General features: G+C 40.6%; 127 protein-coding genes and 1 riboswitch (1 of these 128 running past the window's edge). Of the genes, 22 read left to right on the top strand and 105 right to left on the bottom strand.

Going from position 1 to position 114,793, the window contains the following annotated elements; translation table 11 throughout:
* Complete coding sequence (gene cotJC, locus ACFVSW_RS16815; RefSeq protein ID WP_387317807.1) at nt 1-570, top strand: spore coat protein CotJC; 570 nt, start codon at nt 1-3, stop codon at nt 568-570.
* Between the two features lie 29 nt (nt 571-599).
* Here cotJC and ACFVSW_RS16810 read toward each other — a convergent pair whose 3' ends face one another.
* The 6 genes from ACFVSW_RS16810 to ACFVSW_RS16785 form a co-directional block, all read right to left on the bottom strand.
* Nucleotides 600-1,055, bottom strand: a complete 456-nt coding sequence (locus ACFVSW_RS16810; RefSeq protein ID WP_387317806.1) for a DUF2663 family protein — start codon at nt 1,053-1,055, stop codon at nt 600-602.
* A 397-nt stretch (nt 1,056-1,452) separates the two neighbouring features.
* Entirely contained in the window at nt 1,453-1,539 is an 87-nt protein-coding gene (locus tag ACFVSW_RS16805) for a hypothetical protein (RefSeq protein ID WP_387317819.1), read from the bottom strand.
* Between the two features lie 508 nt (nt 1,540-2,047).
* The gene (locus ACFVSW_RS16800; protein WP_387317805.1) at nt 2,048-2,797 is read right to left on the bottom strand and encodes a LysM peptidoglycan-binding domain-containing protein; all 750 of its coding nucleotides are present in this window, start codon (nt 2,795-2,797) and stop codon (nt 2,048-2,050) included.
* On the bottom strand, nt 2,794-3,399 hold the full coding sequence (locus ACFVSW_RS16795) for a CPBP family intramembrane glutamic endopeptidase (RefSeq protein ID WP_387317804.1): 606 nt from the start codon (nt 3,397-3,399) through the stop codon (nt 2,794-2,796). The genes ACFVSW_RS16800 and ACFVSW_RS16795 overlap by 4 nt, the downstream gene beginning before the upstream one ends.
* Nucleotides 3,396-4,904 (bottom strand): RecQ family ATP-dependent DNA helicase, encoded by a 1,509-nt coding sequence (locus tag ACFVSW_RS16790; protein ID WP_387317803.1) that lies wholly within the window; start codon nt 4,902-4,904, stop codon nt 3,396-3,398. The genes ACFVSW_RS16795 and ACFVSW_RS16790 overlap by 4 nt, the downstream gene beginning before the upstream one ends.
* Complete coding sequence (locus tag ACFVSW_RS16785; RefSeq protein WP_387317802.1) at nt 4,904-5,941, bottom strand: YpbB family protein; 1,038 nt, start codon at nt 5,939-5,941, stop codon at nt 4,904-4,906. Before ACFVSW_RS16785 ends, ACFVSW_RS16790 begins: the two co-directional genes overlap by 1 nt.
* 267 nt (nt 5,942-6,208) lie before the next feature.
* Here ACFVSW_RS16785 and ACFVSW_RS16780 point away from each other — a divergent pair, with 267 nt between their 5' ends.
* Nucleotides 6,209-6,457, top strand: coding sequence for a ferredoxin (locus tag ACFVSW_RS16780; protein WP_024030326.1), 249 nt, complete (start codon nt 6,209-6,211; stop codon nt 6,455-6,457).
* Between the two features lie 113 nt (nt 6,458-6,570).
* Here the strand turns inward: ACFVSW_RS16780 and ACFVSW_RS16775 are convergent, their stop codons facing one another.
* From ACFVSW_RS16775 to ACFVSW_RS16695, 17 genes are all read right to left on the bottom strand, one after another.
* Nucleotides 6,571-7,137, bottom strand: coding sequence for an ECF transporter S component (locus ACFVSW_RS16775; RefSeq protein ID WP_387317801.1), 567 nt, complete (start codon nt 7,135-7,137; stop codon nt 6,571-6,573).
* Nucleotides 7,138-7,299: 162 nt separating this feature from the next.
* A riboswitch (FMN riboswitch) is annotated at nt 7,300-7,434 on the bottom strand.
* 139 nt (nt 7,435-7,573) lie between these two features.
* On the bottom strand, nt 7,574-8,335 hold the full coding sequence (locus tag ACFVSW_RS16770) for a peptidoglycan DD-metalloendopeptidase family protein (protein WP_387317800.1): 762 nt from the start codon (nt 8,333-8,335) through the stop codon (nt 7,574-7,576).
* A gap of 172 nt (nt 8,336-8,507) precedes the next feature.
* On the bottom strand, nt 8,508-9,701 hold the full coding sequence (locus tag ACFVSW_RS16765) for a negative regulator of sigma-X activity (RefSeq protein ID WP_387317799.1): 1,194 nt from the start codon (nt 9,699-9,701) through the stop codon (nt 8,508-8,510).
* Complete coding sequence (sigX, locus tag ACFVSW_RS16760) at nt 9,676-10,227, bottom strand: RNA polymerase sigma factor SigX (RefSeq protein WP_387317798.1); 552 nt, start codon at nt 10,225-10,227, stop codon at nt 9,676-9,678. The genes ACFVSW_RS16765 and sigX overlap by 26 nt, the downstream gene beginning before the upstream one ends.
* 210 nt (nt 10,228-10,437) lie before the next feature.
* Nucleotides 10,438-12,219 carry an ATP-binding protein gene (locus tag ACFVSW_RS16755; protein ID WP_387317797.1) on the bottom strand — a complete coding sequence of 594 codons (1,782 nt, stop codon included), beginning with the start codon at nt 12,217-12,219 and terminating at the stop codon, nt 10,438-10,440.
* Nucleotides 12,216-12,932 (bottom strand): response regulator transcription factor, encoded by a 717-nt coding sequence (locus ACFVSW_RS16750; protein WP_387317796.1) that lies wholly within the window; start codon nt 12,930-12,932, stop codon nt 12,216-12,218. Before ACFVSW_RS16750 ends, ACFVSW_RS16755 begins: the two co-directional genes overlap by 4 nt.
* A gap of 196 nt (nt 12,933-13,128) precedes the next feature.
* On the bottom strand, nt 13,129-14,316 hold the full coding sequence (gene ccsB / locus ACFVSW_RS16745) for a c-type cytochrome biogenesis protein CcsB (protein WP_387317795.1): 1,188 nt from the start codon (nt 14,314-14,316) through the stop codon (nt 13,129-13,131).
* Nucleotides 14,317-15,939 carry a cytochrome c biogenesis protein ResB gene (gene resB / locus ACFVSW_RS16740; protein WP_387317794.1) on the bottom strand — a complete coding sequence of 541 codons (1,623 nt, stop codon included), beginning with the start codon at nt 15,937-15,939 and terminating at the stop codon, nt 14,317-14,319.
* 21 nt (nt 15,940-15,960) lie between these two features.
* Nucleotides 15,961-16,485: a thiol-disulfide oxidoreductase ResA gene (gene resA, locus ACFVSW_RS16735; protein WP_387317793.1), complete on the bottom strand. Its 525-nt coding sequence runs from the start codon at nt 16,483-16,485 to the stop codon at nt 15,961-15,963.
* A gap of 297 nt (nt 16,486-16,782) precedes the next feature.
* On the bottom strand, nt 16,783-17,520 hold the full coding sequence (rluB, locus tag ACFVSW_RS16730) for a 23S rRNA pseudouridine(2605) synthase RluB (protein ID WP_387317792.1): 738 nt from the start codon (nt 17,518-17,520) through the stop codon (nt 16,783-16,785).
* 308 nt (nt 17,521-17,828) lie between these two features.
* Entirely contained in the window at nt 17,829-18,365 is a 537-nt protein-coding gene (locus tag ACFVSW_RS16725; protein ID WP_387317791.1) for a spore maturation protein, read from the bottom strand.
* A 6-nt stretch (nt 18,366-18,371) separates the two neighbouring features.
* On the bottom strand, nt 18,372-18,959 hold the full coding sequence (locus tag ACFVSW_RS16720; RefSeq protein ID WP_387317790.1) for a nucleoside recognition domain-containing protein: 588 nt from the start codon (nt 18,957-18,959) through the stop codon (nt 18,372-18,374).
* The gene (locus tag ACFVSW_RS16715; RefSeq protein ID WP_387317789.1) at nt 18,952-20,097 is read right to left on the bottom strand and encodes a D-alanyl-D-alanine carboxypeptidase family protein; all 1,146 of its coding nucleotides are present in this window, start codon (nt 20,095-20,097) and stop codon (nt 18,952-18,954) included. The genes ACFVSW_RS16720 and ACFVSW_RS16715 overlap by 8 nt, the downstream gene beginning before the upstream one ends.
* Nucleotides 20,098-20,236: 139 nt before the next feature.
* Nucleotides 20,237-21,133, bottom strand: a complete 897-nt coding sequence (locus tag ACFVSW_RS16710) for a superoxide dismutase (protein ID WP_387317788.1) — start codon at nt 21,131-21,133, stop codon at nt 20,237-20,239.
* Between the two features lie 194 nt (nt 21,134-21,327).
* Nucleotides 21,328-21,747, bottom strand: a complete 420-nt coding sequence (locus ACFVSW_RS16705; protein ID WP_387317787.1) for a hypothetical protein — start codon at nt 21,745-21,747, stop codon at nt 21,328-21,330.
* Nucleotides 21,748-21,843: 96 nt separating this feature from the next.
* Nucleotides 21,844-22,431, bottom strand: a complete 588-nt coding sequence (gene scpB, locus ACFVSW_RS16700; RefSeq protein WP_387317786.1) for an SMC-Scp complex subunit ScpB — start codon at nt 22,429-22,431, stop codon at nt 21,844-21,846.
* Between the two features lie 18 nt (nt 22,432-22,449).
* Nucleotides 22,450-23,190 carry a segregation/condensation protein A gene (locus ACFVSW_RS16695; RefSeq protein ID WP_387317785.1) on the bottom strand — a complete coding sequence of 247 codons (741 nt, stop codon included), beginning with the start codon at nt 23,188-23,190 and terminating at the stop codon, nt 22,450-22,452.
* A 208-nt stretch (nt 23,191-23,398) separates the two neighbouring features.
* Here ACFVSW_RS16695 and ACFVSW_RS16690 point away from each other — a divergent pair, with 208 nt between their 5' ends.
* Entirely contained in the window at nt 23,399-23,485 is an 87-nt protein-coding gene (locus ACFVSW_RS16690) for a YjcZ family sporulation protein (protein WP_034723143.1), read from the top strand.
* A gap of 180 nt (nt 23,486-23,665) precedes the next feature.
* The gene (locus ACFVSW_RS16685) at nt 23,666-24,175 is read left to right on the top strand and encodes a DUF309 domain-containing protein (RefSeq protein WP_387317784.1); all 510 of its coding nucleotides are present in this window, start codon (nt 23,666-23,668) and stop codon (nt 24,173-24,175) included.
* Between the two features lie 27 nt (nt 24,176-24,202).
* Here the strand turns inward: ACFVSW_RS16685 and ACFVSW_RS16680 are convergent, their stop codons facing one another.
* A complete protein-coding gene (locus tag ACFVSW_RS16680; RefSeq protein WP_387317783.1) occupies nt 24,203-24,553 on the bottom strand; it encodes a GNAT family N-acetyltransferase in 351 nt (116 codons plus the stop codon).
* Nucleotides 24,554-25,036: 483 nt separating this feature from the next.
* Between ACFVSW_RS16680 and ACFVSW_RS16675 the strand changes: the two genes are divergently transcribed.
* On the top strand, nt 25,037-25,900 hold the full coding sequence (locus ACFVSW_RS16675) for a DUF1002 domain-containing protein (RefSeq protein ID WP_387317782.1): 864 nt from the start codon (nt 25,037-25,039) through the stop codon (nt 25,898-25,900).
* A gap of 37 nt (nt 25,901-25,937) precedes the next feature.
* Here ACFVSW_RS16675 and lysA read toward each other — a convergent pair whose 3' ends face one another.
* The 18 genes from lysA to ACFVSW_RS16585 form a co-directional block, all read right to left on the bottom strand.
* Entirely contained in the window at nt 25,938-27,242 is a 1,305-nt protein-coding gene (gene lysA, locus ACFVSW_RS16670) for a diaminopimelate decarboxylase (protein ID WP_387317781.1), read from the bottom strand.
* Nucleotides 27,243-27,395: 153 nt separating this feature from the next.
* Nucleotides 27,396-28,877, bottom strand: a complete 1,482-nt coding sequence (locus ACFVSW_RS16665; RefSeq protein WP_387317780.1) for a spore germination protein — start codon at nt 28,875-28,877, stop codon at nt 27,396-27,398.
* Nucleotides 28,828-29,439: a stage V sporulation protein SpoVABEA gene (spoVAEA, locus tag ACFVSW_RS16660; protein WP_387317779.1), complete on the bottom strand. Its 612-nt coding sequence runs from the start codon at nt 29,437-29,439 to the stop codon at nt 28,828-28,830. The genes ACFVSW_RS16665 and spoVAEA overlap by 50 nt, the downstream gene beginning before the upstream one ends.
* 89 nt (nt 29,440-29,528) lie before the next feature.
* Nucleotides 29,529-29,954, bottom strand: coding sequence for a stage V sporulation protein AB (locus tag ACFVSW_RS16655; RefSeq protein ID WP_387317778.1), 426 nt, complete (start codon nt 29,952-29,954; stop codon nt 29,529-29,531).
* The gene (locus ACFVSW_RS16650) at nt 29,941-30,564 is read right to left on the bottom strand and encodes a stage V sporulation protein AA (protein WP_387317777.1); all 624 of its coding nucleotides are present in this window, start codon (nt 30,562-30,564) and stop codon (nt 29,941-29,943) included. The genes ACFVSW_RS16655 and ACFVSW_RS16650 overlap by 14 nt, the downstream gene beginning before the upstream one ends.
* 92 nt (nt 30,565-30,656) lie before the next feature.
* Nucleotides 30,657-31,415 carry an RNA polymerase sporulation sigma factor SigF gene (gene sigF / locus ACFVSW_RS16645; RefSeq protein ID WP_387317776.1) on the bottom strand — a complete coding sequence of 253 codons (759 nt, stop codon included), beginning with the start codon at nt 31,413-31,415 and terminating at the stop codon, nt 30,657-30,659.
* Between the two features lie 12 nt (nt 31,416-31,427).
* Nucleotides 31,428-31,868, bottom strand: coding sequence for an anti-sigma F factor (gene spoIIAB, locus ACFVSW_RS16640; RefSeq protein ID WP_387317775.1), 441 nt, complete (start codon nt 31,866-31,868; stop codon nt 31,428-31,430).
* A complete protein-coding gene (spoIIAA, locus tag ACFVSW_RS16635) occupies nt 31,869-32,219 on the bottom strand; it encodes an anti-sigma F factor antagonist (RefSeq protein ID WP_387317774.1) in 351 nt (116 codons plus the stop codon). It abuts the gene before it with no gap.
* A 135-nt stretch (nt 32,220-32,354) separates the two neighbouring features.
* Entirely contained in the window at nt 32,355-33,530 is a 1,176-nt protein-coding gene (locus tag ACFVSW_RS16630) for a D-alanyl-D-alanine carboxypeptidase family protein (RefSeq protein WP_387317773.1), read from the bottom strand.
* A gap of 352 nt (nt 33,531-33,882) precedes the next feature.
* A complete protein-coding gene (locus ACFVSW_RS16625; RefSeq protein WP_387317772.1) occupies nt 33,883-35,187 on the bottom strand; it encodes a pyrimidine-nucleoside phosphorylase in 1,305 nt (434 codons plus the stop codon).
* A gap of 33 nt (nt 35,188-35,220) precedes the next feature.
* The gene (locus ACFVSW_RS16620) at nt 35,221-36,042 is read right to left on the bottom strand and encodes a purine-nucleoside phosphorylase (protein ID WP_387317771.1); all 822 of its coding nucleotides are present in this window, start codon (nt 36,040-36,042) and stop codon (nt 35,221-35,223) included.
* A 2-nt stretch (nt 36,043-36,044) separates the two neighbouring features.
* The gene (deoB, locus tag ACFVSW_RS16615; protein ID WP_387317770.1) at nt 36,045-37,235 is read right to left on the bottom strand and encodes a phosphopentomutase; all 1,191 of its coding nucleotides are present in this window, start codon (nt 37,233-37,235) and stop codon (nt 36,045-36,047) included.
* Between the two features lie 286 nt (nt 37,236-37,521).
* A complete protein-coding gene (xerD, locus tag ACFVSW_RS16610; RefSeq protein ID WP_387317769.1) occupies nt 37,522-38,415 on the bottom strand; it encodes a site-specific tyrosine recombinase XerD in 894 nt (297 codons plus the stop codon).
* A gap of 5 nt (nt 38,416-38,420) precedes the next feature.
* Nucleotides 38,421-38,648 (bottom strand): YqzK family protein, encoded by a 228-nt coding sequence (locus tag ACFVSW_RS16605; RefSeq protein ID WP_387317768.1) that lies wholly within the window; start codon nt 38,646-38,648, stop codon nt 38,421-38,423.
* 123 nt (nt 38,649-38,771) lie between these two features.
* Nucleotides 38,772-39,236: a ferric iron uptake transcriptional regulator gene (fur, locus tag ACFVSW_RS16600; RefSeq protein ID WP_387317767.1), complete on the bottom strand. Its 465-nt coding sequence runs from the start codon at nt 39,234-39,236 to the stop codon at nt 38,772-38,774.
* A 108-nt stretch (nt 39,237-39,344) separates the two neighbouring features.
* Nucleotides 39,345-39,992, bottom strand: a complete 648-nt coding sequence (gene spoIIM, locus ACFVSW_RS16595) for a stage II sporulation protein M (RefSeq protein ID WP_387317766.1) — start codon at nt 39,990-39,992, stop codon at nt 39,345-39,347.
* Between the two features lie 130 nt (nt 39,993-40,122).
* Nucleotides 40,123-41,286 carry an endonuclease Q family protein gene (locus ACFVSW_RS16590; RefSeq protein WP_387317765.1) on the bottom strand — a complete coding sequence of 388 codons (1,164 nt, stop codon included), beginning with the start codon at nt 41,284-41,286 and terminating at the stop codon, nt 40,123-40,125.
* Entirely contained in the window at nt 41,283-41,837 is a 555-nt protein-coding gene (locus ACFVSW_RS16585; protein WP_387317764.1) for an NUDIX hydrolase, read from the bottom strand. The genes ACFVSW_RS16590 and ACFVSW_RS16585 overlap by 4 nt, the downstream gene beginning before the upstream one ends.
* Nucleotides 41,838-41,909: 72 nt before the next feature.
* On the opposite strand from ACFVSW_RS16585, the gene mciZ reads away from it, so the two are divergent.
* Nucleotides 41,910-42,041: a Z-ring formation inhibitor MciZ gene (gene mciZ, locus ACFVSW_RS16580; protein WP_387317763.1), complete on the top strand. Its 132-nt coding sequence runs from the start codon at nt 41,910-41,912 to the stop codon at nt 42,039-42,041.
* 188 nt (nt 42,042-42,229) lie between these two features.
* Nucleotides 42,230-43,141, top strand: coding sequence for an aldo/keto reductase (locus ACFVSW_RS16575; RefSeq protein WP_387317762.1), 912 nt, complete (start codon nt 42,230-42,232; stop codon nt 43,139-43,141).
* A 25-nt stretch (nt 43,142-43,166) separates the two neighbouring features.
* Here the strand turns inward: ACFVSW_RS16575 and ACFVSW_RS16570 are convergent, their stop codons facing one another.
* The 4 genes from ACFVSW_RS16570 to ACFVSW_RS16555 form a co-directional block, all read right to left on the bottom strand.
* A complete protein-coding gene (locus tag ACFVSW_RS16570; protein ID WP_387317761.1) occupies nt 43,167-43,421 on the bottom strand; it encodes a YqkE family protein in 255 nt (84 codons plus the stop codon).
* 103 nt (nt 43,422-43,524) lie between these two features.
* Nucleotides 43,525-44,193, bottom strand: a complete 669-nt coding sequence (locus ACFVSW_RS16565; protein ID WP_387317760.1) for a 3-oxoacid CoA-transferase subunit B — start codon at nt 44,191-44,193, stop codon at nt 43,525-43,527.
* Nucleotides 44,194-44,217: 24 nt separating this feature from the next.
* Nucleotides 44,218-44,907 (bottom strand): CoA transferase subunit A, encoded by a 690-nt coding sequence (locus tag ACFVSW_RS16560; protein WP_387317759.1) that lies wholly within the window; start codon nt 44,905-44,907, stop codon nt 44,218-44,220.
* A 29-nt stretch (nt 44,908-44,936) separates the two neighbouring features.
* A complete protein-coding gene (locus ACFVSW_RS16555; RefSeq protein ID WP_387317758.1) occupies nt 44,937-46,124 on the bottom strand; it encodes an acetyl-CoA C-acetyltransferase in 1,188 nt (395 codons plus the stop codon).
* A 148-nt stretch (nt 46,125-46,272) separates the two neighbouring features.
* Here ACFVSW_RS16555 and ACFVSW_RS16550 point away from each other — a divergent pair, with 148 nt between their 5' ends.
* From ACFVSW_RS16550 to ACFVSW_RS16540, 3 genes are all read left to right on the top strand, one after another.
* On the top strand, nt 46,273-47,175 hold the full coding sequence (locus ACFVSW_RS16550) for a hydroxymethylglutaryl-CoA lyase (protein WP_387317818.1): 903 nt from the start codon (nt 46,273-46,275) through the stop codon (nt 47,173-47,175).
* Between the two features lie 78 nt (nt 47,176-47,253).
* Nucleotides 47,254-47,394 (top strand): hypothetical protein, encoded by a 141-nt coding sequence (locus tag ACFVSW_RS16545; protein ID WP_387317757.1) that lies wholly within the window; start codon nt 47,254-47,256, stop codon nt 47,392-47,394.
* Between the two features lie 122 nt (nt 47,395-47,516).
* Nucleotides 47,517-48,437 carry an alpha/beta hydrolase gene (locus tag ACFVSW_RS16540; RefSeq protein ID WP_387317756.1) on the top strand — a complete coding sequence of 307 codons (921 nt, stop codon included), beginning with the start codon at nt 47,517-47,519 and terminating at the stop codon, nt 48,435-48,437.
* 22 nt (nt 48,438-48,459) lie between these two features.
* Here the strand turns inward: ACFVSW_RS16540 and ACFVSW_RS16535 are convergent, their stop codons facing one another.
* A complete protein-coding gene (locus ACFVSW_RS16535; protein WP_387317755.1) occupies nt 48,460-48,792 on the bottom strand; it encodes an iron-sulfur cluster biosynthesis family protein in 333 nt (110 codons plus the stop codon).
* A 138-nt stretch (nt 48,793-48,930) separates the two neighbouring features.
* Between ACFVSW_RS16535 and ACFVSW_RS16530 the strand changes: the two genes are divergently transcribed.
* Nucleotides 48,931-49,137: a CDGSH iron-sulfur domain-containing protein gene (locus tag ACFVSW_RS16530; RefSeq protein WP_387317754.1), complete on the top strand. Its 207-nt coding sequence runs from the start codon at nt 48,931-48,933 to the stop codon at nt 49,135-49,137.
* Between the two features lie 38 nt (nt 49,138-49,175).
* On the opposite strand, the gene ACFVSW_RS16525 is transcribed toward ACFVSW_RS16530, so the two are convergent.
* Both ACFVSW_RS16525 and ACFVSW_RS16520 read right to left on the bottom strand, forming a co-directional pair.
* Complete coding sequence (locus ACFVSW_RS16525; protein ID WP_387317753.1) at nt 49,176-49,511, bottom strand: YolD-like family protein; 336 nt, start codon at nt 49,509-49,511, stop codon at nt 49,176-49,178.
* Nucleotides 49,512-49,650: 139 nt separating this feature from the next.
* Nucleotides 49,651-50,910, bottom strand: coding sequence for a Y-family DNA polymerase (locus ACFVSW_RS16520; RefSeq protein ID WP_387317752.1), 1,260 nt, complete (start codon nt 50,908-50,910; stop codon nt 49,651-49,653).
* Nucleotides 50,911-51,072: 162 nt separating this feature from the next.
* Here ACFVSW_RS16520 and ACFVSW_RS16515 point away from each other — a divergent pair, with 162 nt between their 5' ends.
* Nucleotides 51,073-51,264, top strand: coding sequence for a YqzH family protein (locus ACFVSW_RS16515; protein ID WP_387317751.1), 192 nt, complete (start codon nt 51,073-51,075; stop codon nt 51,262-51,264).
* Nucleotides 51,265-51,338: 74 nt separating this feature from the next.
* Here the strand turns inward: ACFVSW_RS16515 and ACFVSW_RS16510 are convergent, their stop codons facing one another.
* Together ACFVSW_RS16510 and ACFVSW_RS16505 are read right to left on the bottom strand one after the other, a co-directional pair.
* Complete coding sequence (locus tag ACFVSW_RS16510; protein ID WP_387317750.1) at nt 51,339-52,136, bottom strand: SDR family NAD(P)-dependent oxidoreductase; 798 nt, start codon at nt 52,134-52,136, stop codon at nt 51,339-51,341.
* A gap of 33 nt (nt 52,137-52,169) precedes the next feature.
* Entirely contained in the window at nt 52,170-53,132 is a 963-nt protein-coding gene (locus ACFVSW_RS16505) for an MBL fold metallo-hydrolase (RefSeq protein WP_387317749.1), read from the bottom strand.
* A gap of 468 nt (nt 53,133-53,600) precedes the next feature.
* Here ACFVSW_RS16505 and proC point away from each other — a divergent pair, with 468 nt between their 5' ends.
* Together proC and ACFVSW_RS16495 are read left to right on the top strand one after the other, a co-directional pair.
* Complete coding sequence (gene proC, locus ACFVSW_RS16500; protein WP_387317748.1) at nt 53,601-54,443, top strand: pyrroline-5-carboxylate reductase; 843 nt, start codon at nt 53,601-53,603, stop codon at nt 54,441-54,443.
* 75 nt (nt 54,444-54,518) lie between these two features.
* The gene (locus ACFVSW_RS16495; RefSeq protein WP_387317747.1) at nt 54,519-55,667 is read left to right on the top strand and encodes a glycosyltransferase family 2 protein; all 1,149 of its coding nucleotides are present in this window, start codon (nt 54,519-54,521) and stop codon (nt 55,665-55,667) included.
* 34 nt (nt 55,668-55,701) lie between these two features.
* Here the strand turns inward: ACFVSW_RS16495 and ACFVSW_RS16490 are convergent, their stop codons facing one another.
* Both ACFVSW_RS16490 and ytaF read right to left on the bottom strand, forming a co-directional pair.
* Complete coding sequence (locus ACFVSW_RS16490) at nt 55,702-56,370, bottom strand: helix-turn-helix domain-containing protein (protein WP_387317746.1); 669 nt, start codon at nt 56,368-56,370, stop codon at nt 55,702-55,704.
* Between the two features lie 681 nt (nt 56,371-57,051).
* Nucleotides 57,052-57,681, bottom strand: a complete 630-nt coding sequence (ytaF, locus tag ACFVSW_RS16485; protein WP_387317745.1) for a sporulation membrane protein YtaF — start codon at nt 57,679-57,681, stop codon at nt 57,052-57,054.
* Nucleotides 57,682-57,801: 120 nt separating this feature from the next.
* On the opposite strand from ytaF, the gene ACFVSW_RS16480 reads away from it, so the two are divergent.
* From ACFVSW_RS16480 to namA, 3 genes are all read left to right on the top strand, one after another.
* Entirely contained in the window at nt 57,802-58,464 is a 663-nt protein-coding gene (locus ACFVSW_RS16480; RefSeq protein WP_387317744.1) for a DUF1232 domain-containing protein, read from the top strand.
* Between the two features lie 201 nt (nt 58,465-58,665).
* Complete coding sequence (locus tag ACFVSW_RS16475; protein WP_387317743.1) at nt 58,666-58,836, top strand: DUF3973 domain-containing protein; 171 nt, start codon at nt 58,666-58,668, stop codon at nt 58,834-58,836.
* Nucleotides 58,837-58,982: 146 nt separating this feature from the next.
* Nucleotides 58,983-60,002 (top strand): NADPH dehydrogenase NamA, encoded by a 1,020-nt coding sequence (gene namA, locus ACFVSW_RS16470; RefSeq protein ID WP_387317742.1) that lies wholly within the window; start codon nt 58,983-58,985, stop codon nt 60,000-60,002.
* Nucleotides 60,003-60,052: 50 nt separating this feature from the next.
* Here namA and rnz read toward each other — a convergent pair whose 3' ends face one another.
* Complete coding sequence (gene rnz / locus ACFVSW_RS16465) at nt 60,053-60,976, bottom strand: ribonuclease Z (RefSeq protein WP_387317741.1); 924 nt, start codon at nt 60,974-60,976, stop codon at nt 60,053-60,055.
* A gap of 227 nt (nt 60,977-61,203) precedes the next feature.
* Between rnz and zwf the strand changes: the two genes are divergently transcribed.
* Nucleotides 61,204-62,670, top strand: coding sequence for a glucose-6-phosphate dehydrogenase (zwf, locus tag ACFVSW_RS16460; protein ID WP_387317817.1), 1,467 nt, complete (start codon nt 61,204-61,206; stop codon nt 62,668-62,670).
* A gap of 44 nt (nt 62,671-62,714) precedes the next feature.
* On the opposite strand, the gene ACFVSW_RS16455 is transcribed toward zwf, so the two are convergent.
* From ACFVSW_RS16455 to mce, 4 genes are all read right to left on the bottom strand, one after another.
* Nucleotides 62,715-63,992 (bottom strand): DNA polymerase IV, encoded by a 1,278-nt coding sequence (locus tag ACFVSW_RS16455; protein ID WP_387317740.1) that lies wholly within the window; start codon nt 63,990-63,992, stop codon nt 62,715-62,717.
* An 85-nt stretch (nt 63,993-64,077) separates the two neighbouring features.
* Nucleotides 64,078-65,199 carry a tripeptidase T gene (locus tag ACFVSW_RS16450; protein WP_387317739.1) on the bottom strand — a complete coding sequence of 374 codons (1,122 nt, stop codon included), beginning with the start codon at nt 65,197-65,199 and terminating at the stop codon, nt 64,078-64,080.
* A 210-nt stretch (nt 65,200-65,409) separates the two neighbouring features.
* Nucleotides 65,410-66,960, bottom strand: coding sequence for an acyl-CoA carboxylase subunit beta (locus ACFVSW_RS16445; RefSeq protein ID WP_387317738.1), 1,551 nt, complete (start codon nt 66,958-66,960; stop codon nt 65,410-65,412).
* Nucleotides 66,960-67,373, bottom strand: a complete 414-nt coding sequence (gene mce, locus ACFVSW_RS16440) for a methylmalonyl-CoA epimerase (protein WP_387317737.1) — start codon at nt 67,371-67,373, stop codon at nt 66,960-66,962. Before mce ends, ACFVSW_RS16445 begins: the two co-directional genes overlap by 1 nt.
* 160 nt (nt 67,374-67,533) lie before the next feature.
* Here mce and prli42 point away from each other — a divergent pair, with 160 nt between their 5' ends.
* The gene (gene prli42, locus ACFVSW_RS16435; RefSeq protein WP_387317736.1) at nt 67,534-67,629 is read left to right on the top strand and encodes a stressosome-associated protein Prli42; all 96 of its coding nucleotides are present in this window, start codon (nt 67,534-67,536) and stop codon (nt 67,627-67,629) included.
* Nucleotides 67,630-67,674: 45 nt separating this feature from the next.
* Here the strand turns inward: prli42 and ACFVSW_RS16430 are convergent, their stop codons facing one another.
* From ACFVSW_RS16430 to ACFVSW_RS16350, 17 genes are all read right to left on the bottom strand, one after another.
* Nucleotides 67,675-68,187: a L,D-transpeptidase gene (locus ACFVSW_RS16430; protein WP_387317735.1), complete on the bottom strand. Its 513-nt coding sequence runs from the start codon at nt 68,185-68,187 to the stop codon at nt 67,675-67,677.
* A gap of 23 nt (nt 68,188-68,210) precedes the next feature.
* Nucleotides 68,211-69,200 carry an aromatic acid exporter family protein gene (locus ACFVSW_RS16425; RefSeq protein WP_387317734.1) on the bottom strand — a complete coding sequence of 330 codons (990 nt, stop codon included), beginning with the start codon at nt 69,198-69,200 and terminating at the stop codon, nt 68,211-68,213.
* A 59-nt stretch (nt 69,201-69,259) separates the two neighbouring features.
* A complete protein-coding gene (locus tag ACFVSW_RS16420) occupies nt 69,260-69,982 on the bottom strand; it encodes an amino acid ABC transporter ATP-binding protein (RefSeq protein WP_387317733.1) in 723 nt (240 codons plus the stop codon).
* Nucleotides 69,975-70,634, bottom strand: coding sequence for an amino acid ABC transporter permease (locus tag ACFVSW_RS16415; RefSeq protein ID WP_387317732.1), 660 nt, complete (start codon nt 70,632-70,634; stop codon nt 69,975-69,977). The genes ACFVSW_RS16420 and ACFVSW_RS16415 overlap by 8 nt, the downstream gene beginning before the upstream one ends.
* Before the next feature lie 65 nt (nt 70,635-70,699).
* On the bottom strand, nt 70,700-71,482 hold the full coding sequence (locus ACFVSW_RS16410) for a transporter substrate-binding domain-containing protein (protein WP_387317731.1): 783 nt from the start codon (nt 71,480-71,482) through the stop codon (nt 70,700-70,702).
* A 226-nt stretch (nt 71,483-71,708) separates the two neighbouring features.
* Nucleotides 71,709-72,146 carry a BrxA/BrxB family bacilliredoxin gene (locus ACFVSW_RS16405; RefSeq protein ID WP_387317730.1) on the bottom strand — a complete coding sequence of 146 codons (438 nt, stop codon included), beginning with the start codon at nt 72,144-72,146 and terminating at the stop codon, nt 71,709-71,711.
* Between the two features lie 73 nt (nt 72,147-72,219).
* The gene (gene meaB, locus ACFVSW_RS16400) at nt 72,220-73,344 is read right to left on the bottom strand and encodes a methylmalonyl Co-A mutase-associated GTPase MeaB (RefSeq protein ID WP_387317729.1); all 1,125 of its coding nucleotides are present in this window, start codon (nt 73,342-73,344) and stop codon (nt 72,220-72,222) included.
* Nucleotides 73,344-75,485, bottom strand: a complete 2,142-nt coding sequence (scpA, locus tag ACFVSW_RS16395) for a methylmalonyl-CoA mutase (protein ID WP_387317816.1) — start codon at nt 75,483-75,485, stop codon at nt 73,344-73,346. Before scpA ends, meaB begins: the two co-directional genes overlap by 1 nt.
* 37 nt (nt 75,486-75,522) lie before the next feature.
* Nucleotides 75,523-77,409, bottom strand: a complete 1,887-nt coding sequence (locus ACFVSW_RS16390; protein WP_387317728.1) for a methylmalonyl-CoA mutase family protein — start codon at nt 77,407-77,409, stop codon at nt 75,523-75,525.
* 140 nt (nt 77,410-77,549) lie between these two features.
* Nucleotides 77,550-78,857 (bottom strand): dihydrolipoamide acetyltransferase family protein, encoded by a 1,308-nt coding sequence (locus ACFVSW_RS16385; RefSeq protein WP_387317727.1) that lies wholly within the window; start codon nt 78,855-78,857, stop codon nt 77,550-77,552.
* A 137-nt stretch (nt 78,858-78,994) separates the two neighbouring features.
* Entirely contained in the window at nt 78,995-79,978 is a 984-nt protein-coding gene (locus tag ACFVSW_RS16380; protein ID WP_387317726.1) for an alpha-ketoacid dehydrogenase subunit beta, read from the bottom strand.
* A gap of 12 nt (nt 79,979-79,990) precedes the next feature.
* Nucleotides 79,991-80,992 (bottom strand): thiamine pyrophosphate-dependent dehydrogenase E1 component subunit alpha, encoded by a 1,002-nt coding sequence (locus ACFVSW_RS16375; RefSeq protein WP_387317725.1) that lies wholly within the window; start codon nt 80,990-80,992, stop codon nt 79,991-79,993.
* A gap of 35 nt (nt 80,993-81,027) precedes the next feature.
* Entirely contained in the window at nt 81,028-82,449 is a 1,422-nt protein-coding gene (lpdA, locus tag ACFVSW_RS16370) for a dihydrolipoyl dehydrogenase (RefSeq protein WP_387317724.1), read from the bottom strand.
* Nucleotides 82,450-82,471: 22 nt separating this feature from the next.
* Nucleotides 82,472-83,590 carry a butyrate kinase gene (buk, locus tag ACFVSW_RS16365; RefSeq protein ID WP_387317723.1) on the bottom strand — a complete coding sequence of 373 codons (1,119 nt, stop codon included), beginning with the start codon at nt 83,588-83,590 and terminating at the stop codon, nt 82,472-82,474.
* 82 nt (nt 83,591-83,672) lie between these two features.
* Nucleotides 83,673-84,782 carry a branched-chain amino acid dehydrogenase gene (gene bcd, locus ACFVSW_RS16360; protein WP_387317722.1) on the bottom strand — a complete coding sequence of 370 codons (1,110 nt, stop codon included), beginning with the start codon at nt 84,780-84,782 and terminating at the stop codon, nt 83,673-83,675.
* 23 nt (nt 84,783-84,805) lie between these two features.
* Entirely contained in the window at nt 84,806-85,711 is a 906-nt protein-coding gene (yqiS, locus tag ACFVSW_RS16355; RefSeq protein WP_387317721.1) for a phosphate butyryltransferase, read from the bottom strand.
* Between the two features lie 132 nt (nt 85,712-85,843).
* On the bottom strand, nt 85,844-87,919 hold the full coding sequence (locus ACFVSW_RS16350) for a sigma 54-interacting transcriptional regulator (RefSeq protein WP_387317720.1): 2,076 nt from the start codon (nt 87,917-87,919) through the stop codon (nt 85,844-85,846).
* Between the two features lie 190 nt (nt 87,920-88,109).
* Between ACFVSW_RS16350 and ACFVSW_RS16345 the strand changes: the two genes are divergently transcribed.
* The gene (locus tag ACFVSW_RS16345; RefSeq protein ID WP_024030464.1) at nt 88,110-88,343 is read left to right on the top strand and encodes a DUF2627 domain-containing protein; all 234 of its coding nucleotides are present in this window, start codon (nt 88,110-88,112) and stop codon (nt 88,341-88,343) included.
* Between the two features lie 139 nt (nt 88,344-88,482).
* Here ACFVSW_RS16345 and ACFVSW_RS16340 read toward each other — a convergent pair whose 3' ends face one another.
* Nucleotides 88,483-89,211, bottom strand: coding sequence for a glycerophosphodiester phosphodiesterase (locus tag ACFVSW_RS16340; protein ID WP_387317719.1), 729 nt, complete (start codon nt 89,209-89,211; stop codon nt 88,483-88,485).
* A gap of 38 nt (nt 89,212-89,249) precedes the next feature.
* On the opposite strand from ACFVSW_RS16340, the gene ACFVSW_RS16335 reads away from it, so the two are divergent.
* Nucleotides 89,250-89,393: a YycC family protein gene (locus ACFVSW_RS16335; protein ID WP_387317718.1), complete on the top strand. Its 144-nt coding sequence runs from the start codon at nt 89,250-89,252 to the stop codon at nt 89,391-89,393.
* A 37-nt stretch (nt 89,394-89,430) separates the two neighbouring features.
* Here the strand turns inward: ACFVSW_RS16335 and spo0A are convergent, their stop codons facing one another.
* The 22 genes from spo0A to spoIIIAA form a co-directional block, all read right to left on the bottom strand.
* Entirely contained in the window at nt 89,431-90,222 is a 792-nt protein-coding gene (gene spo0A / locus ACFVSW_RS16330) for a sporulation transcription factor Spo0A (protein ID WP_387317717.1), read from the bottom strand.
* Between the two features lie 281 nt (nt 90,223-90,503).
* Entirely contained in the window at nt 90,504-91,793 is a 1,290-nt protein-coding gene (gene spoIVB / locus ACFVSW_RS16325) for a SpoIVB peptidase (protein ID WP_387317716.1), read from the bottom strand.
* A 173-nt stretch (nt 91,794-91,966) separates the two neighbouring features.
* A complete protein-coding gene (recN, locus tag ACFVSW_RS16320; protein WP_387317715.1) occupies nt 91,967-93,655 on the bottom strand; it encodes a DNA repair protein RecN in 1,689 nt (562 codons plus the stop codon).
* Nucleotides 93,656-93,670: 15 nt separating this feature from the next.
* On the bottom strand, nt 93,671-94,120 hold the full coding sequence (gene ahrC, locus ACFVSW_RS16315; protein ID WP_024030470.1) for a transcriptional regulator AhrC/ArgR: 450 nt from the start codon (nt 94,118-94,120) through the stop codon (nt 93,671-93,673).
* Between the two features lie 144 nt (nt 94,121-94,264).
* Complete coding sequence (locus ACFVSW_RS16310; protein ID WP_387317714.1) at nt 94,265-95,095, bottom strand: TlyA family RNA methyltransferase; 831 nt, start codon at nt 95,093-95,095, stop codon at nt 94,265-94,267.
* Between the two features lie 3 nt (nt 95,096-95,098).
* Entirely contained in the window at nt 95,099-96,994 is a 1,896-nt protein-coding gene (gene dxs, locus ACFVSW_RS16305) for a 1-deoxy-D-xylulose-5-phosphate synthase (protein WP_387317713.1), read from the bottom strand.
* A 165-nt stretch (nt 96,995-97,159) separates the two neighbouring features.
* Nucleotides 97,160-98,053, bottom strand: a complete 894-nt coding sequence (locus tag ACFVSW_RS16300; protein WP_387317712.1) for a polyprenyl synthetase family protein — start codon at nt 98,051-98,053, stop codon at nt 97,160-97,162.
* 3 nt (nt 98,054-98,056) lie between these two features.
* Nucleotides 98,057-98,290 (bottom strand): exodeoxyribonuclease VII small subunit, encoded by a 234-nt coding sequence (locus tag ACFVSW_RS16295; RefSeq protein ID WP_024029802.1) that lies wholly within the window; start codon nt 98,288-98,290, stop codon nt 98,057-98,059.
* Nucleotides 98,280-99,638 (bottom strand): exodeoxyribonuclease VII large subunit, encoded by a 1,359-nt coding sequence (xseA, locus tag ACFVSW_RS16290; protein WP_387317711.1) that lies wholly within the window; start codon nt 99,636-99,638, stop codon nt 98,280-98,282. Before xseA ends, ACFVSW_RS16295 begins: the two co-directional genes overlap by 11 nt.
* A gap of 80 nt (nt 99,639-99,718) precedes the next feature.
* Entirely contained in the window at nt 99,719-100,576 is an 858-nt protein-coding gene (folD, locus tag ACFVSW_RS16285; RefSeq protein ID WP_387317815.1) for a bifunctional methylenetetrahydrofolate dehydrogenase/methenyltetrahydrofolate cyclohydrolase FolD, read from the bottom strand.
* Nucleotides 100,577-100,612: 36 nt separating this feature from the next.
* Nucleotides 100,613-101,011 carry a transcription antitermination factor NusB gene (gene nusB / locus ACFVSW_RS16280; protein WP_387317710.1) on the bottom strand — a complete coding sequence of 133 codons (399 nt, stop codon included), beginning with the start codon at nt 101,009-101,011 and terminating at the stop codon, nt 100,613-100,615.
* A gap of 191 nt (nt 101,012-101,202) precedes the next feature.
* Nucleotides 101,203-101,610 carry an Asp23/Gls24 family envelope stress response protein gene (locus tag ACFVSW_RS16275; RefSeq protein ID WP_387317709.1) on the bottom strand — a complete coding sequence of 136 codons (408 nt, stop codon included), beginning with the start codon at nt 101,608-101,610 and terminating at the stop codon, nt 101,203-101,205.
* A 21-nt stretch (nt 101,611-101,631) separates the two neighbouring features.
* Nucleotides 101,632-102,987: an acetyl-CoA carboxylase biotin carboxylase subunit gene (accC, locus tag ACFVSW_RS16270; protein ID WP_387317708.1), complete on the bottom strand. Its 1,356-nt coding sequence runs from the start codon at nt 102,985-102,987 to the stop codon at nt 101,632-101,634.
* 18 nt (nt 102,988-103,005) lie between these two features.
* Complete coding sequence (accB, locus tag ACFVSW_RS16265) at nt 103,006-103,521, bottom strand: acetyl-CoA carboxylase biotin carboxyl carrier protein (RefSeq protein WP_387317707.1); 516 nt, start codon at nt 103,519-103,521, stop codon at nt 103,006-103,008.
* Between the two features lie 943 nt (nt 103,522-104,464).
* Nucleotides 104,465-105,016 (bottom strand): SpoIIIAH-like family protein, encoded by a 552-nt coding sequence (locus tag ACFVSW_RS16260; RefSeq protein WP_387317706.1) that lies wholly within the window; start codon nt 105,014-105,016, stop codon nt 104,465-104,467.
* Nucleotides 105,017-105,031: 15 nt separating this feature from the next.
* Nucleotides 105,032-105,682 carry a stage III sporulation protein AG gene (gene spoIIIAG / locus ACFVSW_RS16255; protein WP_387317705.1) on the bottom strand — a complete coding sequence of 217 codons (651 nt, stop codon included), beginning with the start codon at nt 105,680-105,682 and terminating at the stop codon, nt 105,032-105,034.
* Entirely contained in the window at nt 105,675-106,304 is a 630-nt protein-coding gene (spoIIIAF, locus tag ACFVSW_RS16250) for a stage III sporulation protein AF (protein ID WP_387317704.1), read from the bottom strand. Before spoIIIAF ends, spoIIIAG begins: the two co-directional genes overlap by 8 nt.
* A gap of 11 nt (nt 106,305-106,315) precedes the next feature.
* On the bottom strand, nt 106,316-107,515 hold the full coding sequence (spoIIIAE, locus tag ACFVSW_RS16245; RefSeq protein ID WP_387317703.1) for a stage III sporulation protein AE: 1,200 nt from the start codon (nt 107,513-107,515) through the stop codon (nt 106,316-106,318).
* A 13-nt stretch (nt 107,516-107,528) separates the two neighbouring features.
* Nucleotides 107,529-107,918: a stage III sporulation protein AD gene (gene spoIIIAD, locus ACFVSW_RS16240; RefSeq protein ID WP_193392260.1), complete on the bottom strand. Its 390-nt coding sequence runs from the start codon at nt 107,916-107,918 to the stop codon at nt 107,529-107,531.
* Between the two features lie 16 nt (nt 107,919-107,934).
* Nucleotides 107,935-108,138, bottom strand: a complete 204-nt coding sequence (gene spoIIIAC, locus ACFVSW_RS16235) for a stage III sporulation protein AC (RefSeq protein ID WP_007084610.1) — start codon at nt 108,136-108,138, stop codon at nt 107,935-107,937.
* 11 nt (nt 108,139-108,149) lie between these two features.
* On the bottom strand, nt 108,150-108,665 hold the full coding sequence (gene spoIIIAB / locus ACFVSW_RS16230; RefSeq protein ID WP_387317702.1) for a stage III sporulation protein SpoIIIAB: 516 nt from the start codon (nt 108,663-108,665) through the stop codon (nt 108,150-108,152).
* Nucleotides 108,666-109,589, bottom strand: a complete 924-nt coding sequence (gene spoIIIAA, locus ACFVSW_RS16225; RefSeq protein ID WP_387317701.1) for a stage III sporulation protein AA — start codon at nt 109,587-109,589, stop codon at nt 108,666-108,668.
* A gap of 214 nt (nt 109,590-109,803) precedes the next feature.
* Here spoIIIAA and ACFVSW_RS16220 point away from each other — a divergent pair, with 214 nt between their 5' ends.
* On the top strand, nt 109,804-110,478 hold the full coding sequence (locus ACFVSW_RS16220; protein WP_387317700.1) for an SIMPL domain-containing protein: 675 nt from the start codon (nt 109,804-109,806) through the stop codon (nt 110,476-110,478).
* Between the two features lie 233 nt (nt 110,479-110,711).
* On the opposite strand, the gene ACFVSW_RS16215 is transcribed toward ACFVSW_RS16220, so the two are convergent.
* The 7 genes in view from ACFVSW_RS16215 to ACFVSW_RS16185 are tightly spaced (at most 48 nt apart) and all read right to left on the bottom strand, a layout consistent with a single transcriptional unit that may run on beyond the window.
* Nucleotides 110,712-111,221 (bottom strand): TlpA family protein disulfide reductase, encoded by a 510-nt coding sequence (locus tag ACFVSW_RS16215; protein ID WP_387317699.1) that lies wholly within the window; start codon nt 111,219-111,221, stop codon nt 110,712-110,714.
* Between the two features lie 48 nt (nt 111,222-111,269).
* A complete protein-coding gene (locus ACFVSW_RS16210) occupies nt 111,270-111,401 on the bottom strand; it encodes a CcmD family protein (protein ID WP_387317698.1) in 132 nt (43 codons plus the stop codon).
* A 12-nt stretch (nt 111,402-111,413) separates the two neighbouring features.
* Nucleotides 111,414-112,175: a cytochrome c biogenesis protein gene (locus tag ACFVSW_RS16205; protein ID WP_387317697.1), complete on the bottom strand. Its 762-nt coding sequence runs from the start codon at nt 112,173-112,175 to the stop codon at nt 111,414-111,416.
* A 3-nt stretch (nt 112,176-112,178) separates the two neighbouring features.
* On the bottom strand, nt 112,179-112,859 hold the full coding sequence (locus tag ACFVSW_RS16200) for a heme exporter protein CcmB (protein ID WP_387317696.1): 681 nt from the start codon (nt 112,857-112,859) through the stop codon (nt 112,179-112,181).
* The gene (locus ACFVSW_RS16195) at nt 112,856-113,560 is read right to left on the bottom strand and encodes an ABC transporter ATP-binding protein (RefSeq protein WP_387317695.1); all 705 of its coding nucleotides are present in this window, start codon (nt 113,558-113,560) and stop codon (nt 112,856-112,858) included. The genes ACFVSW_RS16200 and ACFVSW_RS16195 overlap by 4 nt, the downstream gene beginning before the upstream one ends.
* A gap of 22 nt (nt 113,561-113,582) precedes the next feature.
* Nucleotides 113,583-114,578: a hypothetical protein gene (locus ACFVSW_RS16190; RefSeq protein WP_387317694.1), complete on the bottom strand. Its 996-nt coding sequence runs from the start codon at nt 114,576-114,578 to the stop codon at nt 113,583-113,585.
* Nucleotides 114,575-114,793, bottom strand: the 3' portion of a protein-coding gene (locus ACFVSW_RS16185) for a hypothetical protein (protein ID WP_387317693.1). It continues 156 nt past the right edge of the window; only the last 219 of its 375 coding nucleotides appear in the window; its start codon lies off the right edge, out of view; it ends in the stop codon at nt 114,575-114,577. Before ACFVSW_RS16185 ends, ACFVSW_RS16190 begins: the two co-directional genes overlap by 4 nt.

Below are 114,793 nucleotides of genomic sequence, written 5' to 3'. Positions count from 1 at the left end.
ATGTGGGTTTATGAAAAAAAACTGCAATATCCTGTCCGCGTCAGCACCTGTAATCCAACGTTAGCAAAATATTTAATTGAGCAATATGGCGGTGCTGACGGTGAGCTTGCAGCGGCACTTCGCTATTTAAATCAAAGATATACCATTCCTGATAAAGTAATCGGACTTCTTACGGATATTGGAACGGAGGAATTTGCACACCTTGAGATGATTGCCACCATGGTTTATAAATTAACGAAGGATGCCACACCTGAACAAATGAAAACGGCTGGACTTGGCGATCATTATGCTAACCATGATGGCGCTCTGTTCTATCAAAATGCAGCAGGCGTGCCGTGGACAGCCTCCTACATTGCTGCAAAAGGCGACCCGATTGCTGATTTATACGAGGATATAGCGGCAGAAGAAAAGGCCAGGGCCACATATCAATGGCTCATTAATCTAAGTGACGACCCTGATATCAATGACAGCCTTCGTTTCTTGCGGGAGCGGGAAATCATTCATGCACAGCGGTTCCGTGAAGCCGTAGAAATCTTAAAAGAAGAAAGAGATAGGAAAACGATTTTTTAAAGATATAAGAAGCAGTTTAAGCCTGCTTCTTATTTTTTTTCGTGATAAAGGTTAATGTCATATTGTTTTTTCATGATTTCAAAAACAATATGGCGGTTTTTCCATTCTTCCTCCCTCTTCCATAAATCCTTACTGCGGTCGACGATTTCACAACGCAATTCTTGAAATTCCTTCTCCTTTTTCTCCTTTTGTTGTTTTAAAAGATTCATTGCTCCAAACCCTATAATCGTCAAACTTAATAACAAAACATTGATGGTATCATTTAAAGTAGCCGATAACATCGCTAAAAAAGAATAAGAATAATGTTCAGCAATTGTAAAATAGAAATAAGCCAAGAAAAAAAAGGCAAACAAGAGTGTCCCATATATTGAAAAATAATGCCATCTTTTTGTGTCTTCAAACTTTTTCTTTCTTTTCCTTACATTTTCTAACATTTGCTTCGTTGCTTGATCGGTATTCTCAAGTAATTGGATTGGAGAATCCATTTTATCAACCTCCATTTCGTACAAACCGGCGCTCCGCCCCTTTTCCATATATTCATATGAACTTGTCCTCTTCATTATGTTTTTTAAACGGAAAAAAACCGATCTAAGATCGGTTCAGATTGTCGAGAATGGGGATATTTCTCAACAATTTTTTATTAATGGATTGTCCCTGCTAACTGGCCTGTTGATTTCCGCTCCGGGCACTCGCTTTCCGCGGGGAGGTCCGGGAGCCTCCTCGGCGCTTTGGCGCCTGCGGGGTCTCCCGTGACCTCTCTATCCCGCAGGAGTCGAGTGCCCTACGCTCCAATCAACAGGGGGTCAAAATCAACCTATAGAATTGCAACACACTTTTTCTAACATGGCAAAGTGTGTCGCAACCTTTTTTATATATTCAAGCCTAAAACCAGCGATTGGCGACTTTTGTTCTTATTTCCATTTCTAATTGACGTTTAGAACGGATGCCATAAAGATAAACAATTAACATCATTTAAAAAAGAATAAGGGGATCAGTAGGGCATCCGTTATCATCGCTATAATAAGGACGTACTTTTTTAAGAAAAAACAAAAATTGAAATATTTGACAATCAAAAGAAAAAGGTGGATGTCTTGAACTAATTCATCAATAGAAACAAATTCAAATTCACTTTAGCTAGGATCTTTTGGCTTAAACCTTGAATTCACCACTTATTTTTAAAATTTATTGGTTAAGTCGAAGTCTTTATTAATACCGCACTGTTGATTGGAGCGGAAGGTGGCGAAGACTCCTGCGGGAGTACGGGGCAGGGGAGACCCCGCAGGCGCTTCAGCGCCGAGGAGGCTCCCCGGCACGCCCGCGGAAAGCGAAGCCGCCTGGAGCGCAAATCAACAGACCTGTTGAAAAGACCGTATACAAATAATATTAAAACAAATTAACGCGGTGAATTATTAAAGAAAATGAATGAAATAAAAGGCTATCGAAAGTTTTTCGACAGCCTGAACCGAGCTAGGATCGGTTAGTTGTTTAATGGTATTTTCAAAACTTGACCAACTTGAATTTGGTCACTGTGCAGATTGTTGGCCTTCTTAATAATATCAATTCCTTTTGCTGAATTATAATATTTCTTCGCCAGTTTAAAGAGAGTTTCTTGCGGCTTGACAGTATGGTAAATAATTTTATCTTGCTTTGGCGGCGTATTAGTTTGGTTATTTGTCTTCTGCTCTTGCTGCGGAATATTCTTGTCTGAGTCCTGCTTATTCACATTGGCTGCATTAGATGCAGGGGGCGGAGAGGAAGAATTGGCATTATTAGTAGTTACAGGCTGGTCATCCTCAACCTTTGGCTCTTCGCTCTTTTCTTCTGGTGTAATCAATTCCGTACTATCTACCTTTATTTCCATCGGTTGGTCAGATTTGTCGGATTTGTCTACTTTACTTTCGTCATCTTTCTTTTGCTTTTCAAGGTTGATTGTTTCATACCCTACTGAGTCTCCTGAGTTTCTTTCTGTTCCATTGATTTTTTTTCCACCATCACTATACAAAATTACACTATAAATAATGACGGGAAGGAGGATAAATGATAAGACTAGAAAACTAATAACTGGATATTTTATCTTCCATTTTGTTTTCTTTTTCTTTTGACGATGAATCTGCTCTCTTGGAGGTAATTTGTCACCCTCCTCGACAATTTCATTTTTTTCATTAATTTTTTGAATCCGCTGTTTCAATCTCTCTGCTTGATCTCTATATGGTTCTTCTTTGTTCACGTGGCAACTCCCCCCTGTTCATCAGTCATCTTTCTTCGTCTTAATTTAATATATATGCCTAACAGAAAATCGATAACAAAATGCATAACAATCGTAACCGCTAAATTATCTGTCCACTCATAAATAACCCCAATAATAAAGCTTAGCAAGATAATATTTAAAAATAAGAACCAATTAAACAGGTATCGATAGTGGATAATCGCAAAAATAATGCTTGCCAGGATGAGTCCAACCTTTGTTTGAATAATTCCGCGGAATAGTAATTCTTCACTAAATGCGACAAACCCAGCAATCACCATTATATGGATAAAACTTCTTTTTCTGAAAATCCTTTCATTAAGTCCCCCGTCATCATAAAAAGAAGCAGGCAGCAATTTCATTAAAACAATATCAATGATAACCACCGCAACACCAGCAGGGATGCCTATAATAGCAATATGAATGTCTTTCAAGTAAATCTTGCTCAAATAGAAGAAATGATCAAATAAGAGAAACCCTAAGATGATCGAAATTGCCAGAAGAATAATTTGAGTCATATATAAGTGAAATAGTAATTCTTTATCCGTTAAATTTGTGATTAATTCATTATACTTCTTTTTCATTTGCTCAACTCACGATTAATTAAGATTTTAGCAAGATAGTCCTTCCACAACTCCTCATTTGCTTTTGGCATTAGGGCAAGGTGTCCGATTTGGTAATCGTTAAGTTGCAGTCCGCATTGGTCACAGCAGAATGGAACCTTTCCAGACGATGCTTCATCAAAATATTGCAAGATTAATTCTCGTCGGCAAGAAGTGGCTTCCACCCATTTTTTCATTTGAAAAATATTTTTTTTCTTAACGATAAATCTTTCATTAATAAATTTCTTAAAAGCCGCTTGCAGCTCTTCAAGCCGACTTTTATGTCGATGCGGGCTATAAACAAAGTCCTCGATAATTCTCCATTGAATTTCTGAAAAACCACCAAGCTCCTTAAATTGATTAGGCAATTGCACTCCAACATCCATTGATCTTTGTTCATCCGATAATCTGTTGAACAGCCAATCAATTTGCTGCTCTGAAGGCAATTCACCTTCTGCAAGATGGATTGGAAGCTGCTCATCTCCAGGTGAATACAATAATACCGCAATACTTGGGAGCCCATCACGTCCTGCCCTGCCGATTTCCTGAAGATAGGATTCCATTTGCATCGGCATGTGATAGTGGATAATAAACCGAATATTTTCTTTATTTACCCCCATCCCAAATGCACTTGTTGCACAGATTACATCCAGCTGCCCGTAGATAAATTGTTGTTGGATTAAAATCCTTGAATTTTGATCCACTCCTCCGTGATAGGGCATTGCCCGGCAAATCCCTTTATCCACTAGCAATGATGCCATTTGTTCTGCCGCTTTTTTGCTAGTAAAATAAATGATTCCTGGTTTTTGCAGACTAGTTACCAGCTCAATTACTCTGTCTTTCTTATCATGAAAGTCGGGTAAGTTTTCAACATACATCGCTATATTCGGGCGGTCAATCGTCGATTCTATTTTGTTTATTTCTTCTATTCGAAGAGAAGCGATAATATCCTCTCTTACCTTGCTTGTAGCAGTAGCGGTAAGTGCAAGGGTTAGGGGATCCCCTAATTTTTGGCGAATGTCGCCCAGTTTTGAATAATCAGGACGAAAATCATAACCCCATTGTGAGATACAATGTGCTTCATCAACAACAAACAATGAGATGTCAAGGCCTTGCAGTCTTTTCATTATAAAGGGCATCCTGAGCATTTCAGGAGATATGAAAATAAACTTATAACTGCTTATGCTCGTAAGCACATTATTTCTTTCCTCTGTTGAAAGAAATGAATTCAAGGCAATGACCCTTTTTTCGCCAAACTGTTTAAATTGCTCTACCTGATCCTGCATGAGGGAGAGAAGTGGGGAAACAATTAAGATTTTCCCTTTTAAAATAAGCCCAGGAAGTTGGTAACACAACGATTTACCTGTCCCTGTCGGCAGCATCGCCAATGTATGATTTCCGGCAAGGATGGATGAGATTACTTCCTTCTGCCCGGTTTTAAACGAATGATAACCAAAATGCTTTTCTAAAATACTTTCTAATTCCATTATCGATCACCATACTTCGCCAGCACTAACCTTATTTGAAAATAAGTGGCTGCCGGCACTTTCTCCCTTATCAGCTTTAGCTTTTTAGTAGCAGAATGTTTGGATATTTCAAGAATTTTCGTTTGCAGCTCTGAATCCACAAAAGTATCAATAGAGAAATCATCAACATTTAATGCAAATTCAACAAAGTGATCTTCAATTGTACTTAACTTCAGATGTCTGTAATTTGCAATCATCTCTGGGGAATATCCTTGATTTAATAGTTTTTGCGTTTTCCTTGAAGAAAGTGTTAATTCATTTTCTTGTATTAAATCCTGCATTAAATAGGCTAAAACCGTAAAACGATTAGCATTTTCGCTAATATTTCGAATCAAGTAATGTAATGTATTAATGAATCCGATATGGTAATCATGATAATCCAACTGTAGTCTTTTAGCTGCCTGCGATGCCGTTAAACCAATCTGTTGAAAACCTGTCAGCCGAAACACCAACAAAGAAGGATCGATTTCATTGTCACCACTGAAGCATTCCACTACCTCGGAATAAACAATTGTCCCCATTTCATTCCTTGGTACTCTGATTTCTTTTAAAACAGATTTCAGCCATTGATGAACATGCTTATTTTTTTGGATAGGTATGTATCTTGATTCCTGGAAACCAAGATTCGAAGTGACCTGTATAAATAAACTCAGCCTTTCCCAAAACTGCGTAGTGAATGAGTGATGGTCCCAGCCATTTAGATATTTAGGCAATGGATGGTTTCCTAAAAAAGACTTACCTGTGGGCGTTGGAAGGAATCGCTGCTCGCCACAATTATAGATCCACTCGCTTTCTTGCATCATTTGAATGATGTCTTCGAAGGATTCTCTTGTTAGAGGTTCGTATACTCCAAAAAAGTTTTTCAAAGAAAATAAATGAGCATCTTGGATGGTTTGGGATGACTTTTTTCCGTTCAAAAGATGAAAGATAGAATATATCGTCCGTTCTCCGTTTAATTGTGTTAAACAGTACAGAATTATCGATGCTAATTGCGCCACCCAAGCTCTCCTCCCACACTTTTTCGAATTATCTCGACAAAATGTCCTTTTTTTCTTCCTTTTATTCTACCATGAAATGATGATTCTCGTTGCTCGAAATTGTGGAAGTTTATTAAATTCAATTAAACAAACAATAGTATTTAAAAGCATTTTTCTATTGAAAAGTTGCTCATACAGTTTTACAATAGATATGAGTAATGCGTTTCCATTTTCACAATGGAAAACGAGGAAGAATAATTTTGTTATATTACTGGGAGGTTTTTTTTCATGGCAAAGTATACGATTGTGGACAAGGAAACTTGCATCGCTTGCGGGGCATGTGGCGCAGCAGCACCAGATATTTATGATTATGATGATGAAGGCATTGCATTTGTAACTCTTGACGATAATGAAGGTATCGTTGAAATTCCAGATGTATTAATCGATGATATGATGGATGCTTTTGAAGGCTGCCCAACTGATTCAATCAAAGTTGCCGACGAAGCATTTGATGGCAATCCAACTAAATTCGAATAATATTTTGTCAAAAAAGTATTATTAAGCTACTAGCCCCCTTCCTCTTCGACGGGGGTTTTATTTTTTTCATTTAAGAAGCAACCAGGAGGGTATCCTGATTGCTTTATCTATAATTATACACTTTTCACTGTGGAAAATTTCTTAATCCATGCCTGCATCCGGGTGAACAGTAACATAAAGACGATCGACATGACAACACCTTTTATGATATTGAACGGCAGGATTCCAGGTACCACATAGTTACGCAGATCAGGATAATGTAAGAGGGCCGTATAGGCAGGGAGTATAAAAAAATAATTTAATACACTCATCATAACCGCCATTGTGGTTGTGCCAAGTATTAAAGCAAGTGTCATGCCTTTTCGCGTCTTTATTTTATTGTATAAATAATAAGTCGGCAAAATAAACAGAATACCCGCTAGAAAATTAGCAATATGGCCTACTGGAATCCCTGTTTGACTTCCAGTCGCAATATAATTTAGAACATTTTTGAAAAACTCAACTAATATTCCTGCAATCGGTCCTAAGAGTAACGCTGCAATCAATGCGGGGATATCGCTGAAATCGATTAATAAGAAACCTTGGAACGGCGGCAATGGAAAATTTAATAGCATTAACAGATAGGCAATACTGCTCAGCATTCCAATTGTCACCATAGTTTTTACTCTTGTGTTCTTCATTTTCCTCTCTCCTTTTTTGATCCATCGCTTAAGGAAGAGAGGTTCAGCAATTCAGATGCCCTTGTAAAAAAAAATACCCTCAAGAAATTTTCTCGAGGGAGATTTACGAAGGCATGCTTAATAAACGTTCAATCGCAAAAATTTTTTGAACGTCTGCAGAACCTCCATCTTCTCCCATCCAGACTATACTGTCGGCTTTGGAATCACACCAAATCCTGCCTAAAAAGGCTCGCGGGCTTAGAGTATTAACTACTCAATACCGCCGATCGGGAATTTCACCCTGCCCCGAAGATAGATCGATATTAAATTACAAGTTTATTATACTGGAGAAACGTCATTTTGTTAAGCGAAAGATCTCACGTTTCAACTTTTAGGCTTGTTTTTCAACATTTTCATAACAAAACCCGTGGACATATTTGCCACGGGTAACTTATATTCAGTGAACAACTAATATTTGTTTCGGTCTAATCAGATCAGAAGTAAGGTGGTTTAATTCTTTTATTTTCGATATTGAAATCCTTTGTTTCTTTGCAATCGAGTACAAGGTATCGCCTTGTTTAACGATATAGGCGGCATCATTTGATAAATTAATTGATCGCGGTTTGCTTTCAACTTCCGGATGGAAATGGGAGCTTGCCGCTAAAACGTTATCACCAATATTTGCGATTCCACCCTGTACAGCTTCGCCGACGTCTGCTTTTCCGAGGAGCCTTTCCGGATCCATTGCATACCTTTTATCATATCTCCATTCCATTTGATGGGCCTCAAAATGGAGATGAGTTCCGGTGGCTACTCCTGTTCTTCCCATTTTACCGATAACTTCACCTTGTTTTATCGTTTGGCCAGTTAGTACATTCCGCTTATTTAAGTGGGCATAAACGGTTACCAAATTATTTGGATGTTTAACAAATACCACATTCCCATATGTATTAGAATAATAGGCTTTGACTACTTCTCCCCCATCAACAGCAAGCACGGGAGTATCGATTTTCCCTGCAATATCAATTCCTTTATGTTTCCCCTGCCTCGTTCCATATGTATCAGATATAACACCATCTGCCGGCCAAATCCAGCGATCCTTCATTTCTTTTGTCTCTAGCATACCCGCAGCCTCCGAATGTTTGCCGCCTATGAACAATAAACTGACACAAAGCGCCATAATGATGGCAATCAAAAACCTCTTTATGTAGTCACGCATATTTCCCTTTTCCTCCTTATAACTTGACCGCTCTCTTCCACACCATATGTTCGTTTAATCAGGTTTAGAACATCTGGATTTGGGAATCAGGACTAGAGCATACTTGTTATAATTTGGAGTACACAGCAATTTTATTCAAAAAAAATCAACCTATTCGGTTGATTTTTGAATTTTATTGGATATCACGGAGATTTGGAGCCACTGGCACCTTGGTTTCTTTAGTTAAATCAAATGGTCCAAGATGTGTTAATCGTGAATCCTTCACCACTACTTTTTCCAAGCCAAATTGCTTAGCTGTTAACAATAACGCCTCAAACGATGCTAATGTAAGCTGATCATCCTTCATGTCGATAATGTCCTTAAAGGAAACAAATAAGGTATTGCCGTTTACGGTTACATCAGATAACGGCTGTAAATGCTCCAGAGAGCTTTTTAGCCAGTACGTAGGGTTATCGGTTTTCATATCCTCAAAGGCGCTGTTAATATCGCTATACGTACCTATTGAAGGTGCTAAAAATGGCAGTTCGCTTCCTTCAGGAAAATGAAAGAAAAAGGCATGTTTTTTCACGTCAATAACATCCTGATTTTTTACTCTTCCTGTATTACCGAACTCAATACCTGCTTCGTTATTTGTAAAGAAATTCAACTTTTTAATAGTGCTATTTGAGGATACATCATTATTTAAGGTTTTAATAAAACCGGTTTCCTCTGTTGATCCTTGTCCGTACTTATGGTCTTCCGGAACCACAACGTCCACACTATTTGTTTTTTCATCGAGCTTCATTGAAAGTTTGAGCGGATAGTAATCAGATAATCCCCACTCTTCTTCCTTTAAATTCGCCATATTATCAACAAATAGTGTTAGCCAAGACTTATCCTTTTCAGCAGGAACGATGATCGAAACAGGAACGAGAATCTGCGCCTGTGAGTCCGGAATCCAATAGGTTAAAACCGTTCCATTCCCCACTTCATCCTCATAGACTGCTGTTTTGGTGCTTCTTGCGTCCATAAGCTCCATTTTGTTGCTCGTTCCGGACATCGACTTACTCTGTGAAGAAGCTTCGTCTTTCATTGCAATGGTTGAATCCTTATCCGCTGCCTTCATAACTTGGTTGTTCCCTGATGATTTTTCCTCGTGTGCGGTATCGTATGAGAAATTTGTCCCATCGATCATTTTAGGAACTAAGATGAAAAAAAGCAGCAATGCAGCTGCGGCAGCCAAGCCTGGTAACAGCCATGTTTTCTTTTTACGCTTTTTTAGTGAAAGATTTTGATAAATGTCACGAGGATCGCGATGATCTTTAATTGTTGGCATTTGCATTAATAGTTCTTCGAGCTCTCTATCGCTCCACTCCGACTTTTCCACTAGTTACTCCCTCCTTTTCATAGGACATTTCCATTTGCTTCTTTAATACCTTTAAGGAGCGGTGTTGTGTTGTTTTAACTTTACTTTCCGTCCAGCCTAATGCTTTTGCTGTTTCAGCAATAGATAAATCCTGCAGATAGCGCAAAATAATGACGGCGCGTTGATCCATTGTGCAAAATTCAAGACATTTGTAAATCCATTTGATTTCTTCTTTCTGGACGGTAATCTCTTCTGGTATTGGATACTCATCCTTTACCTGATTAGTTGACCAATCAAATTTTTCGAGTATTTTTTCTTTCCAACCCTTTTGTTTACGGAAAAAGTCGATGGCTACGTTTCTAGCAATCGAAAACAGCCATGTCTTTTCGCTGCTTTTTCCTTCAAAACGATCATAAGACTTAAATACCCGAATATAGACTTCTTGAACCAGATCCTCTGCATGTTCTTTATTTCTAACCATATAAAATAGAAATTGAAAAACGTCATTATGATATTTTTGATAAAGTTCCTCGAAAACGGAGTCCATCAATTCCCCTCCCCGTTCATAATATTAGTCGTTTTCTATGTATAAAAGGTTACACCCTATTAATATAGACTTTTTTCAGCCGAAATGGAAGGTATTAACTCGTAGTAATTTGTTTAAAGTTTATGGATTATTGGAAAAAGCCCATCCCAAAGGATGAGCTTTTTATTGTTCCCCGTGAATCAAGAACAATCGGCAAATTACTTGTTAATCTTACTTTTTTCGAGGGAGCAGGAAGGAGAATGTCGTTCCCATCCCGACTTTACTTTGAACCGAGATATGGCCCCGATGTGCATCAATGATATTCTTTGCAATCGCAAGCCCGAGCCCGGTACCAGCTCTTCCCCGTGTCCTTGCTTTATCTGCTTTATAAAAGCGCTCAAAAACAAACGGTAAATCTTCTTCAGGGATACCAGAGCCAGAATCTTTTACTTTCATCCTTATGCCATTATCTTCTGAAGTAATCGTAACCCTAACTGCCCCTTCTCTTGGGGTATGCCTAATCGCATTATCAATTAAATTTGTTAAAACCTGTTCAATACGATCAGGGTCAAACGAAACAGAAGTAATTTCCTTCTCTATTTCAGCATCCAACTGAATGTCATGGTCTTTTGCCAATCCTTGAAACTTATGAATGATCCTGCTGATAAATGGCGAAAGATCTATCTCTTCCATGGTTAATTGTAAATGTCCAGCTTCCATCCGTGCCAGATCCAAGAGTTCATTAACCAGCCGGCCCATCCGCAATGATTCATCATAGATGACCTTTGCCATTTCCTTCTTTTCTTCCTGTGATTCAGCAATATCGTCTACAATCGCTTCACTATAGCCCTGGAGCATGGAAATCGGTGTCCTAAGCTCATGTGAAACATTGGCAATGAAGTCCTGTCTCATCTTTTCTAATTGTCTTTCCTCCGTCATATCCCTTAAGACAGCTACTGCGCCGCGGATAAACTGGTTACTATATAAAGGACTCACCAAAATGACCCAATGACGACCTTGAAGTGAAATTTCACCAATTTGCTCCTTTTCAGTATCAACAGCCTGTTGAAAAAGCTCCATAACCTGGGAAGGAATAGCCTCTGAATCTGATGTAAATTCACCTTTTTCATAATACCAATATTGTAGAAATCGGTCTGCAGGAGGATTAGTGATTAAAATCGTTCCATCGCGATTAAAGGTAATGACTCCATCTGCCATACTGCTTAAGATACTGGCAAGCTGCTCTTTTTCCTGGCTGAGGGCATTCATGTTGAACTTTAACTGCCTGCCCATTTGATTAAAGGCCGTTGCCAGCTCGCCAATTTCATCATGAGTAAGGATAGGAACCTTCGTATCAAATTTTCCTCTGGCCACTTCAAACGCAGCCTCTCTCATTTTTCTAAGCGGTGCAGTAATTCTTGTAGACAGAAAGAAGGCAAAAATAGTTGTTAGAATAATGGCAACACCAGCAACAAGCAGAATAAACTTTGTCGTTGATTGTGAGGTTTCCTGCATAACTTCTAAGGATTGATAAATAAATACAGCGCCATCTTTTTCACCTGGCAGATGCAGCGGGACACCTATTATCGAATAATTAGTACCTCTCGTCCCATCACTAGCCGAAAGGTCAGAAACTTTTTCAACCGTTGTGTTTTTGCGAAACACCTTTGATAATTCGGGATCACTTTTGATATCTTTTATCGATAATTTTTTTGCACCTTCTGTATTTGGAGAGTAATAGATTTCATCATCATTTTTTACTATGACAACTTTGGTTACATCATCGATAATTTCCCAAGATATTTCTAAACCAATAGGTAATTTATCGTTTGGATGTCCTTCTAGGACATGAGCGATTTTTTCAGCTGTATGGGTTAAATCCTTCTTGGTTTGTTGGATATTATAATTTTGGAAAAACTCAAGCAGCATGACTGTTAAGATAAACAGGATGAATGAAACTAATAAAAGAATGGTAATCCAAAGTTTACCTACAACACTTCGTAAAAAGGTCATTCATTAACTACCTCAAATTTATAGCCGACTCCCCAAACCGTTACAATCATTCTGGCAGCTTGTTCGGAAACCTTGTTTAATTTTTCACGCAGGCGTTTTACATGGGTATCTACCGTCCGTAAGTCGCCGAAAAATTCATAATGCCAAACTTCTTTTAGTAATTGTTCACGGTCAAACACTTTATCCGGGGCTTTTGCCAAGAAATAAAGCAATTCATATTCTTTTGGTGTTAAGCTAACTTCCTTGCCATCAGCAGTTACCCGGTGGGCATCATTGTCAATTGTCAAATGTGGAAATACAATAACATCCTTAGTGGTCGTTTCTGTTTGCAGATAACTTGTTTGTGATGCCCTTCTTAACAGCGCTTTAACACGTAAGACAACCTCACGAGGGCTGAATGGTTTGACTATATAGTCATCTGTGCCCACCTCAAAGCCCTGAACACGATTAATTTCCTCACCTTTTGCCGTTAACATAATAATAGGAGTTGCCTTTTTTTCTCTTAATTCACGACAAACCTCAATTCCATCCTTACCAGGCATCATTAAGTCGAGCAAAATAACATCATAATCATTTGTTGTTGCTTTGATTAAAGCCTCGTTTCCATCTTCTGCTTCATCAATTGTATACTCTTCACGCTCTAAATACATTTTTAATAAACGGCGAATTCTTTCCTCATCATCTACTACTAAAATTTTCACGTCTCGATCCATTATTAATCCCCCCATAGAGTTTATTGTACAAAATGGTATGGTTTTTTGCTATCTTTTCGTGGTATTTACACCTATTAAAAGTGTCAATAATTTGACAAAGTCAAATATCAACAATAAAGGATTTTATATTTTTGATAAAAAGCCTTCACTTATCAGAAAGTGAAGGCTTTTTGATTAAAGTTAGCACCGCCGGATTTTAAGAACCCGCATAAGAATGCAGACCAGCAATAATCAAGTTAACAGCAACAAGGTTAAACATAATTATAACGAAGCCGATTACAGCAAGCCAGGCTGATTTTTCTCCGTGCCAGCCTTTGGAAAGACGAAGGTGCATAAAGGCAGCATAGAATAACCAAGTGATTAATGCCCAAACCTCTTTTGGGTCCCAGCCCCAGAACCTGGACCAGGCCATTTGTGCCCAAATCATCGCAAAAACCAGCCCTCCGAGAGTAAATACCGGGAAACCAATTAACACGGATCGATAGCTAATTTCATCAACAAAGTCGAGGTTAATGTTTTTCACGAGCGGTTTTAGCGCTGCGGCAATCCGCTTCCGTAAGACTAATCTAATTAAGCCATAAAGGATTAAACCTGCCATTAATGACCAAATAACAGTATTTAATTTTTTAGCATTAATGATTGCTGGCATTTCGACTAGTGGTTTAAAGCCGTCTTTTGTCAGTAATTCTCCTTCATTTGGTCCAGTAAGGGCAGGCATGGTGTATTCCATAACAGTTACTTTCCCATGTTTATCTGTCCAATTAAATGTTTCATGATAACCGGATGCCGAGAATACCGTTGAAACGGCAACAAATCCAAGTACCGCCACTAACGAGAACATCACTACTTCCAGCCAAAAGGTTCGCTTGCTCGATTTTGTTTGATCAATCGCCTTAACGAGATAAATCACACCGGCTGCAAAACTAATTGCCAAGATGGCTTCCCCAATTGCAACCGTCGTAACATGAATATGGAGCCAATAACTTTGTAAGGCTGGAATTAAGGGAGTAATATCTTTTGGGAACATACTAGCATAGGCGATAACTAAAATGGCCACAGGCATTGTAAATAATCCAAGCAAAGAAGTCCGATAAATAAAATAAATAACAATGAACGCACCTACAAGCGCCATCCCAAAAAACGTTGTAAACTCAAACATATTACTGACTGGAGCATGTCCTGCTGCAATCCATCTGGTAATAAAATACCCCAGCTGCGAAATAAAACCAACAATTGTTAAAGCTACAGCAATAACACCCCATTTGTTAGTTCCTTTATTTTCATTAAGCTCCTTCTTTGATTTTATCGCTCCCCCATAGAATGGGGTTGCAACTAAATAAAGAATAAAAGCAATAAACAGTAAATTACTACTTAGTGATGCCAACTAAATCCCCTCCTTGTCCGTCTTTTCACTTTGCTGCTGATCTTCTGGGATGTTTAGTTTAGTATCCCTAAGGACCTTTTCGATTTCTTGTTTAAGGCCATACCAATTTTTGTTCGTGTGTGCCGCAATCCAGACCTGCCCATCTTTTTGTTGGATCCAAATTCGACGATGGTTCCAGTAGGCGCCTTGGATAACGCCAATCATGAACAGGATTCCACCCAAAATAATCGCCCATAATGTTGAATCCTTGCGAACGATAAATCCTGAGGTATTTTTAGTTTCAATCCCCTTAAATGCCATCTTATACGTATTATCGCCAAACGGCTCAATTGTCTGCTTGATGGCAACAAAACTCGTTTCTCCCTCCGGCTTTTCAGGTGAAATCATTTGAAAGACAAAAGCTGGATTATTGGGTACTCGCGTTTTCGTAGTCGGCTCGCCGTCTTTGGCGAATTCAAAGTCTGGAAAATAATTAAGAATTTTCACTGCATAGCCATTTCCAAGATCATACTTTTCCTTTGGATCTTGAAGATCAATTTCCAGTTCACCAACGGATTGGCTGGTGTCTTTATTTAGCAAGAAAAAGCTCATCGCTTTTAGCTCACTTCTATATGAGGCCTGGAAAATTGAATAACCCTCAAAGGTTAATGGGTGATTCACACGTACCTGATATTCTTTAACCTTTTTAAGTTCAGGTTTTTCCCCTGGAAGATTATCGCTAACCCGTTTATAAAGGACGACATTTGATTGATAATTTTTCACCACATCACCAGTGCGTTCTAGGGCTTTTTCAAAGGTCTTATTTTGGTCTTTATCATAGTGCTGCAAAATAAATTGATTGTTTTGCAAATAAAATGTTTCTCCCGTTTCTGGGACAGCAGCGGTTTCCCCCTCTTTCACCCACAAGTTCTCATTCACATACATCCCCGGTATAAAACGGAGCATGCCTCCGAACAAGAAAATGATTAAACCAACATGGTTTACGTACGGGCCCCAGCGGGAAAAACGGCCTTTCTCTGCTAATAAATCGCCATTTTCTTCGCGAACACGGTAGCGTTTTTCCTTTAAATGTTCCCTCACAGTATTTAAGTCTTTATCATCTATTTCGGTATTGGTTCCAAATATACGCTGGCGCTTGAGGAATCCTTCATGTCGGGTTACTCTTTGCGCTTTTAAAGACTTATATAACGGTACAACTCGATCAAGACTACAAATGACGAGCGAAATTCCAATCATCGCTATTAATAATAAATACCACCATGAGCCATATAAATCATGTAATCCCAGTTGGTAGTATAGGTTCCCAAACCAACCGTACTCTTGTTCGTAATACACTTCCGGCGGCAGTTCAATATACATTTTCTGAGGCAGGATTGTTCCTATTATCGATGCAAGTAATGTAATGATAATCAGCCAGACGCCAACCTTTACAGACGAAAAGAAATTCCAGATTTTATCAACAATCGTTTTATTATAGGTTTGTGAACGGCGTGCACTGCCTTCATAGCGCATATCCAGTAATTGATCTTTGTTTTCCCGCTCATCCAATATCTTACCGCACGCTTCGCATAAAACGGTTCCATGTGGATTCACGTGCCCGCATTCACATTTCACATCTTTCATTCTAAAAAACTCCCTGCAACCTTAAGGTTTAATTTTCTCCATAAATCCCCTAATCTTATTTTCAGTCAGCTCGCCTTTATGATATTTTACGACTTTGCCATCTTTATCAATTAAAAATGTTGCCGGCAGCGGGTCAATACCATACACATTCATGACATCTTTATTAGTGTCAATCATAATTGGAAAATCAAGCTTGAGGCGGTCTGCAAATTGATTCACGGCGAGTGCGGATTCATTGATATCTATTGATAATACCTGAACCCCTTTGTCTTTATATTGATGGTATTGGTTATTGATATAAGGCATTTCCTTTTTACAAGGAGGACACCATGTTCCCCAAAAATTCAGGAATACTCCCTGTCCCCGATAATCCGAAAGACGATGCTTGTTTCCCTGCATATCTACTAGGGCAAAATCAGGCGCCATTTCACCAACTGCCACTTTTTGTTTATTATCTTTTGTAAAATTCGCATAAAGCGTATAGGCAACGGCAGCACCTAATACCAGTAAAATGATTGTCCTCATTACTAATCGCCGTTTTTTCAAGAAATATCCCCCCAGTAAGAAAAGCGCAAGCGCCTTGGTCAGCCCCGATATAGGGAGACTTTGTCGATTGGAAATCGACTTAGTCTCCCTATATGCGTACAGAAAGCGATAGCTTTCTGTAGCCAAGCATAAGACGAGCCGGCCGAAAGGTTGCTTTTTAACCTTTTGGACGGATTGGCTTATGACCTCGAGGGGCTAGGCGCTGGAGCTAGACATGTCTCCTGTCACAGTTTGTCTAAATTATATCATTTTACAATATCGATATAGTGTTAATGGAAGAAACTAAATGTGACGATTCTATGAATTTTTTTTAGATTTATCACTGGCTAACGCTCTAAGCTGCTTTACCTCATGCGGAGTCAGTTCCCTAGCTTCGCCAGCTTTTAAACCGCTCAATGTCAGTAATCCATATCGTTCACGCTTTAATTTCACCACTTCATGGCCGATCGCTTCAAACATCCTTCTAACCTGCCGATTCCTGCCCTCATGAATACTAATCTCAACAATTGCCGTTTGTTTTTTCTTATCTCCTGAAAGCATTTTCACTTTGGCCGGTGCTGTTTTCCCGTCCTCTAACCGAATTCCTTTTTCTAGTTTTCTTAAGTTCTCCCTTAAAGGAATTCCCTTGACTTTTGCAACATACAGTTTTTCAACCTCATTGCTAGGGTGTGTCAGTAAATTGGCAAATTCCCCATCATTCGTTAACAGCAATAATCCTGACGTATCATAATCCAGGCGCCCAACAGGGAAAATTCTTTCTTGATAGTTTGAAAAGAAATCTGTAACGACCTTTCTCCCTTTATCATCACTAACACTTGAAATGACCCCTCTTGGTTTATATAAAAGAAAATAGACTGGTTCTTCTTTCTCAATTTGGACTTCATTTACTTCAATCTTATCTGAAGAAGTAACCTTTACACCCAATTCGGTAACGACCTTGCCATTAACCTTTACTCTGCCTTCTTTTATCAGTTCCTCCGCTTTTCTTCTGGATGCAATTCCAGCTCGAGCAATCACTTTTTGCAATCTTTCCATTTATTTCACCTCAAAATTTTTCCGAATAAGCAAGCTTGGCTCTATTTCACTATGCTTTGTAAATAGGAAAACCTCTTTTTTTATCCTTAAAGCCTTTTCACCTTACTATCCTTATGAATTATGACACAATTTCTCCACTTTTCAAAGTAACGGGCTTTTATTACTAAAGAAAAAAAGTAAGCTCCCCAATTTGAGAACTTACTTTCTTGGCCGATAGGAAAGTATACTTTCCTATCAGGCATAAGTGCAACTACGCCTCATGAACCGCCTAACGGCTCGCCAATCGGCGAGTTTTCTTTATTTTATATTTATTTTGTTCCAAATACCAGGACCACCACGACAATAGCAGCAACTATACCGACTACATCTGCAAGCAGCCCGACTTTAAGGGCGTCCCCCATTTTTTTAATTCCAACTGCACCAAAGTAGACGGTTAATACATAAAAGGTCGTATCCGTACTTCCTTGTAACACCGATGCCAGACGGCCAATAAACGAGTCCGGATGATGGACGGCTATTAAATCGCTTGTCATTCCGAGCGCGGCTGTTCCGGAAATCGGCCTAATGATTAATAATGGTACAATTTCTGCCGGCACTGCCAGAGTATTCATTAAGGGGCGAATCCAATTCATTAAGGCGTCCAATGCTCCAGAGGCGCGAAAGATGGAGATTGCCACCATCATCCCGACGAGAAACGGGATGATCGATACCGCTATTTTTATACCCTCTTTTCCACCTTCAACAAAGCTTTCATAGGTTGGCACTTGTTTAAATGTTCCATATAATAGAATAAATCCGATTAATAAAGGGATAAACGTTAACGAAATTACCGAGATTAGCTGCATACTTTATCATCCTTTACGGCTTCTGCGATAATAAAAATATCGGTCAATCAGTATGGCCCCTATTGCCGATATGATCGTGGCAATGATAGTTGGTACGACAATTTCGGTAGGCGAGGCTGATTTATAGTTCATGCGAATCGCAATGACAGTAGTTGGAATAATTGTTATGCTCGCAGTATTTATCGCCAAAAAGGTGACCATCGACCTGCTCGCAGAATTCTTCCCGCCATTTAATTTCTTTAGTTCTTCCATCGCTTTAATACCAAGAGGTGTAGCCGCATTTCCCAAGCCAAACATATTAGAAATCATATTCGATAAAATATAGCCCATCGCCGGGTGGTTCGTTGGAACTTCAGGAAAGATGATTTTTACAAACGGGCGAAATAATTTAGACAGTCGTTCAAGCAGACCGGACTCCTCAGCAATCCGCATCATTCCAAGCCAGAAGACAAGGACACTAATTAAACCGATACAAAGCGTGACTGCTTCCTTCGCTCCATCGAATATTGCCTTGTTCACTTCCTCCATTGTTCCATTGAAAAGCCCAAAGATAATCCCTACTATCGCCAAAAACGCCCAGATATAATTAACCATTGGCGTTCACACCGATGACTGCAAGGAAAATTTCTTTGAAAAAGTGAAACAATCCTTTCTTCTTTTCAGGCTCGTTTTCATAGTAAATCGGGGTTTCCTCGACCACCCTGCCATCTAAATATACGGCTGCCTTGCCAACAATTGTTTTGGTTTTCTTTGAAGAAAGCCACTTTTTCTCTGGCTTTGATACCTTATATTTTACTGAAAACAAGTCTGTTTCAGCGCTTGTCGCAGGGTAGACAATTGATTTTTTCACGTATAAATGATTTTCATAATCATTGTTTTTGCCTATATCAATTTTCCCCTTTGATACTACTTCAAACATGTCGAATCCTTTAAATCCATTTTCATACATGGAAATATGATCATTCCAGTCATCAGGTCCATTTAAGGTTACCGCAATCAAACTCATGTCCCCTTTAGTAGCGGTTGTGACCAGCGTCCTTTTCGCCCGTTTTGTAAAGCCTGTTTTCCCTCCTGTGCAATTCTTATATTTTGTGAGCAGGCGATTTTTGTTTTTCCACTCGCGGTCCCAATTTTCAGTTGGATTTGGAGCATGATATTCCTTAGTACCAGATATCTTTTGAAAAGTCTTATCTTTCATGGCATAGCGCATTAGGATGGCCATATCATAGGCTGTTGAATAATGATCTTCATGATCATCAAGTCCATGAGGATTAGCAAAATGTGTATTATACATTCCAATTTCCTTTGCCTTTTGATTCATTAAATAGGCAAAGCCATCGACACTACCGCCCACATATTCGGCAATCGCTACAGCCGTATCATTTCCAGACCTTAGCATCAATCCATATACGAGATCGTTCAGCTTGATTTTTTCCCCTGGTTTTAAATAAACAGATGACCCTTCTGCATGGGTTGCTTCTTCACTTACCTTAACCTTTTGATTCATTTTCCCCGATTCAATTGCAAGAATGGCGGTCATAATTTTTGTTATACTGGCAATTCTCCTTTTTGTGTGGGCATCTTTCTCAAACAGGACACGGCCAGATTGCTGTTCGATGAGGACAGCACTAGCAGCACTTACTCCAAGGGAAGCATCCACCTTTTGAGGAATGTTTGCAATGAATAATGAGACCATGAGGAAAACAATTACTAACTTTGAAATCATTCTCATCAGATTTACCTCGTCCCCTTCTTTACTGATTTATCCTTGTACAATTTTATGCGGGACAAGGTCTATTATGACTAATCATGTTTAGAAAAAACGAAGCATCCGACGGCTGTCGCATGCTTATCTTAGGAACTATCCACTTTTATAGTGCCGGCCATTTAATGTCTGCTGCTTTTTCAAACCTCATTTCAACATCATGCCAATTAACGATATTCCACCATTTGTCCACGTATTCCGCCCGGTTGTTTTTGTATTGTAGATAATAGGCATGCTCCCACACATCGAGGACCAGAAGCGGGATTGTGTCCCACTGGGTCAGGAGCATATGCCGTTCCGATTGTAATACCTCTAAATGCCTTGCCCTTGGTGACCATACTAAAATGGCCCAGCCGACGCCTTCCACTTGTTTAGCTGCTTCTGAAAAATGTTTTCTAAAAGCGGAAAAGCTGCCAAAATATCGATCTATTTCTTCTTTAAGCTGGCCACTTGGCATTCCACCGCCATTTGGGCTCATGTTTTTCCAAAATATCGTATGAAGATAATGTCCTGACCCGTGAAAGGCAAGCTCTCTAGACCAATGCTTTACTAATGAAAAATCATTCGTCTCCCTTGCTTCCTTAAGTTTAAGCTCAGCTTTATTTAACCCAGCAACATAGGCCTGGTGGTGCTTTTCATGATGCAGTTTCATTATTTCTTCTGAAATATAAGGCTCTAATCCGTTATATTGATAAGGAAGCTCTGGGAGGGTATGGCCTCCCGGTGGAATATGTTTTTCAATTACCCAAATGGCTCCTAACCCTTTTTCTTGTTTTCTTTTAAAATAATCTTCTAAATGTTCATGGATATGCTCAGCTTTTGTTTGAAGGAATAGGAGCTCCTCATTTGATAACTCGCGGTTTGTGCTTTCAATCAATTCGGCAAAATCTTCAAGCTCCTCCCATAGCTCAGAGTCCTGACTAACCTTCTCAGAATTTAAAAACTGTTTCATTTGCTCATTCCACTCAAACAGTTCATTGACATAACGACTAAAGCGATCCATCTTACCCCTCCATACCATCGCTGTATTACCGGTGGAATTTAAGTAGTCTACCTAAATGGTATGAAAGCTGCGATTTTTTAAGAACGGATAAAAGGCTGTCCTGTAAAAAAAGGACAGCCTTTTCGGAAGATTCATTTATTCGATAAAACTTATATGGAATTCCTGCCTGTTTAGGGCTGAGTTGCTATCCCTCATTATTTAGGCTGCATGATGAATTCAAGCGGCGAACGGAGCTGATAACCTTTATTTTGTGTTAAAGCAAGAAATATTTCAGGCAGTTTATCAAAATTAATATCTTGAAAATATGAAGCAAATTCATGCTTGGAATTGATATAGAGGCGTTTCCGCCCGCGCAAACCAGGATTTTTCAACAGGCAGACAAGTGCGACGATATCCTTGAACTGAACCTCATTTCCGTCTTGAACCATGATTGGGTTTTGTTGATACGGAGTAAACTCCTGGAAGATTTCATCAAAATAGCGAACATAAAGAACGTGTAGCGTCTTTTCCTCGCCGTCTTCATTGAACGTTACCACACTCCGGTTAAAAAAGTCCTCCGAAGTATTTGATTGTTCCTTTTCTAATTCAAACCCTTTACACTCTTTAATTAGCAACTTAATCCCGCTCCTTATCGAAATCCTCATTCCCTTAAAAAACCAGTTTAAAACTTTATACTTATTTTAGCATATATTTTGATTGCTGTATGAAGATTAAGAGTTAATCGTTTCCTGAAACTTAGAAAAGAATAAATCGGCTTCCTCTTGAATAAATTCGTCTTCCACTTTTTCGGGAAGCTGTGGAAGTTCTTTCAAGCTTTTTAGACCAAAATAATCGAGAAACTCTTTCGTTGTCCCATATAGATAAGCTCTGCCGGTGCCTTCCGCCCGGCCGACATCTGTTATTAACACTTTTGATATCAGTGTATGTAATGGCCGCTCTGTTTTCACACCACGAATTTCTTCAATTTCCGCCCTAGTAATCGGCTGTTTATAGGCAATGATTGCCAGCGTCTCTAAAGCAGCTTGCGACAAAGTCGATGTATGCGGGGAATCTACCAGCTTCTTTAAATAGTCCGCATTTTCTTTCTTGGTTGCTAGCTGATAGGTACCTGCCAGCTGAATAACCATAATTCCTCTTTTGTCATCTCGTTCATATTCTTGTTTTAAAACCTCAATTATTTCACTTGCTTTTAGCTCATCTACATCTAATACCTCTGCTATTTGCTTTAGCGAAAGCCCCTCATCACCAGCTGCAAATAAAAGGCTTTCGAGAATGCTCGACCAATTAATAATATCCAACCAAATCTGTCCTTTCCTTTAAACCGCTTCTACATATATATCTCCAAAGTTTTCTTGCTGAAAGACATCAATTTCTTTCCTTTTGATTAGCTCCAAAACGGCCAAAAAAGTAACAACTTTATGCCCTTTGGCGGGAACGGGAAATAAATCATTAAAATTCTTCCGGCCTTTAAGCTGTTTTAAGTCATCCATTATTTCCGTCATTCTTGTTTCAATTGATATTTCATGGCGGGCAATTTTAGTCGCCATGGGGCGCTTTAGTTTCTTCCGTCGTAATAATTTTTGAAAAGCAGCCAGCATATCATAAAGAGAAACATTTAACTCTGATTTTCCAGGCTGAAGGTCCTTTGCATAATCAGATAGGTCACTTGGCGGTTTTGTATACATTAAGCCGCGTTCTTCTTCCATTGATTTTAAATCATGTGCCGCCTCTTTGTACTTTCGGTACTCTATTAAACGCTCAACAAGCTCGTCCCTTGGATCATCCTCATAGGACATTTCCAGACCCTCTTCAGCGAAAACCTCTTCATTCTTTGGTAAAAGCATTTTACTCTTAATCGCAAGCAATGTAGCAGCCATTACCAAAAATTCACTTGCAACATCAAGTTTAAGCTCCGTCATTGTTTTAATATAGATTAAATATTGTTCGGTAATTTGAGCAACTGGGATATCATATATATCAATTTCAAGCCGGTTAATTAAATGGAGCAGCAGATCTAGCGGCCCCTCAAACGCATCAATTTTCACCTGATACGGCATAATCTCTCACCAAAATTCTAAAAAATTTAATTCATTACTTAATTACTGCGACTATAAATAGTATAGAGGATTCAATTGGGTTATCCAATAGAAAAATAAACCTACAAGGGCTTTATTAAGAAATCGTGATGTTTGCCCATAACAATGGACAATTCTCTTACATATGATGACAAAGAAAAGAACAAAAACTTTTTAGGAGGTAATAAATATGGATGGCGGTTTCGGAGCCGGATTTGCATTAATCGTTGTTCTATTCATTTTGTTAATTATCGTTGGGGCTGCTTGGGTCTATTAAGATAAAAAAGAAGAGTACCTGCGAAAGCCAAGCTTTATGGGCGAAAATAAGAGTAGAACTTGTAGGGACCCGTCATCCTGACGGGTTTTTTTATCTTTTCAATTTGTGGATGCCTTTTTAGCCTAGGAACTCACTCGGGTGTGATAAACTGGATATAAACCGCTTTATTAGGGGGATTATATGTATCCGCAAGAATATATCCAATTTTTAACCCATTTTCATGGTGACAGAGATTATTTTGAGTGTCATGAAGTACTTGAAGAATTATGGAAAAAGACAGATTCCGGCAACAAAGATTCCAGCTGGGTCGGTCTAATTTTATTAGCCGTTTCTACCTATCATCACCGCAGAGGTAATTTTAAAGGGGCAAAACGAACGGTAGAAAAAGCGTTAAAGATTTTTGAAACGCCGGCCAATCTTGGTTTAGATATACCTCGTCTTAACACTTTATTAAAAGAACGGTTAGCGTTAATTGAAACAGAAACTGCCTATACCAGCTTTGAATTACCAATCTGTGACCCTGTCTTATTAGGAGTATGTAAAAAATCCTGTGCCAGCGCTGGATTGGTTTGGGGGCAAGGAAGTGACATTACGAATTTGAGCCTGATTCATCGCCATAAACTAAGGGACAGAACAGACGTTATTCGAGAACGTGATCAATCATTAAAGATGCGAAAAGGCAGCGAATAAATTTTGCTCGCTGCCTTTAATGTATTACTAGCAAAAATCACACTTTTCGATAAATCCAGCTGTATTTTCATTTGCGATAATTTCTTTATCGGCATACATTTCTTTCAATGCTTTGACCATCCGTTTTCCAACGCCTTGAAAACGGTGGGAAGGATTAACGGAAATATGCTGAATTTCAAGGGAATTTGTATCCTTATGATATAAGATACCAAGAAGACCAATAATATCTTCTTCTTTCCAAAGAAAAAGCTGCCAATCCTCTTCAGATTCATATTCCCTCATGGTTTGCTGGAGCTTCTTTAAGTCCTTTTCATTCGGCATAAAGGACAATAAACCCATTGCAATTTTTTCGAATGTTTTCTTATAACGAATTAACATTTAGATCCCTCATTATTTCAAATAAACCGATGAAATCCCTGGTTTAGCAATAGTATATTTTTTTCTAAATAAATCATTAATAAACCTTATTCATTATATGTAGTTGAATTTATAATGTTTCTCTAATCACAATCATACATAATAATTGGTAAATCATCAATTAATAATCTAGCTATGGTTAGGTCCAATAAAAATCCAGTAGATAATTCCCCAAATAACGGATAGCCCGATTAGTATACTAAATAAGATCCAGTTGTTTCTTTTCATTCAAAACTTTCCTCCAACAAGAGTTCTTCTGTCCTTCATTCTACACCATATATCAGAAATAATCTATTTTCTCTTACAAAATCTGCATTTCAATCAGTAAAGTTATAAAAACTATGAAACTTCGAGGTTAAAATATACGTTTATATTATTGGTTTCGGTTATATTAATAAATGAACACTCTTTTGACTAGCATGAGATGATCCAAGGAGGAAAACAATGAAAAAAGTACTTATTATGCTAATTACCACTTTTATGCTCGCAGTTCCTATCCGGGGCTGGGCCGACATGGCTGAAGGCGACATGATTGTAACTCTAGGTGAAAATTTAACAGCTGAGCAAAAAACCAAGTTATTATCAGAAATGGGTGCACCGGAGGATGTTCAAATTGTTACGGTCTCCAATCAGGAAGAACATCAGTATTTAGGGAAATATGTAGCCAAATCTTTAATTGGCACTAAGGCCATCTCATCCTCAGCGATTACCATGGCACCAAAGGGCTCCGGGATTACCGTTAAAACAAAGAATATCAATTGGGTTACTGATGAAATGTATGTGAATGCCCTGATTACGGCGGGAGTCAAGGATGCGGACATTTATATTACTGCACCCATAGCTGTTTCTGGAACCGCCGCTTTAACTGGACTTATTAAAGCCTACGAAATTTCAGCAGACAAAACCATCCCTGAGGAAGTTAAACAGGCGGCAAACCAAGAAATGGTTGAAACCGCCAAATTGGGCGATTCTATCGGTGATAAGAATGCTGCGGCATTAATTGCTAAAGTAAAAGAAGAAATCGCCAAGAATAAGCCGAAAAATGATGAGGAATTACGAAATATCATTGATCAAGCGGCTAAGGATTTAAACGTTAAACTGAGTGATAAAGAAATGCAGAGACTGATTGACTTTTTTAATAAGCTTAAGGATTTGAATATCGACTGGAAACAAGTAAGCGATCAGCTGAACAAAGCAAAAGACCGTATATCAAAATTTCTACAATCTGAAGAGGGACAAGGTTTTTTTGAAAAAATCAAGCAATTCTTTATTTGGCTGATTGATGCGATTAAATCTATTTTTTCCTAATAGGATGAAAAGCTGCCGATTTTGCGGCAGCTTTTTCTTATTTAAAAGGTAAATCAAGCCTTACTAAGTCCTCATACGACTCTCTTTTTACTACTAGAGTGGCTTTCCCGTTCTCTACAAATACAACCGCAGGACGAGGGATCCGGTTATAGTTGTTTGACATCGAATAGCCGTAGGCACCCGTACAAAACACCGCAAGAATTTCCTCTTCCTCTGTTTCAGGCAAAGGTAAATCCCAAATCAGCATATCCCCTGATTCGCAGCATTTGCCAGCAATCGAAACCGTCTCATTCGGTTGTGCTAATGGTTGTTTCGCTAGAACCGCTTCATATTTTGCTTGGTAAAGGGCCGGTCTAATATTATCACTCATCCCGCCATCAACAGCTAAATACTTCCTAACACCCGGGACATCTTTTGAAGAACCTACTTGGTATAGCGTAATCCCCGCATCTCCGACAAGTGAGCGGCCTGGTTCTATCCATATTTCCGGCATCTTCAAAAAGAAAAGCTCAGTCAATTTTTTAACCTCTTTGATTATTTCGCTCACATATTGGGAAGGAGGTATCGGTTCATCCTCTTTTGTATAACGGATACCAAATCCGCCGCCCAAGTTTAATACCTTTGCTTCGAAGCCAATCTCATTTTTCCAGATTGCCATTTGTTCAACAATTTTCTTTGCCGCCAATAAAAAACCTGTTGTTTCAAATATTTGTGAGCCAATGTGGCAGTGTAGTCCAAGAACCTCAAAATAGCCGCACTGAAGGGCTGCGATTAATGCTGTTCCCGCTTGACCATTTTGAAGGTCAAAACCAAATTTGGAATCTTCCTGCCCGGTTAAAATGTAATCATGAGTATGAGCTTCGATTCCTGGTGTTACCCGTAATAATATGTTTACTTTAGCGTTTTTCTCTTGGCAAACAGCTTTTAAGAGTTCCAATTCGAAGAAATTATCGACAACAATACAACCGATTCTGTTATCCAATGCCATTTCCAATTCTTCTTTACTTTTATTGTTTCCGTGAAAATGAATTCTTTCAGGCGGAAATCCAGCAGCTAAAGCTGTGTATAATTCTCCTCCTGAAACAACATCAAGTGATAAGCCTTCCTCTTCTGCCAGCTGCACCATTGCCACAGTCGAAAAGGCCTTGCTTGCATATGCTACTTGAGAATTTATGTTTTGCTCTTCAAAGGCTTGCTTAAACCCTCGCGCACGTTCCCTCATTAATGCCACATCATAAACATATAGCGGAGTTCCAAAATCCCGAGTTAATTCTATTGTATCGACTCCGCCGATTTCCAAATTTCCAGCTTTATTCACACCTGTTGTTCCGTAATAATACATTTCCTTCCCTCTCTCCGCAACGACTCACAGTCTTAAAAGATAATAAATAAATAATAGACAGAATCCGCAAAAGAAACTGCCTATTTAAAATCCTTTATTTAATTAAAATACTTTAGCATAACAGTAGAAAAACCGCAATTATTTCTTAAGTTTTTATCCTTTAGGTTGCTGTCGGAAGCGGTTCCTTGGATGAACAATACTCGGTCTTAAGTAAGACCCGGGGATTGCCCTGCGGAAGACGATTTGTAAGAATCCCTTTGGCTCAAATGGAAGAAATGGCCAAAAATAGGGTGTATTAAGGGCCCGCATGTGAACAAGAAATAGAAATAGCAATGTGCCGCCAATGACAAAGCCTGGCAGATGAAATGCTGCTGTCACAATCAAAAGCAGCATTCTCGAGATCTTATTTGCCACACCTAACTCATAGCTTGGTGTGGTAAATGTACCAATACCGGCTACTGCAACATAGAGGATAACCTCAGGAACAAATAAACCAACATCAATCGCAATTTGCCCAATCAATACCGCCGCAATTAAACCCATTGCCGTTGATAATGGTGTTGGAGTGTGAATAGCAGCCATCCGTAAGAATTCTATCCCAAAATCAGCTAATATTAGTTGAACGACAACCGGTATATTTGTTTGCTCATTTGGCCCAATAAAGGAGAGCTTTTCCGGTAACATACTAGGCTCTAACACAAACAACATCCATAACGGAAGCAGAAATATTGACGTTAACACACCTAAAAAACGAGTCCAGCGTACAAAAGTACCGGCAGCAGGTGATTCCCGAAATTCTTCAGCATGCTGGACATGATGAAAGAATGTTGTCGGCGTGATGATCACACTTGGAGAAGTGTCACAATAGATAATAACATGGCCTTCTAGTATATGTGCGCAAGCTACATCCGCCCGCTCCGTATATCTTACAATCGGAAATGGATTCCATCCCTGTTTCACGATAAACTCTTCAAGCGTTTTATCGCCCATCGGGATTCCATCAACATCGATGGCTTTTAATTCTTTTCGAAGAATATTGAGTAAATCTGCATCTGCAACATCTGCTAAATAACCGAGTGCAACATCCGTTTTCGAACGTTTCCCCACCTTTATCATTTCAAAGCGGAGCCGGCCATCACGAATTCTCCTTCTTGTTAAGCCCGTATTCAAGATAATATTTTCGACAAAGCCATCACGGGCTCCTCTGACCACCTTTTCTGTATCCGGCTCTTGAGGAGCTCGTCCTGGATAGCTTCTTACGTCAATGATAAAAGCAGTACTTTCCCCTTCTATTACGACGGCGATTAATCCAGACAAGACCTGATCAACCACTGTATCAAGCATTTTCGTTTGTTCAACAGATTGATTCACAAGCCGATTTTCAATCACCTTAAATAAATCTGTTGACAGTTTTTCATGATCATTGATTTCTACTAATTCTTCAATCAGGTGAACAATATAAAGGGTATCACATAAACCATTAACATAGTAAATGTGTACATCCTTTTTTAGAATCTTTAATTTCCTGACCCCAATATCAAAACTGACGCCAAGCCCTGCACGTTGTTTCATATAGTGCTCAATTTCATTGACTGATTCGGGGATTGGCCATTTTTGGTCCTGTATTTGTGTCATAAAAACCACTCCTTTCAAGTATTAGCTGGACCGCTTTTTTCGTGATTGGTGAGCCTACCTTGTAGGAATCACGCCTTGCCATTTTTCCGATATCACCAATTCCTACGATTAGCGGGACATCTAATTCATCAAGACAATAAACGGTATCTCCATTTATTCTTCCGGGTTCAAGTTCTGGTATACCAAATTTATCTACTCCATTTGGCGTTAACTCCCCGTCCCGGTCGATACTTACATCAATCCTTGTCCATTCCTCGTGCCTTGATCTTGCAGCAACTGCTATGACGCCCAAGACTTCGATTTCATCATGTAAAGCTACATATTTCAATGCGTTTTCACCAGCACCCTCACCGACAATCCCGCTATCGTCAAACATCACCAATACGGGATCGTGCGGAGCTTTTTTAATTAAATGGACAAGTTCCGGACCCGTTAATTTGGACGGATTTCCTTGGGAACTTGAAATACAGCGTCCGCCAATCTCATGCGCCACATGTTCAATCGCCTTTTTGGCATATTCATCACCGTCAGTAACTAAAATGACACGCCTCCGAATACTCATCCTTTGATGTCCTTTCTTTGAAAAGCGTTAGCGACTGATCAGCGACGTCCACAAGTCGCCTGGCTCTGAAGCTAGCCAATTTCAAAGTCTTAATGATGAACAAAATAGAGCCATTGAAAAATCGAGCCAAATATTTTCCCTAAAACAATTGCCATAATGAGGATAACAATCTTGCCTTCCAGCCGAATCCTTTTGGCAAGGATGGGCAAAACATTTAATACTTCTGTAAGAGCGGCTGCCAGCATCCCAACAAAAACCCCGCCAGTGATTCCTAAAGGGATTAATAAAAGGGGTGAGATATGTAAAACTGGATCTCTTAGACTGGCGAATACCCCTATAAGTGCACCGAAGACCACTGCCCATTCATACTGTTGAATCATTTTCATTGTTTTGGTCAGCTGCGTCAGCCGAGGAATAATTCCAAGTACGGTTAGAAAAGCAACAAACCCGGAGCCTACGGCCAATCCACTAGCAAATCCAAAAAAGCTAACGGCAAGAATTTTAATCGTTGTCATTCGTCTTTTTCATACTTTCTTTATTTTCATGGATAATGACGTAATTATCTAAATCCATCTGATAATTAAACATTTCTACTTCTAGCGGGCTCGGCTCCTCGTTTAACCTTTTTTTGAATACATGATTAAAAAACAGAATCATTCCAAGACCTAAACCAAGAGAATAGGGGATTTGAAAAAGAAATGGTTTTGCCTCTTTCTTCCCCGTGATAATGGTATATATTTTTTCCTGTACACTTCTCATACTAACATCATCATGAAAATTCATAATCGCCATCGCTGAACCAAAAAATAACAGAAACCATATTAACAGAAAAAAAGGAATGGAAACTCCTTTTTTCTTATAGGTTACTTCGATGATGGTTTGTGCAGGTCCAATCGTTTGAATTTCCAGTTCTCCAAACCTAGTTGTAATCAAATTAATAACCTTCATGACATCAATAATGACAATATTCCGATCCGTTTCGGTTAACTGATGGACCATCATAGATTGTAAATTTGGGAGCTCGGCTTCCGGGGCAATAATTTGGGCAACATCCTTTAGCAATACTTTTTCATCCGGCTTAGATTGGACACGATTCCGCATGCGAATGTAAATTGTTTTTTCCAAAACATTCACTTCCCACACAATTATTCCTTCGTATAAGTAGTATGGATAATAAGCCTATTTTTCATGTAAAATAATTGAAAAAACCGTATGGATTAGAGATCCATACGGTCCTTCATTTGCTGTAAAATCTTTTTTTCAAGCCTTGACACCTGTACCTGAGAAATCCCGAGCCTTTGAGCAACCTCAGACTGGGTTTGGTCCTTATAATATCTTAAATAAACGATTAGTCTCTCTCGTTCATCCAATTCCCGAATCGCTTCTTTTAATGCAATTTTATCAAACCATTTTCCCTCATTGCCATCATCAATTTGGTCTAATAACGTAATTGGATCACCATCATTTTCATAAACCGTTTCATGAATGGATGAAGGTGTTCTGCTTGCTTCCTGTGCAAGGATCACATCCTCCGGCGAGAGCTCCAAATACTCTGAGATTTCGTTAACAGTTGGAGTTCTGCCGAATGTCTTTGATAACTCATCCTTCGCTTTCCGGATTTTGTTACCCATCTCTTTCAGTGAGCGGCTGACCTTTACGGTTCCATCATCACGGATAAAACGCTGGATTTCCCCAATGATCATCGGTACCGCATAAGTAGAGAACTTTACATCGTAGGAAAGATCAAATTTATCGACTGATTTTAACAACCCGATACAGCCAATTTGGAACAAATCATCGGGATCATATCCCCTGTTAAGAAAGCGCTGGACAACGGACCAGACAAGACGCATATTTTTTTCAACAATTAAATCTCTTGCCTCTTGGTCCCCATCTTGACTTTTTTTAATAAGTTCTTTAACCTCATGATCCTTTAGAAACGGTTGACTTTTTTCGTTCTTGACCTCCACATCCATCGGCAAGTCTCCTTAATTGCAAAGCATTTTGCTGGAATTTAAATGCTTCCGTAATTTAACCTCGGTTCCTCGACCTGGCTGTGTGAGAACCTCTACTTCATCCATGAAATTCTCCATGATGGTAAAACCCATACCGGATCGTTCTAAATCCGGTTTCGTTGTAAATAATGGCTGACGAGCTTCTTCCACATCGACAATACCTTTTCCACTGTCTCTTATTGTCATATTAATCAAACTGTCTTCGATCGAAACTTGGATATAGACAGTTCCACTAGGATCATTCTCATATCCATGAATGATCGCATTCGTCACGGCTTCGGAAACCACCGTCTTTATTTCAGTTAGCTCATCCATAGTCGGATCAAGCTGGGCAATAAAGGCTGCAACGGTTACACGGGCAAATGATTCATTTTGACTTAGAGCACTGAATTCGAGATTCATTTCATTCTTCATTCAGGCGACCCCCAATCTTTGCAATGCAAATTCCTCAGTCGGTTCCATTTTGATAATCTTAAATAAACCGGACATATCGAATAATCTTTGTATTGCAGGGGAAATTGCACAAACGACCATTTCACCGTGCACCTGTTTGATTTGTTTGTATCTTCCTAAAATAACTCCTAAGCCAGAACTATCCATAAAAGAAAGCTGTTCCAGATTCAAGACAATATGACGGATTTCCTTTTTTTCAATAATTGCTGCCACTTTTTCACGAAGGGCATCTGCTGTATGATGGTCTAATTCACCACTTAAGCGGATAAGTAAAACGTCATTTTTGGTTTCCAATTCAATGTTAAGACTCACTATCCATAGTCCTCCTTAATCTGGTATAGTGAGTCAATTCGCCTCCAGTACGACTATTTCCTTCTATAAGTACAAAACTAGTCGTAATTCGCTAAAAGAAGTGGACATTTTCTCAGTTTCGACAGTCCGAAAGGGTTATTTCCCCCCAGCCTTTGTAAACATGCCAAATGAACGTTTATAAAGGTTCCACCAGCCTGCTTCCTTCACTTCCTTTTTCGCGACTAAAGGACTTTCGAGAATAACCTTGCCTTCCTTCATTAACTTAATCGTTCCGACTTTATCCCCTTTTGAAATTGGGGCTTTTAGATTTTTTTGCAGTTCAATTTTTTGTTCAACATCTTTTGTCTTTTCACCTTTTTTGGTCAGTAATGAAAGTGGTTCACTTGTTACGGCCTCGACAGACTTTTCCTTCCCTTTACTTACTTTTGCTTGACCAATGGTTTGATTTCGCTTAAACATTGGATGTGTCTGATATTGACTAAAGGCATAATTAAGCATTTTCGTTACTTGCGCATTTCTTTCCTTTGAAGTCGGCGAGCCAAAAACAACCGCAATTACACGCATGCCATCTTTTTGGGCCGTTGCTGTTAAGCAGTATTTTGCTTCCGCGGTAAACCCGGTTTTTAACCCGTCCACCCCTGGGTAAAAACGCACTAATTTATTTGTATTCACTAGCCAGAATTTTTTATCAGTATTTTCTCGGAGGTAGGACTCATACATACCTGTAAATTTTGTAATTTCCTCATATTTCAGTAATTCTTTTGCCATCACAGCCATATCAGCTGCAGAGCTAAAATGTCCGCCTACTGGAAGTCCGGTTGTATTTTTAAAGAACGTATGCTTGAGACCAAGTTCTTTTGCTTTATCATTCATCTTGTCAACAAAGGCTTCTTCAGACCCTGCAAGTCTCTCGGCCATGGCAACTGACGCATCATTGCCTGAGCCGATAGCTATTCCTCGCAACATTTCCTTTGTCGTCATTTCTTCACCAGGTTCAAGGAAAATTTGTGAACCTCCCATCGAGGCTGCATATTCACTTGTACGGATTTTTTCATCCCAAGTAAGCTTTCCTTTATCAATCGCTTCCATGATCAAAAGCATGGTCATAACCTTCGTCATACTCGCCGGTGGCAGTTCTTCCTGACTATTTTTCTCGTAGAGGACTTTTCCGGTGTCACGCTCGATTAAAATCGCAGATTTCACATTGCTGACAATATCAGCAGTGGTCTTTTCTTCAGCAGCAAAAGCCGATGGCCCCGATAAACTTGTAAATAATATAAATGTCATTAATAAAGAGACAAATCGTTTCATTCGCATAACCCTCCATTCTTTATAGCCTCCATTTTTTCCAAAACAAACATTCTTATACAATTATTTCCTCTTTTTTTAGAAAAAGGCTGTGTTAAAAGTGAATGTTGATTTCCGTTCCAGGAGCTTCGCTTTCCGCGGGGCGGGCGGTGAGCCTCCTCGGCGAATTCCGCGCCTGCGGGGTCTCACCTGTCCCGCTGCTCCCGCAGGAGTCTCGCTCCTTCCACTCCAATCAACATTGTGCTCAAAATCAACAATGTGCTTTAACACAGCCAAGAAAAAAAGGGTGTCAGGCACCATGTGAATTTTTCACATGGTGCCTGACACCCTAAATGACACCTTAAACAATAATTTGTTATTCGGTTATTTCTTCGTGAACTAGGATTGGTGCTTCTACTTTTGATGTGGATATCTTGATATTTTCGTATAGCTTTTGTTTTACTTCATCCACGTTTTCAAAATTGCTGTAAATGGTTACTAATGATTCGCCTTTTTTGACTTGGTCGCCAATTTTCTTTCTTAAGACAAGGCCGACAGCTAAATCAATCACCGATTCCTTCGTTGCTCTTCCTGCTCCAAGGATCATCGCAGCAGTGCCTACTTCATCTGCAACGATTTCTGATACATAGCCGTCTTCTTTTGCCTCAAGCTCAATAATAAATTTTGCTTGCGGCATTTTTGCAGGATCGTCAACAATCGAAGCATCCCCGCCTTGAGAGCTCAAAAATACTTTTAATTTTTCAAGTGCGGACCCATCTTTTATCACATTTTCAAGCATAGTACGTGCTTCTGCAAGGGAACCAGCCTTTTCAGCCAGGTAAACCATATGGCTGCCAAGCGTTAAACAAAGCTCTGTTAAATCCTCAGGACCTTCCCCTTTTAAGGTATCAATCGCTTCCTTCACTTCAAGCGCATTTCCAATCGCATAACCAAGCGGCTGGCTCATGTCAGAAATAACCGCCATTGTTCTTCGGCCGACGTTATTCCCAATCCGCACCATTGCCTTGGCCAATTCTCTGGAATCATCCAGTGTCTTCATGAATGCTCCTGCGCCTGTTTTAACATCTAGAACAATCGCATCAGCACCTGCGGCAATCTTTTTACTCATTATGGAGCTAGCAATCAGCGGAATGCTATCGACAGTTGCCGTTACATCCCTTAGTGAATAGAGCTTTTTATCGGCAGGGGTTAAGTTCCCGCTTTGTCCAATGACTGCAATCTTATTTTTATTTACAAGATCAATAAATTCATCATTTTCAATTTCAACATGGAAGCCTTTTACCGCTTCTAATTTATCAATTGTTCCTCCAGTATGTCCTAAGCCGCGCCCGGACATCTTGGCAACTGGGACATCTAATGCAGCAACAAGCGGTCCAAGCACAAGGGTTGTTGTGTCGCCAACTCCGCCTGTTGAATGCTTGTCGACTTTGATGCCTTCAATTTGCGTTAAATCAATTTGGTCACCGGATTCAACCATTGCCATCGTTAAATCGGCTCTTTCTTTTTCGGTCATCCCTTTAAAAAAGATGGCCATTGTTAAGGCGCTAACTTGATAATCTGGAATTGTGCCATCTGTATAACCAGTAATAATAAAATTAATCTCTTCTGTTGATAGTTCGTGCCCGTCGCGTTTTTTCTCAATTAAGTCAACCATTCTCATCTTTATCACCACTTCGTTATATTATTAGTCAATTTATTTTGCGATATGCTTTACAATTTCTTTTACGTATGAAAGGAAATCTTCTTTTACTTTTTCAGTCGTTTCAATTACTTCGTCATGTGTTAACGGCTGATCGAGAATTCCGGCCGCCATATTGGAAATACATGAAATTCCAAGAACCTTCATTCCGCTGTGGCGGGCAACGATAACCTCTGGCACCGTGGACATTCCCACGGCATCACCGCCCATTCCGCGAATCATCCGGATTTCTGCCGGTGTTTCATATACAGGTCCGGGATTCCCAAAATAGACGCCTTCTTTAACATTAATGTTTAAGCGGGCTGCAATCTCTTTCGCAGCTGCCCGTAAATCTTTGGTATACGCCTCTGACATATCAGGAAAGCGGACACCGTGACGAGAATCATTCGGACCAATTAACGGATTCGTTCCCATATTATTAATATGGTCGGAAATAAGCATTAAATCACCAGGTTCGAAGCTTTCATTTACGCCGCCTGCCGCATTGGTAACAATCAGCATGCCAACGCCAAGCTCTTTCATGACACGAACTGGAAAAGTCACTTTATCCATACTATATCCTTCATAGAAATGAAAACGACCTTGCATGGCAACAACCTCTACCCCATTTAGTACGCCAAAGACGAGTTGTCCGGCATGACCTTCAACAGTTGATATTGGGAAATCTGGTATCTCGTTGTATGGTATTTTAACAGGATTCTCAATTTCATCCGCTAAAACGCCAAGACCAGATCCTAAAATCAGGCCAATTTTTGGCGTATTGGCGTATTTTTCTTTTAAAAAACCAGCAGCGTTTTGGATTTTCTCTGTGTTCATTGTTACTCCCCCTTTAGTTCTTTTAAAAAGCTTTTACCGTAATTCGGCATTTTCACATTAAAGTTTTCTGCGACGGTTGCCCCAAGGTCGGCAAAGGTTTCTCGTAAAGGAAGCTCTTTCCCTTCCGCCATACTCTTTGAGTAAACAAGCAATGGAACATATTCACGTGTATGGTCCGTGCCAGGCGCAACTGGATCATTTCCGTGGTCTGCTGTAATCATTAACAGATCGTCTTCTTTCATTTTGGCGAACACTTCAGGCAGACGGGCATCATATTCTTCCAGTGCTTTTCCGTATCCTTCCGGGTCACGACGATGACCATATAACGCATCAAAGTCAACAAGGTTAACAAAACTGATACCTGTGAAATCCATATCAAAGGTCTCAACAAGCTTATCCATTCCATCCATATTAGAAACCGTTCGTAAAGACTTAGTGACACCTTCGCCATCATAAATATCCGAAATTTTTCCAATGGCAATGACATCGAATCCTGAATCTTTTAATTCACTCATTACCGTTCGGTCAAACGGTTTTAAAGCATAATCGTGACGGTTTGGTGTCCGTTTAAAGTTCCCTGGTTCTCCTAAGAATGGCCGGGCAATGATTCGGCCTACCATATATTTTTCATCAAGTGTTAATTCACGAGCAATTTTACAAATATTATAAAGTTCTTCCAGTGGGACAATCTCTTCATGGGCAGCAATTTGAAGAACGGAATCTGCAGATGTATAGACAATCAACGCACCCGTTTTCATATGCTCTTCTCCAAGCTCAACAAGGATTTCTGTTCCACTTGCAGGTTTATTGCCAATAATTTTTCTACCGGTACGCTTTTCTAATTCAGAAAGAAGTTCTTCCGGAAACCCTTCAGGAAACACACGGAACGGTGTTTGGATATTCAACCCCATAATTTCCCAATGACCAGTCATCGTATCTTTCCCGTTCGAAGCCTCCATCATTTTTGTATAAAAAGCTAATGGCTTTGCTGCTTTTTCAATTCCCTTGATTTCACGGATATTGCTTAAGCCTAACTTGCCCATATTTGGCATGTTAAGTCCGTTCATTCTTTCAGCAATATGTCCATAGGTATCCGCACCCTTGTCGCCAAACTTTTCGGCATCAGGTGCCTCCCCAATACCGACTGAATCCATTACGATGATAAAAATACGTTTATATGTACTTGCAGCCATCAATTCTTCCTCCTTTGTTAATAGAAAACGTTTGCAAATAAGACTGCCATGCCGATTTACAGAGCAGGAAAATTCTCAAAGTACAAACCTTTTTACATTAAAAAAAACAATGCGCAATCATATGTTACCCTGTTGAAATAAGATTAACCAAAAAAAGTGAATTCATTTGTCAGAAGTCTGACATCTCTATTTTACTAAATCTCTGCGAAATTACAAGAAAAAAGCCGCCAAAATTTTCGGCAGCTTTTTAACATTTCTATGAATACCCCCAAAAACTAGCATCCTCTTAAGCTCGCGGATGAAATTTACTATAGACATCCTTTAACCTAGTTTTTGTCACATTGGTATATATTTGCGTTGTTGAGATATCTGCGTGTCCTAACATTTCTTGAACTGCTCTTAGATCAGCGCCATTTTCCAATAAATGTGTGGCAAAGGAATGCCGAAGGGTATGGGGTGTAAGCTCTTTTTCTATTCCGGCTTCTTTTGTTACCTTTTTTAAGATTTTCCAAAATCCTTGCCGGGTCAGCCGCCTTCCCTGGTGGTTTAAAAACAAAGCGTTATCGTGATGCTTTTTCACAACAAAATGCGGCCTTCCACTTTCGAGAAATTGCTTGATGGCATCGGATGCAGTTTGCCCCAATGGAATGATGCGCTCTTTGTTTCCATTGCTGATACAACGGACAAAACCCATGGTAAGATGGACATGTTCTGTATCAAGACCAATTAATTCACTAACCCGCATTCCTGTCGCATAAAGGAGCTCAAGCATCGCCTTATCCCTCATGCCGTAATGGTCATTTTGCTTTGGTGCATCCAAAAGCGTTTCTACTTCCTGTAAACTCAATACTTTCGGAATCGACCTTTCAAGTCTTGGCGGTTCGATAAGGACGGACGGGTCTTGCTCTGCTGCTTTATCCCGTAATAAAAATTGATGAAACGCCCGAACAGAGGCGACATGCCTTGCAATTGTTTTTGATGATTTTCCCTGTTCTTTTAAAAAGCCTAAAAAATGAACAATATGTACACGCTGCACATCATTTACATTCAGGATGGACTCCCTATTTTTTAAATAATGAAGATAGTTTTTTAAATCCCGCTCATAGGACGTAATTGTATTGTTAGCTAAACCTCTTTCAGCTAGTAGGTATTGCAAAAAATTCTTTAATTGATCATTCATCACATTTACTCCCCATTTAAATAAAACAACATCAGCCGATCCAACAAGGAGGAACTATTTTCATTTACTGTATTAGAAACCTTTACTGCAGATCCTTCTGGTTCATCATAGCGATGATAATTTTGGTATTCTTCAGATACCCACATGATACCATAATAAAAGAGAATCGTGCATCCAGTGAATATAATAAAAACCTTTAAGGTTTGCAGTGCAGTTTTGACAACAGAAATCATCATTCTTCCCCCACATTTTCGTTTATCTACTTAAAGGTATGCCAAAATGTACAAGTTTTATACCTGTTCAAAAGGAAAATAGGGAAAATAAAAGCCCTTTTCAGCAAAAGGACTTGGTATTCTTTATTCGGTTGTTTCTTCCTCATTTTCTTTATCCTGACAACGGTAACAAATCCCATGAAAGGTGAGGCGATGATCTTTTATTTTAAAATTCCATCTTCGTTCAACTACTTCTTCCACGTCTTCAAGTAAATCTTCTTGAATTTCATCAACGGCACCACATTCAATGCAAACAAGATGATGATGGAAGTGGGCGGCGCCTTCCTGGCGAAGATCGTAACGGGAAACCCCATCACCAAAATTAATTTTATCGACAATTTTTAATTCTGTTAGTAATTCCAGCGTCCGATAAACAGTTGCTAAACCAATTTCTGGCGATTTTTCTTTTACAAGGAGGTACACATCTTCCGCACTTAAATGATCCTCTTCATTTTCTAGCAACACTCGAACGGTTGCTTCACGCTGAGGTGTTAGCTTATAGCTTGCTGAATGCAGCTGTTTTTTAATTCTTTCAATTCTAGTTTCCATCCTGAAGTCCCTCCCTCGCCACTGTTAATTCTCATTATAACAGATGAGAAAAGAGATTCAAAATAAAATTATTACAAACAAGAGTTTATATTTTATATTACTTAATAATCACTTTAAACTAGCTGTGCTAATGATTGTTTTCATTAACCATGGTGAGAGATAAGCTTCAATCCCGGATGCTGCAGAAATAAACACTACTGCTACAATCAAGGCGAGAATATATCCTTTGAAGAACGGCAGGATTGGCTGTGCATATTTTTTCATAAATTGCTGTTTAATCATTCTCATTGAGAAGATGACTGAGAATGCTGCCATTAGAATAAACACGGGAATGATAATTAAATTTTGCGGCAGGATGGAGACAAAGGCTAGCATAAAGCCATTCCAACCCATTTGGCTAACTAGAAAGCCCACCGTAAACCCGACTACCATTCCTTTAATAAAGAGGAGAATGAGAATAACAGGAAGCCCGATTATGGAGATTCCCAGCACCCAGATAAGGCCTATAAATTTACTATTATGGAGAAAGCTTTGTAAAAACAAATCATTGTCTTCTGCTACTTTCCCATCAGAAACTTGGCCAAAGAATTGCGATAAATAGTAGAATAAATCTTCCTTTTGGGTAATGCTCATGCTATTTACTACAATAGCCCCAAAGATGACTCCCATTAAAAATAAAACGACAATAAACAAAAAAATTGAGGAATGCTCACGGAAATAACTAGCGGCATTGGACTGGTACAGGCGTTTTTTCATCTGCGTATCCTCCTATTATTCCAAATCAGTTATTACATTCTATGCCAGTCTAGTTATTCTATGACCATATTTTGATAGAGTTCATATAAAAAAACCGACAGCCTTAGGTTGTCGGTTAAAAATTTTTATGTTAATCCGCGATTTTTCCATATTTCCCGCCGCCGCCTGCTGCGAGATTGACTTTACCTTCTCTCGCTTTCATGATAAGGTCGGCAATTTTATCGGGAACAACTTCTTTTAATGCTGCAAACGGCACTTCGTGAAGAATCGCCATCTCACTGCCAAAATGATTGACCAGTTTCTCCAGCAATTTCGGCCCCAAGCCCGGGATAAACTCGAGCGGCACTTGGTGAACATAGGGAGGGCGCCCCTCTGGACTTGACTCCGCCGTCTTCAGTTCAAGAATTCGATCGGCTACGCCCTTAATAATTTTTTTATTACCGCAGAGAGTACATATTTGATCGTCATTAGTTGCAGGATTTAGACATTCCGCACAAACGGTTTTGTGATATTTGCCAAGGTATGGATCAAGTCCATAGTTGGCAATAATTTCTCGTCCATCTTCACCCTTTAATGCTTTTTGCAATTCAAGGAATGTTGGTTCCTGCATCGCAATAACTTGATATTCACGGGCTATTTTTGCAAGCGAATGGGCGTCCGAATTGGTTACAAATGAATAATCGTGTAACTCTTTAATCTGGTCTGCCATTTCGGTATTTGAGCTTAATCCAAGTTCAATCCCATCGATTAAATCCGGGTCCAACACTTCTGTCAGCGACCGATTGACCCCTTTGCCATATAAACTTTTAAATGGTGTGAAGACATGAGCAGGAATGAAGATGCCGCCAAGATCTTTAACTTTTTTTTGTAAAATGAGACCTGTCACATAAATCCTTTGTGAACTTAATTGAATATTTTTCAAATGACCTGAAAGCCAGGAAGAAAATTCCCTCATAACGGTAAGATTCGGAAAAAACATCAGTAGGTGAATCGGACCGTTGCACCCTTCATCATATATCTCTAGTTCTGAACCGGGGATGACCGTTAAATCACCAAATACTAGACCGCCGTCCGGATGTTCGACGATTTCTCCGCTTTCAATCAGGCTTTCCATTTCAAGAATGACTTCTGGTGAATGGCTATCGATAATCCCCACCATATTAAGCCCTTTTTCATGGCGGGCATGTTCAATGATATTCGTAAACGTCAATGACTTGGCCCCAGTGATTTTGACCGGCTTGCCTGTCCAGGTTCTGCCAATGTGAATATGTAAATCTACATAGTAGCGATTCATTTGTTTTTCAACGCCTCTTGTAATTGTAAGTATTGAACGGCAAAAATGGTTTTCGCATCGTAAATCTTTTGTTCCTTTACATATTGCTCCGCCTCTTCAAGTGTTAATTCCTCAAGATTAACAAACTCATCTTCGTCAAGAGCGGCAGCATTTTCTTTCTTTGTAAGCCCTGTTGCTAAATAGACATGGACGATTTCATCGGCAAATCCCGGTGAAGTATAAAAGGAAGTAAGTAATTCAAGACTTTCACACTCGTAGCCGGTCTCTTCCTCTAATTCTCTGCGGGCACAAAGAGCAGGCTCTTCCCCTTTTTCCAGCTTTCCTGCAGGTATTTCCACAATTGTTCTTTCCAGCGCTTTCCGGTATTGTTCAACCATTAAAACTTTGTTGTCAGCTGTAACAGCCAAAATAGCGACAGCCCCCGGATGTTTAATTATTTCACGTTTCCCCTGTTTACCATTAGGCAGTTCAACATCTTGTAAATGAAGACTGATTATTTTTCCTGAAAATATTTCTTCACTCCGGAGCGTTTTTTCCTCAAGTTTGGTCATAATGATCTCTCCTGTTCTTTCCATTTAGATCTTGTCATACATTTTACCATACTTTATTTGGAGGGGTATCGGATGAAGGTGTATGTGCACGAGAAAGGAATTATCCTTGTTGGAAAAGGCTGGGAGATCCTGCAAAAGCTTAAGGAATATAACAAGGATTATGTTTTCGTCTCCGATTGGGTTCAAAATCTAACGGAAAAATAAGACCTGTCATTTGTAGTCTGCCCTGTTCTTTAATAAAATTATAAGAAAAGCGGAAGCGCCTTGTCAGCCTCAGGCATAGCACAAGACGAGCCGGCCGAAAGGTTGTTCTTTAACCTTTTGGACGGATTGGCTTGTGACCTCGAGGGGCTAGGCGCTGGAGCTGGACAAAAAAAGGACGGGGTGATTTTTTGAAGAAGAGAAGGTTGGGAAATTCAGATTTGCATGTATCGGAATTAGGCCTGGGTTGTATGTCCATTGGCACGGAGGAAAAAACTGCCCGGCGAATAATCGAAGCTGCTCTCGAGGAAGGCATCAATTATTTTGATACAGCCGATTTATATGATTTTGGTGAAAATGAAAAAATTGTTGGCCAGGCATTAAAGGATGTCCGGGAGCAGGTTATTATTGCAACGAAGGCCGGGAATCGCTGGCACGAGGATCGGGCCGGCTGGTCATGGGATCCTTCCAAGGCATATATAAAGGAAGCAGTGAAAAATAGTCTAAAACGGCTTGGTACCGATTATATTGATCTTTATCAATTACATGGCGGTACGCTCGATGATCCAATAGATGAAACAATTGAAGCATTTGAAGAATTGAAAGCGGAAGGATATATTCACTATTATGGGATTTCATCGATTCGACCGAATGTCATAAGGGAGTTTGTGGAGAAATCTAGCATTGTGTCTGTGATGATGCAATATAGTATTTTAGACCGCCGTCCAGAAGAAGCAGCGCTGCCGATGCTTCAGGAACATGGTATTAGTGTTGTCACGCGCGGACCGCTTGCCAAGGGGCTATTAAGTGATAAGCTGTTAGAAAAGGCTTCTGAAAAGGGCTACCTAGATTACAATTATGAGGAGCTGCACACCGTTTTACCGATGTTAAAAGAAAGAGTTGCAGGAACCCGTTCCTTTACGGAAGTGGCCCTTCAATATAATTTGGCCAATCCTGTGGTGGCCTCTGTTGTAGCCGGCGCCAGCAGTCCGGAACAAATTAGGAATAATTTAGTGGCGGTTCGAAGCCAGCCGCTATCAGATGAAGAGGTTGCTGTGATTAAAGAGTTAACGAAGGCAAGTATTTATAAAGAGCATCGTTAAAAAGGAGTGCAGCAGCTCTCCTTTTCTATTTAAATTCCTTCCAGTTCATCCCACTCTCGTTTAAAAGTTCTTCAAACGATTTGTTTTTTTCTTTTAATCTGCGTTCTTCACGTTTTCGCTGCTCTTCCGCTTCTTTTCTACTTTCTTCCTCAGCCTTAAGCTGGTCTTGCTGCTCTTTTAATTGCTTCATTAAGTTTGGATCAATTAAATCTTTAAGCGTTACCGCCGATTCTTCTTTTTTTGGTTTAGATTGATTTTGTTGTCTCTTTTGTTTTTTCATTCTAAACGCCTCCATAATCAAAATCTCGATTCTATTATACCATTTCACTTAATCATTCCTAATATTAAAAAGGCAGACTGTCTCATGCAGCCTGCCTTTACTATTAAAAAGCTTTTAATATAACCTTTTCGTCCACTTCCAATGCTGCTTCTGTCGAGTTAACAACATCTTCTACTGTATAGCCGCTTGCAACTTCCACAAGCCTTAATCCAGAGTCAGTAACATCCATGACTGCACGCTCCGTGATTATCCGGTTGACTACCCCTTTTCCCGTCAATGGCAGGGTGCATTGTTTTAAGATTTTTGATTCGCCTTTTTTATTTACATGCTCCATTATAACAATAATTTTCTGGGCTCCATGGACAAGATCCATTGCACCGCCCATTCCTTTAATCATCTTACCCGGGATCATCCAGTTTGCCAGGTCGCCGCTTTCGGATACTTCCATGCCGCCGAGAATCGCTAGATTGACATGTCCGCCGCGAATCATCGCAAACGATTCAGCACTGTCAAAATAAGCCGCCCCGCTTATTGCGGTCACTGTCTCTTTCCCGGCATTAATCAAATCGGGATCAACCTCATCCTTATCAGGATACGGACCAATACCGAGAAGTCCATTTTCTGATTGCAGGACCACCTGCTTATTTTCAGTTATATAATTGGCAACGAGGGTTGGCATCCCGATGCCTAGGTTTACATAAAAGCCATTTTCTATCTCTTTCTCTGCTCTAATTGCAATTCTTTCTCTGACTGTGGCCTTATCATTTGCCATTAAATTTTTCTCCTTTCCCCCACTCTATTTTTTTACTGTTAATCTCTCAATTCGTTTTTCCTGTTTTCCTTCGATAATTGTATGAACATAAATACTTGGCGTGTGAATAAAATTCGCATCCAGTTCGCCCGCTTCATAAAGTGTTTCCACTTCGGCAATCGTCACTTTTCCGGCTGACGCAATCATCGGATTGAAGTTCCGTGCTGTTTTGTGATAAACGAGATTTCCCATTTTGTCGCCTTTCCATGCCCTTACCAAACTAAAGTCGGCCGTTAAGGCTTCTTCCAAAAGGTATTCCCGTCCGTTAAAAACCTTCGTTTCTTTCCCTTCAGCAATCGGCGTTCCTACCCCAGCCGGTGTATAAAATGCCGGTATCCCAGCGCCGCCTGCCCTGATTTTTTCAGCTAAAGTTCCTTGCGGCGTCAATTCTACTTCGAGTTCCCCCGTTAACACCTGTCTCTCAAACTCTTTATTTTCACCCACATAGGAGCCAATCATTTTTTTGATTTGTTTATTGTTTAATAGAAGCCCAAGACCCCATTCATCAATCCCGCAGTTATTGGAAATAACCGTTAAATCCTTCACGCCTTTTTCCGCTAAGGCTAGGATTAGATTTTCAGGTATCCCGCACAACCCGAAACCGCCAACCATTAATGTAGCCCCATCCTGAATATCAGCAACCGCATCCTGGAAGGATGTACAAATTTTCTTCATTTTGCTTTCTCCCCCTCAAATTAAAGGTATTACGCTAGTTCAACAATCGTTGCTACCCCTTGGCCCCCGCCAATACAAAGTGTTGCCAGGCCAACGTTCGCTTTTCTTCGGTTCATTTCATGAATTAACGTGACAAGAATTCTCGCGCCGCTTGCTCCGATTGGATGACCGAGTGCAATCGCACCGCCATTCACGTTTAATATTTCTTTATTAAAATGGAGCTCACGGTCAACAGCCAGCGACTGTGCCGCAAAAGCTTCGTTCGCCTCGATTAATTGTAAATCCTCGATTGAAAGGGATGCCTTTTCAAGTGCCTTTCTCACCGCCGGCACCGGTCCGATGCCCATGATACTTGGATCTACACCTGCGCTTGCATTTGCCTTTATGGTTACTAACGGCTTTAGCCCTAGTTCATCCGCCTTTTTCTTACTCATTATTACTAGAGCAGCTGCCCCATCGTTGATTCCAGAGGCATTACCTGCCGTCACACTGCCATCCTTTTTAAAAGCTGGACGCAATCCGGCCAATTTTTCCGCCGTTGTTCCTTTTTTCGGATATTCATCGGTTTCAAAAACGATTGGCTCTCCTCTGCGCTGTGGAATCACAACCGGAACAATCTCATCATTAAATTTGCCTTCCTCGATTGCTTTGACGGCCTTATCCTGACTCCATGCTGAAAATTCGTCCTGCTCTTCTCTCGTAATTGAATATTTATCTGCTAGGTTTTCAGCGGTAATGCCCATGTGACAATCATTAAAAACACAAGTGAGGCCATCTGAAGTTAGCGTGTCGACTAATTTTTGATCGCCCATTTTAAAGCCATCACGGGCATTTTTTAACAGATACGGTGCCTGGCTCATATTTTCCATCCCGCCAGCCACGACAATTTCGGCATCTCCTGCCAAAATCGCCTGTGTGGCAAGGTGCACAGCCTTTAATCCCGAACCGCAAACTTTATTAATCGTCATCGAGGAAACGCTTTCAGGAATCCCCGCTTTAATTGCGGCCTGCCTTGCCGGGTTCTGGCCCAGCCCTGCTTGAAGAACATTCCCCATAATCACTTCATCAACCTGATCCGGCTTTACTCCTGCCTGTTCCAATGCCCCTTTAATCACTGTCCCGCCTAGTTCAGGTGCAGATACATTTTTTAAACTGCCGTTAAAATTTCCAAGTGCAGTTCGAACGGCACTGACTATAACTACTTCTGTTTGACTCATTACGTTTCTCCCCTTCAACGGTTATTACCACTACTACTTCTAGTAAAAACACAGAAAATCCTCTTATTTTGTCAAAATTTCTATAATTCTTGATTTTTTAAAATTAATACCACTACAATGAAAGTATGAACATTGGAGGGGGAAAATGATGTTTACTTTACCTAAAAAAGTAACGATTATCGAGGTTGGCCCGCGTGACGGGCTGCAAAATGAGAAGTTATTCGTACCCACTGAGATAAAAAAACAATTTATCGCTGGTTTGAGAAATGCCGGACTTCAAGAAATGGAGCTGACTTCATTCGTTTCACCGAAATGGGTGCCGCAAATGGGGGATGCTGCGGAAATTGTGGCAGATTGCCTTGATGAAAATTCACGAGACATTGTCTTAGCTCCAAACCGGAAAGGGATTGACCGGGTCTTTTCTACTGATTGCCGGGCTGTTGCCGTATTTGTAGGCGTCAGCAACAGCTTTAATTTGAAAAATATCAACAAAACAACGCAGGTCAGTATGGAAGAACTTAAGCCAATTATCCATGAACTGAAAGAAAAGAATTATTTTGTCCGCGCCTGTATTTCGACAGCGTTTTATTGCCCTTACGAGGGGGAAATCAATGAGAGTGATACCTTAAAGCTTTGCCGCGAATTTGTCGAAGCGGGTGTTGATGAATTAAGTGTTGCCGATACGATTGGGATGGCGGCGCCGAATGAATCATATTCCTTATTTTCCAAATTAAAAGCGGAATTCCCAGAAACTCTTTTAACCGCCCATTTTCATGATACCCGTAAGCTTGCCCTCGCGAATATTTTGGCTTCTCTGCAGGCGGGAGTCGACCGGTTTGATACGTCTGCCGGCGGGCTTGGCGGCTGTCCATTCGCACCAGGGGCCAGCGGAAATGCTGCGACCGAGGATGTAGTTTACATGCTTGAACGGATGGGAATCGATACTGGCGTTAACCTTAATAAGTTGATGGATGCCGTCGAAATCGTTCGCCCTCATCTTTCAAGACAAATTGAAACCGGCTATTATCGGCTTCATGCTCAAACGGTTTAGATTTATTTTTTCTTGAATAATCACTCTTCTAGTAATCCATCTTATTAAATGAGACCAGCTTGAAGGGAGAATATGTTCATGAGCCAAAAGCGTGATAAAGGAAACAGCCAAAGTGGAAAAAACTATGCCGATAATGCAGGCGGCGGGAAGCGGATGATTGCCGCCGAAGAACTCGAAAAGGCACTCCACCCAACAAAACGACAGAATTCAGAGCAGTAAATTTATCCTCGAAACTCGGAAGCCGCTCATTGATGTCAGCGGCTTTTTCCATGCTAAAACATGGGCGGATAAAACTTGTTTTTCATACTCTATATAACTATTACCTCGGGAGGTGTCCTTTATTGAAGAAGGCATTTCGAACCCTGTTTGTTTTGTTATTCTTTTGGTTTTTGCTTGCTTTGTACTTTACAAACCGTGTTATGTATATGAAAAAGAAGGATGAGGAATTGATTTTAAAGCGGGAAAAGGAAGCTGGCTGGTATAATCCCGATGAGTTTGAATCCCTTCCAAAGCGAGAGGTTGATATTCCTTCCCCATTTGGTTATACAATTAAAGCTGTTCTTGTGGAGCCGCACGATTCCAACCGCTACATCATTATTTCACACGGGGTGACGGAAACGAAAATTAATTCAATTAAATACGCGAACCTTTTCTTAGAACGCGGATTCAATGCCCTGATCTATGATCATCGACGGCACGGGGAATCAGGCGGAAAAACGACCAGCTTCGGTCACTATGAAAAATTCGATTTAAAGACGGTTGTTGACTGGCTAAAAAAAGAAAAAGGACCTGAACTTGAACTGGGGATTCATGGCGAATCGATGGGGGCGGCCACGATGCTGCTATACGCCGGGCTGCTTGAAGACGGGGCAGATTTTTATATTGCGGATTGCCCGTTTTCTGATTTTAAGGAACAGCTTGCTTATTTAATTAAAAAGGACTTCAAGCTCATCCCTGGTCTGTTACTTCCAATTGGCGATGCTCTCTTGCGCTTACGTGATAAATATTCGATTCGAAATGTCTCGCCGATTTCGGTCATTGAAAATATCAAACATCCTGTTCTGTTCATTCACAGTCAAAAGGATGATTTTATTCTCCCATCGATGACAAAAGACTTATTTGAGCAAAAAAAAGGCCCTAAAATGCTCTATCTTGCAGCTAACGGGCGGCACGCTCAGTCTTTTAACGAAAACAGGGCTGATTATGAACGGGTTATTGATGAATTTTTGCAAAAATATGTTGATCATGCTTTGCCTAGTTAAAAAACAGACTGTCCGATTAGGATCAGTCTGTTTTTTCTTTTATTATGAGGCTCATGTGTCCATTTAAGATTTGCTGCGGACTTTTTAATTGAAAGCAATTTGTGGTTTGCGAAAAATCAATTTTCATTTGCTCATCGAAAAAGACCATTTTTGATTTTTCAAGATAAACCGTTTTGTCATTTGTTTCAATCGCGATTTCATCCTCTTCTACTTCCGGAACAAACCACAAGGCTACTACCCCGTTTACGGCACAGCCGCAGCCGTCTGTATCATATTTTAGTTTTAGGTAACCTTCTTGGCCTTTGGTTCGCTCATTTATTTTTTTAGCTGCCGCTTCTGTAATGGTAATTTCCATGTTTAAAACTCCCCTCTTCTAGCATATGATGATTGTATCACAGTTTTTTGGGGCAGCTTATTTTTTTACTCGCAGTCTTTTGTTTACATTTCCCTGTCTTACCGGTTATTACAAATATTTTTAAGAGGGGTGCTAGTTATGTCAAAGGTTCAAATCAAAGTAAATGATAACGGTTCATTAAGAATTTCAGGTGATGTGGAGCTACTAGATGGCGAGGGGAATGTCTATACAACAAAACCTTCCTTTTCCCTCTGCCGCTGCGGAAGGTCTAATAATAAACCGTTTTGCGACGGCTCGCATAAAGGGAATTTTGAATCCCAGGTTCGGGTTCCAAAAGAGGTTTAATTACGGTTGAGCGGCTTTCCGATTTGGAGCCGCTCTTTTTATACATCTGTTAGCCGAATGTCGGCAATCGCATTAATCGGAATCCGATGCACTTCTGCAAAGCGGTCGACGACATGAAGCCTTTGCGTCAGTTCATTCCAGTAATGAATTTTTCCAATCACGATTTCATAGTTCCGGTTCCGATAATGGGTAATCGTGACGAACTGATCAAATTCAATCGCTTCAGATAAGGTTTCGTTCATGAGCTCTAACTGCTGTTCATCCATTTCCTTTTTCTGTTCGTAGCCATCTTCTTTTACCCAATCCCTGAGCAATTTCACATGCTCAGGAAGCATCATTGACGTCCATTTGATTCTGCCGCGGTCGCGAATCATACGCCTCTACCTCCCTTTGTCCAGCTCCAGCGCCTATGGGCTCGGGTCATAAGCCAATCCGTCAAGAAGGCTAAAAAGCAGCCTTCTCGCCGGCCCGTCTAGACTCACGCCCCTGGGCAAGGCGCTTCCGCTTTTCTTACTACCTTTTATGTCCGCCAACAAGTGTTGCCCGGTGCTTAGCCGTTCCTGCAGCCGTATAAGATACAGCGCGCAGCAGGGAACCTGAGCCGAAGCGCCTGCGGACAGAGTCAACCACATAGCCAAGCTCCCTCCTCTTATAGGCACCCATATCAAACAGATCGAGCTGAAGCTCGTGGTCGTCGACAATATTACTGATGGCAATCGAAATCTGCCGTACTGTCTTTCCCGTATAATGTTCATGAAACAATTCAAGGCAGACGCGGTAAAGCTCCATTGTCACATTTGTTGGCTGCTGGATTGACCTGGAGCGATGAAAACCGCCGCCAAATTCATCTTGGCTGTAGCCGACCCCGAGACTAATCGTTCTCCCTGCCTTTCGATGTGTCCGTGCTCTTCGGGCGACTTCTTCACACATTTCTAAAATAACCGCCTTAATTTCTTCCTCCTCTTTATAATCCCTTAACAGAATTTGACTTTTCCCAAAGCTGATTTGCCCTTGGATGATTGGTGCCCCCAAATCGGAGAGGTCCACGCCCCAGGCATGATGATAAAGCTGGTTTCCCATGATGCCGAATTTTTTCTCCAGCTTTTCTAAATCATAGCGGGCCAGCTGGCCAACCGTGAAAATACCCATCCCGTTTAAGGTTTTTTCGACACGCCTGCCAATCCCCCACATTTCCCGAAGCGGTGATACGTTCCAAAGCTTCGTCTGCACATCTGCATACGTCCATTCCTCCACTCCTTTTTTCTTTGCATCGAGGTCAAGGCAAAGCTTCGAAAGTAACATATTTGGACCAATTCCAACCGCGCACGGAAGCTGAAATTCCCGCTCAATATCATCCTTAATTTTTCGAGCAATCGTATGGGCATCCCCCCACAAATGAATCGCGCCATCCACTTTAATAAAGCTTTCGTCGACGCTATAGACATGAATAGCTTCTTTTGGAACAAAGCGGTTAAACACACGAGAAATTTCGGTTGCAATCCGCAAATACGTTGCCATTTTCGGCTCGACAACTTGAATCCTTGGGTCATTGGGAATCTCAAATAGCCGCGAACCGGTTTTGATGCCAAATTCTTTTTTTAGCCGCGGTGAAGCGGCAAGCACAACGCTTCCCTGCCGCTCTTTGTTACCAGCCACTGCTAAATAGCAATTCAAAGGGTCGAGGCCTTCCATGACAGCGGAACAGCTTGCATAAAAGCTCTTCATATCCACACATAAAATTTTGTTTTTCGGTAACATATTGTAATCGACCATGACTTTTCACCCACAAGGTTTAAATATCGAACATTAGTTCTTTATTATTATATACATATCTTAAGCGAATATTCGTTCGTATTCAATAGGAATTTATTGACATCTTTCCGATATGCAGGTTGGGTTGAAAAAACGGTATAATGATTGGTGAGGTGTATATCTGTGGAAAAAAAACTAGTCGTTAAAATGATTAAGAATTGTTTTAAACAGTACTACGAGGCAGAATCGATGCCGATCGGCGATAAAGATTTAGAGGAACTGACAAAGCGAATTTTTCAAATAAAAGAGGACGAACCTGCCGCGGATTTATATGAGGTAGTGAATGATATAGTGTATGAGTTTTTGGCAAATTAACCTGATCATAAGGCGTAACGCAGCGGGGCAGGCACCAAATTACAAAAAGCTGCCGTGGCAAGGCAGCTTTCCATTTATTTAGAATTAAGCATTCGTTTCCCTATCCGCTCAAACAGCCGTGGAAACAGAACGTAAACAACGCTCCCCATGTTCATCCAGCGCGGCAAATTAATTTCCCGCGTTTTCGTCAGCATGCTGCCTGTGACCTTACGTGCGACAAATTCAGGCTGGAGCATGTACCGCTGCACATTTTTTACATAAGTGCCTTGTTCATCAGCAATGGTAAAAAAATTAGTGGCAATTGGCCCTGGGTTCACAGATGTCACTTGCACATTGAAATCAGCAAGTTCCATCCGCAGCGAATTTGTATAACCAAGTACGGCATGCTTCGTGGCGGAATAAACACTCGATTTCGGCGTAGCAATTTTCCCTGCCTGGGAAGCAATATTAATAATATGACCAAAGCGCCGTGCCCGCATCTTAGGCAAGACCATACTTGTACATGCCATCAAACCAACCACATTCACTTCAAACATCCCTTTGATTTCGTCGATTGAAGCTTCATGGGCTTCACGGAATACCCCAAAGCCGGCATTATTCACCAGGATATCAATGTCCCCGATAGAATCAAAAATCCGCTGAAAAACTGCCTCAACCTGATTGGTATCTGACACATCGAGCTGGAAAACAACCACATTGACCTGATACTTTTGCTGCAAGTCGGACTGAAGCTGCTCCAGCTTGTCGATGCTCCGTGCCAGCAAAACAAGATTAGCTCCGCTTGCCGCACATAGCTTGGCAATTTCCGCACCAATTCCACCGGATGCACCGGTAATCACAATATTTTTAGCTTTTAAACGGTCCATAACCATATGAATCCCCCATCTAAGTCGGCCCCGTTCTCCTTAATGTCTAGCATAATAAAGCACGGGCTGACTATCCTTACTACTAATTTCCCCGATAGAGGCTAAATAGTCAAGCTGCGCCACTGTTTCTGATATCGTTAACAACGGTTCTCGTTGATAGACAGACGGAAATAGGCGTTTGCAAATCTCAAAAACGGTGAGTTGCTCTTCTTTCAGCCAATTATTGACCTTCATTGCCCGTTCATGCTGGTGCAAGAGCCTTTGTTCTATCAGCTCTTTTAACTGAAAAACCTCCTTGCCATGTCCTGTATAGACGAACTGAATCGGGTACGACAACAGCTTCTTCATCGAATCATTATGCTGCAGCTGCGGCTTCGGTCTTTCTTGTTCACCAGGTGCCGGCGGCTCAAGTAATGGATTGGGTGAAATATGGGCTAAGATTAAGTCTCCGCCAATCAAAATTCCATCCTTCTCGCGGAAAAGAGCAATTTGACTTTGGGCGTGGCCCGGTGTTTCAAGTACCTGCCACTCACTTAACCCAGGTGGGTTCATCCCCTCAACAAGATGTCCTGTCAACGATCGGTTACAGGAATACTTCAGAGTGTTTCGTAACTTAAAAAGGAACGTGAAATATTCCATAGGCAGGCCAAACTCCTGAAAACGCTCTTTGAAAAAAGCTTCTTGTTCTTGGAAGAAGGCTTCCGTGGGATGGATCCATCGTTCATTTAGCGGATGACCATACACCTCCAATGAGTCTGGGAAAAAATCAAGCATCCCGGCATGGTCAGGGTGATGGTGAGTAAGGATCACTTGCTCGATATCGTTAGGGCTTAAATCTAATTCAGCCATCTGCTCGGTAAGTGCATTCCAGGACTCTTCCGTTTTCACCCCTGTGTCCACAAGCGTTAACCGCTCTCCTTTAACTAAATAGGCGTTTACATCTCCAACAGGAAAAGGTGTCGGTAAGGTAATCTTAGCAATTCCATCTTTCCATTCTGCCATTCAAAAAACTCCTAACATTATTGTTGTATAAAGAATACCTGTGAACAATTTTTGACAATAACTATATAAATTAAAGTGTAGCGATTTTTTCACCAATTGTCATTATTCCTGCATAACTTTTCAGAAAAAATGAAAAACTCATACTATTTATCACTTGACAGACAAGCTGTTTTTCAAGCATAATCACAATTAAAATTTAATTCGTTAAAGCGATGAATAAGACTAGTAAATGAGAAATGGCGAAAGAGAGTGAAGTTCGACGGCTGAAAGACTTCACCGCCCTCTTAATCATTGAACCTACCTTAGGAGCACTTAGGAAAACCTAACGGAATCCCACGTTATCGGGAGTCGAGTGAACCCAGATTATTTTCTTAAAATCAGGGTAAATGAAGGTGGTACCGCGGAAGCTAGACCTTTTCGTCCTTTATGGATGAAGGGTCTTTTTGTATTTAAAAAGGAGGATTTTTCATGAAAAAGATAGCGATTGTTGGTGCAGGTAAGATGGCGGAAGCATTCATTTCAGGGATTCTGGAAAATGGTTTAATTGACCGAAACAAGATTTGGGTAACAAATCATTCGAATGAAAAAAGGTTAGCGAGTCTTCAAGAACATTATGGCATTCGCTGCACCTACGATTTAAATACGCTTTTTGAAGGTGCAGATATTGTCATGTTAGCAATGAAGCCAAAGGATGCGGATTCTGCCATCGAAATGATTCGTGAGCACCTGACTGAGCAAATGCTAGTCATTTCCGTTTTAGCAGGTGTTTCCATGAATACCATCGAAACATTAGCAAGAAAATCGCTATCGATTGCAAGGGCGATGCCTAATACCTCTGCTGCGGTTGGAAAATCGGCGACTGCCATTGCCGTAAATAGCCGTATCACCAATAATCAGTTGGAAACAACGGAGCAGCTCTTTGGAACCGTAGGATTGGCAAGATTTGTAGAGGAAGGACAGCTTGATGCCGTAACAGGACTATCCGGGAGCGGACCTGCCTATATTTATTATCTCATCGAAGCAATGGAAAATAGTGCAGTCGAGATTGGTCTAGAAAAGGAAATGGCGAAGGAACTCATTGTACAGACACTTATTGGAGCAGCGGAAATGGTGAGAAACTCCTCCAAATCATCTGAGCAATTACGTCTAGATGTAACAAGTCCAGGCGGAACCACTGAGGCCGGCATTCGGGTGCTGGAGGAACATGGGGTGCAGCAAGCATTCATTTCTTGTATCCAAGCAGCCACGGCCCAATCAAAAAAGATGGGAAGCACCTTAGAAGCGCAGCTCAAGGTTGGAAAGTCCTCTTAAAAGGTGGTATGTTTGCCTCCCTTTACCTTAAACTAAACATAAGCGATTTAATTAAAGGTAAAAAGGGCTGGGAAAATGGAAATCATTCTAATTGTTTTATTCATATTGGGCATTCTTGTTTGGCTCGTTTTTCTTTTAGATGCACTAATTGGGTTACGGCATTTAGACGCTCTTGAAAAAGAGCCAGAACTCGAAACGGGACCGTTATTATCGGTAATCGTGGCAGCGCGAAATGAAGAAAACCAAATCAATGCAAGTGTCCATAGTCAGTTGAAGCAAACCTATAGAAATGTCGAATGGATCCTCGTCAATGACCGTTCCACCGATGACACCGGGAATATAATGGACGCATTGCGGGAAGAAGACCAACGGATAAAAGTACTTCATATCGATGAATTGCCTGAAGGCTGGCTTGGTAAAAATCACGCCTTGTATAAGGGATCTCTTCAAGCTTCAGGAAAATGGCTATTATTCACAGATGCAGATGTTAAATATGAAAAGGAAGCATTTGCAAAGGCGCTGCATTATTTTGAAAGGCATCGACTTGACCATTTAACGGCGGCTCCCAATTTAAATGCAAATCGCTTCTGGCTGAAATCGTTCGTCGCTTTTTTCCTATTTGGATTTTCTTATTTTAAACGTCCGTGGATGGCAAACAATCCAAAATCGAAGATTGGAACTGGGATTGGAGCATTCAATCTTGTTTTTAAGGAGGCTTATGAATCCTTTGGGACGCATGAAAAAATCAAAATGAGACCAGACGATGACTTGCAGCTGGGAATGAAAATGAAAAAGGCAGGCTACCGTCAACGAATTGTTACTGCGCTCCAATTAATTGAGGTTGAATGGTACGGGAGTTTGAAAGAGGCATTTGTTGGGCTTGAAAAAAATACATTCGCTGGATTAAACTATCGAATTAGCATGGTATTTTTTTCAATTTTCGGGGTGTTTGTCACGAATGTCCTCCCGTTTCTCACCATTTTTTGGGGAAACAAAACGATTGTCCTTCTAAGCATAGGGAATATTGTGACTAGCGGAATTCTTTACGTTATCATCATTAAAAGAATGACGCTTTTCTCCCCTGCCTTGTTTCTTGTTTTACCAATTACAGCATTACTATTTATTTACTCGATTATCAGGGCATGCTATCTCACCTTTAAGCGCGGAGGAATTGTGTGGAGAGGCACGAAATACTCGTTAAGTGAGCTTAGAGAAAAAGAATAAAAAAAGTGGATTGATTCATAGAAATCAGATCCACTTACTTATTTTGAACCTCGCCATTACTTCCTTTTAATAATAACTTCATAACAAGTTGTACAGCGATTGCGTCATCTAAATAGCCAATTGGAAAAATGTAATCAGGAATGACATCTACTGGTAAAATGAAATAGAGTAGTCCAGCACCTATTAAAGCAAGTTCACGCGGTGTACCCTTTCTTAAGCGAAATCTTTCAAACATATCCTTTAAGTTGCTTATAAATGGACCAATGCTGCCAACTTTCTGAAGCTTATCCTCAAAGCTGTTAAGGATCGTTTCTTTCCCCTCTTCTGTTTGTGTATATTGTTCGTAATGAGCTAATTGCTGTTCAACACTAGCTATAGAAAACTTTTTATCATATAGGTTTGAGGATTCGAGCAAATTTTGAATACTGTCAACAGACATATGAATATCTGAATGCTGCCTTTCCTGCTGCTGTTCAATGGGATAACCTGCAGCAATGAATAAATCAGTAATCGGGACTCCTAGACATTCAGCAAATTTTTGCAAATATTCAGGACTAGCCTTTCGCTTACCGTTTATGATTTTTGATATTGTAGCTGTATCAATTTCACTGAGTTCGCTAAGTTTCCGCATCGATAATGAGCGTTCCTTCAATAATTCCATTAACATCAAACCAAGATTATTTTTTTTACTGCCTTCAGACATATTCAGCGCTCCTTTCCTTAAAATTATTACAGTTACTAAATTGGAAATAAATACAATCCTCCAAAAAAACCCTTATATAATAAGAATAATACCCTCGTGTTGATAATTATTCAACACCTCATTGAAATATTACCAATTTTTTTATTATTATTTTAGAATTCGTTGCCAAAATAGACACAGTTATTGTGGATTCTAATATAATATAAAAAACTGTCAAGGAGTGTTTATGATGAGTTTTATGAAATGGGATTTATTACTATGAATAAAGATACGAAACGCGGAATCATTTTTGCAGCGAGTCATACGTTCTTTTTTCTAAATATAGCATTGTATTTTACAATGATTCATTGAATTCGGAATCGACATAACCTATCTTTGAATGAACCTTACAATGCCCTTACTTATCAAACGTGGAGCTCTCCTAAAAAGCTGGGAGGGCTTTTATACTATCAAATTTTTAAATAGGGAATCCAAAAGAAAAAGGACATTTGTTCATTATCCTAATTCAGGTTAATGAACAAATGTCCTTTTTGATTTTTACTTATTATTACCTTTTAGCATACTAGCTTTCTTTTTGTCGTATTATATAGAAGGGCCTGCGAGTTTGTTCGTCAGATTATCAATGCTCACCAAGACAACCTTTCTTCAAACATCACAGCCCTATTTGACCAAACTCCTAATCTAGAAGAATGCGGTAAATGCTATTACTAAAATGAGCACGCCACTAATAATTGTTCCAAATTGACCGACAGTAAATGAACCAATCCGAACATCGGCTAATTTAGCTCCTAAATTCACACCTGCCCAAACACTAACGATACTGCCAACTGCAGCTGTTAAAGAAATAGCAAGCGGTGAAAGCCCGAGTAAACCAGCACCTAGTCCATTCGTAAGCGCATTCGCGGATAATGCAATGCCGAGAATGATCGCTTCCCCCCAACCAATTTCTCCAGACTTATCGGTATCGGCTATCTCTGGATTTCTTAGAATACCTTTAATACTATTGGGCTGCCCTTCCTCATTTTTCACTTTTGAAGCATCTCTTTTACGCGGCTTCGCCAATAGAATGATTCGAATACCGATAATAAATAATAAGACTGCTCCGAAGATCACAGGGAGTATTCCGGGAAGAATCTTGGATAGCCAAAGTCCAAACGAAATTCCCGCCATACTCATGAGAAAGCAAATGATCCCAATCAAAATATTCGGGCCTAACCGAATGTGTATCTTTCGAATACCATAAGAAATTCCTACCCCTAAATTATCTATACTTGATGAAACAGCAAAAGCTAAAATGATTAACCAAGCCAATGTCAACACTCCTTATTTTTTTTACATTGTATTGATTTCTTTGACAAATAGTGCATGTCCACTTCAAATATGTTGATAAACCGTCAACACAAAATGTAAACCCATAAAGGAGCGAGTGTGATGTCAACTAAAAGAGGCGAGGATCAAAACCTTGGACAATTAATAAAGACATTGTTAAGAGAACGTTCGCTTTCCATGCGAAAGCTTAGTACACTCACAGGTATTGATACAGCGACGATTTCACGAATAGCAAATAATAAACAACAAGCAAAGCCCTCACATCTGCAGCTGATTGCTAATCATTTGGGCGTTCCAGTAGCAAGATTACTACAGGCTGCCGGGTATAATATCGATGTAAATGAACAAAACACTCCATCTGATATTTTTGATTCCATCGAGACAATACAAGAAATTCTTATCTCTTCCAATCTATTAGATGGACAATTCAACATGGAGCAAATATATCAGGAATTGGCCAAGTATGAACAATTTGCCCTCACAAAAGAAGGAGAGCAGAAGATATTGGAGGAGTTTGAGACAAAAGTGGAACAAGTTAGGGGGGCAGGACCTTTTATTATTGAATTAAAAAAAATGTACAAGAGTTTCTGTGAAGAAAATAATTCGGCAGAAAAGCGCACAATCCTCGGCAGTGTACTTTTATACTTTATTTTATCAACAGATATTATCCCTGATTACGTGTTTCCGTTTGGATATTTGGACGATTGCTTAGCTGTTCAAATTGGTTTGGAACGACTTGCAAAATTGGATGGCAACAATAATTAGAGAAGCCTGATCGCCGATGCATTCACACCTGCCCCAAACTGTACCAATTACTCTTGCATGATGAGTTGAATGAGATTTGATAACATTGCAAAGTGTTGAGTTTTTGTCAATTTTATTTTTATATACAAACACTTTTTTCAACACCAATTCATAACATACATCAAAAGTAGTCAGGACAGAGTGGAAAGGAAGTGAAAATAAATGTTTTATTGCATCGCTTGTTCTCAACTGCACAAGCAAAAACTTGTGGACAGCAGGGTATTTAAGAATGGCTTTTATATAGATCCTTTTAGGGGACAAAAAATTCCTTTAGGTATATGTGAAGTTAACAAAAACCTTGAATGGTATTGGGACGATTTTAAAATTAGCTGAAAACCATAACGAGATTAGCCTGCCCCCTTTGCATTCACAGTGAGGGGTCAGGCTATTTTTCTCTCTAACAGGTGATAATTTTTTCAAAACCCTGGAGCGTTTGCTATACTTTGAATGGGTTAATATTCGAACAGGAGGACTAGTTAATGACAGCAAAATTATTTTCTCCCTATACCATTAAGGGAGTTACGCTTAAGAACAGAATTGTAATGGCACCGATGTGCATGTATTCCAGCCCCAATGAGGATGGGCATGTACAAAACTGGCACCACACTCACTACACATCTAGAGCAGTTGGTCAGGTCGGTCTCATTATTGTCGAAGCAACAGCTGTAACACCCCAGGGGCGGATTTCACCTCAGGATTTAGGCATCTGGAATGATGAGCATGTTAAAGGCTTCCAGGAGCTTGTCGGTTTAATGAAGGAGCATGGAGCTAAAACAGGGATTCAACTCGCCCATGCCGGCCGGAAAGCTGTATTAGAAGGCGACATTATCGCCCCTTCTGCAATCGCCTTTAATGAAAAAATGAAAACCCCTAAGGAAATGACAACGGCAGATATTGCAGAAACGGTTGAAGCGTTTAAAAAAGGTGCTGAACGGGCCGCAAGAGCTGGTTTTGATGTAATAGAGATTCATGGTGCCCACGGATATTTAATTAACGAATTCCTCTCACCTCTTTCCAATAAAAGAAGCGATGAATACGGCGGGTCCGCTGAAAACCGTTACCGTTTACTTCGCGAAGTGATTGATGCCGTCCAAACCGTTTGGATTGGACCATTATTTGTAAGGGTTTCAGCTCATGATTATCATGAAGAGGGATTAACCGCAGAAGATTACATAACATTTGCCCAGTGGATGAAAGAGCAGGGTGTCGATTTAATTGATGTAAGCTCAGGTGCTGTAATCCCAGCACATATTCACGTCTATCCGGGTTATCAAGTTAAATATTCAGAGACGATTAAGAATGGCGCTGAGATTTCAACAGGTGCAGTAGGTTTGATTACTTCAGCGATTCAGGCTGAGGAAATTTTACAAAATGAGAGAGCGGATTTAGTCTTTTTAGCCCGTGAATTATTGCGCGACCCATACTGGCCGCGAACAGCTGCCAAAGAGCTTGGTGTAAGCATCGAAGCACCAAAACAATACGAGCGCGGCTGGATTTAAAATGATAAAAACGAAAGCACTCGCCAAGTTGTGAGTGCTTTCGTTTTTATTTACTTTAGTGGAATATTTATCTCTTTAAAATCCTCCGCTATCTCCGTGTTCGGAAATACTTCCTGTGCCTCATCGACCAATTCACGCCAAGCGTTTCGGTCGTAACGTGAACTTATATGGGTTAAGCACAACTTCTTACTGCCGGCTTGTAATGCAATGTCTGCCGCCTGATGGGTTGTCGAATGGAAATAATCATGGGCAAGCTTTTCCTCCCCTTTTGAAAAGGTGGCTTCATGAATCAATAGATCAGCATCTTGCGCCAACAATAGCGCATTCTCGCAATACCGAGTATCCCCAAGAATCGCCACGACTCGACCCTTTTGATCAGGTCCAACAAACTCACCTGGCTCAAGCACCCGGCCATCCTCAAGTGTAACCGTTTCCCCATTTTTTATGTTGCGAAAAATCGGTCCCGGCTGAACCCCTGCCTCCATTAGCTTATCCGCAAGCAATGTACCCGGTCTGTCCTTTTCGACTATCCGATAGCCGTAAGAAGGAATGCCATGTTCAAGTAAGCGGACTTCAACCGCAAACTGCTCATCTTCAAAAATGACACCCTCGTCAATTTCAATAACCGTCAACGGATATTTTAAATAAGTCTGGCTCAAGGAAAGACTAACATGAATATATTCTTTAATCCCTTTCGGACCATAAACAGTAACCTCTGATTCCCCGCCTTGAAACGAACGGCTCGATAACAATCCAGGCAGTCCATAAATATGATCGCCGTGTAAGTGGGTAATAAAAACCTTTTCAATCCGCCGCGGTTTTATCGATGTATGTAATATTTGATGCTGGGTGGCTTCACCGGCATCAAACAGCCAAACAGCACCCCGCTCCTCAAGTAATTTGAAGGCTATGGACGTCACATTGCGCAGCTTTGCCGGCATGCCTGCACCCGTTCCTAAGAAAAATATCTCCACAATTCAAAACTCCTCTCTCTGCCGTTCCTTTTTCCAATATCGATAATATAGCACAAACTTCTTTCGATTTCTCCTTATCCTTATTAATTTGTTACATGCAAATCAATATATTTGCGAAACCTAATCAAAACCGCTAAATTTAAGATGGATAAAGCACAAAACTACATAAGCAACCAGGCTTTAGAAAAGAGGTTTCAAACGTGGAGCAAAATATGACTTCATTAATTATGATTTTTGGGGCAACTGGTGATTTAGCAAAACGCAAGCTGTTCCCTTCCCTTTATCGCTTATTTTCACGGAATAAATTAACTAAATTTGCCGTGATTGGTGTTGCAAGAAGGACCCTTTCTAATGATGAATTCCAACAATCTGTGAAAGACTCCGTTTTGTCCGCCTTAGGGAATAAGGATAATCTTGATGAATTTGTCTCCCATTTTTACTATCAATCACATGATGTGGCGGATTCAAACTCATATGTTTCATTAAGAAAATTTGCCGATGAAATTGATACAAATTACGACCTTGACGGCAACCGGATCTTTTATCTGGCGATGGCACCGGAATTTTTCGGTCCAATTGCCCTTCATCTCAAATCAGATGGGCTGACAGATGTAAAAGGCTATAAACGTCTTGTCATTGAAAAGCCGTTCGGCCATGATTTACCATCTGCCAAAGAATTAAACACGCAAATTAGAACGGCATTTTCCGAGGAAGAAGTTTATCGGATCGATCACTATTTAGGAAAAGAAATGGTTCGAAACATTGAGGTCATCCGTTTTGCCAATGCTATTTTTGAACCGCTTTGGAATAACCGCTATATCTCCAATATCCAAATTACCTCAAGTGAAACACTGGGTGTTGAAGAACGTGGACGCTATTACGAAACGAGCGGGGCATTACGGGATATGCTGCAAAACCATATGATGCAAATGGTCGCATTGCTGGCAATGGAGCCGCCAATTAACCTGACAACGGATGAAATCCGTTCAGAAAAGGTTAGAGTATTTAGAGCGCTTCGAACGGTCGAAGGTGATGAGGTGAATGACTATTTTGTTCGAGGCCAGTATGGTGAGGGAACAATTGAAGACAAACAGGTGCCGAAATACCGTGATGAAACAATGGTGGACAAAGAATCGAATACCGAAACCTTTGTGGCGGGAAAAGTAATGATTGATAATTTCCGCTGGGCCGGTGTTCCTTTTTATATCCGTACCGGAAAAAGAATGACTGCAAAATCGACGAAAATTGTTGTTCAATTTAAAGATATCCCGATGAATTTATATTATCAAACCGAAAAAATGCTAAACCCGAACCTTCTTGTCATCCATATTCAACCGGAGGAAGGGATTACCTTGCATCTTAATGCGAAGAAGGCGGGTGGTCACTTGGATGCACAAGAGGTGAAACTAAGCTTCGCTAATACGGGCGTTCATGCGATGAACACCCCAGAAGGCTATGAAAAACTTCTTTACGATTGCATGCGCGGTGATGCCACCAATTTCACTCATTGGGATGAAGTGGCCTATTCTTGGGCATTTGTCGATAAAATCTCGGCTGTATGGGAAAAAACAAAAGCAGCATTTCCAAATTATGAATCAGGATCAATGGGTCCTAAGGAAGCGGATGAATTGTTAGAAAAAGACGGCAGCTTCTGGTGGCCTGTGACAAATTTAGAAGTAGATATTTGTAAATGATGTCCAAAAAGCTCCACTTTGTTTAGTCGGCAAAGTGGAGCTTTTTAGTCTTCTTCATTCTTTTTATTAGGGAAGCTGCGCAGAAAATCCTTGTTAAAACTTGTCCCTGTTCCTACATTATGTGAGGCGTCAACTTGATGAGATCCTGCCTTCTCAATAATATTTTTCCCGTACTTTTCACGCAGACTCGAAAGGGTTTTAAGCAGCGGCTCTTTTTTCGCATCCTTTTCATAAGAAAACAAATCTAATTGTTTATACGCATGATCATGGTCGACTAAATCATTGCCGGTAATCCCCAATAACCGAATGGACTCCCCATTCCAAGATTTTAGGAATAGCTGTTTAGCAAATGAAGAAATATCTTCTTTATGATGAATAGGATTCGGAAGTTTCTTGCTTCTCGTAATCGTCTTCCGATCTTTATAGCGGATTGTAATGGCCAATGCAGATGCCAGGACATTCTTCCGCTTCAACCTCACCGAAACCGTTTCTGCCAATGAATCCAGCACCTGAAAAAGCTCTTGCTGATTGCTCACATCCCTCGGCAGCGTGGTGGAGTTGCCAATACTCTTAAATTCCTCAATTGACTCCGGGTCAACTGGTCGTGTATCGATTCCATTTGCTCGCTCTTTTATTCGAATTCCGTTAATTCCAAGAAGGGATTTAAGCTGAATTTCATTCCCTTTTGCTAAATCGCCTATCGTTTGAATGCCAATCGTTGTCAGCTTTTCTGCTGTCTTTTTGCCAACCCCATGCATTTCGTTCGTGTTCAAAGGCCATAGCACTTTCGGGATATCACGCTTACGAAGGACGGTAATCCCCATTGGCTTTTTCATATCAGAGGCCATTTTCGCTAAAAATTTATTTGGAGCGATGCCAATACTACAAGGCAAATCGAGCTGTTCCATGACCCTTTTTTGGATACTTTCAGCGATTTCAATCGGACTGCCAAATTCGAAGCTTTCGGAAATATCCATGTAACCCTCGTCAATTGAAACCGGCTCAACAAGGGTAGTATATTGCCGCAAAATTTCAAACATGCCCATTGAAGCGGCACGGTACCGTTCAAAATTGGGCTTCCTCACAATTAACTGCGGGCAAAGCTTCTTTGCTTCCCACAGCGGCATCGTAGTTTTGACACCATATTTCCTCGCTTCATAACTGCAGGTGACAATAATTCCTCTCCTCTCCTCCACGTTTCCCGCGATGGCTAACGGTTTTCCCTTCAGTGTCGGGTCATAGGCCATTTCAACCGAGGCATAAAAACTATTCATATCCACGTGTAAAATCACTCGTCCGTTCTTCGGATACATTTCCTTCAAGCGAACACACATCCTTCAAACATTTATTCCCCTTAAGTATAGCAAAAAGGAGAACCAATGGCTCTCCTTCGTAAAATAATAGCAATTATTGATTTGTTACTTCGTCGATAATCGCGAGTGTCATTTCCCCAAGCTTGTATAACTCTTCAAGCGGCATACGCTCGTTTGTGGTGTGGATTTCTTCATAGCCAACAGCTAGGTTCACAGTTGGGATGTTGAAGCCATTAAATACGTTAGCATCACTGCCGCCGCCGCTATGCTGCAACTCACAGCCGCGGCCGATTTTGCCTGCCGCTTTGCGGGCAATTTCAACGACTTGATCGCCTTCCCCGAATTTAAAGCCAGGATACATAATTTCAACTTCCACTTCGGCACGGCCGCCCATTTCTGCAGCAACCGTTTCAAATGCTTCTTTCATTTTCCCAACCTGTGCTTCCATTTTTTCAGTAATAAGTGAACGCGCTTCTGCTAAAATATCAACACGGTCGCACACGATATTGGTGGCTTGCCCGCCTTCGAAGCGGCCAATATTTGCCGTTGTTTCGTGATCGATTCTTCCAAGCGGCATTCTCGCAATCGATTTTGCTGCAATCGTAATCGCGGACACACCCTTTTCTGGTGCCACACCAGCATGCGCGGTTTTTCCATAAATAACGGCCTTAACTTTTGCTTGCGTTGGCGCAGCGACTACTACGTTCCCAACCAAGCCATCGCTATCAAGCGCATAGCCATACTTCGCTTTCAATAATGATGGATCCATCGCTTTCGCACCAAGCAGACCGGATTCTTCGCCTACTGAAATCACAAATTGAATCAAACCATGCGGAAGATTGTTTTCTTTTAAAAGGCGGATGGTTTCAAGCATAACGGCAATACCAGTCTTATCATCGGCACCTAAGATCGTTGTGCCATCGGTCACCACATAGCCATCTTTGATCGACGGTTTAACACCTTTAGCAGGTGTAACGGTATCCATATGGCAGGAAAAATAAATCGGGTCGACTCCTTCTTTTGTCGCAGGCAGTGTGCAAACTAAGTTCCCTGCTCCATGACCCGTCACAGCCATTGTATCGTCTTCAAAAACATCGAGACCTAAATCAGTAAATTTTTGCTTTAATACTTTCGCAATCTCAGCCTCGTATTTCGTTTCTGAGTCAATTTGTACAAGTTCTAAAAATTCATTCAACAGACGTTCTTGATTCACCATTCTATTGACCCCTCCATGTTATGTACTCACTATTGTCTAGCTGCAGCGCCTAGGGGCTCGGGTCATAAGCCAATCCGTCAAGAAGGTTAAAGAACAACCTTCTCGCCGGCTCGTCTAGACTCACGCCCCTGGGCAAGGCGCTTCCGCTTTTCTATACCAGTATACCTCTTTCCAGTTGATATCATCAAATGAAAGAAACAGTGAGTTTAATTAAAGTGGGATATTTCCATGTTTTTTATATGGCCTGGACTCTTTTTTATTGCGCAGCATTTCCAGCGCTTGAATAATTTTGATTCTTGTTTCCCTTGGGTCGATGACATCATCGACCATGCCTCTGCTGGCCGCCACATATGGATTGGCAAACTTTTCCCGGTATTCATCAATCTTTTGTTGTCTGGTCAGCTCTGGATTATCGCTATTATTAATCTCTTTGGCAAAAATAATATTAGCAGCCCCCTGTGGGCCCATTACAGCGATTTCTGCATTTGGCCAGGCAAATACCAAGTCGGCGCCAATCGATTTACTATTTAACGCCACATACGCTCCGCCATAGGCCTTTCTTAGAATGACGGTAAGCTTCGGAACAGTAGCTTCTGAATAAGCAAATAAAATTTTCGCACCGTGACGGATAATTCCCCCATGCTCCTGCTTAACTCCCGGGAAGAATCCGGTTACATCTTCAAACGTAATAATTGGGATATTAAAAGAATCACAAGTGCGGATAAACCGGGCAGCCTTATCCGAGGAATCAATATCCAAGCCCCCGGCCATCACCTTCGGCTGATTACAGACAAGTCCAACTGATTCACCTTTCATTCTCGCAAATCCAACGACAATATTCCTCGCAAAATCCTTGTGAATTTCCATAAATGAGTCCGCATCCGTTACTTGTTCTATTACTTTACGAACGTCATACGGACGAACAGCATCAAATGGAATCACGTCGGTTAAATCCGGGCGATAATCGTTTTCATGCTCCACCTCATGTCTTGGCGGTTTTTCTTCATTATTCTGCGGCAGATAACTTAGCAGCCTTCGGACATTTTGTAAAACTTCAGTCTCTGACTCAGCTTGGAAATGGGCATTGCCGCTAATGGAGTTATGGACATTTGCCCCGCCAAGGTCCTCTCCAGAAATTTTCTCGCCTGTTACCGTTTCAATCACTTTCGGACCAGTAATAAACATTTGGCTTGTTTTTTCGACCATAAACACAAAATCAGTAATCGCCGGTGAATAAACAGCGCCGCCTGCACACGGACCCATGATTACAGATATTTGCGGGATCACACCTGAGTAAATCGCATTCCGATAAAAGATATGCCCATACCCATCAAGAGAAACCACACCTTCTTGGATACGCGCCCCGCCGGAATCATTAAGACCAACAAATGGGGTGCCGTTCTTCGCGGCAAGATCCATAACATTGGCAATTTTTTTCGCGTGCATTTCACCTAATGCCCCGCCGAACACCGTAAAGTCCTGTGAAAACAGATAAATAGGCCGGCCGTTTACTTTACCAAATCCAGTCACGACTCCGTCTCCTGGTCCTTTTAGCTCATCAAGACCAAAATCATTTGTCCGATGCTCAATGAACGGATTTAATTCGACAAACGTGCCTTTATCTACTAACAGTTCAATTCTTTCTCTCGCTGTTAGTTTCCCCTTTTCATGCTGCTTCTCAATTCGCTCATCGCCTCCGCCAAGCTCAACCTCTCGGCGCTTATCATACAAATCATTAATCTTTTCATAAATGTCGATCATTACCCCTTCATCCCTTTCTTCTCACAAAGCTCGTATAAAACACCAGATGATGATTTTGGATGCATAAAGGCAATATGAGCTCCTCCTGCTCCAAGCCTTGGCTGTTCATCAATCATGCGAATTCCTTTTTCATTCATTTCGCTGATTCGTTCTTCAATCGATTCAACGCCAAGGGCAACATGGTGAATGCCTTCCCCGCGTTTTTCGATAAATTTGGCAATCGGACTTTCCTCCGATGTCGGCTCAAGTAATTCCAGTTTTGTTTGACCTGCTTGTAAAAAAGCAACTTTAACCTTTTGACTGTCAACCTCTTCGATAGCTAACAATGAAAGCTTCAACACATTCGTATAAAAAGGAAGTGTATGTTCGAGAGATTTCACAGCAATTCCAATATGGTCGACTTTTTTAATCATGTATACCCCTCTGTTCCACTTTTAAAATTATTTCGACAATTATTGTATTCGGTAAAAAGTTCATAAATCCTTCCCAAATTGCTAACTAGTTCCGTTGTTCATTTGCGCTTTTCCCTGTACAATAGAAATAAAGCTTTTGAAGTAAAGGGAGGTACCTACATTGCACAAAAAGAAGACAAGGAAAATCATTGTTTATTTAATGCTTTTCGCCATGCTTGCCTCAACTCTCTTAATTGGAATCGGTTCATTACTATAATAAACATATTAAAAAGGGACTGTTCAAATGAACAGTCCCTTTTGCTTATTTGATAGCCCCTTTTTCCTGAGCCAGCTTTTCAAATGATTTTTTTGAAGAGATGACTAATATTTTTGTTCCTAATGGGATTAATGGAAATAGTGAAGAAATAACTTCATTCTGCGAGCGAATACATCCCTGAGAGACATATTTTCCAATTGAAGCAGGCATATTCGTTCCATGAATACCGTAGGTTCGTCCATCCGTTCCTTTTGCATCAAAGCCAATCCACCTGGCCCCAAGTGGGTTGGCAGGGTCCCCACCCGGTAAATTTCCCCTTCGAAAATAAGGATTTTTTGCTTTTACCGTTATCGTAAAAAGACCTTCAGGTGTTAACTCTTGCGTCATACCCGTGCCGACGCTTACAACCGTTTGGACTTTGTTTTCACTAATAAAGGCCAGTTCATTTCTACTTTTATTGACAATAACGAACGGATCACCAGGAACAGGGTTTGGTCCCAGCGGCCATAATGGTGAAAGGAAAAAAGTCATCAGGATTGGCGATAAGATTTTTAACAAACCATCCACCTGCCTCTTTTTTCCTAGTTTGCTTCAAATTTCTTTATTTCATTCACTTTCTTTTTTTTCGCTTGAAAGGAACTTTTAATGATCAAATAGTCGTTGATTTCGTTGACTAATTGCAAGAGTGCTGCCCTGGTTTCAAATTCCTCTCTGGTTTTCGGCAGCTCCATTTCTTCAAATTCCTTTTTCATCGCGTTTAATTTATCAATATATAGATGCGCCGTATTCCCAGGGTGAATATTTTCAGATAGTTCCTCAAGAAAATCAGCAATCATTTTCCCCTGTTTTACTTTGCTTGTTATCGATATAACAAGAGGTAACAACCGTTCGATTATTTCAAATTGTTTTTCTCTCATTTTAAAATAGTGAAAATAAATATTTACTTCTTTTAAAAAGTGATTTTCCACATCTCTTAAAGCCAACATTTTGGCCTCATCAAGCAAACGAGCACTTTCGGTAATCTCTTTGCCCTCCCAATTGCTTTCTCCTGTTCTTAAGTAACGCACCATTTCACAGAAAATAATCTTAAAATTTCCCTCGATTTTACGTTGATAGTCCCTCAATATTTTTTCAACGCTCGGCATATAAAGATTAATCAGCAGAGCAACACCTATACCCACAGTGATTACCCCAAGCTCATTTAAAAAAATTGCTAATGATATTTTGTGAGCCATATAGATGTGCAAAATAATAACGCTGCTTGTGACAACCCCATCTTTTGCCCTCAGCATAACAAGAGTTGGAATAAAGAATAACAGCATTAATCCGATAACAAGCGGATGGTAGGCAATCCCCTCAAAAAACACGGCAGAAAAAGGCATGGCTAAAACACAGGCTAAAAATCGATCCCATGCCGTTCGAAGCGATCTCCTTTTCGTCACCTGAATACATAAAATCGTTAAAATACCTGCCGAAGCAAAGTTGTGAAACCCGAGCTGCTGCGCGATTAAGATTGAAATAGCCGTGCCTGCAGCCGTTTTAATGGTTCGATATCCAATCCGAAATTTCATATTTCATCTCTCCAAAAAGTAAAAAGATGGTCCTTAAGACCATCTCTAGCATATCCTTATTAAAGCATTTTTTGCAAGAAATCCTGCGCCCTTTTGCTTTTTGGATTGGCGAAGAATTCCTTAGGTGGTGCATCTTCGACAAGGACCCCACCATCAAGAAACAGCACCCTGTCAGCTACTTCTCTTGCAAAGCCCATTTCATGTGTCACGATCGCCATCGTCATGCCCGTATCGGCAAGTGATTTCATTACCTCAAGAACCTCTTTGACCATTTCCGGATCAAGAGCAGACGTTGGTTCATCAAACAGCATAACCTCCGGCTCCATCGCCAACGCTCGGGCAATCGCCACCCGCTGTTTTTGCCCGCCAGATAATTTTGTAGGATATTCATTGGCTTTTTCCGATAAGCCTACTTGTTCCAATAGCTTATAGGCTACTTTTTCCGCTTGATCCTTTGGTAGCCCTTTTACTTTAGTAGGTGCATAAGTAAGATTTTGTAAAACGGTTTTATGCGGAAACAAATGAAAGTGTTGAAAAACCATACCGACATTTTGCCGCACCTTCATAATGTTTGTTTTTTTATCGGTAACATCTTCATTTCCTATCCAAATCTTCCCGTTAGATGGTTCTTCAAGTAGATTCAAACAACGGAGGAAAGTAGATTTACCAGATCCTGAAGGGCCAATGATTGCTACGACTTCCCCTTTATTAATGGAGGTGGAAATGCCTTTTAGAACTTCTAGTTTTCCATAGTTCTTATACAAGTTTTCGATCTTAATCACTGCGTCTCATTCTCCCTTCAAGCGCTTTTCCTAAGAAGGTCAAGGTAATCACCATTAAGTAATATATTAAGCCCGCTATTAATAATGGCTCAAAAAATGAGTAGTTTTCCGCCCCCACTTGATAGGAACGACGCATAATATCCATAACGCCGATTGTGGTAACAATCGCTGATTCCTTTGTTAAGGTGATAAATTCGTTCATCAAAGCCGGCAGAATATTTTTAAGTGCCTGCGGGAGAATGATGTCCCACATCATTTTTCCGTACGGTACTCCTAAGGCCATCGCCGCCTCCTGCTGACCTTTATCAACAGCAAGAATGCCCGCACGAATAATCTCGGAAATATAAGCTCCGGAATTTAGGGCAAATGATAAAATTGCCGCTGTATATGGCTCGATTTGATAGCCAATAATTTGTGGTGAACCATAATAAATCAGCATTAATTGCAAAACTAACGGTGTCCCACGGAAAATCGAGGTATACACATCTGCAACCCAATTGAGAATTTTTATTGAGCTAATTTTAAATAAAGATAAAATGATTCCAAGTACAAACCCCAATACCCCGGCTAATAGTACAATCTGAAGCGTTACTAAAATCCCTTTTAAAATATATGGCATGGAGGGAATGAATGGAGTAAAATCTAAGTTCATTCATCATCGTCCTCTCAAAAATATTTAGAGACGCTCAGAATCGAACGTCTCTCGCGAATCTAGACCTATTGTTCCCCGCCGAACCACTTTACAACCAATTTTTGCAGCTCGCCGTTATCTTTCATTTTCTTTAACTCTTTGTTAAATTTCGCTGTTAGCTCACTGTTTTTCGGAAAGGCAATTGCAGAACCGGCTTCTTTAGGGTCATCACTAAGGGTGAAGCCTGCAAAATCCTTTTCTTTCTCCAAATACCCTTTTGCTACCGTGTCTTCAATTATTGCAGCATCAAAACGGCCTGATTTGATTTCTTGAATTAGATCTGGAATACGATTACGGTTTTCAATTTTAATCGGTGCTTCTTTATTGATTTCCTCTGCTTTCCCTTCTTGAATCGAGCCAAGCTGAACACCAACCGTTTTTCCTTTTAAATCCGCAATCGATTTAATGCCGCTGTCTTTTTTAGAAACTATTAAGTGATGGGCTGTATAATAAATATCGCTGAAATCAACGTTCTTTTTCCTTTTTTCCGTTGGCGTCATTCCCGCTAGGACAAAATCGGCTTGTCCTGATTTCAAGGATTGAACTAAACCACTGAAATCCATATCCTTAACCTTGACTTCGTAACCAAGGTTCTTCGCAATGGCTTTAGCTAAATCGACATCAAAGCCAATAATTTCATCACTTTTTCCTGTTTCAACATATTCAAATGGCGGGTAATCTGCAGAGGTTGCCATAACTAAGACCTTTTTATCTCCGCTTTTCTTGTTTGCTTTATCGCTAGTCCCGCAGGCTGCAAGCAATCCTGCCGTCAACATCATTGTTAATAATAAAATAAAGCCCTTTTTCATTTGTTTTCCTCCTATAAATTATCTGAAAATTCGAACTCGGAATATTCATCATATTTTCAAGATAGATAGATTATTTGATTAATAATTATTCAATGTAATGAATTTTAACACAAACTAATAATTATGCAAATATGTTTTTAAAAATTCGTCCATTTTTTTCACAGTAATTTTTTCCATAGAAAAAGGACTAACCTCCTGATAAGAGATTAGTCCTTACAATTTCAGCTTAATATTCTTCGCAGTATTCATCAAATTCCTTTTGCAGTCTTGATACAACTGTCGCAGCATCGAAGCCTTCAATTTGATGTCTTTCAACCATTGAGAGAATCTTTCCATCTTTTAATAACGCAAAAGATGGTGAGGATGGCGGATAACCGGTAAAAAAGTTTCTTGCCGTTTCAGTTGCTTCCTTATCCTGACCGGCAAAAACGGTAACAAAATGATCTGGACGTTTATCATAATGAACAGCATGGGCTGCTGCAGGACGGGCAATACCGCCGGCACAGCCACAAACGGAATTAATCATTACTAGGGTTGTGCCCTTTTGCTCAAGCGCTTCTTCAACATCCGAAGGTGTTTTCAGTTCTTTATACCCAGCAGACACGATTTCTTGACGTGCCTGTTTAACAACATCATTCATAAAAAAGTTAAAGTCCATGCTCATAAAAAATCACTCCTTAGTGTTTCTACATAACTACATCATATCAGTTAAAGTGTGTTTTTTCCAAATGAAATGATTATTCTTTATTAGTTAAAAAGGTACTAAATAAAGCTTCAACAGCAGCAGCGACCGTCTTTTCTCCTGCAATCACTTCATTTTCCAACTTAGGCAGCTGATTTCTTACCCCACGGTGCTGATAGAAATGAAATTCGAGCTGATCGGTAATCATGGAATAAAGCCATTCTCTTGCCTGGCTTTTCCTTCTTTCATCAAAAACTCCTGATACTTTGCCTGTTAGTTCAAAGGATCGTATGACCTTCCAGATTTCACTGATTCCCTCCTCGGTCACCGAGGAACATGTATATGCTTTTGTCCCCCAGCCCTTTGTTGCGGGCTGTAGAAAGTGAAGGATGCGGTTATACTCTTTCCTTGTCTGCTCTGCTTTCTGCTTATTAGTCCCATCTGCTTTGTGAACAAGAACCGCATCAGCAAGTTCCATGATTCCCTTTTTCATCCCTTGCAATTCATCACCTGCTCCCGTCAGCACAAGGAGCATGAAAAAGTCGACCATATCCCGAATAATGACTTCACTTTGGCCAACTCCAACTGTTTCGATTAAAATCACATCAAAGCCCGCAGCTTCACAAATCAACAGCGATTCCCTTGTTTTCCGGTGGACACCGCCAAGCTTTCCCGAAGTTGGTGAGGGGCGGATGAAGGCTCTGGGGTTTCTCGCCAATTGCTCCATCCGTGTTTTGTCACCTAGAATACTGCCGCCGCTAATACTTGAGCTTGGGTCAATGGCCAAAACAGCAACCCGGTGACCGAGGTCACATAAATAACTCCCGAAGGCTTCAATAAAGGTACTTTTGCCCGCGCCAGGGACACCGGTGATGCCAATGCGAATGGATTTGCCGCCTTTAGGCAGGAGTTTTTGCAAGAGCTGCTGCGCTTTTTGGAAATGCTGTTCGGCATTGCTTTCGACTAGGGTGAGGGCCCTCGCTAGCAGGCTCCTGTCACCTTTTAAAACACCTTCATAAAGTTCATCAACCGCAGGTTCAGCGTTTCTGCGTTTTTGAAAACGGATATTTTTTTGAATCGAAGCAGCTTGGCCTTCATGCTCCTGCCCTTTTCTTACGATACTTGAACAATTTCCAGGATTATTCGGGTCACTCCATTCCGGTTTTTGATCCGCTGCCATTACTCTGACACTTCCTCATAACCAAGTTGTTTATAAATCTCCTTGATTACCTTTTGGGCGGCAACCGGAATAATCGTCCCTGGCCCAAAGATTGCCGATGCACCATGGTCATATAAGAATTGATAATCTTGGGCAGGAATAACTCCGCCAATAACAACCAAAATATCTTCTCTGCCTAATCTTCTAAGTTCCTCCACTAACTGCGGTAACAATGTTTTATGCCCGGCGGCAAGTGAACTCATGCCAATTACATGAACATCGTTTTCAACAGCCTGTAATGCGGTTTCTTCTGCCGTTTGGAACAATGGACCGATATCGACATCGAAGCCAAGATCGGCAAATGCAGTGGCAATGACCTTCGCGCCGCGGTCATGACCGTCCTGGCCCATTTTTGCCACTAATATTCTTGGTCTTCTGCCTTCATTTACAAGAAATTCATCGGTCATTTTTTGTACTTCCGTGATTTCCTCCTCATTGTTAAACGCCGTACTATATACACCGCTAATCGAGCGGATGATTGCTTTATGTCTGCCGGCAGCCTTCTCAAGCGCATCAGAAATTTCACCAAGAGTCGCCCGTACTCTTGCTGCCTGAACTGCGAGCTCCAATAAGTTTTGCTCACCTGTTTCCGCTGCTTTCGTTAAAGCCCTCAGTGCTTCCTCCACATTATGGTCAACACGACTGGCTTTTAAGGAATTTAATTTTTCGATTTGTTTTAAGCGCACAGCCGTATTATCGATATCTAAAATATCAATAGCATCTTCTTTTTCGAGGCGGTAATGATTGACGCCAATAATTGTTTCCTTCCTGGAATCAATTTGCGCCTGTCTTCGGGCAGCCGCCTCCTCAATTCTCATCTTCGGCAGGCCTGTTTCAATTGCCTTCGCCATTCCCCCGAGATTTTCAATCTCTTCAATATGTGTCCAAGCTCTTTGCACCAATTCATCGGTCAATTTTTCCACATAATACGAGCCTGCCCACGGATCAATGACCTTCGTCATTCCCGTTTCTTCTTGTAAAAATAACTGCGTATTGCGGGCGATTCGGGCCGAGAAATCCGTTGGCAAGGCTATTGCTTCATCCAAGGCATTGGTATGCAGTGATTGGGTATGGCCCATTGCTGCTGCATGCGCTTCTATAAGAGTTCGAGTGACATTATTAAACGGATCCTGCTCTGTCAGGCTCCACCCCGAGGTTTGCGAATGGGTTCTTAGTGCCAATGATTTTTCATTCTTTGGATTAAAAGTTTTCATCATCTTTGCCCAAATCAATCTTGCTGCCCGCATCTTGGCTACTTCCATGAAATAATTCATGCCAATCGCCCAGAAAAACGACAGTCTTGGAGCAAAAGAGTCGATTTCTATTCCTGCCTTTAGACCCGTCCTTACGTATTCCAATCCATCTGCAAGTGTATAGGCTAGCTCTAAATCGGCCGGTGCCCCTGCCTCCTGCATGTGATAACCAGAAATACTAATACTATTAAACTTTGGCATGTATTTTGACGTATATTCAAAAATATCCGCAATAATCTTCATCGACATTTCCGGCGGGTAAATATATGTGTTTCGAACCATGTATTCTTTTAAAATATCATTTTGAATCGTTCCGGATAGCTTGTCCTGACTGACTCCCTGTTCTTCGGCAGTGACGATAAAATAAGCGAGTATCGGAAGAACCGCCCCGTTCATCGTCATCGAAACGGACATTTGATCCAGTGGAATTCCGTCAAAAAGCGTCTTCATGTCGAGAACGGAATCGATCGCAACGCCCGCTTTACCAACATCGCCAACCACGCGTGGATGGTCGGAATCATAGCCCCTGTGGGTGGCTAAATCAAAGGCGACTGATAACCCCTTTTGCCCCATTGCAAGATTTCGGCGGTAAAAGGCGTTGCTTTCCTCAGCCGTTGAAAACCCCGCGTATTGTCTGACCGTCCATGGACGATTGACATACATCGTTGGATACGGTCCTCTTGTATAGGGCGGGAGTCCTGGAAGATCATCAATATGCTCTAACCCTTCCCGGTCTTCTTTTGTATAAAGCGGTTTTACGGCGATTTGTTCGTTTGTTTCAAACAATAGGTCCTCAATGGACGTATCAATTTCCTGTTCGACTTTTTCCTGCCATTGTTCTTTTGTCACAAATCTTTGCTCGCCAAACAATTCGATATTTTGAAAATCAGGCTTTTGTTTCTTCAATGGTGTTCACCTCCAGCTCATTCAAGATGTTCGTGTTCGTTTCATAGCAGTTGCTTTTCAGATGAATAAACTGCGTAATCCCTTCGCTAATCCACTGGGATTGATATTCTTTTTCAGGGAGTCCAGCTAAGTAAAAAATCCGTTCAGGGAATTCTGCCTTTAATACCGCTAAGATTTCATGACCAATCGTTTCATACTGATCATTTGTGCCGCAGAAGCAGACGTATTTAGCCGGTAGTTCTGAGACAAATTGGCTAGCATTTCCCAATGATACTATAGGCTTGCTCTTTACAGTTTTGATGCCGCCTGCAGCAAAAAATCCTTTCATAAAATCAAGCCTTGCTTTATGGTGTTTTAGGTCGCCAAGACAAAGCATCCCAACAGATGGTGAAGCAGCTAATTTTTCTTCCAGACGCATTGCCTTGATTCGCAATTCTTCAAATGGTCTGGCTAATCGCTTTGGTTGGACGGCTTCAATCTCTATTAAGGAATTTTCTTCCTTCACAAAATAAGGTTTATCTTTCAAACGTAATTTATTTTGAACATTTTCATCTAAATTCGTATAGACATTTGTTCCGATAATACTTTGCTTTCTTGTTTGAATATCCATATTTCTTTTTTCATAAACAGCCGCTATTTCCTGCTGGAGCCAACTAGATTTTAACACTTCAAGAATGCCGCCAGTTGCTTCGACTTTTTGGAAAAAACCCCATGCTTTTTCAGCTAACTGGTTTGTTAGCGCTTCTACATACCAAGAACCACCGGCGGGGTCAATTACTGTTTTTAGATGCGCCTCTTCTTTTAAGAGCAGTTGGATATTTCTTGCAATCCGCTCGGAAAATGCTGTTTCACCAATGAGTTCATTAAAAGGACTCACATGTAAATATTGGACACCGCCAATTACTGCCGCAAAGGCTTCATTTCCAGCTCTTAGCAAGTTAACATGGGGATCATGAACGGTTTTGGTGAAAGAAGATGTTTCCGCGGCAATCATCATCCCACGGACTTCTTCTTTTGCGCCGTACAGATCGGTTATTCGGTTCCACAGTACTCTTGCTGCCCGCAGTTTAGCTATCTCCATGAAATAATTACTGCCAATTGCGAATTGGAATACCATTTTCGCAAGAATTTCTTCTAGTTCCATCCCGTATTCCTGAAGATTTTCCAAATAATATACCCCTTCGGCCATGGCAATCCCAAGCTCTTGTACCGCATTTGCCCCGCCATTATGGTAAGGAACAGTATCAATTAGGACTGTGCGTAAGTTAGGGAATTTCCCGTTTGATTGTTGAACGTTCTTTACCCAGTTTTTGAAAAATTCTTCGGAAATATGACCTTCTTCAGCAAACAGGGCAATAGGATCGGAACCAATATATCCACTGATTTGGTCGCAGTCATCCAAATCAGCGATTGCCGCAAGAAATTCCGTTTGTAAATCCTTAGTGTTGATTGTAAATGGGTATTGCTGATAAGACTTATCTAGTATGTTTTGTAGGCTTTCCTCCGCTTCAAACAATACCTGCTTCACGTCAAAGGAAATAGCTGATTGTCCTTTTTCAAATGAGAGGTGAAGTTTGTCTCTCAATTCTTCAGTAGTTTGATAGGTAATTCGCTGTGCAGCCTTCCATTCGTTTGTCCTATATCCAAGTGGGAAAATTCCTCTTCTAAAATCTGAACCACCTGGAAATTCTGGAACAGACTGCTCATCCTGTCTTGTATAAAGCGGTTTCAAAACAATATTTTCATATGTAGTAGTTTGAAATGATTCGACCGTTTTGCCTTTTAGAGATTTCTCTGCTTTTTCTATCCAATCATCCTTTGTTTTTAATGAAAAAGACTGATCCTTTATTTTTTCCAAATTACTCATCCCCCTTTCAATTGCACAATTGAAGTAAAATTCAATTAATTCTCCATAATCATATTTTATGGTACAAATAGGATTCAGGCAATGGAAAACGGTCGCCTAAAAACAAACAACCGCTGCACCTGATATGCAGCGGTTGTTTTTTAATAAATCGAAGTTGTTGATTTTGAAGTATTTTCTAGAATTTCCTTAACACGCTGTAAGAAACGACCGCAAACGAGTCCGTCTAATACACGGTGATCTAGTGACATACATAGATTGACCATGTCGCGAACCGCAATCATGCCATTATTCATGACAACCGGGCGCTTGACGATGGACTCAACCTGTAGAATCGCAGCCTGCGGGTAATTAATGATACCCATTGATTGAACAGAGCCGAAAGAGCCTGTATTGTTTACGGTGAAGGTTCCTCCCTGCATATCCTCGGAACGAAGCTTCCCGGTTCTCACCTTCACAGCAAGCTCAGAGATTTCACGGGCAATCCCCTTAATCGTCTTTTCATCCGCATTTTTAATAACAGGAACATAAAGTGCATCTTCTGTCGCAACGGCAATGGAAATATTAATGTCTTTCTTTTGGATAATTTTCTCACCGGCCCACATCGAATTAATTTGCGGGAATTCCTTCAATGCCTGTGCTACAGCTTTGACAAAGAAAGCGAAGAACGTTAAATTGAAGCCTTCTTTTTTCTTAAATTCAACTTTAAGGGTGTTACGGTAGTCAACTAAATTGGTTGCATCGACTTCAATCATTGTCCAGGCATGCGGTGCTTCATGCTTACTGCGCAGCATATTAGCGGCAATCGCTTTGCGGATGCCTGTAACAGGTATCTCAATGTCACCAGCTGCAACCGGGATATTCACTGCCGGTGCAGCTGGTGTTGGTATAGAAACCGGCTGATTAGTAGCTTGTGGGGCTGCAGCCTGGACCGTTGTTTCTGCTAGCTGCTGCGGAGTTTCCACTTTCTGTCCTGCAACCGGAATCGTTCCTGCCTCAATTAATTTCAGCAAGTCTTTCCTTGTAATCCGTCCACCAGCACCGGTGCCTGACACCTGAGTTAAATCAATGCCATGTTCTTGAGAAATCTTCAGAACGGCAGGTGAATAACGAGCTTTGTTTCCTTGGTCCACTTGAATTCCTGACTCTGCACCAATTGTTGCTGCTGCAGGGGTTTTCTCAGCTTTTGCAATTTCCTGAGACTCACCGCCATCGACTTCAATCGTACAAATAATTTCTCCAACTGCTAAGGTATCGCCTTCACCAGCGATTAGCTCTTTAATCACACCTGTAAACGAGGATGGAACCTCTGCGTTCACTTTATCTGTCATTACCTCTGCAAGGGGGTCGTATTTATTGACCTTATCACCAACAGATACCAACCACTTACTGATAGTACCTTCAGTTACACTTTCCCCCAGCTGAGGCATTTTAATTTGTTCGATTGCCACTTATTCATACCTCCTATTGTCTAGCTCCGGCGCCTAGCCCCTCGAGTCGCTTCGGTCATGCTAATGAAGTCAAATTACGACTTCATTGGCATGACCTCCAGCGCTTGTCAGGGCTGCCCAAGCGCCTCCACTATTAATCAATACTCTGCTAGCTCGCGCATTGCTTTTTCTACCTTTTCAGGATTTACCATAAAGAATTTTTCCATCGTTGGTGCATATGGCATTGCCGGTACATCCGGTCCAGCTAGACGCTTAATAGGAGCATCTAATTCAAATAAACAATTTTCAGCAATAATCGCTGACACTTCACTAATAATGCTGCCTTCTTTATTATCCTCGGTCACAAGCAGAACTTTCCCCGTCTTGGATGCAGCTTCAATGATTGCTTCTTTATCAAGAGGATAGACCGTTCGCAAATCAAGAATATGGGCAGAAATTCCATCACCGGCTAATTTCTCCGCTGCTTGAAGGGCAAAATGAACGCAAAGACCATATGTTATAACGGTAATGTCTTCTCCTTCGCGCTTTACATCCGCTTTTCCAATTGGCAAGGTGTAATCATCCGGCGGAACCTCACCCTTAATTAAACGATATGCCCGTTTATGCTCGAAAAATAATACGGGGTCGTTATCGCGAATCGCCGCTTTTAATAAGCCCTTCGCATCATAAGGAGTCGATGGCATCACGATTTTCAAACCAGGCTGATTGGCAAATACTGCTTCAACCGATTGGGAATGATATAGTGCGCCATGAACGCCGCCGCCATACGGTGCACGAATTACCATCGGACAGCTCCAGTCGTTATTCGAACGATAGCGAATTTTAGCTGCTTCAGAGATAATCTGATTAACGGCCGGCATAATAAAATCGGCAAATTGCATTTCGGCAATTGGTCGCATGCCGTACATCGCAGCACCGATTCCGACACCGGCAATCGCTGATTCTGCGAGAGGTGTATCGATGACCCGTTCTTCACCAAATTGCTCATATAAGCCTTGTGTCGCTTTAAATACGCCGCCTTTTACGCCAACGTCTTCTCCGAGTACAAAAACCTTTGGATCTCTTTCCATTTCCTCACGAATGGCCATTGTAATTGAATCTATATATGAAATGATCGCCATGATATGTCCCCCTTACTCTTCCGTGTCCGCATATACATATTTCATTGCTTCTTCTGGTGCTGCATAAGGAGCATTTTCAGCATAATCAGTCGCTTCATTTACCTGCTTCATCACACGGTCATTGATTTCTTTTTCCATTTCATCATTCATAACGCCGGTTTCTTTTAGATAAGCACCAAACGTAATGATTGGATCTTGTGTTTTTGCCTTTGCCACTTCATCTGGGGCACGGTAGGACCGGTCGTCGTCATCAGAAGAATGCGGCGTGAGACGGTAGGAAACTGTTTCAACCAATGTAGGACCTTCCCCGCGGCGCCCGCGGTCAGCCGCCTCTTTAACTGCTTTGTATACTTCCAATGGATCATTCCCATCAACCGTAATTCCCGGCATTCCGTAACCAATCGCACGATCAGACACCTTTTCACAAGCTAATTGTTTTTCAATTGGAACAGAAATCGCATACTTATTATTTTCACACATGAAAATGACAGGCAGTTTATGAACACCAGCGAAGTTAGCCCCTTCATGGAAATCACCTTGATTAGAAGAACCTTCCCCAAAGGTTACAAACGTAACCAGGTCCTTTCTCTCCATTTTTCCGGCAAGGGCAACACCGACTGCGTGCGGAACCTGAGTTGTAACTGGCGATGAACCAGTCACGATCCGATTTTTCTTTTGCCCAAAGTGTCCTGGCATTTGTCTACCGCCTGAATTTGGATCTTCTGCTTTAGCAAAACCTGACAGCATCAGTTCCTTTGGTGTCATCCCAAACGTTAACACGACACCCATATCACGATAATAAGGAAGCACGTAATCTTTTTCCCGATCAAGCGCAAAAGCCGCTCCCACTTGGGCTGCTTCCTGCCCTTGACATGAAATCACAAACGGTATTTTCCCGGCACGGTTCAATAACCACATCCGTTCATCAATACGACGAGCCAAAAGCATCGTTTCATATATTTCCAATACTTTTCCGTCGCTTAAACCTAAAGCTTCATGACGCTTTTCTACCATTAATTTCTTACCTCCCATTTGTTCACCATTAATTCTTAAGAATGAATCGCTTTCCCATCAACTGCAAGCGCAGCTTCACCAATTGCCTCAGACAAGGTTGGATGTGGATGAATAGTGTGGGCAATTTCCCATGGTGTTGCATCTAATACCATCGCAAGCCCAGCTTCTGTAATCATATCGGTTACATGCGGACCAATCATATGCACCCCTAGAATATCATTGGTCTCTTCATCAGCGACAATTTTGACAAATCCATCTGACTCTCCAAAGACAAGGGCCTTTCCAATTGCTCGGAAAGAAAACTTACCAACCTTTACTTTATGACCATTCTCTTTTGCCTGATCCTCAGTAATCCCTACACTTGACACCTCTGGATTACTATAAATACATCTAGAAACAAGATTATAATCAAATGGCGACGGATCTTTCCCTGCGATATGCTCTACCGCAACGATTCCTTCATGCGATGCAACATGGGCCAATTGCAAGCCGCCAATCACATCGCCTATCGCATAAATATGGGATTCCTTTGTTTGGAAAAATTTATTTGTAGTGATAAAGCCCTTCTCTACTTGAATTTCGGTATTATCAAGTCCAATTCCTTCCGTGTTTGCTTGGCGCCCAACAGAAACTAGCAGTTTTTCAGCTTTAAATTCTTTTACTCCACCCTTAACCTCGGCAGAAATGGAAACCCCGTTATCCTTAACAAGTGTTTCCGAAAGAACCTTGGCACTTGTAACAAGTTTAATCCCTTTTTTCTTCATCAAACGCTGCATTTCCTTTGAAATTTCTTTGTCTTCTGTCGGAATGATCCGGTCAGCATATTCAATAACCGTCACCTCAACTCCGAAATCAGAAAGCATTGAGGCCCATTCAATCCCAATAACGCCGCCTCCGACAATAATAATTGAACTCGGCAGTGCTTCAAGCTGTAAGGCTTCATCAGAGGACAATACATATTCCCCATCAATTTCAAGCCCCGGGAGTGTCCTTGGTCTTGATCCGGTGGCGACTATCACATTTTTTGGAATCAGCATTTCGTTGTCGTCGCCGTTGTTCATTTCAACTGAAATTGTGCCCGGCATTGGCGAGAAAATTGATGGTCCTAGGATGCGTCCTAACCCTTCATAAACATCAATCTTTCCTTGCTTCATCAAATGCTGAACACCTTTATGTAATTGATCGATAATTTTATTTTTTCTTTCTTGTACTTTTCCGAAATTAACCGCAACATCGCCAGTTACCACTCCAAAGTCTTCACTCCGTTTTGCTGTTGCAAAAACCTCCGCGCTTCTTAGCAATGCCTTACTTGGAATGCAGCCATTATGAAGGCAAGTACCCCCAAGTTTTCCTTTTTCGACGATGGCTGTTTTTAAACCAAGCTGTGAGGCGCGAATCGCCGCTACATAGCCGCCTGTTCCACCGCCAAGAATGACTAAATCGTATTCCTGTGCCACTTATGTTTCCTCCCCATTCCCGTTAAATTTTTGCTGTTGTATAATTCCCTGGATAGATCTTTACGTTTTCTTCACCACGTAAAACGCGAAGTGCTCCTTCAGCAAGTGCTTGGAGTTCATTTTCACCTGGCTGTACAATCACATCGGCAATCCAATTAATCCTATCGGTGATAGAATTCACAAAGCCTTTTCCATAGGCAAGTCCGCCTGTTAAAATAATTGCATCTACTTTTCCGGAAAGGACAGCACTGGCAGCGCCAATTTCTTTTGCAACCTGATAGGCCATCGCGTCGTAAACAAGCCGCGCCTCTTGATCGCCTGCCTCAATTCTTCGCTCTACTTCTACCGCATCATTTGTTCCAAGGTAACCTACAAGGCCTCCTTGACCGACAAGCCTCTTCATAATTTCTTCCCGGTAGTGTTCACCCGAATAACACAAAGCAATTAAATCCCCTGCAGGCACCGTCCCCGCACGCTCTGGGCTAAATGGACCGTCACCATGCAAACCATTGTTCACATCGACAACCCTGCCTTGTTTATGGACACCAACGGTTATCCCGCCACCCATATGGGTCACAATGAGATTCAGCTTTTCGTATTTTTTCCCCAATTCCTTTGCCACTCTTCTTGCTACCGCTTTTTGGTTTAAGGCATGGAAGATGCTTCTTCTTTCAATTAAGGAAAACCCAGAGATTCTTGCAATCGGGGCAAGTTCGTCGACAACGACTGGATCGACAATAAACGCTGGAATATTAAGGCCTGAGGCGATTTCCGAGGCAATGATGCCGCCAAGGTTTGATGCGTGCTGTCCTGTAAGACCAAAACGTAAATCCTGCAGCATCTTATCGTTTACTGCATAGGTACCGCCCTCAATCGGCCGAAGCAAGCCGCCGCGCCCGCAAACAGCCGCTAATTTCGAAACGTTTATCCCTTCTTTATCCAGTGTCTCCAAAATTGTGTTTTTTCTAAATTCATACTGATCAATAATATTGGAAAAATTATTAATCATCCCTAAGTCATGGCGGATGATTTTTTCAAAAATGGAAATTTCATTATCGAAGACTCCAATCTTGGTGGATGTTGAGCCTGGGTTGATGATGAGAATCCGATATTCCTTATCTGGCAACGTAGTAACCTCCATTTAACAAAACATCTAAATTAAAGGCAAACGCGCTGAATTTCCCATTCAGCGCTTTGCCGTTATTATTTAAGCGAAAAATTTATTATCTAGAAATCCGATGGCTTAAAATGTGGTGCCCATTTTGCAGGAATTGGCTTCTGGAATTACGGATTCTGGCAATTCGCTCTTCAGCCATCCGATCTGCTGCAACGTAGGTTGGTATGCCATCACGTTTTGAAATTTCAATTACTTTTTCAATCGTTGTATAGAGCTGCTCAACCTTCTTCATTGCCCGCTCTTGGTTGTATCCATAGAGTTCATCCGCTACATTGATAACACCGCCGGCATTAATTACATAATCCGGAGCATAAACAATGCCCATTTCGTGGATGATATCCCCGTGGCGAGTATCTTTTAATTGATTGTTAGCCGAACCGGCAATCACTCTTGCTTTTAGCTGTGGAATCGTTTCGTCATTGATTGTTGCTCCTAAAGCACATGGAGCATAGATATCACATTCAACACCATAAATTTCATCTGGGTCTACCGCAAGCGCACCAAATGCTTCTACTGCCCGATTTACAGCTTCTCTATTAATATCGGTAACAATCAGCTGCGCGCCTTCTTTATGCAAGTATTCACAAAGAGTATACGCAACATTTCCAACACCTTGAACAGCCACTACTCTTCCTTCTAGTGAATCAGTACCAAAGGCCTCTTTCGCTGCTGCTTTCATTCCACGATATACGCCGAACGCCGTTACTGGTGAAGGATTGCCTGATGAACCGAATGCCGGAGAGATTCCGGTAACATAATCTGTTTCTTCGTGAATTAAATCCATATCGGCAACAGTTGTACCCACATCTTCTGCAGTAATATAACGGCCATTTAGCCCTTGAATGTAACGGCCAAATGCACGGAACATTGCTTCATTTTTATCTTTCCGAGGGTCGCCGATGATGACTGTTTTACCGCCGCCAAGATTTAAACCGGCTGCTGCATTCTTATATGTCATCCCTTTTGCTAAACGAAGGGCGTCTTCAATCGCTGCTTCTTCTGATGCATATGTCCACATACGGGTTCCGCCTAAAGCAGGTCCAAGCGTTGTATCATGAATAGCGATGATTGCTTTTAATCCTGATTGCTTATCCTGGCAGAATACCACTTGCTCATAATCGTATTTTTCTAAGTACTTGAAGATTTCCATGTTCATATTCCTCCTCGAATTTTTACTATCTATTTTTTCACACAGCATAACGCTAACGCAAGAGAGTAAAGCTTGCTTTCAGCGGTATCGGCTCTAGAAGTTAACACAATTGGAGCTTTCGCCCCGGCAATTACCGCGCCAACCTTCGCCTTTGCAAAGTAAATTAATGATTTATATAACACATTTCCAACCTCAATAGTAGGAACCAATAAAATATCCGCTCTGCCAGCCACTTCACTTGTAATTCCTTTGTGCTCAGCAGCCAGTGCTGAAACGGCATTATCTAACCCAAGCGGGCCATCCACAACACACCCGGATATTTGACCGCGTTTATTCATCATTGATAACGCAGCAGCATCCACGGTAGCCTGCATCACAGGATTCACTACCTCCACAGCAGCAATAAGCGCTACTTTAGGAGTGTCAATTCCAACAGCCTTAGCGAGTGATACAGCATTTTTAATTATTTGTGCTTTTTGATCTAAGTCAGGTGCAATATTCATTGCGGCATCCGTGACAATCTTAATTTGGTCATAGCCGGGAATTTCAAAAAATGCAACATGCGATAAAACATTCCCTGTCCTTAGGCCATATTCCTTATTTAAGACTGCCTTTAACAGGATATTGGTTGGAATATTGCCCTTCATTAATACATTTGCCTCTTTGTTAAAAACAGCTATAACAGCTAACTCAGCTGCAATGGACGGAGAATCAGCATCAACAATTTTTAACTGATTATTATTCATCCAATCATACTTTTTCATTTCGATGAGTGAAGAAATTTTCTCTTTATCACCGAACAGAATAAAACGAGCAAGATTTCGGTCTAGTGCATCGATAACTGCTTCAATTACTTCAGTATCTTCTGCTGCAGCAACTGCAACCGTATTAGTGCCTTCCTGGGCTGCTTTGTCTATTATTGAATCCAGCAACAAGTTGTCATCAACCCTTTCTCCTCTTACTGCAACTCCGATATATTAACTTGCAAGATTCGTGCCAAAACTCGATCCAGTGAAAACGCTTTATTCTCTTTTTCATTCACTGCAACTTTTTTCACACCTTGAAAATTATTGCATGCTATTATTTTCAAGTTTGTATTTTTCAAGTTTATAATATAGATTTCTCACTGACAAGCCCAACGTTTTGGCCGTTAAGGTCTTGTTCCCCTTTAAACGGAAAAGTGTTTGCTGAATAATTTTCGCCTCGTACTCTTCCATCATCTCTGATAAGGATTGGTTTAATGTAAAAGAATTGCTGCTATATGTTTCAGAAAGCTCGTTGGTTAATTTTTTATTGTTTAATTCAGGTAAATGGTGGACATCGATTAATGTCTCAAAATAATTCACAAAAATAATCGCCCTGCCCAGGATATTTTCTAATTCCCGCACATTCCCGGGCCAGTCATAGCCGATCAACTGCAATAATGCCGCTTGGGTAACCCCTTCAATATTACGACCATAATCACGATTTATTTTTTGAATTAGTCTTTCGCATAATGCAGGAATCTCTTCTTTTCGTTTTCTTAACGGCGGGATTTGTATGGGCATCCGATTTAAACGATAATATAAGTCTTCCCTAAAGGAGCCTTTTGCAATACCCTTTTCCAAATTAACATTGGTAGCTGTGATGATTCTAACATTGATTGGAACAGGCTTTGTTCCGCCTACACGGGTAATTTCATTCTCTTGCAAAACCCTTAACAATTTCGCCTGAGTATTAGCAGAAAGCTCGCCTATCTCATCAAGAAATATGCTGCCATTATTCGCTTCTTCGAAAAAACCAAGTTTCCCGCCTCGTATTGCCCCGGAAAATGCTCCTTCTTCGTAGCCAAATAATTCGCTTTCAAGCAAAGATTCGGATATTGCGGCGCAATTGACGCGGATAAATTTGTTATATTTCCGATCACTTGCATTATGTATCGCATGAGCAAACAATTCTTTGCCCGTCCCCGATTCCCCCCTTAGCAGGACGGTTGCAGGTGTTTTCGCGCCGAGCTTTGCCTGCTCAATGGCAAGCATCATTTCATCAGATTTACCGATGATATCTTCAAAGGTATATTTCGCCTCCAATTTCCGGATTAATTGTCTTGCACGGCTTAATTCCCGGCTCAGCGATTTCATTTCTGACATATCATGAATTACTCCAACACTGCCTTTTAATTTCCCTTTTACGATAATCGGTGCGACATTAACGATTACTTCCCTTTTATTCGGACCTACTCTCATGGCAGTTCCCCGAACAGCTCGCCTCGTTTGCAGCACCTTCATATGCATACTTTCCCCCTCAGAGATGTCCGCAGTAGCAGGCTGACCGATTACTTGCTCTTTTGTGAGTCCGGTAATACGGGTATAAGCGGGATTGATGAGGATTCCCCGGCCATTTTCATCGACAACGGAAATGGCATCATCACTGGAATGGATTATCGCTTGAAGCATCGTTTGAATTTCTTTTAAATCCGTGATTTCCTCGGCCAGATTAACAACTTCTGTAATATCTTTAAAGACAGCAAAAGCACCAATTAACGTCCCATTTTCTTCAATGATGGGAATGCGGGTCGTAATGATTTTTCGATCATTACTCAGCACCATTTCTTGGTTTGCCTCTATCCTTCTAGTTTCAAGAATTAGCGGCAGCCTGGTTGTTGGTATAACTTCAACGACAGGTTTTCCTAGTGCCTCCTCTTTTTTTACTCCCATTATCTCTTCAGCACGTTTGTTAAATAAGATGACCGTTCCATGATTATCAATCACCATCATCCCATCATTTGCTGCATTGAAAATCAGTTCTTGTTTATAAGATTCATTTTGATGCTTGGCGATAAGATCTTCTTTCTCTTCCATAAGCTTCGATAGCAGAAAAGCAACACTTCCTGGTATTAATACCGTTTTTTTGCTTTTCGTATTTCTTAATTCTTGAAAGACTGCATCATTCCCCGTTACTTCAATGATGATATCAATATTTTCCATAAGGAAAGGCTGCCAATGGGTCCCTGTTTTAATCCCCTCTTCATGGGCCAATAATATTCCCGGTGCATCCAAGTTTCGGTCAATCACAACATAGACAGTTAACACTTCTGATTCTTTTAAAATTTTTAGGATTGCTGTACCACCTTTACCGGCCCCAACAATCATAACGTTTTGCATTTTTTTCTGCCCCTTTTAATTAAAGAAATATTTTTCATTCTCCCATAGAAAAAAACATGCAATTTCCTTCACTCTCTTTATTTTAGTACCAAACACAATTGTTGACAAATTATTTCTATGTAATACTATTTTCTTGAGATATAATTAGATATCACTTGTTATTAAAATTAGCAATCGGAAGGATTTAATTATGATACGTATTTTCGCTCTTATCATATTACTAATCCCCGGGGTTTTAGCCGCTTTTGGAATAAAATTAATGCGTGATATGACCTTCGGGATTCTTCAAGCACCATTCCCGTATTTGTGGCTTCAATTTCTTGTTGGTTTACTTCTTTTCATCGGCGGTCTTGCGTTTGTAGCAGGATTTATTTTTCATCGCGATCGAAAAAGAAATAAGGTTCAAACAAAATTTAAGAAGTAAGGAAGAAAAGCGGAAGCGCCTTGCCCAGGGGCGACAGGCATAAGACGAGCCGGCGAGAAGGCTGCTTTTTAGCCTTCTTGACGGATTGCCTTATGACCCGAGCCCCTAGGCGCTGGAGCTAGACATAGAAAAGAGGCCGCTAGGGTCTCTTTTCATATTGTTTACGTATTTGAAGTGCCTTAACTGTTTCATCCGTAATAATTGCCGTGCAATTAATATTAAAGAAGCGATGCATATCGGCATCTTTATTGACGGTATAGGGCCTTACGGCAATTCCATTTGTCATCGTATTAATGATTATCCTATCTGACATCGCAGAATGTTTTGGATGAATCCCTTTTGCTCTTATTGATTGTGAATAAATCCACGGCATATAAATGCCTTCAATAAAAAGCGGAGCTGTTTCAATTTCCGGCGCCAGCCTATAACTGTAAACAATGCTATAGTGGTTAAAAGAGGAAATAATAATCCGATTGGATAAGCCAAGCCTTTGAACAAGCTCAATGACCTTTTCTTCCATTCCTTCATAAGGAATTAAACCGTTTTTTAGTTCAATATTACATAGCAGCTTGTTTTTCTTCATTCGATCAAGTACTTCTGCCAGGGCTGGAATCCGCTCTTTTTTAACACCTTTTTTATTGGCATTTAGCTTTCTAATATCTTTATACAAAAAGTCTTTGACAAAACCATTTCCATTCGTTGTTCGGTCGACTTTTTCATCGTGAATAACAACTAGTTCACCATCTTTCGTCATTTGAACATCGAGTTCTATCCCATCCGCTCCTGCCTTTTCTGCTTCAACAAAGGCACCCATTGTATTTTCAGCAAAAGAGACAGAGTAGCCGCGATGTGCAAAAATCTGTGTCATAACTTCACTTCCTAACTTTAAAATGGAGGAATTACCAAATGAAACCTTTACAATTATCACCTGAAACAGCAATCAAGCTATCTGAAAAATTAAACGTACCGATAGAACAGCTTATGCATATGCCCCAACATATTCTTATTCAAAAAATAATGGAGATGGAAAACAATAATTCATCAAAATAAAAAGCCTCATTGCTGAGGCTTTATTTTATTCTTCCTTTCAAGAAGCCTTATGCTCAAGGCGTAATTTATCAGCGACCATTGCGATAAATTCTGAATTGGTCGGTTTTGCCTTTGACATACTGACAGTATATCCGAAAAGACTGGATATGGAGTCAATATTGCCGCGGCTCCAAGCAACCTCGATAGCATGGCGAATCGCACGCTCAACTCGGCTTGCTGTCGTGTTATACTTTTTGGCAATATCCGGATATAATACTTTCGTGATTGAGCCAAGAAGCTCGATATCGTTGTAAACCATTGAAATCGCTTCACGCAAATATAAATAGCCTTTAATATGTGCCGGAACACCAATTTCATGAATAATGCTTGTAATACTAGCGTCTAAATTTTTTGGTTTTTGTTCCACTGGAGAACGATAGCTAGACGACGAAGCCTTTCGAGTAAATGAATTACTGTTACCGCTCACTTGGCGAATATGATTTCCAAGGTTCTCCATATCAAAAGGTTTCAAAATAAAATAGGAGGCACCAAGTTCAACTGCTTTTTTCGTCACATCTTCCTGCCCAAAAGCTGTTAGCATAATGACATTTGGCAGAGCCCCCCTTTTTAACTCACGCAGGCGCTCAAGCACGGCCAAACCGTCAAGATGCGGCATAATAATATCTAAAACAAGAACATCAGGGTCTACTGTCCCTAACATGTCTAAACACTCCTGGCCATTATGGGCAATCCCAACCACTTCCATATCCTCTTGGGATGAAATATAATCCTCTAATAATCCAACTAGCTCCCTATTGTCATCAACCACACAAACTTTTATTTTCTTCAATTCCTGTTCCTCCTCAGGTTCAACTCATCTCTATTTCATTTTAAAATCAATAATCAGCTGTAATCTCTTAATTCTATTCTAATTTACAAATTCGACAATGCAACAAAAATTCCTTTCATTTTTTTAATATTTCTTAAATTAGTGATATAATCTTATCTTTTCTTTGTTTTTCTCACCTTTTCGACGAAATTCGCCTTATTTCCAGTAAATTACTTATTTTTGTCGAATTTTCTTTTACATGAAAAGAAGCAAAATAGGGGACCCCCCATTTTGCTCATAAATTAACTTGCCTTGCTTTTTGGTGTTTCGTATATATTAATTCCAGCTTCATTCAGCATCCATTCAATATGCACCCCATAACCTGAGGTCGGATCATTGACAAAGACATGTGTTACGGCTCCGACAAGCTTTCCATCTTGGATAATCGGACTTCCGCTCATCCCTTGAACAATTCCTCCTGTTTTTTCAAGGAGCCTAGGATCGGTAACTTTTATGACCATCCCTTTAGTAGCTGGAAACTTTTGCGGAATTGTGCTTACAATTTCGATATTAAATTCTTCTACTCGGTCGTTATTGACCACTGTTAATATTTTTGCAGGTCCTTCTTTGACTTGATGGGATAACGCTATTGGCATCGGTTTATCCATAACGCCATTTTTTAATTCTTCATTTAATTCTCCAAAAATTCCGAACGGACTATTCTTTTTGATATTCCCAACGATTTCACGGTCATTTGAGAAGCGGGCAAGCTTTTCACCGGGATCACCATTACTGCCTTTTTCAATGGAAGTGACGGTTGAACGAACAATTTGGCCATCCTCGACCACGATTGGTTTTTTCGTATCCATGTCTGATATGACATGCCCAAGGGCACCATATTTTTTAGATTGAGGGTGAACGAAAGTCATGGTTCCAATTCCTGCAGCTGAATCTCTAATATATAATCCAAGCTTGTAGGTGTTTTCCCCTTTATCCTTTAATGGGGTGAGTTTGGTGGATAGTTTTCCACTTTCCCTGCTTATAGCGATATCGAGAGCTTTACCTGTTTGTCCTGCCGTTTGTACAAACGGAGCAACATCGGTCATTTTTTCTATTTTGCTGCCGTTAATTTCAGTAATAATATCCCCAATTTTGATTCCTGCAATTTCACCTGGGGACTTTTTTCCATCTACTGTATTGATTAAATGGTGGCCAACAACTAAAACACCAACTGTATTTAATTTGACACCTATTGACTGACCACCTGGAATGACCCGAAAATCTTTTAAGACATGTACATCGACCTTTTTTATTGGAATACCAGCAAATTCTAAAAGCATTTCATTTTTGCCTTTTTCAGTTGCTTTTACTGTAACCGATTGTTTTTCCTGTTCAAGCGTGTTTTTAGAATTGTGAGAATTTAAGGCGGCTGATACCGGGGCAGCCTTATTGAATGTGTAATCCTGTCCTTCAAAAACAGTAATCGTCTTAGGAATGCTTAAATATTGACTAATAGGCTGAAAAAAAATAAGGCTAACTAATGAAACAAGGAGAATTCCACCAAGAATTTTTCTAATTATCTCAAACCTCAAAATTTTCACTCTCCTCGCTTCTAGTTACTACATGTAAAAATGGCTACATCTTTAATTTTGCCTCGTTCACAAGCATTTATAACTGGTATAAACATAAAAAAGCTACCCAAGATGGATAGCATTTCAATTTTTCACGAAATAATGGGCGAAAAGACCTCTAAATGATTGAAATTTCACCTTATTTTATTTTCTGCCGCTAAAAGCAATAATTCCTCTGCATGTTGTTTCGTAAGTTCGGTAATTTCCGCACCGGAAATCATCCGGCCTATTTCTTTAATTTTTTCTGCAACAGCCAATGGTGTGACTGAGGTTGTCGTTCTGCCGCCTTTAATCGTCTTTGAAATAAATAAATGGGTATCTGCCATAGCAGCTACCTGAGGTAAATGAGAAATACATAAAACCTGGGAATCAATCGCAACCTTATAAATTTTTTCCGCAATTGACTGGGCAACTCTTCCGCTTACACCCGTATCTACTTCATCGAAAATTATCGAGGTCACACCTTGATGCTTAGAAAAAATACTCTTTAGTGCCAGCATAATCCGTGATAACTCACCTCCGGAAGCAACTTTCGATAACGGCTTCAATGGTTCTCCCGGATTGGTTGAAATATAAAACTCTACATGGTCAACGCCATTTTTTGAAAAATGCTGAATGTCAGATTCAACCCGAATTTCAAAAACGGTTTTCGCCATATATAATTCCTTCAGTTCTTTATGTATTAATCGTGTTAGCTTTTCAGCCCACTTGTGCCGAAGTTCAGTTAATTGCTTAGCTTCAAGAACTAAGTCTTTTCTAATCGAGGTTAATTCTTTTTCCAATTCAGCTATATGTGTTTCTTTGTTTTGGAGCGTTTCAATTTCTTCTTCGATTTTCGCTGCATATTCTACTATTTCATCGATTGTTTTGCCATATTTCCGTTTAAGCTGGTTAATTTCATTTAAGCGGTTTTCAATTTCATTTAGCCTTTCCGGATCGTATTCTAAAGCATCCAATTCATTTCTTAATGAACTTGCTGCATCCTCTAATAGATAAAAACTATTTGATACGGAATCAAAAATTTCTTTATAGCTCGAATCAAGCGCCGCTGCATCTTCGAGGTGCCCCATAACCATTCCAATCCAATCAAGCCCCTTTTGGTCTCCATTTAATGCGGCATAACCTGATTGAATCGCTTCAAAAACTCTTTCAAAATTTCCCAGTTTTCTTTTTTCCTCAAAAAGCACTTCATCTTCATGAAGTTTTAATTCAGCCTTTTGAATTTCATCTAATTGAAATTGAATTAAATCCAGGCGGTGGGCCGTCTGCTGATCATTTTCACTTAATTGTTTAAGCTTATGTAATGTCTGTTCATAACGCCGAAATACTTGCAGGTATTCACCTTCCGAGGCTAAGATTTCTTCCGAACCGAATTGATCAAGCAATTGTAAATGTTTGGTCTCATCCATCAATTCCTGATGTTCATGCTGACCATGAATATCCACAAGGGTTCGTCCAATTTCCCGCAGTGTTGATATCGTTACAAGCTTTCCATTTATACGGCAAACGCTTTTTCCTGTTCGGGAAATATCGCGCCGTAATACAACCATTTCTTCTTCTATATCAATCCCAAAGTCCAAAGCTTTCTTAAGAACAGGATGGTCTGGATCATCAAGTTGGAATAATCCTTCTATTTCTGCCTTTTCCTCTCCATGGCGGACAAACTCTGCAGATCCTCTGCCGCCTGTAAGTAAATGAATGGCATCAATAATAATCGACTTACCTGCGCCTGTTTCCCCAGTAAGCACAGTTAATCCCTTATTAAAGGAGATAGAAAGGGCTTCAATTATCGCGAAATTTTTTATTGACAATTCTGCTAACAAGGAACTCTCCCCCAATTACAACATATCTAGGAATCGGTTGGTCACAACTTCCGTATCCTCCGGTGTCCGACAGATAATTAACATTGTATCGTCACCGCATATCGTTCCTAATATTTCTTCCCAATCAAGATTATCGATAAGCGCACCAATAGCCATCGCATTACCCGGCAAGCACTTCATGACTAACAAATGCCCTGCTGAATCAATCCTGACAAATGCGTCGACTAATGACCGTTTAAGTTTTTGCAATGGATTAAATCTTTGGTCTGCCGGCAGGCTGTATTTATAACGGCCATCTAGTAATGGTACTTTAACCAAGTGTAATTCTTTTATATCACGTGAAACCGTGGCTTGAGTCACATTATAGCCTGCACTCTTCAGCTCATCGACAAGCTCGTCCTGTGTCTCAATATCATTGCCGGCAATAATTTCTCTTATCTTAATATGACGCTGGCCTTTATTCAATTTTTTCACCCCCGGTTGTTAAAAACATTAGAGTATTTTGTATTAAAATGTCGTATCTACCCATATGTTAGCCCATTTTTATTTCCTTGTACATTATTCTTATAAAATAAATGAATAAAAAGGATAGGCATTCGCCTATCCCTTCTAGTCTTGCTTTGTATGAAATTCTTTATGTGCTTCCTTAACAACGTCAGCAGGACTGACTGGGAGCTGAATGTTGCCTGCTTCCTGTTCGCCTTCCCATTTAAGATGAAGCAAAAATTCAATATTCCCATCACCGCCTGTGATGGGCGAAAAGGATAGGTTTTCGACAAGGAATCCTTGTTGAACAGAAAAATTAATGATCTTATCGATTACCTGTAAATGTACTTTTTCATCACGCACAATGCCTTTTTTACCAACCTGATCACGTCCGGCCTCGAATTGCGGCTTAATAAGGGCGATAATATCACTTCCGGGTACAAGAAGTGTTTTTAATACAGGCAATATTAAGGTTAGTGATATGAACGAAACATCAATTGAGGCAAAATTCGGCATTTCACTTGATAAATCAGCAGGAGTTACGTAGCGAAAGTTAGTTCTCTCCATTACGACAACTCGATTGTCCTGCCTAAGCTTCCACGCAAGCTGATTGTAGCCCACATCGAGGGCATAGGACATTTTCGCTCCATTTTGCAGTGCGCAATCGGTAAATCCGCCGGTTGAAGCCCCAATATCTAATAACACTTTATCATGGATACTGACATCAAATATTTTCAGCGCCTTCTCAAGCTTTAAGCCCCCACGGCTGACATACTGGAGCATTTTCCCCTTAATGTTTAGCGGAATATCAATCTTGACCTTTTCTCCAGGTTTATCGAGCCTTTCTTCATTTGTATAAACCAGCCCCGCCATGACGGCTCTTTTAGCCTTTTCCCTTGTTTCAATTAAACCTCGTTCCACGAGTAACACATCTAATCGTTCTTTATTTTTCATTTGTTAAGCCCTTTGTTGTTTTTTCCGTGCCAGTGTAGAAATTCTCTTGATTACTCCGTCAGTTGTTAAACCAATCTCTTCAAGGAGGGAGCCGACATCTCCATGTTCAATAAATTGATCAGGGATTCCAAGTCTGTCAATTTGAGCATGATAATAGCCGTTGTCATGAGCATATTCAAGGACAGCACTTCCAAATCCGCCTTGCAATACCGCTTCCTCAATGGTAAGGAGCGGGATGTTATTTTCTAACAATTTAGTTAGCATTTTTTCATCCAGCGGCTTGATAAACCGGGCATTGACAACTTTCACGGAGATTCCTTGCTTTTCTAGGATCATCGCCGCATTTAAAGCCATGGGAATCGTCGTTCCAAAGGTTAGAATCGCTGCATCGCCGCCTTCCTTGATAACCTCCCACGTCCCGATAGGAATGCTCTGGAATTTCTCATCCATTGGTACACCTATCCCATTGCCGCGCGGGAATCTCATCGCAATTGGACCATCGTCATAATTCAGTGCGGTATAAACCATATGCTGGCCTTCATTCTCGTCTTTCGGCATCATTAAGACCATGTTTGGTATATGCCTTAAAAAGGCAATATCGAAAACACCTTGATGTGTTTCACCATCCGCACCCACTAATCCGGAACGGTCGATACCGATAAATACATTTAAGTTTTGCCGGCAAATATCATGAACAACCTGGTCATAGGCACGCTGCAAGAAAGTGGAGTAAATCGCTAAAAAAGGTTTCATATTTTGCGTCGCTAATCCCGCCGCTACTGTAGCCGCATGCTGCTCGGCAATTCCGACATCATACATTCGCTCGGGAAACTCACTCGCAAAGCCTTCTAGCTTTGAACCAACTGGCATCGCTGGCGTAATCGCCACAATTCGTTCATCCTCGCGGGCAAGCTTACGGACGGTTTCGCTGACTAGGCTGCTCCATGCAGGCGGCTGTTTTTTATTTGGTTTAACAAAGTCACCTGTGTCCATCTTATACGGACCTGTACCGTGCCACGTACCTGTTGTATCAGTTTCGGCCGGTTGAAACCCTTTTCCCTTTTTCGTAATTACATGAAGGAGGACCGGACCGCCCGTCTTTTTAGCATAACTAAGATTCTCAAATAAATCGTCAAAATTATGACCATCAATCGGACCTAAATAAGTGAAACCTAGCTCTTCAAAGAACATGCCAGAAACGAATAAATACTTTAGACTGTCTTTTATCCGTTCCGCGGTTGCCGCAAGTTTACCGCCAACAGCAGGCACCTTTTTCAACAGAACTTCCAGTTCATCTTTCACCCATTGATATTTTCCAGCTGTCCGCAATTGACCGAGAATATTATGCAGTGCCCCAACATTTGGAGCAATCGACATTTCGTTATCATTTAAAATCACAATCATGTCCTTTTTCTCATGACCAATATGATTTAAGGCTTCTAATGCCATCCCGCCTGTTAAGGCACCATCGCCAATAACCGGTACAACGAAGGTTTTTTCCTTTTTTAAATCCCGGGCAATCGCCATTCCCATCGCCGCAGAAAGTGAGGTGGAGCTGTGTCCTGTTTCCCACACATCATGCTCACTTTCAATTCGTTTCGGAAAACCGCACAAACCTTTGAATTGTCTTAATGTATCAAAATCACACGCTCTGCCAGTTAATATTTTATGGACATAGGACTGATGCCCGACATCCCAAATAATTTTATCCATTGGACTGTTAAAACATTTATGTAAAGCAATAGTTAATTCAACAACGCCTAAATTCGGTCCAATATGGCCTCCGGTTACAGATAGCTTTTCAATCAAGAATTGACGAATATCCTGACTTAAAGCCTCCAGTTCTTTATTCGACATTCCTTTTAAAAAGGACGGGTCTTTTATTGCTAATAGATCCATTTTTGGACCACTCACTTTCATACTTTTTCTGAAAAAATAGCCGCTAACACAGGTAGTGATAACGGCATTGTCAACGTTTTCTACATTGAAAACAATTATAACATACTTAATTCATTGCCTCAAATTCCCTTTATGGTAAAAGGCTTAGCACTGTATAACCGGTTTTTAATGGTCTCTTGATGCAATTAAATCCGTTATTTCCTCTAAGAGGTTTGTATGTAAGCCTGTCTTTTTTAGATGTACTTTCGCTTGGTTTATTTGCTTATCCAGCGCTTGTCTAGCACCTTCTAATGATAGCAATTGAGGATACGTACTTTTATGATTTGCTGTATCACTGCCAACAGTCTTGCCAATTAATTGTTGATTGCCAACTAAATCAAGAATATCATCCTGGATTTGAAAAGCAATACCAAGGTGGTGCGCAAAAGCAGAAAGGTGTTCTAATTGGCTCTCCGTTGCCCCTGCCAAGATTGCCCCTGCTAACACACTAAATCGCAGCAGCTTACCTGTCTTATGAATATGAATATACTCAAGCTCATGAAGGGTTAAAGACTTCCCTTCGCCCTCCATATCTGCAACTTGACCGCCAACCATTCCTTCGGCCCCGGCTGCTTTTGCCATTTCAATGATCACCTTTAGCAAGGTATCGGGGGAAGCGAAATCAGAAGGGATTTTCCCGATAACTTCAAAACTATACGTTAATAAAGCATCGCCAGCCAATATAGCAACTGCATCACCGAAGACTTTGTGATTGGTCGGCTTCCCGCGTCGTAAATCGTCATTATCCATACTAGGCAGGTCATCATGGATTAAGGAATAGGTATGAATCATCTCAATTGCCGCGGCTGCCAACAGGCCTTTTTTCGGATCTATGCTAAATGCGTCCAATGTCGCAAATAACAATAATGGACGAATTCTCTTTCCGCCTGCTTCAAGGGAATAAATCATCGATTCTTTAATATTAGGTGGAGCAAAGAGCTTTTCGACCAGCTTACGAAGCTCCGTTTCCAGCAATTGTTTATATTCTTCGGCAAATGCGTCTAGTAACCTGGTTTCCAAGTTTTATTCCTCCTCCTCAATCGAAAAGTTCTCCGTTCGCCCATCCTCCGTTATGATTTGAGTAAGTTGCTCTTCAACACTTTTCAATTTGTCATGACAAATTTTTGATAATTCCATACCTTCTTTATAAAAAGTAATCGCCTCTTCTAATGGAACATCTCCTTCTTCAAGCTTATCGACAATTTGTTCCAGTTTCGTCATGGCGTCTTCAAAAGATAATTTCTTTTCATTCGTCACTTTTTCCGCTCTCCTTTATATTCTCCACATTACAGTATAGACTCCCGTCTGATAATTGAATCTGAACCCGCTCGTTTACCTTAACTTGTTTAACCGTTTTAACAAGGTTGTAATCTTCTGTATATGCCAAACTATAGCCTCGTTCCATTATTTTCAACGGGCTTAAGGCTTGTAAGGTTGAGAGAACATGATTGAAATCAGTTTGTTTTTTCGAGAATATTTGAAGCATAGACCGGTTCATATCTTTTTGTCTGCGTTTGAACTGATTTTTAGCTTCAAGTAATGCTTCGTTCGGATGGTTTCGCTGCAAACGTTTATATTGGATTTCATACTGGCCTTTTTTTAATTCTGATAACCTGGACGTGCCACGGACAAGCCTTTCAGTTAATTTGTCAACTTGCTCGAGCTTCTGTTCATAGAGACGATGTGGATAGCGAAAGGCATATGATTTTTGCACCCGGTTTAACCGCTCTTTATCAAATCGGAACTTTTCCTGCATGGCTCTTAAAAGCCTAGTCTGCCGCTGCAAAATTCGGTCCATTAATTCCTCAATATGCGGAACAGCGAGTTCAGCAGCACCTGTCGGAGTCGGCGCCCTAAGATCCGCTACAAAATCTGCAATCGTAAAATCTGTTTCATGACCGACGGCCGAAATAATCGGAATCCTTGAGGAAAAAATCGCTCGGGCGACCCGTTCCTCATTGAAGGCCCATAATTCCTCAATAGAGCCTCCTCCACGCCCGATAATCAAAACATCTATTTCCTTTATCCCATTTGCTTTATCAATTGCTTTCACAATGGAGGGTGCTGCATTATCACCTTGGACGAGGGCAGGGAAAACAAGAATATTGGCAATTGGATAACGCCTTTTAATTGTCGTGATGACGTCTCTTATCGCTGCACCTGTTGGAGAAGTAATCACGCCAACCGTTTTTGGATACTGGGGTAATGTCTTTTTGTGCTCAATTGCAAACAGTCCCTCTGCCTCCAACCTTTGTTTTAACTGCTCATAGGCTAGAAATAATTCTCCAATGCCGTCAGGCTGCATTTCTCTAATATAGATTTGATACTGTCCGCTTGGTTCGTACACGGTAATATCGCCTTTTACAATCACTTTCATACCATTTTCCGGTGTAAATTTCATGAACCGGGACTGGCTGGCAAACATCACGGCAAGAATTCGTGCCTTTTCATCCTTTAATGTAAAATACATATGGCCGCTCGAATGCTGTTTAAAATTTGATATTTCACCTCTTACATGCACATCATGTAAATGTGGATCGGCATCAAATTTTCGTTTTATGTATTTAGTTAAAGCATTTACGGATAGATATCTTTGCTCCTGCATAATAAGTTCCTCTTTTCAACCAATTAGCGAGTCTGTCCTAATCTATTAAAGAATCAAAAGAGCTAAGGACATGATCCTGCTTAATCGCGCGTTAAACTTTCCTCGGCGGATTTTAGCGTATTATACATAAGCATCGTTATCGTCATTGGTCCTACTCCTTTTGGTACTGGTGTAATATATCCAGCCTTTTCGCTCACCTCATCAAAAGCCACATCACCACAAAGCTTGCCGTCCTGATTACGATTAATGCCTACATCGATGACTACTGCGCCATCTTTAACATGTTCCGCATTAATAAAGTTCGGGATACCGACAGCAGCAACAAGGATATCCGCTTGTTTTGTATGTAGCTTTAAATCTTTGGTTTTGGAATGACAGTAGGTTACGGTTGCATGCCGATTAAGAAATAATTGCCCTACCGGTTTGCCGACAATATTGCTTCTGCCAACGACGACAACATTTTTCCCGGCAATCGGGATTCCTGTTTCTTCAAGCAGCACCATAATCCCGTATGGCGTACATGGCAAAAACGCATTTTGACCGGTCATCATCCTGCCGATATTAATCGGATGGAAGCCATCGACATCCTTTAACGGGGAAATGGTCTCAATTACCTTACTTTCATCAATATGTTTAGGAAGCGGCAGTTGAACCAAAATCCCATGAATGGCGGGGTCCCCGTTTAATTCTTCAATCTTAGCGAGTAAGCTCTGTTCGGAGACCTCCTCCGGCATTTCAATTAATAAGGAGTACATGCCAAGTTCTTTACACGTCTTTTCTTTACTTGTTACATATGTCCGTGAAGCATGGTTATTTCCGACGAGAATAACAGCTAATCCTGGAGTTACTCCCTTTGATTTAAGGGCAGCCACATGTTCAGCAATCTCTACTTTTTTCTTCGCAGCAATTTCTTTTCCATTAATAATTTGTGCAGTCATCATCATTTCTCCCCCTGTGTGAGAGGACCCAATCAATTAATCGATAAGAAGCTTTTGTTTCACTTTTGAAAGAACACCATTAATAAACTTACTTGATTGGTCATCCCCGTAAATTTTGGCTATCTCTATTGCTTCATCTAAAATTACATTTGCAGGAACTTCAGTTCGAAAGTTTTTTAATTCAAATACAGCAATTCTTAATAGGTTTCGGTCTACAGTAGCTAAGCGATCTATCGTCCATTTTTCAAGGTTTTCACTTATTAAGTTGTCTATTTCAGCTTTACGTTCAACAACGCCTAAAACGAGTTTAGAAAGATATTCGTCACCTGCCTCCCCTTCCAAAACATGTTCAATTGCGGATGATGCCTCAGTGCTGCTTACATCGATTTGAAACAGAGCTTGTAATGCTTTTTCCCTTGCTGTTCTTCTTTTCATTATACCGTTAACTCCTTTAGATATATTAAATTATTTTTGTCTATTTTTATACAAACTTAATTGAAGGTTTTTTCACACATAAAAAGATAATAGCATAACTAACATAGATTCGCACTGTAAGGATAATTTTTTTTCAATTTGAATTATTGGAAAAGAAAAACCAAAGGATTAAGCTCCTTTGGTTTTTCATCTTACATTTCTGAATCAATTTCCGGTTCATTCTTTTGGGTTTCAAATTGAATTCCAACGACATGTATATTTACTTCTTCAGCATCTAAAGCTGTCATATTAAGGAGCGCTTGCCGGATGTTATCTTGTACTTTCCCAGCAACAGTCGGAATGGATACTCCAAACTTCATCAAGCAATACACATCAACCTTTATTCCTGATTCAGTCAGTTCCACTTTAACGCCTTTACCGTGATTTTTTTTTCCTAAACGTTCTACAACACCTGTTGCAAAATTTCCCCGCATCGCCGCAATACCTTCCACCTCGGAAGTAGCAATCCCCGCGATGACCTCAATTACTTCAGGGGCAATTTCAATCTTCCCATGACCGTTATTTCCTTGCTCCATTTCTAATACACTAAATTCGCTCATCTTTCAATTCACCTCCATAAATTAGATAGACTTCATCACATCATGCAGTTCCAGGAATTTCGTATTAAACGCGCCTTCTACGAATTTTTCATGCTCAAGCAGTTTTAAATGAAATGGGATGGTGGTCTTTATACCCTCAATGACAAATTCACTTAATGCCCGTTTCATTCTTGAGATTGCCTCTTCCCTGCTGGCGCCATATGCGATGACTTTCGCAATCATTGAATCGTAATAAGGCGGTATCGTGTATCCCGGATATGCAGCCGAATCAATACGAACACCAAGACCTCCTGGCGGCAAATACATTTTAATCTTTCCAGCTGATGGGAGAAAATTCTTTTCTGGATTTTCAGCATTGATTCTGCACTCAATTGCCCATCCTGTAAAAGTGACTTCCTGCTGTTTTATTGATAGCTTTTCGCCGTTTGCCACTCGAATTTGTTCTTTAATTAGGTCGATTCCAGTGACCATTTCAGTAACAGGATGCTCCACCTGAATCCTTGTGTTCATCTCCATAAAATAAAATTTACGATTGCGGTAGTCATAGATAAATTCTACCGTGCCGGCACCTGAATAGGCAACTGCTTTTGCTGCTTTTACAGCTGCTTCCCCCATCTCCTCGCGAATTTCTCCGTCCAAGGCAGGTGAAGGCGTTTCTTCAAGCAGCTTTTGCAGCCTGCGTTGGATGGAGCAATCTCTTTCGCCTAAATGGATGGTATTACCGTGAGAATCACCAAGGACCTGAATTTCGACATGACGGAAATCCTCAATATATTTTTCAATGTAGACACCAGAATTTCCGAAAGCGGTCAGCGCTTCCTGCTGGGTAATGTTAATGCCTTTTATTAATTCTTGCTCATTCTTGGCAACACGGATTCCTTTACCGCCTCCGCCTGCTGTTGCTTTAATGATGACGGGATACTGAATTTTTTCAACGAGTTCTAGGGCCTCGTCGATGTTATTAATAATTCCGGTGGATCCGGGAACGATCGGCACCCCTGCTTCCTTCATCGTTTCCCTTGCGATATCCTTTGTACCCATTTTGGTGATTGCTTCCGGGCTTGGTCCAACAAAAGTGATATTACATTCACGACAGAGTTCAGCGAAATCGGCATTTTCTGCCAAGAAACCATAACCCGGGTGAATAGCATCACTTCCGGTTAACTTGGCGACACTAATAATATTTGTAACGTTTAAATAACTGTCTTTTGATGCAGTAGGTCCAATGCAATAGGCTTCATCAGCCAACTGAACATGCAATGCTTCACGGTCTGCTTCTGAGAAAACGGCTACAGATTCAATCCCCATTTCCCGGCAGGCGCGAATAATCCTAACTGCAATTTCTCCTCTATTTGCAATTAACAGTTTTTTTATCATTCTGTTACCGCTCCTAACTTAAGGCTTTACTAAAAATAATGGCTGTCCATATTCAACTAATTGGCCATTTTTTGCAAGAACTTCAACAATTTCTCCATTTACTTCTGCTTCAATTTCATTAAATAATTTCATCGCTTCAACAATACACACAATGGAATCCTTCGATACTTGTGACCCTGCTTTCACATATGCGTCTGCATCCGGAGTCGGTGAGGCATAGAAAGTTCCTACCATTGGTGAAGTAATTTTATGTAGATTTGCTGTTTCAGCTTCAGTGGTTGTTTCAACCTTTGGAGCTTCCTGCTTTACTTCCTCTGCATGTGCTGCAGGTGTAACTGCTGCTGCTTGGATTGTTTGAACGGCAGCCGATGCCGCTGGAGCAGCTGCTTGTATAATTGGCTGAACAGTCGTTACTGTTGCTGGACCATTTTTCTTCATCTTGATTTTAGAACCGTCATTCTCATATACAAATTCATCAATACTCGACTGGTCAACCAATTTAATCAATTCACGTATTTCTTGTACTTTTAACATTATGTAACACCCCTCGAACAACTTTAATTAGGACTTACTACTAATACTATACGATAATACCTTATAAAAGTTCAATAATCTAATTCGTAATTCTAACTTTGCCCCATGCTTCCATCTTAATATTTTTTATTTAAAAAGGGAATTTTTACTGTCAATATCAATACAAAACTATATTTTTCCCCAATAATGATTATATAAACGTAAAAAAAAGGAAGCGTGGCTTCCCCAGATTGTCGAGAAAGGATATTTTTCTCGGCAATTTTTTATTTGTCAGAATCTGTCTCTGCAATTGGGCCTGTTGATTTCCGCTCCTGGCACTCGCTTTCCGCGGGGAGGTCCTGGAGCCTCCTCGGCGCTATGGCGCCTGCGGGGTCTCCAGTGACCTCTATATCCCGCAGGAGTCGAGTCCCCTCCGCTCCAATCAACAGGGAGGCAAATCAACCTAAAGTTGCAACACACCTTTTCTAACATTGCTAAGTGTGTTGTCTAAAAAGAAGAAGGGATCAGATGGGCGCCCATTATCCTTAATATAAAAAGGACGAACTTTTTCTAAAAGAAAGGCTCTGTTATTATTCATTGTTGATTTTCGTGTAGGTATGAGAATTCATAAGCGGAGAATTTCCTGCTAATGTATATAGAGGAAGCTTAAGAAGCAGATATAAGCGGAGATATTCCGATTAACTGCTTTAAATAAGACAAAATCTATAGATTTAGATAATATAAACGGAAAAACTTCCTTTATTTTTAAGGAAATATGGATATTTCCCAATTTTAACGGAATTTTACCGTTTATTTTTCAAACACTGTGAAATCAACAGACCTGTTAAAAGACCGAATACCAATGGAATTATAACAAATTAACGCGTTTAACTATTAAAGAATTGGATTGAAATAAAAGGCTATCGAAAGTTTTTCGACAGCCTGAGGAAGCGCGGCTTCCCTTTTACTTTGATGGTTCATATTCAACTGCAACATAGTTAGTTTCATCAATTTCTTTTTTCACTTCGAGCATAATTTTATTTGCTTCTTTTACTGATGGCTTCTTCTTGGCTATAACTGTAACGATGACTTCCGGCCCATCGGCTCTAACTAGTACATCATCATAGCCCATCGTTTTAATAAAATGTTCAAGCAATTCTTCTTTTTGAGCTGTTTCTGTTAATTTATTCATTTGATCTTTTACCTGACTTTTTTCCTCCTCGGTAAGATTGGTAGAAGCTAATTGGGTAGTTAGATCTTCTCTCTTTTCGCTTCGGAGGTCTTCCTGGTTCATTTTAAGTTCTTCAAACTGAGCATCGCCCGCTACAGAAGAAATGACGGATTTACCATCCTTGGTTTCGGTTTTTGTTTTACCTTGATTTTGATCTTTAGCCTTTTGCTGTACAGCTGCCAGTTCATTCGTCTTTTGCTCTGGAGAGGTAATATAATAAACCGTCAGTACAACTACTAAACTTAACATTGTCAATAACCAAACTGTTTGTTTTTTTAAAAGCATGAAGAAATCCCCCTTTTATTTTTTAGGCATAACAGCGACTCTGTGGCTTGGCACTCCTAAAACCCTCGTGACTGCTTCCCTAATCCATTTTTTTACCTCGATATTATCAGCGCCCTTGGCAACCACTAATACACCGCGAATCTCTGGTTTTTTTGTTTCTACCACAATCGGAACCTCTTTTTCACCTTCACGGATTATCACCAGTTGTTCATCTGTTGAGGAATCAACCACTTTACGCTGCCCGCCGTCACGATCAACCTCATCCGTGGTCTGTGATTTTGTCACCCGATTTTTTTCCAGTACCTTTTTATCTGTTGAATCAATGTTCACTACGACGGTAACATCATTTACTCCTAACATTTCCTGTAGTGCCTTCCTAAGTTGATTCTCATATTTTTCTTCGTATTCAGCTATCGCCTTATTGCCTGAACCCTTATTCAAGCCAAATGCAGCTACATCCTCGGACTCTGCTTTCCCGCTTGTTGCAGCGGGTACCGAAGCAGGATTTGTGTCATTTTTGAACACAATATTGCCAACAAACATAAACGCTGCACCAATACAAAGGACAAGGATCATATACTGGTATTTACCGGGTTTCTTTTCACCTTTTTCATCCAGTTTGAGTAGTTTTTTAAGCCATGATAATGGTCCTTGATTGTTATCCATTTTTCTTTTTGATCCCCCCCTCAATCGAAACCTCAACTGACTCTTCTGATACGTTCCATTTTTGCGAAAGAAATGCGGCTATTTGTTCTGTTTCTTCTGTTGATCCTTTGGATGGAAGAGGTGTTCCTGTGTTAATTTCGATTTGTTTAATCACTTCGACTGTCTTCACGCCAGTTTCTGGCTGCTTCAGAAGAACCACAACCTTTTGGAGGTTTTCAGGAAATGCTTTGTCGCTTTCTTCGTTAATGGCTAGGTCAATTGTATCTATCTCCAATCCGTATTGGTCCATCAACTCCTTTTTAGCGTCCTTTTTGAGCTTGACAGCCATGTCTTTTAAAATATATGCACTCTGGGATGCTTGTATTTCTTTTTTCTTATAATCTATTAAATTTTTCATATTTTTTTCCCCTGGTGCTTGATACGTTGGGATGGCAGCAAAGGCTGATTCAAAATCCTTGGAAATCAATTTAAGGATTGGGGTTAGAATAATGGCGATTAAGAGCAGTCCTGTAACCATTTTCGTATATTTTTTCATACTAGAATTTGGAAGGAGCATATCAATGACTGTAGCTAACAGGATAAACAGAATAATATTCGTTACCCACTCTTTCAAAAACTCCATTTTCATACCTCCTATCTCATCATCATTGTTAAATTACCGGCAGCTACAATAACTGTGATACATAAAAAGAACATCAACGAGACAATTCCAAGTGCGGCAAAAACATAGATAACACTCTTGCTGATAATATCCAGACAGGTAATGATTGGCCCGCCACCTAACGGCTGCAGGATGGCGGCCGCAAATTTATAGATAAAGGCAATCATCAAAATTTTAATCGCAGGGAATGCGACGATGATTAGAAGGATAGCTACCCCGGCAATTCCAACCGTATTTTTTAACAGGACAGATGCACTAACGACTGTATCGGTAGCATCGGTAAACATTCTGCCGATGACCGGAATGAAGTTTCCGGTAACGAATTTCGCTGTCCTGATGGTAACTCCATCTGATACAGCGGCGGAAGCCCCCTGGACAGAGATAACACCTAGAAATACCGTTAAGAACAGCCCCATTAACCCGATGCTCCAGTTTCTTAGCAATGCAGCTAGCTGCGACACTTTATATTGTTCTGACATTGTACTGACAATACTAAGCAAGGTAGCTAGAAAGAGGAGCGGGAGAATAATATATTGCATGAATAATCCGCTCATATTCATTAAAAATAATACGACTGGATGAAAGAAAGCAGCTGAAACAAGTCCTCCAGAAGCGGCTATTAACGCCAGCAGCAACGGCACAAGCGCAAGCACAAAGGAGATCATCGTCCCAATGGCTTCATTTGTGTAATCGATAGCGACATGGAAACTATTAAGCGCAAGAATGACCAGCACCATATAGACAATCGAATATGCAACCTTGCTGATTGCGCTTTTCTCAAAAGCATTTTGCATTGATTGGAGGAACATACTAAAAATCGTTAGTATAATCAACGAACCAAGTAATTTACCATTCGCAACAAACTCATGGAAAGCAAACTTTAAAACTCCCTGCCCCCATTGTTTAAAGGAGAATTTTTTATCGCCTTTTACGAAATCATACAAGCTTCCTTTTTGGCTTTCCGGGAGAAAGCCGCCATATTTATTGGTGATATCTTCCCAAAATTGTTTTAGTTCCGCTAAGTCTAAGCCTTTAAGCTGTGAATCTACTAATTCCTGTGGAGAAAGCGGGTTAGAGGTGTCTTTGGATTCTTCGACAGCTTGGACACTTGGAATCATTAAAAAAAAGGATAAGAGAATGATAATCGGAATAATCTGCAGCCTCTGCTTCAACTTTTACACCTCATTAGCTCGGAATAAGTTTGATAATGGTTTCAATCAAAACGGTTAGAATAGGTATCGCCATGGCGAGAATGATTATTTTTCCTGCTAATTCAATTTTTGAGGCGATTGCTCCTTGACCGGCATCCTTCGTTATCTGAGTCGCAAATTCAGCGATATAGGCAATCCCAATAATTTTGAGAATCGTTTCAACATAAACCATATTCACGTTTGCATTAACTGCTAACTTTTCCAGCATATGAATGATTTCAAAAATCTTATCCACTAAAAACAGAAAAATGGCACAGCCGACAAAAACAACTAAAAGGAAGGCAAAATTTGGTTTTTGTTCTTTAATGATTAAGGCAAGAAAGGTTGCGATGAGAGCGACACCGACTATCTTAATGATTTCAATAGCAAAGCCCCCCTTTCTATTGAAACAGGAATACAGACTTAATTTTTTGGAAAAGGTCGTCCACAATCGAGGCCACCTGAAACAGAATATAAATAAATCCAAACAAAGTAACCCACTGTGCGTATTCCTTTTTACCCACTTGATCAAGAACAGTATGCAAAAAAGCAACCACTATACCGACACCGGCAATTTTGAAAATAATATCCACTTCTAAGCCCATTGCTTTTCCCCCTAAAATAATAAAATAATCAGTAATAATCCTGATAAGAAGCCCAGGCTCTTGACCATCTTTTCATATTTTGCCTGCCGGTCGATGGCGTCCGCTTCTTCTCTTTCAAGATGTGTCAGCGTCAGCATTATATGTTTTTGCTGGGAAAAGCGATCATGGCGGCCAAGGGTTTCCCCAAATTGCTTCATAATTTCAAATTCCCCCTGCTTTAATGCCGTAGACTTCCAAACCTCTTTTAAACTAGTTTCCCAGGCATCCTTTACCGTTGTTTCTGAATCTGTCAGCTTCTTCCCAAAGGCTTCAAAAAACAGGGAAAGCGGCTTAGAAAGCTGGGCAGCTAATCTTCTGGCAGCTTCATGCAATGGTGTGTGACTATACATGATTTCCGCCTCAAGTGATTGCAGTGCCGACCTTAACGCCCTTAGCTGTTTAGGCCGGTCACTAAAATTTCGGGCAGCCTCAAACCCAGTCCAAGTCGTCGCAACAATAATGATGATCGCTCCTATTAACTTAATCATTCATGTCACTCTCACTTTTAGTTTCATTTCATGTCCACTTGCATCGAGAATATGTGTAATTGTTCCTGGCCCAGCTGCACGACTTAGAATGACAAAGCGCTCAAAAATTCTTTGCTCAATAATGGCGTTTAGGGAAGGCCGATTCCGGATTTCTTCCATGCTCGTCCCGTGTGTAGTTGTAATTAATTTGATACCCGCATGAACCGCCTCTAGAATGGCCTCTGCGTCTTCCATTCGGCCAATTTCGTCGGCTATCAAGACCTCCGGACTCATTGAGCGAATCATCATCATCATTCCTTCAGCCTTTGGACAGGCATCTAAGACATCAAGCCGATGGCCAAAGGTTAATTGCGGTATGCCATTTACACAACCAGCGATTTCACTCCGCTCATCCACAATGCCTAATTTACGAGCCTGAACGCCTTTTACCCTGTTCCCGGAAGAAATGATTCTTGCAATATCTCGTAACAATGTTGTTTTCCCTGTTTGCGGTGGTCCAATAACCATCGTATGCATCCAATTCTTTTGATAAATATAAGGGATTAGTGGTTCAGCTATCCCCACCTTTTCCCTGGCAATCCTTATGTTAAAGGAGGAGATATCCCGAATCGCCTTCACCTTTCCATCTTCAAGAATCACCTTACCAGCCAGCCCAATCCGATGTCCCCCGGAAACGGTAATATATCCCCGCTTAAGCTCTTCCTCAAGCGTATAGATCGAGAATTGGCTTATTTTATTCATTAAATGAACAGCATCTTCGGGTTGAATAAGATAGGATAAAAATCTTGGTTCTCCCTTTAGCGTCATTTCTACAGGCCGGTTAATGCGAATACGAATTTCCTCTAATTCTTCTTTTTCATTAGGAGGGATTTGGCTGATTAGCTCGGCAATTTTTTTGGGTAAGAAGTTAAGAATTGTTTCCACGAAGGTTTCCTCCTTGTCTCTCATTATTTAAAATGTATGCCTGCATGGACGCATTATGACTTTCAAATCTGTTCATTCTTTCAAAAATTATCCTTTGATTCTATTTTCTTAAGCCTTTTACTAGACAAAATAGAAGAATTTTAACAATGGAACATTTAGCAAAGTTATGCCGTATTTTATAGAAAGCTCGAAGGTTTAAGGAGGAGAAAAGAATTTGTATAATTACCAGCCCCCAATAAGGAATGGGCATCCAAGCAAGGGACATTCATTGATTAAAGTAACCGGGGACGGAGAATTAGCAGTCCAACCCGACACTGCCTCTGTCAATTTAGGGGTCGTCACTGAAAATAAGGTACTAAAAACAGCCCAGCAGCGAAATTCTCAAGAGTCAAAAAGGGTTATTGATTCCTTATTAGCACTCGGAATTCCCCATAGTCATGTGCAAACATTCGATTACCGGATTGAATCCGATTATGATTATGAGCAGGGAAAACAAATTTTTCGCGGCTATAAAATCACTCATATCGTACAGGTGAAAATAGAAAATTTAACAATAATAGGAAAAGTGGTTGACACTGGGGTCGAAAACGGAGTAAATTATGTCTCGAATATCCAATTTAAGGTGAAAAACAAAGATTCTTATTACCAGCAGTCTCTTACCTTGGCAATTAACAATGCGCTTGAAAAGGCGAAAACAATTGCAGCAGCACTAAATGTGACACTAGTTCCAACTCCTAGTTTGGTCATCGAAGGTGGAGCCGTTGCCCAGCCCTTTTATCATCAACCTGAAACACTTGTTAAAGGGATTAGTTCCACTCAATTTGAGCCGGGACAAATACTGATAAAGGCAAATATAGTAGCGGAATTTCACTATTTGCCGACTTATTAAAAAGGCTGTGTTAAAGCACATTGTTGATTTTGAACACAATGTTGATTGGAGTGGAAGGCGCGAGACTCCTGCGGGAGCAGCGGGACAGGTGAGACCCCGCAGGCGCTTTAGCGCCGAGGAGGCTCACCGCCCGCCCCGCGGAAAGCGAAGCGCCTGGAACGGAAATCAACATTCACTATTAACAGAGCCATTAAAACAAGGATTGAACCGGAGCAGGTTCAATCCTTGTTTAATTAGTTATCATATTTCTTTGCCCAATTATACAATTGCATTTCGGTAATAGCCCCATTGTAGTGCTCTCGAATGACTCCCTGTTTATCGATTACAAATGTTTCAGGCTGCCCTGTAACATTATACAACTTAGAAACCTTCGCATTGTAATCAAATAAATAATTCATTCCAGCTTTATTGTTCTCAGTAACTTTTTTAATCTTATCCATTGTCTCACCGCGGTTAATCATAAGGAGGTTATATTGATCACCATAATCTTTTTGGAATGCCTCCAGCTCCGGAAGTTCTTCCTTACACGGGGCACACCATGATGCAAAATAATTCAAAATAACCACTTTCCCCTTAAAATCAGTGAGCTTCGTGGTACTTCCATCTAAATTTGGCAGCTCGAATTGGTAAGCCTTATCGCCGACATCTGTATGTTTTCCTTTTGTTACCATACTATAACCAAAAAAGCCGAACATGCCCAAAATAAGAATCAATACGAGTAATTTGATAACTCGCTGGTTCATCGTATTATCCTCCTGACACCGATAAAATCAACAGGCTAAACCAGCCTGTTATTTCTCAAGCTGCTTTAAAAACTCAATTTCCTTCTGAAGCTTGCTATGTTTTTTACCGATAATGAACATATAACCAAAAATGATAACCCAAGCAACGGAATAAGCTCCAAACATATATTCATAATTCATGATTAATTCCTCCTATTGTTCTAATTCTTCTCTTAATTTTTCTTTATATCGTTCAACTTTAAATTTCATCTTCTCAAAGGAAACACCCTTTTGAAGCAGGTAAGCATAAAGAATCGTGAACGCTGTAATCGTGACTAGCAATGCCACAAGCATACTGCTTTCGATCCCGCCGCCTTGTTGGGAAGGCCCGTCACCAAAAACAATTGGGTGGAACTTTGTCTGCCACCAGCGAATCGCAAAGAATACAATCGGAACGTCAGCAAAACCGATGATGCCAAAGACGGCTGAAAGCCGAGCCTTTTTATCCCAAACACCATCCATTTGGCGAATCATAATGTAGGCAATGTAGATAAAGAAAAGGATTAATGTCGTAATAAGACGCGGTTCCCACACCCACCAGGTATTCCAAGCTGACCTTGCCCATATTGGTCCAGTTGTTAAGACAATAATGGTAAAAACAACACCAATTTCTGCTGAAACATAGGCATAAGTGTCAAAAATTCGTTTGCGCTTGATTAAGAACAAAATACTGAATAAAAAGGTTACGAAAAACGCCATGAAAGCAAGCCATGCAGAGCTAACATGGAAATAAAAGATTTTTTGTGCGGCATGCATCGTTGATTCTTCCGCCGCAAAGATAAAGATAAAATATAGAGATACCAGCATGGAAATGACTGTTCCACCAAACAGAATTTTTGATAGATTCGCTGATTTCACACTAGTCAACGGTGTTCCAGGGAGCATCGCTTTCTCTCGTTCGAGATTCATACTCATCACTTAAACCTCCAGCACATAATCGATTAATAAGAAACAAACAACAAAGAAGATAACATCATACGCTGTAACCAATTGAATCCAGGCAATCGCACTCGAAAGCTTTTCGGCATTCGTTAAAATGATTTTCGTCGCCTGGACAACACCGATTAGGATTGGCGTTGTGATTGGAAAAAGCAACAGTGGCAGCAGCATTTCACTGCTCTTAGAGTTAGCAGCTAAGGCGGCTAAGAACGTCCCAATTGCGATAAAACCAAAACTGCCTAAGAAAACTACTAAAATAAAATAGGGTACGCTGCCGAGAAACTTGAAATCAAATAGTAAAAATAAAAACGGAATGGAAACGAGTTCAACCACAAGCATCATCGCGAAATTGGCTAAGAACTTTCCTAAGTAAATGCTCGCAGCCTCCATTGGTGCAACCAACAAACCTTGCATCGTATCATTTCGCTGCTCGGAAATAAACGAGCGGTTAAGGCCCAAAATTCCAGCAAATACGATAATGACCCAAATGACTCCCGGAATGACAGCCTTCGTCGTGTTATTAGCAGGGTCAAAAGCAAAGCTGAAAACAACAATAACAAGTCCTGCAAAAATAATTTGTGTTGTTAAGATTTGTTTTGTTTTTAACTCAGAATATAAATCTTTTTTTGCAAGTATCAGGGCCGTGCGGAATAGGTTCATGATACCCCCTCCACTTGAAGCTCATATTTTTCAGAAACAAAACCTAAGTTGCGATTTTCAATAGTGAAATCATCGACAATTTTGCCGTTTTTCACAATGATAATCCGATCGCAGATTTCCGCTGCTTGTTTGAAATCATGGGTTACCATTAATGTTGTCGCACCTTTTTCCTTCATGGAAAGAATCACATTATTGAGAATGGAAATAGCTCCCTGATCCAGACCGGTATGTGGTTCATCCAGCAGCAGAATCTCCGGATCATGGATAATCGCACGGGCGATGGCAATCCGCTGAATCATGCCGCGTGAGAAATTCTTCACTGGTTCATTTAAAAAGAATGATAAACCAACTTCCTTTACAAGCTTAATCGCTCTTTGCTCTACATCATCGACCCCGTATATATTTCCAAAGAAAACAAGGTTCTCTAACGGCGAGTAATGATCATATAGCAAGCTGGAATGGGGTAAATAACCTAATAGTTTTTTGATGTCAATATGATTTTTTTTCAAATCCAAGCCATTAATCTTGATTAGGCCTGATGTCGGCTTAATCAGCGTTGCCAAAACCTTAAGCAGTGTACTTTTACCAGCACCGTTTGGTCCTATTATCGCAACGGTTTCCCCTTTTTTGATGGAGAGGTCAACACCTCGTAAGATTAGCTTATTATCAGCTTGCTTCGTCAGTTTTTTTATTTCTATCATAAGGGTCACTCCCAACAAGCTGTTATTCGATATAATTACGTAAATTTAACTTTACCTGGACTAAATGCTGTTTGTAGGCAGCTAGCTTGGCATGGTACTCAGCTTCGGAAAGCTTCCCATCACCGAAGGTTTCTTCTAGTTCGATAATCTTATCCATTATGGCCTTTTGCTTCGCCATTAACTGCTTAAAGGCCTTCTCTTCCTTATCAGCCCCAAGTCGTTCCTCTTCCAATCTAGCTTTCCTTCTGAAGTAAGCAAAATAGGATATTCCCGCGATGACAATGGCCCCTATAATAATCAAAAAGACGTGTGGGTTAAAACGATGTAATGGTGACTGCGCCCACATTCTTAGGTGGCCGGGATTATGGAAAGCTGGTGCAGTATGGGTAACAGCACCATTTGTCCCATTGTCACTAGTTGTTTGCTTCTGTTCCGTATCCTTTTTAGTAGGCTGTACGTCTTTGTTGTAAACAAGTGAAAATGGCGAGTTTGCTTGAATATCTTCTAATGTGTAAATCCAAAAATTCTTACCATCCATATTTAGCAGCTCTGGGTTAACGGCTTGAATCCCGCTCATTTCGAGACTGCCTTTCCCTTCTTCAACAAGGAAGATTAACGATTTTACCGTATAATCAAAGGATAAATTGATGTCCTTCCCTTTTTCTACTCTATAGCTATAGGGAAGCTCAATCCTTTGATCTCCCGTTATGGGAGTAGTTGTAATAAAGCCAGTATCAACTTGCTTAGAAGCGATTTTATTTTCAGTAAAATCTAGATCCTTAGCTCCTTTAGGAAGGGTTACGTTTAAAACAGCCTCACTTTTTCCATCACCTTTATATTCATCAGCTGTTGTGTTTAAATAGAAGCCCCGATTATTAAAATAGGTCGAGCCATCGTCAGTTGGGCCAACAACAATATATTGCATATCAATTATGATCTTGGAATCAGATGCTGCCAAACCGTTAAACGGTATTAGCAGCATAAGCCCAAGGAGGAGAACGGTGATTTTCCTGATCACTTCCCTTCCCCCTTTTTACTTTGATAGCTTTTCATTTGAGCTTCAATTTCTTTTTCCACTTCGGCCATTAATTCTTGGTCCACTTGTTTATCCATTATTTGTTCTTCTTCTTTCATAATGCTTGCTACTTCTAATTCGTATTGTTTCTTTAAATTTTTGTAATCGGCGTGTGAGATTTTATCCATTTTGTACTCAAACTCTATTTCATTAAGAGT

It is taken from the genome of Neobacillus sp. NPDC058068 (genome assembly GCF_042885335.1).
Taxonomy (GTDB): domain Bacteria; phylum Bacillota; class Bacilli; order Bacillales; family Cytobacillaceae; genus Neobacillus.
Note: the sequence above shows the minus strand (reverse complement) of the source record. Positions and strands in the feature narration are given on the sequence as shown.

Excerpts from the sequence above, each read along its gene's own strand:
- cotJC (WP_387317807.1), top strand. The coding sequence starts at position 1 with ATGTGGGTTTATGAAAAAAAACTGCAATATCCTGTCCGCGTCAGCACC.
- ACFVSW_RS16810 (WP_387317806.1), bottom strand. The coding sequence starts at position 1,055 with ATGGATTCTCCAATCCAATTACTTGAGAATACCGATCAAGCAACGAAG.
- ACFVSW_RS16805 (WP_387317819.1), bottom strand. The coding sequence starts at position 1,539 with ATGTTAATTGTTTATCTTTATGGCATCCGTTCTAAACGTCAATTAGAA.
- ACFVSW_RS16795 (WP_387317804.1), bottom strand. The coding sequence starts at position 3,399 with ATGAAAAAGAAGTATAATGAATTAATCACAAATTTAACGGATAAAGAA.
- ACFVSW_RS16790 (WP_387317803.1), bottom strand. The coding sequence starts at position 4,904 with ATGGAATTAGAAAGTATTTTAGAAAAGCATTTTGGTTATCATTCGTTT.
- ACFVSW_RS16780 (WP_024030326.1), top strand. The coding sequence starts at position 6,209 with ATGGCAAAGTATACGATTGTGGACAAGGAAACTTGCATCGCTTGCGGG.
- ACFVSW_RS16775 (WP_387317801.1), bottom strand. The coding sequence starts at position 7,137 with ATGAAGAACACAAGAGTAAAAACTATGGTGACAATTGGAATGCTGAGC.
- ACFVSW_RS16770 (WP_387317800.1), bottom strand. The coding sequence starts at position 8,335 with ATGCGTGACTACATAAAGAGGTTTTTGATTGCCATCATTATGGCGCTT.
- sigX (WP_387317798.1), bottom strand. The coding sequence starts at position 10,227 with ATGGACTCCGTTTTCGAGGAACTTTATCAAAAATATCATAATGACGTT.
- ACFVSW_RS16755 (WP_387317797.1), bottom strand. The coding sequence starts at position 12,219 with ATGACCTTTTTACGAAGTGTTGTAGGTAAACTTTGGATTACCATTCTT.
- ACFVSW_RS16750 (WP_387317796.1), bottom strand. The coding sequence starts at position 12,932 with ATGGATCGAGACGTGAAAATTTTAGTAGTAGATGATGAGGAAAGAATT.
- resB (WP_387317794.1), bottom strand. The coding sequence starts at position 15,939 with ATGAAAGATGTGAAATGTGAATGCGGGCACGTGAATCCACATGGAACC.
- rluB (WP_387317792.1), bottom strand. The coding sequence starts at position 17,520 with ATGGAAAGATTGCAAAAAGTGATTGCTCGAGCTGGAATTGCATCCAGA.
- ACFVSW_RS16725 (WP_387317791.1), bottom strand. The coding sequence starts at position 18,365 with ATGCAGCTAATCTCGGTAATTTCGTTAACGTTTATCCCTTTATTAATC.
- ACFVSW_RS16720 (WP_387317790.1), bottom strand. The coding sequence starts at position 18,959 with ATGGTTAATTATATCTGGGCGTTTTTGGCGATAGTAGGGATTATCTTT.
- ACFVSW_RS16715 (WP_387317789.1), bottom strand. The coding sequence starts at position 20,097 with ATGAGAATGATTTCAAAGTTAGTAATTGTTTTCCTCATGGTCTCATTA.
- ACFVSW_RS16710 (WP_387317788.1), bottom strand. The coding sequence starts at position 21,133 with ATGGATCGCTTTAGTCGTTATGTCAATGAACTGTTTGAGTGGAATGAG.
- ACFVSW_RS16695 (WP_387317785.1), bottom strand. The coding sequence starts at position 23,190 with ATGCCGTATCAGGTGAAAATTGATGCGTTTGAGGGGCCGCTAGATCTG.
- ACFVSW_RS16690 (WP_034723143.1), top strand. The coding sequence starts at position 23,399 with ATGGATGGCGGTTTCGGAGCCGGATTTGCATTAATCGTTGTTCTATTC.
- ACFVSW_RS16685 (WP_387317784.1), top strand. The coding sequence starts at position 23,666 with ATGTATCCGCAAGAATATATCCAATTTTTAACCCATTTTCATGGTGAC.
- ACFVSW_RS16680 (WP_387317783.1), bottom strand. The coding sequence starts at position 24,553 with ATGTTAATTCGTTATAAGAAAACATTCGAAAAAATTGCAATGGGTTTA.
- ACFVSW_RS16675 (WP_387317782.1), top strand. The coding sequence starts at position 25,037 with ATGAAAAAAGTACTTATTATGCTAATTACCACTTTTATGCTCGCAGTT.
- lysA (WP_387317781.1), bottom strand. The coding sequence starts at position 27,242 with ATGTATTATTACGGAACAACAGGTGTGAATAAAGCTGGAAATTTGGAA.
- ACFVSW_RS16665 (WP_387317780.1), bottom strand. The coding sequence starts at position 28,877 with ATGACACAAATACAGGACCAAAAATGGCCAATCCCCGAATCAGTCAAT.
- spoVAEA (WP_387317779.1), bottom strand. The coding sequence starts at position 29,439 with ATGAGTATTCGGAGGCGTGTCATTTTAGTTACTGACGGTGATGAATAT.
- ACFVSW_RS16655 (WP_387317778.1), bottom strand. The coding sequence starts at position 29,954 with ATGACAACGATTAAAATTCTTGCCGTTAGCTTTTTTGGATTTGCTAGT.
- sigF (WP_387317776.1), bottom strand. The coding sequence starts at position 31,415 with ATGGATGTGGAGGTCAAGAACGAAAAAAGTCAACCGTTTCTAAAGGAT.
- spoIIAB (WP_387317775.1), bottom strand. The coding sequence starts at position 31,868 with ATGAAGAATGAAATGAATCTCGAATTCAGTGCTCTAAGTCAAAATGAA.
- ACFVSW_RS16630 (WP_387317773.1), bottom strand. The coding sequence starts at position 33,530 with ATGAAACGATTTGTCTCTTTATTAATGACATTTATATTATTTACAAGT.
- ACFVSW_RS16625 (WP_387317772.1), bottom strand. The coding sequence starts at position 35,187 with ATGAGAATGGTTGACTTAATTGAGAAAAAACGCGACGGGCACGAACTA.
- ACFVSW_RS16620 (WP_387317771.1), bottom strand. The coding sequence starts at position 36,042 with ATGAACACAGAGAAAATCCAAAACGCTGCTGGTTTTTTAAAAGAAAAA.
- deoB (WP_387317770.1), bottom strand. The coding sequence starts at position 37,235 with ATGGCTGCAAGTACATATAAACGTATTTTTATCATCGTAATGGATTCA.
- xerD (WP_387317769.1), bottom strand. The coding sequence starts at position 38,415 with ATGAATGATCAATTAAAGAATTTTTTGCAATACCTACTAGCTGAAAGA.
- ACFVSW_RS16605 (WP_387317768.1), bottom strand. The coding sequence starts at position 38,648 with ATGATTTCTGTTGTCAAAACTGCACTGCAAACCTTAAAGGTTTTTATT.
- fur (WP_387317767.1), bottom strand. The coding sequence starts at position 39,236 with ATGGAAACTAGAATTGAAAGAATTAAAAAACAGCTGCATTCAGCAAGC.
- spoIIM (WP_387317766.1), bottom strand. The coding sequence starts at position 39,992 with ATGAAAAAACGCCTGTACCAGTCCAATGCCGCTAGTTATTTCCGTGAG.
- ACFVSW_RS16590 (WP_387317765.1), bottom strand. The coding sequence starts at position 41,286 with ATGAATCGCTACTATGTAGATTTACATATTCACATTGGCAGAACCTGG.
- ACFVSW_RS16585 (WP_387317764.1), bottom strand. The coding sequence starts at position 41,837 with ATGACCAAACTTGAGGAAAAAACGCTCCGGAGTGAAGAAATATTTTCA.
- mciZ (WP_387317763.1), top strand. The coding sequence starts at position 41,910 with ATGAAGGTGTATGTGCACGAGAAAGGAATTATCCTTGTTGGAAAAGGC.
- ACFVSW_RS16570 (WP_387317761.1), bottom strand. The coding sequence starts at position 43,421 with ATGAAAAAACAAAAGAGACAACAAAATCAATCTAAACCAAAAAAAGAA.
- ACFVSW_RS16565 (WP_387317760.1), bottom strand. The coding sequence starts at position 44,193 with ATGGCAAATGATAAGGCCACAGTCAGAGAAAGAATTGCAATTAGAGCA.
- ACFVSW_RS16560 (WP_387317759.1), bottom strand. The coding sequence starts at position 44,907 with ATGAAGAAAATTTGTACATCCTTCCAGGATGCGGTTGCTGATATTCAG.
- ACFVSW_RS16555 (WP_387317758.1), bottom strand. The coding sequence starts at position 46,124 with ATGAGTCAAACAGAAGTAGTTATAGTCAGTGCCGTTCGAACTGCACTT.
- ACFVSW_RS16550 (WP_387317818.1), top strand. The coding sequence starts at position 46,273 with ATGTTTACTTTACCTAAAAAAGTAACGATTATCGAGGTTGGCCCGCGT.
- ACFVSW_RS16545 (WP_387317757.1), top strand. The coding sequence starts at position 47,254 with ATGAGCCAAAAGCGTGATAAAGGAAACAGCCAAAGTGGAAAAAACTAT.
- ACFVSW_RS16535 (WP_387317755.1), bottom strand. The coding sequence starts at position 48,792 with ATGGAAATTACCATTACAGAAGCGGCAGCTAAAAAAATAAATGAGCGA.
- ACFVSW_RS16530 (WP_387317754.1), top strand. The coding sequence starts at position 48,931 with ATGTCAAAGGTTCAAATCAAAGTAAATGATAACGGTTCATTAAGAATT.
- ACFVSW_RS16525 (WP_387317753.1), bottom strand. The coding sequence starts at position 49,511 with ATGATTCGCGACCGCGGCAGAATCAAATGGACGTCAATGATGCTTCCT.
- ACFVSW_RS16520 (WP_387317752.1), bottom strand. The coding sequence starts at position 50,910 with ATGGTCGATTACAATATGTTACCGAAAAACAAAATTTTATGTGTGGAT.
- ACFVSW_RS16510 (WP_387317750.1), bottom strand. The coding sequence starts at position 52,136 with ATGGTTATGGACCGTTTAAAAGCTAAAAATATTGTGATTACCGGTGCA.
- ACFVSW_RS16505 (WP_387317749.1), bottom strand. The coding sequence starts at position 53,132 with ATGGCAGAATGGAAAGATGGAATTGCTAAGATTACCTTACCGACACCT.
- proC (WP_387317748.1), top strand. The coding sequence starts at position 53,601 with ATGAAAAAGATAGCGATTGTTGGTGCAGGTAAGATGGCGGAAGCATTC.
- ACFVSW_RS16495 (WP_387317747.1), top strand. The coding sequence starts at position 54,519 with ATGGAAATCATTCTAATTGTTTTATTCATATTGGGCATTCTTGTTTGG.
- ACFVSW_RS16490 (WP_387317746.1), bottom strand. The coding sequence starts at position 56,370 with ATGTCTGAAGGCAGTAAAAAAAATAATCTTGGTTTGATGTTAATGGAA.
- ACFVSW_RS16480 (WP_387317744.1), top strand. The coding sequence starts at position 57,802 with ATGTCAACTAAAAGAGGCGAGGATCAAAACCTTGGACAATTAATAAAG.
- ACFVSW_RS16475 (WP_387317743.1), top strand. The coding sequence starts at position 58,666 with ATGTTTTATTGCATCGCTTGTTCTCAACTGCACAAGCAAAAACTTGTG.
- namA (WP_387317742.1), top strand. The coding sequence starts at position 58,983 with ATGACAGCAAAATTATTTTCTCCCTATACCATTAAGGGAGTTACGCTT.
- zwf (WP_387317817.1), top strand. The coding sequence starts at position 61,204 with ATGATTTTTGGGGCAACTGGTGATTTAGCAAAACGCAAGCTGTTCCCT.
- ACFVSW_RS16450 (WP_387317739.1), bottom strand. The coding sequence starts at position 65,199 with ATGGTGAATCAAGAACGTCTGTTGAATGAATTTTTAGAACTTGTACAA.
- ACFVSW_RS16445 (WP_387317738.1), bottom strand. The coding sequence starts at position 66,960 with ATGATCGACATTTATGAAAAGATTAATGATTTGTATGATAAGCGCCGA.
- mce (WP_387317737.1), bottom strand. The coding sequence starts at position 67,373 with ATGATTAAAAAAGTCGACCATATTGGAATTGCTGTGAAATCTCTCGAA.
- ACFVSW_RS16425 (WP_387317734.1), bottom strand. The coding sequence starts at position 69,200 with ATGAAATTTCGGATTGGATATCGAACCATTAAAACGGCTGCAGGCACG.
- ACFVSW_RS16415 (WP_387317732.1), bottom strand. The coding sequence starts at position 70,634 with ATGAACTTAGATTTTACTCCATTCATTCCCTCCATGCCATATATTTTA.
- ACFVSW_RS16410 (WP_387317731.1), bottom strand. The coding sequence starts at position 71,482 with ATGAAAAAGGGCTTTATTTTATTATTAACAATGATGTTGACGGCAGGA.
- ACFVSW_RS16405 (WP_387317730.1), bottom strand. The coding sequence starts at position 72,146 with ATGAGCATGGACTTTAACTTTTTTATGAATGATGTTGTTAAACAGGCA.
- meaB (WP_387317729.1), bottom strand. The coding sequence starts at position 73,344 with ATGGCAGCGGATCAAAAACCGGAATGGAGTGACCCGAATAATCCTGGA.
- ACFVSW_RS16390 (WP_387317728.1), bottom strand. The coding sequence starts at position 77,409 with ATGAGTAATTTGGAAAAAATAAAGGATCAGTCTTTTTCATTAAAAACA.
- ACFVSW_RS16380 (WP_387317726.1), bottom strand. The coding sequence starts at position 79,978 with ATGGCGATCATTTCATATATAGATTCAATTACAATGGCCATTCGTGAG.
- ACFVSW_RS16375 (WP_387317725.1), bottom strand. The coding sequence starts at position 80,992 with ATGGTAGAAAAGCGTCATGAAGCTTTAGGTTTAAGCGACGGAAAAGTA.
- buk (WP_387317723.1), bottom strand. The coding sequence starts at position 83,590 with ATGGAGGTTACTACGTTGCCAGATAAGGAATATCGGATTCTCATCATC.
- bcd (WP_387317722.1), bottom strand. The coding sequence starts at position 84,782 with ATGAACATGGAAATCTTCAAGTACTTAGAAAAATACGATTATGAGCAA.
- ACFVSW_RS16350 (WP_387317720.1), bottom strand. The coding sequence starts at position 87,919 with ATGCAAAACGTTATGATTGTTGGGGCCGGTAAAGGTGGTACAGCAATC.
- ACFVSW_RS16345 (WP_024030464.1), top strand. The coding sequence starts at position 88,110 with ATGATACGTATTTTCGCTCTTATCATATTACTAATCCCCGGGGTTTTA.
- ACFVSW_RS16340 (WP_387317719.1), bottom strand. The coding sequence starts at position 89,211 with ATGACACAGATTTTTGCACATCGCGGCTACTCTGTCTCTTTTGCTGAA.
- ACFVSW_RS16335 (WP_387317718.1), top strand. The coding sequence starts at position 89,250 with ATGAAACCTTTACAATTATCACCTGAAACAGCAATCAAGCTATCTGAA.
- ACFVSW_RS16310 (WP_387317714.1), bottom strand. The coding sequence starts at position 95,095 with ATGAAAAATAAAGAACGATTAGATGTGTTACTCGTGGAACGAGGTTTA.
- dxs (WP_387317713.1), bottom strand. The coding sequence starts at position 96,994 with ATGGATCTATTAGCAATAAAAGACCCGTCCTTTTTAAAAGGAATGTCG.
- xseA (WP_387317711.1), bottom strand. The coding sequence starts at position 99,638 with ATGCAGGAGCAAAGATATCTATCCGTAAATGCTTTAACTAAATACATA.
- folD (WP_387317815.1), bottom strand. The coding sequence starts at position 100,576 with ATGACTGCACAAATTATTAATGGAAAAGAAATTGCTGCGAAGAAAAAA.
- nusB (WP_387317710.1), bottom strand. The coding sequence starts at position 101,011 with ATGAAAAGAAGAACAGCAAGGGAAAAAGCATTACAAGCTCTGTTTCAA.
- ACFVSW_RS16275 (WP_387317709.1), bottom strand. The coding sequence starts at position 101,610 with ATGAGCGAATTTAGTGTATTAGAAATGGAGCAAGGAAATAACGGTCAT.
- accC (WP_387317708.1), bottom strand. The coding sequence starts at position 102,987 with ATGATAAAAAAACTGTTAATTGCAAATAGAGGAGAAATTGCAGTTAGG.
- accB (WP_387317707.1), bottom strand. The coding sequence starts at position 103,521 with ATGTTAAAAGTACAAGAAATACGTGAATTGATTAAATTGGTTGACCAG.
- ACFVSW_RS16260 (WP_387317706.1), bottom strand. The coding sequence starts at position 105,016 with ATGCTTTTAAAAAAACAAACAGTTTGGTTATTGACAATGTTAAGTTTA.
- spoIIIAG (WP_387317705.1), bottom strand. The coding sequence starts at position 105,682 with ATGGATAACAATCAAGGACCATTATCATGGCTTAAAAAACTACTCAAA.
- spoIIIAF (WP_387317704.1), bottom strand. The coding sequence starts at position 106,304 with ATGGAGTTTTTGAAAGAGTGGGTAACGAATATTATTCTGTTTATCCTG.
- spoIIIAC (WP_007084610.1), bottom strand. The coding sequence starts at position 108,138 with ATGGGCTTAGAAGTGGATATTATTTTCAAAATTGCCGGTGTCGGTATA.
- spoIIIAB (WP_387317702.1), bottom strand. The coding sequence starts at position 108,665 with ATGATTAAGTTAATAGGAGCGATCATCATTATTGTTGCGACGACTTGG.
- ACFVSW_RS16215 (WP_387317699.1), bottom strand. The coding sequence starts at position 111,221 with ATGAACCAGCGAGTTATCAAATTACTCGTATTGATTCTTATTTTGGGC.
- ACFVSW_RS16210 (WP_387317698.1), bottom strand. The coding sequence starts at position 111,401 with ATGAATTATGAATATATGTTTGGAGCTTATTCCGTTGCTTGGGTTATC.
- ACFVSW_RS16205 (WP_387317697.1), bottom strand. The coding sequence starts at position 112,175 with ATGAGTATGAATCTCGAACGAGAGAAAGCGATGCTCCCTGGAACACCG.
- ACFVSW_RS16200 (WP_387317696.1), bottom strand. The coding sequence starts at position 112,859 with ATGAACCTATTCCGCACGGCCCTGATACTTGCAAAAAAAGATTTATAT.
- ACFVSW_RS16195 (WP_387317695.1), bottom strand. The coding sequence starts at position 113,560 with ATGATAGAAATAAAAAAACTGACGAAGCAAGCTGATAATAAGCTAATC.